Source organism: Glutamicibacter sp. NPDC090743, from assembly GCF_044769125.1.
Classification (GTDB): Bacteria; Actinomycetota; Actinomycetes; order Actinomycetales; family Micrococcaceae; genus Glutamicibacter.
On the sequence record NZ_JBIVXE010000003.1, the window covers coordinates 170658 to 281882 of the forward strand.

General features: G+C 60.6%; 110 protein-coding genes, 3 tRNA genes and 1 riboswitch (2 of these 114 running past the window's edge). Of the genes, 44 read left to right on the forward strand and 69 right to left on the reverse strand.

Annotation, left to right across the window (positions count from 1 at the left end; translation table 11 throughout):
- The 7 genes from ACIQTS_RS07235 to pdhA form a co-directional block, all read right to left on the reverse strand.
- Positions 1-1545: the 5' portion of an ABC transporter ATP-binding protein gene (locus tag ACIQTS_RS07235; protein WP_105657255.1), read on the reverse strand. It extends 99 nt beyond the left edge of the window; the window shows 1545 of its 1644 coding nt (coding positions 1-1545); the start codon lies at positions 1543-1545; its stop codon lies off the left edge, out of view.
- Between the two features lie 3 nt (positions 1546-1548).
- Positions 1549-2571, reverse strand: a complete 1023-nt coding sequence (locus ACIQTS_RS07240; RefSeq protein WP_286134154.1) for an ABC transporter permease — start codon at positions 2569-2571, stop codon at positions 1549-1551.
- Positions 2564-3490: an ABC transporter permease gene (locus ACIQTS_RS07245; RefSeq protein WP_332727079.1), complete on the reverse strand. Its 927-nt coding sequence runs from the start codon at positions 3488-3490 to the stop codon at positions 2564-2566. The genes ACIQTS_RS07240 and ACIQTS_RS07245 overlap by 8 nt, the downstream gene beginning before the upstream one ends.
- Before the next feature lie 190 nt (positions 3491-3680).
- The gene (locus ACIQTS_RS07250; protein WP_105657253.1) at positions 3681-5312 is read right to left on the reverse strand and encodes an ABC transporter substrate-binding protein; all 1632 of its coding nucleotides are present in this window, start codon (positions 5310-5312) and stop codon (positions 3681-3683) included.
- Positions 5313-5508: 196 nt separating this feature from the next.
- The gene (locus ACIQTS_RS07255) at positions 5509-6858 is read right to left on the reverse strand and encodes a dihydrolipoamide acetyltransferase family protein (protein WP_400290351.1); all 1350 of its coding nucleotides are present in this window, start codon (positions 6856-6858) and stop codon (positions 5509-5511) included.
- Complete coding sequence (locus ACIQTS_RS07260; RefSeq protein ID WP_332594836.1) at positions 6858-7847, reverse strand: alpha-ketoacid dehydrogenase subunit beta; 990 nt, start codon at positions 7845-7847, stop codon at positions 6858-6860. Before ACIQTS_RS07260 ends, ACIQTS_RS07255 begins: the two co-directional genes overlap by 1 nt.
- A 14-nt stretch (positions 7848-7861) precedes the next feature.
- The gene (gene pdhA, locus ACIQTS_RS07265; protein WP_105661813.1) at positions 7862-8977 is read right to left on the reverse strand and encodes a pyruvate dehydrogenase (acetyl-transferring) E1 component subunit alpha; all 1116 of its coding nucleotides are present in this window, start codon (positions 8975-8977) and stop codon (positions 7862-7864) included.
- A gap of 150 nt (positions 8978-9127) precedes the next feature.
- Between pdhA and ACIQTS_RS07270 the strand changes: the two genes are divergently transcribed.
- Positions 9128-9601, forward strand: coding sequence for an Lrp/AsnC family transcriptional regulator (locus ACIQTS_RS07270; RefSeq protein ID WP_105661916.1), 474 nt, complete (start codon positions 9128-9130; stop codon positions 9599-9601).
- An 84-nt stretch (positions 9602-9685) separates the two neighbouring features.
- On the opposite strand, the gene ACIQTS_RS07275 is transcribed toward ACIQTS_RS07270, so the two are convergent.
- Together ACIQTS_RS07275 and ACIQTS_RS07280 are read right to left on the reverse strand one after the other, a co-directional pair.
- Entirely contained in the window at positions 9686-11311 is a 1626-nt protein-coding gene (locus ACIQTS_RS07275) for a cation acetate symporter (protein ID WP_402472351.1), read from the reverse strand.
- Positions 11312-11656, reverse strand: coding sequence for a DUF485 domain-containing protein (locus tag ACIQTS_RS07280; protein WP_105657248.1), 345 nt, complete (start codon positions 11654-11656; stop codon positions 11312-11314). It abuts the gene before it with no gap.
- A gap of 197 nt (positions 11657-11853) precedes the next feature.
- Between ACIQTS_RS07280 and ACIQTS_RS07285 the strand changes: the two genes are divergently transcribed.
- The 4 genes from ACIQTS_RS07285 to ACIQTS_RS07300 are packed head-to-tail and all read left to right on the forward strand — an operon-like array spanning position 11854 to position 15674.
- A complete protein-coding gene (locus ACIQTS_RS07285) occupies positions 11854-13035 on the forward strand; it encodes a sensor histidine kinase (RefSeq protein ID WP_105657305.1) in 1182 nt (393 codons plus the stop codon).
- Positions 13036-13064: 29 nt separating this feature from the next.
- Positions 13065-13781, forward strand: a complete 717-nt coding sequence (locus ACIQTS_RS07290; RefSeq protein ID WP_105657247.1) for a LytTR family DNA-binding domain-containing protein — start codon at positions 13065-13067, stop codon at positions 13779-13781.
- A gap of 59 nt (positions 13782-13840) precedes the next feature.
- Positions 13841-14206, forward strand: coding sequence for a hypothetical protein (locus ACIQTS_RS07295; RefSeq protein ID WP_105657246.1), 366 nt, complete (start codon positions 13841-13843; stop codon positions 14204-14206).
- Positions 14199-15674 (forward strand): cation acetate symporter, encoded by a 1476-nt coding sequence (locus ACIQTS_RS07300; RefSeq protein WP_402472356.1) that lies wholly within the window; start codon positions 14199-14201, stop codon positions 15672-15674. The genes ACIQTS_RS07295 and ACIQTS_RS07300 overlap by 8 nt, the downstream gene beginning before the upstream one ends.
- Here the strand turns inward: ACIQTS_RS07300 and ACIQTS_RS07305 are convergent.
- On the reverse strand, positions 15671-16621 hold the full coding sequence (locus ACIQTS_RS07305; protein ID WP_402472358.1) for a DMT family transporter: 951 nt from the start codon (positions 16619-16621) through the stop codon (positions 15671-15673). The two genes, ACIQTS_RS07300 and ACIQTS_RS07305, sit on opposite strands and share 4 nt — an antisense overlap.
- A gap of 39 nt (positions 16622-16660) precedes the next feature.
- Here ACIQTS_RS07305 and ACIQTS_RS07310 point away from each other — a divergent pair, with 39 nt between their 5' ends.
- Entirely contained in the window at positions 16661-17164 is a 504-nt protein-coding gene (locus ACIQTS_RS07310) for a MarR family winged helix-turn-helix transcriptional regulator (protein WP_105657243.1), read from the forward strand.
- Between the two features lie 104 nt (positions 17165-17268).
- Here the strand turns inward: ACIQTS_RS07310 and ACIQTS_RS07315 are convergent, their stop codons facing one another.
- The 6 genes from ACIQTS_RS07315 to rpsB form a co-directional block, all read right to left on the reverse strand.
- Positions 17269-17841, reverse strand: coding sequence for a DivIVA domain-containing protein (locus tag ACIQTS_RS07315; RefSeq protein ID WP_105657242.1), 573 nt, complete (start codon positions 17839-17841; stop codon positions 17269-17271).
- Positions 17842-17990: 149 nt separating this feature from the next.
- Positions 17991-19547, reverse strand: a complete 1557-nt coding sequence (locus ACIQTS_RS07320; RefSeq protein WP_286134152.1) for a phosphatidate cytidylyltransferase — start codon at positions 19545-19547, stop codon at positions 17991-17993.
- Positions 19547-20104, reverse strand: coding sequence for a ribosome recycling factor (frr, locus tag ACIQTS_RS07325; protein ID WP_105657241.1), 558 nt, complete (start codon positions 20102-20104; stop codon positions 19547-19549). Before frr ends, ACIQTS_RS07320 begins: the two co-directional genes overlap by 1 nt.
- A 78-nt stretch (positions 20105-20182) precedes the next feature.
- Entirely contained in the window at positions 20183-20905 is a 723-nt protein-coding gene (gene pyrH / locus ACIQTS_RS07330) for a UMP kinase (protein WP_105657240.1), read from the reverse strand.
- Positions 20906-21109: 204 nt separating this feature from the next.
- Entirely contained in the window at positions 21110-21946 is an 837-nt protein-coding gene (tsf, locus tag ACIQTS_RS07335; RefSeq protein ID WP_105657303.1) for a translation elongation factor Ts, read from the reverse strand.
- Positions 21947-22091: 145 nt separating this feature from the next.
- The gene (gene rpsB / locus ACIQTS_RS07340; RefSeq protein WP_105661810.1) at positions 22092-22943 is read right to left on the reverse strand and encodes a 30S ribosomal protein S2; all 852 of its coding nucleotides are present in this window, start codon (positions 22941-22943) and stop codon (positions 22092-22094) included.
- A 396-nt stretch (positions 22944-23339) separates the two neighbouring features.
- On the opposite strand from rpsB, the gene ACIQTS_RS07345 reads away from it, so the two are divergent.
- Entirely contained in the window at positions 23340-23873 is a 534-nt protein-coding gene (locus ACIQTS_RS07345) for a M23 family metallopeptidase (RefSeq protein WP_105661809.1), read from the forward strand.
- A gap of 256 nt (positions 23874-24129) precedes the next feature.
- Here the strand turns inward: ACIQTS_RS07345 and ACIQTS_RS07350 are convergent.
- The 7 genes from ACIQTS_RS07350 to ACIQTS_RS07380 form a co-directional block, all read right to left on the reverse strand.
- A tRNA-Ile gene (locus tag ACIQTS_RS07350) sits at positions 24130-24206 on the reverse strand.
- Between the two features lie 99 nt (positions 24207-24305).
- Positions 24306-25493, reverse strand: coding sequence for a glycosyltransferase (locus tag ACIQTS_RS07355; RefSeq protein ID WP_400290337.1), 1188 nt, complete (start codon positions 25491-25493; stop codon positions 24306-24308).
- Between the two features lie 51 nt (positions 25494-25544).
- Complete coding sequence (locus ACIQTS_RS07360) at positions 25545-26456, reverse strand: DMT family transporter (RefSeq protein ID WP_105657236.1); 912 nt, start codon at positions 26454-26456, stop codon at positions 25545-25547.
- 86 nt (positions 26457-26542) lie between these two features.
- Entirely contained in the window at positions 26543-27388 is an 846-nt protein-coding gene (locus tag ACIQTS_RS07365) for a phage holin family protein (protein WP_400290335.1), read from the reverse strand.
- A gap of 273 nt (positions 27389-27661) precedes the next feature.
- A tRNA-Asn gene (locus tag ACIQTS_RS07370) sits at positions 27662-27737 on the reverse strand.
- A gap of 139 nt (positions 27738-27876) precedes the next feature.
- Positions 27877-28950: a glycosyltransferase family 4 protein gene (locus ACIQTS_RS07375; RefSeq protein ID WP_400290332.1), complete on the reverse strand. Its 1074-nt coding sequence runs from the start codon at positions 28948-28950 to the stop codon at positions 27877-27879.
- 42 nt (positions 28951-28992) lie between these two features.
- Positions 28993-30246, reverse strand: coding sequence for an MFS transporter (locus tag ACIQTS_RS07380; RefSeq protein ID WP_402472368.1), 1254 nt, complete (start codon positions 30244-30246; stop codon positions 28993-28995).
- A gap of 353 nt (positions 30247-30599) precedes the next feature.
- Between ACIQTS_RS07380 and ACIQTS_RS07385 the strand changes: the two genes are divergently transcribed.
- From ACIQTS_RS07385 to ACIQTS_RS07395, 3 genes are read left to right on the forward strand one after another with little or no spacing between them, the layout of a single operon-like run.
- Positions 30600-32093, forward strand: a complete 1494-nt coding sequence (locus tag ACIQTS_RS07385; protein ID WP_400290329.1) for a pyridoxal phosphate-dependent decarboxylase family protein — start codon at positions 30600-30602, stop codon at positions 32091-32093.
- On the forward strand, positions 32090-33436 hold the full coding sequence (locus ACIQTS_RS07390) for a lysine N(6)-hydroxylase/L-ornithine N(5)-oxygenase family protein (protein ID WP_400290327.1): 1347 nt from the start codon (positions 32090-32092) through the stop codon (positions 33434-33436). Before ACIQTS_RS07385 ends, ACIQTS_RS07390 begins: the two co-directional genes overlap by 4 nt.
- 10 nt (positions 33437-33446) lie before the next feature.
- Positions 33447-35795 carry a GNAT family N-acetyltransferase gene (locus ACIQTS_RS07395; RefSeq protein WP_402472372.1) on the forward strand — a complete coding sequence of 783 codons (2349 nt, stop codon included), beginning with the start codon at positions 33447-33449 and terminating at the stop codon, positions 35793-35795.
- A gap of 54 nt (positions 35796-35849) precedes the next feature.
- On the opposite strand, the gene ACIQTS_RS07400 is transcribed toward ACIQTS_RS07395, so the two are convergent.
- A complete protein-coding gene (locus tag ACIQTS_RS07400; protein ID WP_402472374.1) occupies positions 35850-36497 on the reverse strand; it encodes a maleylpyruvate isomerase family mycothiol-dependent enzyme in 648 nt (215 codons plus the stop codon).
- Positions 36498-36705: 208 nt separating this feature from the next.
- Between ACIQTS_RS07400 and ACIQTS_RS07405 the strand changes: the two genes are divergently transcribed.
- The 5 genes from ACIQTS_RS07405 (at position 36706) to bioB (ending at position 40396) form a co-directional block, all read left to right on the forward strand.
- The gene (locus tag ACIQTS_RS07405; RefSeq protein ID WP_400290321.1) at positions 36706-37053 is read left to right on the forward strand and encodes a PadR family transcriptional regulator; all 348 of its coding nucleotides are present in this window, start codon (positions 36706-36708) and stop codon (positions 37051-37053) included.
- Between the two features lie 67 nt (positions 37054-37120).
- Entirely contained in the window at positions 37121-37426 is a 306-nt protein-coding gene (locus ACIQTS_RS07410; protein WP_400290320.1) for a DUF1048 domain-containing protein, read from the forward strand.
- 1 nt (position 37427) lies between these two features.
- Positions 37428-38219 (forward strand): ABC transporter ATP-binding protein, encoded by a 792-nt coding sequence (locus ACIQTS_RS07415; protein ID WP_402472377.1) that lies wholly within the window; start codon positions 37428-37430, stop codon positions 38217-38219.
- On the forward strand, positions 38216-38983 hold the full coding sequence (locus tag ACIQTS_RS07420; RefSeq protein ID WP_402472380.1) for an ABC transporter permease: 768 nt from the start codon (positions 38216-38218) through the stop codon (positions 38981-38983). Before ACIQTS_RS07415 ends, ACIQTS_RS07420 begins: the two co-directional genes overlap by 4 nt.
- Positions 38984-39163: 180 nt before the next feature.
- A complete protein-coding gene (bioB, locus tag ACIQTS_RS07425; protein WP_402472383.1) occupies positions 39164-40396 on the forward strand; it encodes a biotin synthase BioB in 1233 nt (410 codons plus the stop codon).
- Between the two features lie 22 nt (positions 40397-40418).
- On the opposite strand, the gene map is transcribed toward bioB, so the two are convergent.
- On the reverse strand, positions 40419-41201 hold the full coding sequence (map, locus tag ACIQTS_RS07430; protein WP_105657224.1) for a type I methionyl aminopeptidase: 783 nt from the start codon (positions 41199-41201) through the stop codon (positions 40419-40421).
- A 46-nt stretch (positions 41202-41247) separates the two neighbouring features.
- Between map and ACIQTS_RS07435 the strand changes: the two genes are divergently transcribed.
- The 5 genes from ACIQTS_RS07435 (at position 41248) to ACIQTS_RS07455 (ending at position 44367) form a co-directional block, all read left to right on the forward strand.
- Positions 41248-41541 carry a helix-turn-helix transcriptional regulator gene (locus ACIQTS_RS07435; protein WP_105657223.1) on the forward strand — a complete coding sequence of 98 codons (294 nt, stop codon included), beginning with the start codon at positions 41248-41250 and terminating at the stop codon, positions 41539-41541.
- Positions 41542-41645: 104 nt separating this feature from the next.
- On the forward strand, positions 41646-41972 hold the full coding sequence (locus ACIQTS_RS07440; protein ID WP_105657301.1) for a helix-turn-helix transcriptional regulator: 327 nt from the start codon (positions 41646-41648) through the stop codon (positions 41970-41972).
- Between the two features lie 16 nt (positions 41973-41988).
- Positions 41989-42741, forward strand: a complete 753-nt coding sequence (locus ACIQTS_RS07445; protein ID WP_286134163.1) for an NADPH-dependent F420 reductase — start codon at positions 41989-41991, stop codon at positions 42739-42741.
- Positions 42742-42796: 55 nt separating this feature from the next.
- Entirely contained in the window at positions 42797-43819 is a 1023-nt protein-coding gene (locus ACIQTS_RS07450) for an LLM class flavin-dependent oxidoreductase (RefSeq protein ID WP_105657221.1), read from the forward strand.
- A gap of 110 nt (positions 43820-43929) precedes the next feature.
- The gene (locus ACIQTS_RS07455) at positions 43930-44367 is read left to right on the forward strand and encodes a 6,7-dimethyl-8-ribityllumazine synthase (protein ID WP_105657220.1); all 438 of its coding nucleotides are present in this window, start codon (positions 43930-43932) and stop codon (positions 44365-44367) included.
- 96 nt (positions 44368-44463) lie between these two features.
- Here ACIQTS_RS07455 and ACIQTS_RS07460 read toward each other — a convergent pair whose 3' ends face one another.
- A complete protein-coding gene (locus ACIQTS_RS07460) occupies positions 44464-45120 on the reverse strand; it encodes a DUF6308 family protein (protein ID WP_332727455.1) in 657 nt (218 codons plus the stop codon).
- 136 nt (positions 45121-45256) lie between these two features.
- Between ACIQTS_RS07460 and ACIQTS_RS07465 the strand changes: the two genes are divergently transcribed.
- On the forward strand, positions 45257-45631 hold the full coding sequence (locus ACIQTS_RS07465) for a PH domain-containing protein (protein WP_013348303.1): 375 nt from the start codon (positions 45257-45259) through the stop codon (positions 45629-45631).
- A gap of 44 nt (positions 45632-45675) precedes the next feature.
- On the opposite strand, the gene ACIQTS_RS07470 is transcribed toward ACIQTS_RS07465, so the two are convergent.
- The 5 genes from ACIQTS_RS07470 to ACIQTS_RS07490 form a co-directional block, all read right to left on the reverse strand.
- Positions 45676-46902, reverse strand: a complete 1227-nt coding sequence (locus ACIQTS_RS07470; protein ID WP_402472387.1) for a glycerate kinase — start codon at positions 46900-46902, stop codon at positions 45676-45678.
- Positions 46903-46960: 58 nt separating this feature from the next.
- Positions 46961-48520 carry an SLC13 family permease gene (locus tag ACIQTS_RS07475; RefSeq protein WP_402472392.1) on the reverse strand — a complete coding sequence of 520 codons (1560 nt, stop codon included), beginning with the start codon at positions 48518-48520 and terminating at the stop codon, positions 46961-46963.
- On the reverse strand, positions 48517-50037 hold the full coding sequence (locus ACIQTS_RS07480) for an ATP-binding protein (RefSeq protein ID WP_332486669.1): 1521 nt from the start codon (positions 50035-50037) through the stop codon (positions 48517-48519). Before ACIQTS_RS07480 ends, ACIQTS_RS07475 begins: the two co-directional genes overlap by 4 nt.
- Positions 50030-50221: a hypothetical protein gene (locus ACIQTS_RS07485; RefSeq protein ID WP_332499411.1), complete on the reverse strand. Its 192-nt coding sequence runs from the start codon at positions 50219-50221 to the stop codon at positions 50030-50032. Before ACIQTS_RS07485 ends, ACIQTS_RS07480 begins: the two co-directional genes overlap by 8 nt.
- A 284-nt stretch (positions 50222-50505) precedes the next feature.
- The gene (locus ACIQTS_RS07490) at positions 50506-51315 is read right to left on the reverse strand and encodes a DUF4352 domain-containing protein (RefSeq protein ID WP_400290305.1); all 810 of its coding nucleotides are present in this window, start codon (positions 51313-51315) and stop codon (positions 50506-50508) included.
- A 337-nt stretch (positions 51316-51652) separates the two neighbouring features.
- On the opposite strand from ACIQTS_RS07490, the gene ACIQTS_RS07495 reads away from it, so the two are divergent.
- Entirely contained in the window at positions 51653-52480 is an 828-nt protein-coding gene (locus ACIQTS_RS07495; protein WP_400290303.1) for a hypothetical protein, read from the forward strand.
- A 162-nt stretch (positions 52481-52642) separates the two neighbouring features.
- Here ACIQTS_RS07495 and ACIQTS_RS07500 read toward each other — a convergent pair.
- The 4 genes from ACIQTS_RS07500 to dusB form a co-directional block, all read right to left on the reverse strand.
- Positions 52643-52715: transfer RNA gene (locus ACIQTS_RS07500), tRNA-Asn, on the reverse strand.
- A gap of 53 nt (positions 52716-52768) precedes the next feature.
- Entirely contained in the window at positions 52769-54649 is a 1881-nt protein-coding gene (gene dnaG, locus ACIQTS_RS07505) for a DNA primase (RefSeq protein WP_105657213.1), read from the reverse strand.
- A gap of 9 nt (positions 54650-54658) precedes the next feature.
- Positions 54659-55942, reverse strand: a complete 1284-nt coding sequence (locus tag ACIQTS_RS07510; protein WP_332498739.1) for a deoxyguanosinetriphosphate triphosphohydrolase — start codon at positions 55940-55942, stop codon at positions 54659-54661.
- Positions 55943-56019: 77 nt separating this feature from the next.
- Positions 56020-57204 (reverse strand): tRNA dihydrouridine synthase DusB, encoded by a 1185-nt coding sequence (gene dusB, locus ACIQTS_RS07515; protein ID WP_402472397.1) that lies wholly within the window; start codon positions 57202-57204, stop codon positions 56020-56022.
- Between the two features lie 103 nt (positions 57205-57307).
- On the opposite strand from dusB, the gene ACIQTS_RS07520 reads away from it, so the two are divergent.
- The 6 genes from ACIQTS_RS07520 to ACIQTS_RS07545 all read left to right on the forward strand — a co-directional run bounded on the left by ACIQTS_RS07520 (position 57308) and on the right by ACIQTS_RS07545 (position 63452).
- A complete protein-coding gene (locus ACIQTS_RS07520) occupies positions 57308-57772 on the forward strand; it encodes a hypothetical protein (RefSeq protein ID WP_402472400.1) in 465 nt (154 codons plus the stop codon).
- Positions 57772-59418 (forward strand): DUF5671 domain-containing protein, encoded by a 1647-nt coding sequence (locus ACIQTS_RS07525; RefSeq protein WP_402472402.1) that lies wholly within the window; start codon positions 57772-57774, stop codon positions 59416-59418. The genes ACIQTS_RS07520 and ACIQTS_RS07525 overlap by 1 nt, the downstream gene beginning before the upstream one ends.
- Before the next feature lie 135 nt (positions 59419-59553).
- A complete protein-coding gene (locus tag ACIQTS_RS07530; RefSeq protein WP_402472405.1) occupies positions 59554-60630 on the forward strand; it encodes an iron chelate uptake ABC transporter family permease subunit in 1077 nt (358 codons plus the stop codon).
- Complete coding sequence (locus tag ACIQTS_RS07535) at positions 60627-61673, forward strand: FecCD family ABC transporter permease (RefSeq protein ID WP_402472407.1); 1047 nt, start codon at positions 60627-60629, stop codon at positions 61671-61673. The genes ACIQTS_RS07530 and ACIQTS_RS07535 overlap by 4 nt, the downstream gene beginning before the upstream one ends.
- On the forward strand, positions 61670-62470 hold the full coding sequence (locus tag ACIQTS_RS07540) for an ABC transporter ATP-binding protein (RefSeq protein ID WP_402472408.1): 801 nt from the start codon (positions 61670-61672) through the stop codon (positions 62468-62470). Before ACIQTS_RS07535 ends, ACIQTS_RS07540 begins: the two co-directional genes overlap by 4 nt.
- Positions 62471-62483: 13 nt before the next feature.
- Positions 62484-63452, forward strand: a complete 969-nt coding sequence (locus tag ACIQTS_RS07545; RefSeq protein ID WP_332502599.1) for an ABC transporter substrate-binding protein — start codon at positions 62484-62486, stop codon at positions 63450-63452.
- A 78-nt stretch (positions 63453-63530) separates the two neighbouring features.
- On the opposite strand, the gene chrA is transcribed toward ACIQTS_RS07545, so the two are convergent.
- The 4 genes from chrA to ACIQTS_RS07565 form a co-directional block, all read right to left on the reverse strand.
- Positions 63531-64736, reverse strand: coding sequence for a chromate efflux transporter (gene chrA / locus ACIQTS_RS07550; protein ID WP_402472412.1), 1206 nt, complete (start codon positions 64734-64736; stop codon positions 63531-63533).
- A 57-nt stretch (positions 64737-64793) separates the two neighbouring features.
- Complete coding sequence (locus ACIQTS_RS07555; RefSeq protein ID WP_402472414.1) at positions 64794-65807, reverse strand: DMT family transporter; 1014 nt, start codon at positions 65805-65807, stop codon at positions 64794-64796.
- Positions 65808-65886: 79 nt separating this feature from the next.
- Positions 65887-66816, reverse strand: coding sequence for a GNAT family N-acetyltransferase (locus tag ACIQTS_RS07560; protein WP_402472416.1), 930 nt, complete (start codon positions 66814-66816; stop codon positions 65887-65889).
- Positions 66817-66822: 6 nt separating this feature from the next.
- On the reverse strand, positions 66823-68208 hold the full coding sequence (locus ACIQTS_RS07565) for a glycine--tRNA ligase (protein ID WP_332486693.1): 1386 nt from the start codon (positions 68206-68208) through the stop codon (positions 66823-66825).
- A gap of 180 nt (positions 68209-68388) precedes the next feature.
- Here ACIQTS_RS07565 and ACIQTS_RS07570 point away from each other — a divergent pair, with 180 nt between their 5' ends.
- The gene (locus ACIQTS_RS07570) at positions 68389-68619 is read left to right on the forward strand and encodes an RNA-binding S4 domain-containing protein (protein ID WP_181148825.1); all 231 of its coding nucleotides are present in this window, start codon (positions 68389-68391) and stop codon (positions 68617-68619) included.
- Here the strand turns inward: ACIQTS_RS07570 and ACIQTS_RS07575 are convergent, their stop codons facing one another.
- Positions 68620-69270: an alpha/beta fold hydrolase gene (locus ACIQTS_RS07575; RefSeq protein ID WP_332502605.1), complete on the reverse strand. Its 651-nt coding sequence runs from the start codon at positions 69268-69270 to the stop codon at positions 68620-68622.
- A 346-nt stretch (positions 69271-69616) separates the two neighbouring features.
- On the opposite strand from ACIQTS_RS07575, the gene ACIQTS_RS07580 reads away from it, so the two are divergent.
- Entirely contained in the window at positions 69617-70015 is a 399-nt protein-coding gene (locus ACIQTS_RS07580; protein WP_402472419.1) for an SHOCT domain-containing protein, read from the forward strand.
- Between the two features lie 68 nt (positions 70016-70083).
- Entirely contained in the window at positions 70084-70941 is an 858-nt protein-coding gene (locus ACIQTS_RS07585) for an SGNH/GDSL hydrolase family protein (protein ID WP_402472421.1), read from the forward strand.
- An 82-nt stretch (positions 70942-71023) separates the two neighbouring features.
- On the opposite strand, the gene ACIQTS_RS07590 is transcribed toward ACIQTS_RS07585, so the two are convergent.
- The gene (locus ACIQTS_RS07590) at positions 71024-72169 is read right to left on the reverse strand and encodes a homoserine O-acetyltransferase (protein WP_332489386.1); all 1146 of its coding nucleotides are present in this window, start codon (positions 72167-72169) and stop codon (positions 71024-71026) included.
- Positions 72170-72171: 2 nt separating this feature from the next.
- Entirely contained in the window at positions 72172-73515 is a 1344-nt protein-coding gene (locus ACIQTS_RS07595; RefSeq protein WP_332731328.1) for a bifunctional o-acetylhomoserine/o-acetylserine sulfhydrylase, read from the reverse strand.
- A gap of 91 nt (positions 73516-73606) precedes the next feature.
- Positions 73607-73726: riboswitch (SAM riboswitch) on the reverse strand.
- Between the two features lie 172 nt (positions 73727-73898).
- Between ACIQTS_RS07595 and ACIQTS_RS07600 the strand changes: the two genes are divergently transcribed.
- Positions 73899-74543, forward strand: a complete 645-nt coding sequence (locus ACIQTS_RS07600; RefSeq protein WP_332498748.1) for a VOC family protein — start codon at positions 73899-73901, stop codon at positions 74541-74543.
- Between the two features lie 61 nt (positions 74544-74604).
- On the opposite strand, the gene ACIQTS_RS07605 is transcribed toward ACIQTS_RS07600, so the two are convergent.
- Together ACIQTS_RS07605 and ACIQTS_RS07610 are read right to left on the reverse strand one after the other, a co-directional pair.
- Positions 74605-75021, reverse strand: a complete 417-nt coding sequence (locus tag ACIQTS_RS07605; RefSeq protein ID WP_332489387.1) for a GNAT family acetyltransferase — start codon at positions 75019-75021, stop codon at positions 74605-74607.
- Positions 75022-75039: 18 nt separating this feature from the next.
- Complete coding sequence (locus ACIQTS_RS07610; RefSeq protein ID WP_332489388.1) at positions 75040-75822, reverse strand: type II CAAX endopeptidase family protein; 783 nt, start codon at positions 75820-75822, stop codon at positions 75040-75042.
- A gap of 96 nt (positions 75823-75918) precedes the next feature.
- On the opposite strand from ACIQTS_RS07610, the gene ACIQTS_RS07615 reads away from it, so the two are divergent.
- Together ACIQTS_RS07615 and ACIQTS_RS07620 are read left to right on the forward strand one after the other, a co-directional pair.
- Entirely contained in the window at positions 75919-76764 is an 846-nt protein-coding gene (locus ACIQTS_RS07615; RefSeq protein WP_332502610.1) for an aminoglycoside phosphotransferase family protein, read from the forward strand.
- An 89-nt stretch (positions 76765-76853) separates the two neighbouring features.
- Complete coding sequence (locus tag ACIQTS_RS07620; protein WP_332489328.1) at positions 76854-77288, forward strand: hypothetical protein; 435 nt, start codon at positions 76854-76856, stop codon at positions 77286-77288.
- Positions 77289-77436: 148 nt separating this feature from the next.
- On the opposite strand, the gene tpx is transcribed toward ACIQTS_RS07620, so the two are convergent.
- Positions 77437-77934 (reverse strand): thiol peroxidase, encoded by a 498-nt coding sequence (tpx, locus tag ACIQTS_RS07625; RefSeq protein ID WP_332489327.1) that lies wholly within the window; start codon positions 77932-77934, stop codon positions 77437-77439.
- Between the two features lie 98 nt (positions 77935-78032).
- Between tpx and ACIQTS_RS07630 the strand changes: the two genes are divergently transcribed.
- A complete protein-coding gene (locus tag ACIQTS_RS07630) occupies positions 78033-78659 on the forward strand; it encodes a class I SAM-dependent methyltransferase (protein ID WP_402472426.1) in 627 nt (208 codons plus the stop codon).
- 575 nt (positions 78660-79234) lie between these two features.
- Here the strand turns inward: ACIQTS_RS07630 and hutI are convergent.
- The 7 genes from hutI to tdh all read right to left on the reverse strand — a co-directional run bounded on the left by hutI (position 79235) and on the right by tdh (position 87574).
- The gene (hutI, locus tag ACIQTS_RS07635; protein WP_402472429.1) at positions 79235-80422 is read right to left on the reverse strand and encodes an imidazolonepropionase; all 1188 of its coding nucleotides are present in this window, start codon (positions 80420-80422) and stop codon (positions 79235-79237) included.
- 136 nt (positions 80423-80558) lie between these two features.
- Positions 80559-81506: a carbohydrate ABC transporter permease gene (locus ACIQTS_RS07640; RefSeq protein WP_105661767.1), complete on the reverse strand. Its 948-nt coding sequence runs from the start codon at positions 81504-81506 to the stop codon at positions 80559-80561.
- Positions 81503-82642, reverse strand: a complete 1140-nt coding sequence (locus ACIQTS_RS07645) for a carbohydrate ABC transporter permease (RefSeq protein ID WP_402472431.1) — start codon at positions 82640-82642, stop codon at positions 81503-81505. Before ACIQTS_RS07645 ends, ACIQTS_RS07640 begins: the two co-directional genes overlap by 4 nt.
- A 68-nt stretch (positions 82643-82710) precedes the next feature.
- A complete protein-coding gene (locus tag ACIQTS_RS07650; protein ID WP_332498754.1) occupies positions 82711-84069 on the reverse strand; it encodes a carbohydrate ABC transporter substrate-binding protein in 1359 nt (452 codons plus the stop codon).
- A gap of 134 nt (positions 84070-84203) precedes the next feature.
- Positions 84204-85220, reverse strand: coding sequence for a LacI family DNA-binding transcriptional regulator (locus tag ACIQTS_RS07655; protein WP_402472434.1), 1017 nt, complete (start codon positions 85218-85220; stop codon positions 84204-84206).
- Positions 85221-85290: 70 nt separating this feature from the next.
- Complete coding sequence (locus ACIQTS_RS07660; protein ID WP_402472437.1) at positions 85291-86490, reverse strand: glycine C-acetyltransferase; 1200 nt, start codon at positions 86488-86490, stop codon at positions 85291-85293.
- Between the two features lie 31 nt (positions 86491-86521).
- Entirely contained in the window at positions 86522-87574 is a 1053-nt protein-coding gene (gene tdh / locus ACIQTS_RS07665) for an L-threonine 3-dehydrogenase (protein ID WP_105657175.1), read from the reverse strand.
- A gap of 135 nt (positions 87575-87709) precedes the next feature.
- On the opposite strand from tdh, the gene ACIQTS_RS07670 reads away from it, so the two are divergent.
- Positions 87710-88621: a LysR family transcriptional regulator gene (locus tag ACIQTS_RS07670; protein WP_105657174.1), complete on the forward strand. Its 912-nt coding sequence runs from the start codon at positions 87710-87712 to the stop codon at positions 88619-88621.
- A gap of 154 nt (positions 88622-88775) precedes the next feature.
- Here ACIQTS_RS07670 and ACIQTS_RS07675 read toward each other — a convergent pair whose 3' ends face one another.
- Positions 88776-89738, reverse strand: coding sequence for a carbohydrate ABC transporter permease (locus tag ACIQTS_RS07675; protein ID WP_332595285.1), 963 nt, complete (start codon positions 89736-89738; stop codon positions 88776-88778).
- A gap of 348 nt (positions 89739-90086) precedes the next feature.
- On the opposite strand from ACIQTS_RS07675, the gene ACIQTS_RS07680 reads away from it, so the two are divergent.
- Positions 90087-90452, forward strand: a complete 366-nt coding sequence (locus ACIQTS_RS07680; protein WP_105657172.1) for a hypothetical protein — start codon at positions 90087-90089, stop codon at positions 90450-90452.
- Between the two features lie 440 nt (positions 90453-90892).
- On the opposite strand, the gene ACIQTS_RS07685 is transcribed toward ACIQTS_RS07680, so the two are convergent.
- Together ACIQTS_RS07685 and ACIQTS_RS07690 are read right to left on the reverse strand one after the other, a co-directional pair.
- Positions 90893-91723: an aldo/keto reductase gene (locus tag ACIQTS_RS07685; protein ID WP_402472443.1), complete on the reverse strand. Its 831-nt coding sequence runs from the start codon at positions 91721-91723 to the stop codon at positions 90893-90895.
- Positions 91724-91767: 44 nt separating this feature from the next.
- Positions 91768-92949 carry an MFS transporter gene (locus ACIQTS_RS07690; RefSeq protein WP_402472446.1) on the reverse strand — a complete coding sequence of 394 codons (1182 nt, stop codon included), beginning with the start codon at positions 92947-92949 and terminating at the stop codon, positions 91768-91770.
- A gap of 114 nt (positions 92950-93063) precedes the next feature.
- Between ACIQTS_RS07690 and ACIQTS_RS07695 the strand changes: the two genes are divergently transcribed.
- Both ACIQTS_RS07695 and ACIQTS_RS07700 read left to right on the forward strand, forming a co-directional pair.
- Positions 93064-93510 (forward strand): MarR family transcriptional regulator, encoded by a 447-nt coding sequence (locus ACIQTS_RS07695; protein ID WP_332503593.1) that lies wholly within the window; start codon positions 93064-93066, stop codon positions 93508-93510.
- A gap of 55 nt (positions 93511-93565) precedes the next feature.
- The gene (locus ACIQTS_RS07700) at positions 93566-94219 is read left to right on the forward strand and encodes an HAD family hydrolase (protein WP_400290256.1); all 654 of its coding nucleotides are present in this window, start codon (positions 93566-93568) and stop codon (positions 94217-94219) included.
- Positions 94220-94245: 26 nt separating this feature from the next.
- Here the strand turns inward: ACIQTS_RS07700 and ACIQTS_RS07705 are convergent, their stop codons facing one another.
- From ACIQTS_RS07705 to ACIQTS_RS07715, 3 genes are all read right to left on the reverse strand, one after another.
- Positions 94246-95520 carry a low temperature requirement protein A gene (locus tag ACIQTS_RS07705; RefSeq protein WP_402472450.1) on the reverse strand — a complete coding sequence of 425 codons (1275 nt, stop codon included), beginning with the start codon at positions 95518-95520 and terminating at the stop codon, positions 94246-94248.
- Positions 95521-95617: 97 nt separating this feature from the next.
- Complete coding sequence (locus tag ACIQTS_RS07710; protein ID WP_402472452.1) at positions 95618-96262, reverse strand: isochorismatase family protein; 645 nt, start codon at positions 96260-96262, stop codon at positions 95618-95620.
- 142 nt (positions 96263-96404) lie between these two features.
- The gene (locus tag ACIQTS_RS07715) at positions 96405-97328 is read right to left on the reverse strand and encodes an aminoglycoside phosphotransferase family protein (protein WP_400290249.1); all 924 of its coding nucleotides are present in this window, start codon (positions 97326-97328) and stop codon (positions 96405-96407) included.
- A gap of 63 nt (positions 97329-97391) precedes the next feature.
- Between ACIQTS_RS07715 and ACIQTS_RS07720 the strand changes: the two genes are divergently transcribed.
- Positions 97392-97865 carry a DUF664 domain-containing protein gene (locus ACIQTS_RS07720; RefSeq protein ID WP_402472454.1) on the forward strand — a complete coding sequence of 158 codons (474 nt, stop codon included), beginning with the start codon at positions 97392-97394 and terminating at the stop codon, positions 97863-97865.
- A gap of 26 nt (positions 97866-97891) precedes the next feature.
- Here the strand turns inward: ACIQTS_RS07720 and ACIQTS_RS07725 are convergent, their stop codons facing one another.
- From ACIQTS_RS07725 to ACIQTS_RS07735, 3 genes are all read right to left on the reverse strand, one after another.
- Positions 97892-98065, reverse strand: a complete 174-nt coding sequence (locus tag ACIQTS_RS07725) for a hypothetical protein (protein ID WP_402472457.1) — start codon at positions 98063-98065, stop codon at positions 97892-97894.
- Between the two features lie 119 nt (positions 98066-98184).
- Entirely contained in the window at positions 98185-98724 is a 540-nt protein-coding gene (locus ACIQTS_RS07730) for a GNAT family N-acetyltransferase (protein ID WP_402472460.1), read from the reverse strand.
- Between the two features lie 89 nt (positions 98725-98813).
- Complete coding sequence (locus tag ACIQTS_RS07735; protein WP_402472462.1) at positions 98814-99389, reverse strand: cysteine hydrolase family protein; 576 nt, start codon at positions 99387-99389, stop codon at positions 98814-98816.
- Between the two features lie 70 nt (positions 99390-99459).
- On the opposite strand from ACIQTS_RS07735, the gene ACIQTS_RS07740 reads away from it, so the two are divergent.
- A complete protein-coding gene (locus ACIQTS_RS07740) occupies positions 99460-100407 on the forward strand; it encodes a GlxA family transcriptional regulator (protein WP_402472465.1) in 948 nt (315 codons plus the stop codon).
- Here the strand turns inward: ACIQTS_RS07740 and ACIQTS_RS07745 are convergent.
- The 6 genes from ACIQTS_RS07745 to ACIQTS_RS07770 all read right to left on the reverse strand — a co-directional run bounded on the left by ACIQTS_RS07745 (position 100361) and on the right by ACIQTS_RS07770 (position 106035).
- A complete protein-coding gene (locus ACIQTS_RS07745; protein ID WP_402472467.1) occupies positions 100361-100903 on the reverse strand; it encodes a GrpB family protein in 543 nt (180 codons plus the stop codon). The two genes, ACIQTS_RS07740 and ACIQTS_RS07745, sit on opposite strands and share 47 nt — an antisense overlap.
- A gap of 63 nt (positions 100904-100966) precedes the next feature.
- Positions 100967-101899, reverse strand: a complete 933-nt coding sequence (locus ACIQTS_RS07750) for a hypothetical protein (RefSeq protein ID WP_402472470.1) — start codon at positions 101897-101899, stop codon at positions 100967-100969.
- Between the two features lie 145 nt (positions 101900-102044).
- Positions 102045-103553, reverse strand: coding sequence for an Asp-tRNA(Asn)/Glu-tRNA(Gln) amidotransferase subunit GatB (gatB, locus tag ACIQTS_RS07755; RefSeq protein ID WP_402472473.1), 1509 nt, complete (start codon positions 103551-103553; stop codon positions 102045-102047).
- Positions 103554-103558: 5 nt separating this feature from the next.
- Entirely contained in the window at positions 103559-105097 is a 1539-nt protein-coding gene (gene gatA, locus ACIQTS_RS07760; RefSeq protein WP_400290228.1) for an Asp-tRNA(Asn)/Glu-tRNA(Gln) amidotransferase subunit GatA, read from the reverse strand.
- A 5-nt stretch (positions 105098-105102) separates the two neighbouring features.
- Complete coding sequence (gene gatC / locus ACIQTS_RS07765) at positions 105103-105399, reverse strand: Asp-tRNA(Asn)/Glu-tRNA(Gln) amidotransferase subunit GatC (RefSeq protein WP_038989805.1); 297 nt, start codon at positions 105397-105399, stop codon at positions 105103-105105.
- A gap of 84 nt (positions 105400-105483) precedes the next feature.
- Complete coding sequence (locus tag ACIQTS_RS07770; RefSeq protein WP_133833017.1) at positions 105484-106035, reverse strand: maltokinase N-terminal cap-like domain-containing protein; 552 nt, start codon at positions 106033-106035, stop codon at positions 105484-105486.
- Positions 106036-106120: 85 nt separating this feature from the next.
- Here ACIQTS_RS07770 and ACIQTS_RS07775 point away from each other — a divergent pair, with 85 nt between their 5' ends.
- Entirely contained in the window at positions 106121-106720 is a 600-nt protein-coding gene (locus ACIQTS_RS07775; protein ID WP_402472477.1) for a GNAT family N-acetyltransferase, read from the forward strand.
- A gap of 16 nt (positions 106721-106736) precedes the next feature.
- On the opposite strand, the gene ACIQTS_RS07780 is transcribed toward ACIQTS_RS07775, so the two are convergent.
- Complete coding sequence (locus tag ACIQTS_RS07780; protein WP_402472480.1) at positions 106737-108650, reverse strand: penicillin-binding transpeptidase domain-containing protein; 1914 nt, start codon at positions 108648-108650, stop codon at positions 106737-106739.
- A 63-nt stretch (positions 108651-108713) separates the two neighbouring features.
- Complete coding sequence (locus ACIQTS_RS07785; protein ID WP_332594779.1) at positions 108714-109274, reverse strand: GNAT family N-acetyltransferase; 561 nt, start codon at positions 109272-109274, stop codon at positions 108714-108716.
- Between the two features lie 193 nt (positions 109275-109467).
- On the opposite strand from ACIQTS_RS07785, the gene ACIQTS_RS07790 reads away from it, so the two are divergent.
- Positions 109468-110598 carry an ROK family transcriptional regulator gene (locus ACIQTS_RS07790; protein ID WP_402472482.1) on the forward strand — a complete coding sequence of 377 codons (1131 nt, stop codon included), beginning with the start codon at positions 109468-109470 and terminating at the stop codon, positions 110596-110598.
- A gap of 69 nt (positions 110599-110667) precedes the next feature.
- Positions 110668-111225 carry the 5' portion of a glucosamine-6-phosphate deaminase gene (locus tag ACIQTS_RS07795; RefSeq protein WP_105657148.1) on the forward strand. It continues 249 nt past the right edge of the window, so the window shows 558 of its 807 coding nt (coding positions 1-558); its start codon is at positions 110668-110670; the stop codon falls past the right edge of the window.

Genomic DNA, 111225 nt, shown 5'->3' on the forward strand with positions numbered 1-111225 from the left:
CTTTCCGTGTTCCATCACGCATACGTTGTCCGCGATCTGGCGGACTACAGCCAGGTCGTGGGTAATGAACAGGTAGGTAAGGCCCATTTCGCGTTGCAGCTCATCGAGCAGCTCCAGCACCTGGGCCTGCACCAGCACGTCCAACGCCGAAACAGCCTCATCGCAAACGATCATTTCCGGCTGCAAGGCCAGAGCACGCGCGATCGCGATGCGCTGGCGCTGTCCGCCGGACAGCTCGTTCGGGAAGCGGTGCATGGTGGATGCCGGCATGGAAACCTGATCCAGCAGTTCCTTGACCTTCTTCTCCCGTGATGCCGCGTTACCAATACCGTGAATGCGCAGTGGTTCTTCGATGGTTCGGAATATCGAGTACATCGGATCCAAGGATCCGTACGGATCCTGGAAAATCGGCTGGACACGTCGGCGGTACTTGAACAAGTGCTTCTCGCTCAGGTTGCCAATCTGTTCGCCATCAAAGATGATCTCGCCCTCGGTCTTGTCCAACAGGTTGAGCACCATCTGGGCGATGGTGGACTTGCCGGAACCGGACTCGCCTACCACGGCGGTGGTGGTGCCCTTGGGGATCTCGAAGGACACGTTGTCCACCGCGGTGAACTTCTCCTTCTTGCCGAACCCCTTGCGGATATCGAAGACCTTCGTCAGGTTGCTGACCTTCAGCAGCGGCTCGGCCTTGCCCGGAATTACCTCATCAACAATCGCCTCGTGCTTGTCTCCACGCTGTGCTGACAACGATGGAGCCGAGTTGATCAGGCGCTGGGTGTACGGGTGCTTGGGGTTGCGCAGAATCTCCAGCGCTGGGCCATATTCGACGACACGCCCCTTGTACATCACGACGACCTTCTCGGCACGCTCTGCTGCCAAGCCCAGGTCGTGGGTAATCAGCAGCACGGCGGTGCCCAGTTCACTGGTCATGGTGTCCAGATGGTCCAGGATCTGCTGCTGCACGGTGACGTCCAGTGCGCTGGTTGGCTCATCGGCAATCAGCAGGCGCGGGCGGCAGGCCAGGCCAATGGCGATCAGCGCACGCTGACGCATGCCACCGGAGAATTCGTGCGGGTACTGCCTCGCACGCGTCTCCGGATCGGGCAAACCTGCATCGGCCAAGACCTGGGCTACACGCTTGTTCGGGTTATCCCCCGCCAAGCCGTTGGCTTTCAGGGTTTCCTTGACCTGGAACCCGATCTTCCAGACCGGGTTCAAGTTGGACATCGGATCCTGCGGAACCATGCCAATATGGTTGCCGCGCAGCTCTACGAATCGCTTTTCGCTCGCTTGGGCGATGTCCTCGCCGTCAAAAAGAATCTGGCCGGATGAGACCTTGCCGTTGCCGGCCAACAGGCCGATAGCAGCCAGTGCCGAAGTTGACTTGCCGGAACCGGACTCGCCCACGATGGCCACGGTTTCCCCGGGCATCACGGTGAAGTTGGCGTCGCGCACTGCGTGCACTGGACCGTCAGGAGTGGAGAAAGTGATCGCCAGGTCCTTGACTTCCAGCAGAGGCTTGGGAGTTGCACTCTGAGTCATTGCTTAGGCTCCCTTCCGGGCCTTCGGATCCAGTGCGTCGCGCACTGCATCGCCGAGCATGATGAAGCTCAATACCGTTACCGAAAGGAACAGTGCTGGCCACATCAGCATGGTCGGGTTATTGCGCAGCTGGGTACGTGCGGAGGAAATATCGTTGCCCCAGCTCATGACGTCTGGCGGAAGCCCGACGCCCAGGAAGGACAGCGTGGCCTCGGCAACGATGTATACGCCGAGGTTCACCGTGGCAACAACAATGATCGGTGCCAACGAGTTCGGGATGACGTGCTTGACCAAAGCGCTGAACTTGGACAGGCCCAACGCGCGCGAGGCCTTCACGAAGTCCGCGTTGCGGGCCTCGATCACTGCGCCGCGGGTAATGCGTGCCAGCTGCGGCCAGCCGAAGATCGCAAGGGTGATGATAACCGTCCAAACGCTTCGGTTTTCACGGAAGGCAGGAAGCTGCATCACGATGATGGCGCCAAGGATCAGCGGCAGCGCGAAGAAGATATCGCCCAGACGAGCCAGGATGGTGTCGATCCAGCCGCCGTAGTAGCCTGCCAGCGCGCCAATGGCACCGCCGAGCAGCACCACGATGAGGGTAGTGAATACGCCTACGAGCAGCGAAGCACGCGTGCCGTAGATCGTACGGGCGTAGATGTCGCAACCCTGCAGGTTGAAGCCCATGATATGTCCCTGGCGTGCTGGCTCATTGGAATTTTCCAGCAAGCAGGCCTGGTTGCCAGTCGGATCAATGGACGTGAACAGCTGCGGGAACGCAGCTACAACCACGACGGCGATGATCAGAAGCGTGGAGATGATGAACAGCGGCTGCTTGCGCAGTGAACGCCATGCTTCAGCCCACATGGACAATGGCTTGCCGGTTTCCTTGACAGAATCCACCGCCTGCAGCGGAGTCTCCTCCAATGGGGCCACGTAGTGCTCAATTTTGTACTTGGAAACTTTGCCGGCACGGGTGTTTCGGATGGGAAGGCCGTCTTCGGGATTAAAGTTCTGGTTCTCAGGCATAACGGATCCTTGGGTCAAGCAGTGCGTACAGCATATCCACGATCAGGTTGGCGATCACGAAGACGATCACCAAGACGCCTACAACGGCAACCACCGTCGGGGTTTCGCCCTTCTGGATTGCCTGGTAGAGCAAGTGGCCGACACCGGGGACATTGAAGATACCCTCGGTAACAATGGCGCCGCCCATGAGTGCGCCCAAGTCGGCGCCAAGGTAGGTCACGACTGGAATCAGCGAGTTGCGCAAGATGTGCACGGTGACAACGCGGTTGCGGCTCAGGCCCTTGGCAGTTGCGGTGCGCACATAGTCAGCGGTTTTGTTCTCAATGATGGAGGTACGCGTCAGTCGCAAAACGTAAGCCAGAGAAACGAGTCCCAGGACCAAGGCCGGCAGGATCAGTTCGCCCCAGGTTGCCGAACCGGAAACGGTTGGCTTTGCCCATTCGAGCTTGACTCCGACCACGTACTGGAGCAGGAAGCCCAGTACGAAGGTTGGAACTGCGATGACCAGCAGCGATGCGATCAGGACGGTCGAGTCGAACAATTTGCCCTTGCGCATGCCGGCGATGACGCCGAAGATGATGCCGAAGACAGATTCGATCAGCAACGCCAGTATCGCCAGGCGTGCAGTGACAGGGAATGCTCGTGCGAGCATCTCCTTGACTTCTTGGCCCGAGAATGAAGTTCCCAGGTCCAAAGTCACCAGGTTCTTCAAGTACAGGCCGTATTGGACCCAAAAAGGCTTATCCAAGTTGTATTGCGCAGTTAGGGCCGCTTTGGTGGCATCACTCATTGGCTTGCCGCCGGAGAGTGCCGCGATTGGGTCACCGGGAGTCGCGAAAACCAAGAAGTACACCAGCAAAGTAGCACCGATAAACACCGGGATCAGCTGCGCGATTCTCTTCAGGGTAAAACTTAACATGCTTGCATCTCACCTCGAGACACATGAGGGCACAAGGCCATTTTTATCCTCTTTCCGTCGATAAAGTAATCGACGTTTATTTTTGCGAGGCAGGACGGACACGCCAAAGGGAGACCCTGAGCTGCTCGGATCTCCCTTGACGAGTTTTCAGCTTCTATTCGCTCTGATTAGGCCGAATGCTGAAGGAAACTTATTTGCCAGTGATTTGCTGGTACATAGGAACACCGTTCCAGCCGAACTCAACGTTATCCACGTTTTCGCTCCAACCACCCTGAACTGCCTGGTACCACAGCGGGATAGCCGGCAGATCCTTGAACAGGATTTCCTGTGCTTCGTTGAAGATCTTCGCACCCTCAACAGGATCCGTGGCGGACAGGCCCTCGGTCAGCTTGGCGTCGAATTCCTTGCTGGAGTACTTGCCGTCATTCGAACCAGCCCCGGTACCGAATAGTGGACCAAGGAAGTTGTATAGCGATGGGTAGTCGGCCTGCCAACCGGTACGGAATGCACCGGTCATCTCGTAGCTGGTGACCTTCTCGCGCAATTCCTTGAAGGAGCTGAATGGCTTAGCCACGGCGTTGATGCCCAGGTTGCTCTTCAACTGGTTGACGACAGCTTCGACATATTCCTTGTTGCCAGCGCCATCAACGTTGTAGCCGACGGAGAATTCATCGCCGGAGTCCCACTTGCTGATTGCATCAGCCTCTTCCCACAGCTTCTTGGCTTCAGCCCCGTCGAAGTCCAGGACTTCGCTGCCTGGAACCTCTGCGTTATAGCCTTCAAGTACCGGTGCGGTGAAGTCGTCGGCCTTGATCTTGCCGCCGTTGTACACCTTGTCGATGATCAGCTGGCGGTCAATGGCGCGGGAGATCGCTGCACGGCGGAGGTTGCCCTCTTCACCCTGCTTGAAGTGCTCCAGGTAACCCGGAATGGTAATGGTTGCGTTGCCAGCGTAGGGCGAGTTGATCGAGCGGTCGCCCAGATCAGTCTCGTAGGAAGCCAGCGAGCTTGGCGGGATCTGGTCCAGCACGTCCAAGTTGTTGGACTGCAGATCGCTGTACGCCGAGTCGGTGGACTGGTAGACCTTGAAGTCGATGCCGGCGTTAGCCGCCTTGCGTGGTCCGTCGTAGCTCTCGTTGACGTCCAGCTTCAGGTTCACATCGTGGTTCCACTCGGTCAACGTGTATGGGCCGTTGCCGATTGGCTTTTCGCCAAAGGCCTTTGGATCCTCGAAGGCCGCTTCCGGCAACGGCATGAACGCCGTGTAGCCCAAGCGCAGCGGGAAGTCGGACTCAGGCTGGGACAGCTCAACGGTGAAGGTGGTGTCATCCACTACCTTCAGGCCTTCCATCTCTTCCTTCTTGGAGCCTTCCTTGTTGACCTCATCGAAGCCCTTGATGGATTCGAAGAAGTACGAGTTCAGCTGTGCGTTCTTTGCCGCGGCGCCGAAGTTCCAGGCATCCACGAACGAAGCAGCAGTTACTGGGGAACCATCCGAGAAGGTATGTCCGGCCTTCAGCTTGATGGTGTAGTTCTGGGAGTCTTCGGTTTCGATGGACTCAGCGAGTTCATTGACCGGAGCGCCCTTTGCGTCATAGCTGACCAAACCGGTGAAGATCAGGTCCATTACGCGGCCGCCGCCAACTTCGTTGGTGTTAGCCGGCAGAAGGCCATTCTGCGGTTCGGTGGTGTTTGCGGTGACGACGTACGAGCCGTCACCTTCGCCACCGGCGGTTTCATTGGAACCGCCGCCACAAGCGGACAGGGTCAGCGCCAAGGCTGCAGATAAAACGACAGCCTTAGATGCGTGCGAGTATCGCATCCTATTTCTCCTCAACAGATCGTTGCTGCTTCTGCATTTCGCAGAGCCGTGCAGGCAAGCGTGAGCTATAGCACGTAGTGAATGAGATTACATCAAACATTGCGAAACAACCAATGAATAGTCATGAAAGCAATGCTTGAAATCGGGTTACTCACCCGGCTGAAATAACTTCAGCCGGGTCAGTTTTTATTTAAGCTCAAATAAAAATATTCATCATTCCGGGGTCTTCCAATACCGAGCCGACACCTGCGAGGAACTCGCTTGCTTCCTTGCCGTCAACCACTCTGTGATCGAAGGACAAAGCCAAAGTCATGGTATGGCGAAGGGCAACTTGGTCTTGGTATTCCCAAGGCCTTCGTTTCACTTGGCCTAATGCCAGGATTCCAGCCTGCCCCGGAGGTAGAATCGGGGTCCCGGCATCCACGCCGAAAACCCCCACATTGGTAATGGAGAATGTGCCACCGGTCAATTGGGCTGGTGACAACGTTCCTTCGCGGCCCTGGAGAATAATCTCGCTGAGTTCAGTTGCCAATACGGGCAACGTCTTGGCTTGGGCATTTTTCAGCACCGGAACCAGCAAGCCGCGGTCACTTGCCACAGCCATGCCCAGATTCACTGACCCGAACTCAATGATTTCGTCAGCCTTTTCATCCCACGTCGAGTTCAGCGCAGAATAAGTCTTCAGCAATCTCGTCACCACGAGCGCCGCCAACGTTGTGATGTTGAGTTTCCGGTCCTTCAGCAAGCGATGCGAACGCATTCTTTCCACCAACGCCATGGATTCGGTGACGTCAATAGTGAGGAACTCGGTGGCATGCGGTGCAGTAAACGCCGACTGCACCATCGCTTTGGCTGTGGCTCTGCGGACGGCGGTGATCTTCACATGGCGGTCCACATCCGGCGAGGACGCTGGCTCATTTCCCCTTGCCGATGAGGTGCTGGTACCTACGGAATCGATGGCCTGCTGAACATCCCTACGCAGCACCAGCCCACCCTCGCCGCTGCCGGCGAGCGCCGAAATATCGACTCCATGATCGCGTGCCAGCTTGCGTACGGGCGGTGTGCATCGAGTCGTCTCATGTTGTTCGCGCTCAGGACTGGCCGGCGCGGCATCCGGTGCGGATGCAACTGGTTCCGCCAATTGCGCCGCTCCCCCGTTGCGGGAGCCACGAGCTTTTCGCGTTGGACGGTTGCCGGTGTCTGCCGGGGCACCGTAGCCAACGAGGGTTGGGGTGCGCTCGAAGGCCGCACTTTCCCCATGATTTCCGGGACCTGCTGCTGGCGGCTGCCCGCCGGAAGCGCCTGGCTCCTGATCAAAAGTGACCAGCGGACCGCCAACCTGCACTGTTTCACCTTCGGTGGCATGCAGAGCCTGAACGAAGCCGGCATACGGCGAGGGCAGTTCAACCACTGCCTTGGCGGTTTCAACTTCGGCAATGATCTGGTTGAGCGCAACATGCTCGCCAACCTTGATTTTCCAATTCAGCACCTCGGACTCGGTGAGCCCTTCGCCGAGGTCCGGGAGTTTGAATGTGTGGGCGGTCATCACTTGGCAGCTCCTTCGGTTGCCTCGTGGTGGCGCATCACGGTATCGACCGCGTGCATCACTCGATCCAAATCGGGCAGGTGGTGGCTTTCGAGCCGCGATGGCGGATACGGAATATCGAATCCGGTGACGCGCAATGGGGCGTGCTCCAGATAGTCGAAGCAGCGCTCGGTGATTTCGGCACAGATTTCTGCACCAATACCGCTGGTGCGGCTGGCTTCATGGACTACAACCAGCTTGCCGGTGCGCTTGACGGATTCGGCCACGGTGTCGATATCCAACGGATCCAAGGTGCGCAGGTCGATGACCTCCAGACTGGTGCCTTCATCTTCTGCGGCCTTGGCCGCATCCACCAAGGTGTAGGTGGTCGGGCCATAGCCGACCACGGTGACATCTTCACCGGGTCGGATGATCTTGGCCTTTGGCGATCCGTCTGGCGTTGGAGCCAGAAGTTCAGCCGTGCTTTTCTCGTGGTAGCGGCGCTTCGGCTCGAAGAAGATGACCGGATCATCGCAATCGATGGCCTGGCGCAACATGCTATAGGCATCTTCGACACTTGAAGGCGCGAAGACGCGCAGACCGGCGGTGTGGGCGAAATATGCTTCCGGCGATTCGGAGTGGTGCTCCGGTGAACCGATTCCTCCGCCGTAGGGAATTCGAACTGTCACCGGCATCTTCACACGGCCCCGGGAACGGTAATGCAATTTAGCCAGCTGGGAAACTAGCTGGTCAAAGGCCGGGTAGGTGAAGCCGTCAAACTGGATCTCCACTACTGGGCGATAGCCTCGGTAGGCCAGGCCGATGGCGCTGCCGACAATGCCGGATTCTGCCAGCGGGGTATCGACGACGCGGTGCTCGCCGAATTTGGATTTCAGGCCATCGGTGACCCGGAAGACGCCGCCGAGGGTTCCGATGTCTTCACCAAGCAGGATGACTTTCTCGTCCTCGTCCAGGGCATCGTGCAGCGACTTGTTCAGCGCCTTGAGCATGGTGGTTACCACAGTTACTCTCCACCTTCAAAATCTGCCAAGTAGTCCAGATAGTTCTTGGCTGCGCGTTCGGTTGGTTCGTGCTTCTCGGCATATACATTGGTGAACAGCTCTTCCACCTTGGGGTCCTCCATGGTGGTGATCGCGGCGCGAAGCTTCGCGGCCAGATCATCGGCTGCGTTCTGGGCACGCTGCTCGTAGGACTGCACATCGGCACCCATCTCATGCAGGTACTTCACCAGGCGGTCGATAGGGTCCTTGGCTTTCCACTCTTCGAGCTGCTCGCTCTTGCGGTAGCGGGTTGGATCATCGGCGGTGGTGTGCGACCCCATGCGATAGGTGACCGCTTCAATGAAGGTTGGGCCCAGGCCGTTGCGCGCGTGATTCAGGGCGGCCTTGGTGGCTGCGTAGACTGCAAGGATGTCATTGCCATCCACCCGCCAGGTCTTCAGCCCGAAGCCGTGGGCACGGTCGGCAATCTGGGTGCGGCTTTGCAGGTGGACTGGTTCGGAAATGGCCCACTGGTTGTTCTGGCAGAAGAACAGCACTGGCGCCTGGTAGCTGGCGGCGAAGACCATGGCTTCGCTCACGTCGCCCTGGCTGGTGGCGCCATCGCCAAAGTAGGCCACAGAAACTTGCTTGCCCCCGTCGAATTTGATTCCCATTCCGTATCCGGCTGCGTGCAAAGCCTGGGAGCCAATGACAATCTGCTGGCAAGCAATATTGACTTCATTCGGATCCCAGCCGCTGGCCTGGGCCCCGCGCCACACGCTGAGCAGATCTTCTGCTTTCACTCCCCTGGCCCATGCGACGCCATGCTCGCGGTAGGAAGGGAAAATGAAGTCATCCGCTTCGGTGGCGCGGACCGAGCCGATTTGTGCGGCTTCCTGGCCGAGCAACGGGGCCCAGAGTCCTAGCTGGCCCTGGCGCTGCAATGCGGTGGCTTCATTGTCCATGCGGCGCAGGACCACCATGTCGCGAAGGAAATCTGCAAGGTCCGCTTCTTTGAGGTCCTTCAGATAATGGTCAAGTTCTTCGTCCGGGATTCGTTTCCCGTCGACGTTCAGCAGCTGATGCGTGGGTAGGCATCCGGCGGCTACGTCAATGTGCTGTGTGGACACGATCGGCATCCTTACTCTCACGTAGTCGGTTGCGGGTTTTCATTCACAAACACCGCTTAATGTGATGCTACTCACGCAAGGCAGGATGCACAATGGTGTTTTTGGAATTAGAGCAAAACGCACTGTTTATGAGAACCGGTCAGTGCTAACGTGCACATTATGCAACTTCTGGACACTACCGACCGGCGCATCCTGCTGGCCCTCTCGACCGCAGCCAAACGCACCGGCTCGGCTATCGCCACGGCTTTGAACCTCGGGCGAAATACCGTGCAGACGCGGATGACCCGCCTGGAGAATGAAGTTCTTGATTCCATTGACCGCCGCATCCCGCCCGAAGTGCTGGGCTACGGGCTGCTTTCCTTTGTCGAGCTGCATGTTGAGCAACGCCATCTCGGGGATATCGCCGCCAAGCTCGAAGCCATCCCCGAGGTGCTTGAAGCACACGGGCTCACCGGCTCTGCCGACATCTTGGTGCGGGTAGCGGCCAAAGACGCCGAGGAGCTGTTTCGGGTCCATGGACAGCTGCTGCATATAGACGGAGTGAATCGTGCGGACTCGGCACTATCCATGGCCGAGCTCGTCCCCTACCGCACCACCGCTTTGCTTCAGCACTCGCTAGCCAATAACGCGTAGCGCACAGGGCAGCAAAAAGTTCCGGGAACCAGCCTGCTGGCTGGTTCCCGGAACTTCGCTATTGAGTTTTATGAATTCTTCGCCTTAGTGGTCGACTGCCTTCTCGGCACCGACACCGGTCAGCGAACGAACTTCCATTTCCGCCTGCTTGGTAATGTCCTCGACACGCTTGTCGGTAACCGAGCCCAGCCAGCCTAGGAAGAAGGCCAGCGGAATGGAGACGATACCCGGGTTAGCCAGCGGGAAGATCACCATATCGATGCTTGGGATCATTGCGGTCTCCGAGCCCGAGAACACTGGCGAGAAGATGATCAGCAGCAAAGCCGAACCCAGGCCGCCGTACATGGACCACACTGCGCCGCGGGTCTTGAAGCCCTTCCAGAACAGCGAGTACAAGATGGTTGGCAGGTTAGCCGAAGCGGCCACCGCGAAGGCCAATGCCACCAGGAAGGCCACGTTCTGCCCCTGGGCACCGATGCCGCCAGCGATAGCGAAGACTCCGATAACCAAGACCGTGCGGCGGGCAATCTTCATTTCCTTCTCTGGAGTGGGCTTGCCCTTGGCAATCACCGACGCGTACACGTCATGGGCGAAGGATGCCGCCGCGGTGATGGTCAAGCCCGCCACCACAGCAAGGATGGTTGCGAAGGCCACTGCAGAGATCAGGCCCAGCAGCACTGTGCCGCCCAATTCGTAGGCCAGCAGCGGTGCCGCAGAGTTCACGCCGCCTGGAGCCGCCTGGATTCGATCCGGGCCAATCAGTGCACCGGCGCCGAAGCCCAGCACCAGGGTGAACAGGTAGAAGGCGCCGATCAGCCAGATAGCCCAGACGACGGACTTGCGGGCTTCCTTCGCGGTAGGAACGGTGTAGAAGCGCATCAGCACGTGCGGCAGGCCGGCGGTGCCAAGCACCAAGGCCAGGGCCAGCGAGATGAAGTCCAGCTTGGCAGTTTCAGAAACACCGTACTTCATGCCCGGATTCAGGATCTCGGGGTTGCCGGCTACTTCAGCTGCCTTGCCCAGCAGGTCGGAGAAGTTGAAGCCGAACATGGCCAGCGTCCACACGGTCATGATCAGCGCGCCGGCGATCAGCAGGCAGGCCTTGATGATCTGCACCCAGGTGGTGCCCTTCATGCCGCCAACCAGCACATAGAGGATCATCAATGCGCCAACGATAACGATCACCAGCGACTGTCCCAGCTTCTCGTCAATACCCAGCAACAGGGAAACCAGCGCGCCGGCGCCAGCCATCTGCGCCAGCAGGTAGAAGACGCACACTGCCAGCGTGGAGATGGCCGCGGCGATGCGCACCGGACGCTGCTTGAGGCGGAAGGACAGCACATCGGCCATGGTGAATTTGCCGGTGTTGCGCAGCAGCTCCGCAACCAGCAGCAAGGCAACCAGCCAAGCAACCAGGAAGCCGATCGAGTAGAGGAAGCCGTCGTAGCCCTGGATGGCGATAGCGCCAACGATGCCCAGGAAGGAGGCTGCCGAGAGGTAGTCACCGGCAATTGCGGTGCCGTTCTGCGTTCCCGTGAAGGAACGGCCGCCTGCATAGTAATCCGCAGCGGTCTTGTTGTTCTTGGAGGCGCGGAGCACGATCACCATGGTGACGCCCACGAAGGCCAGGAAGATGGCGATATTGACCAAGGGGTTGCCGACCTGGGTCGACTCTCCGGCGGCCTGGGCCAGGATACTGAGCTGGTTCATTTAGTTCACTCCCTCGCTCTCTAGGCGTTCACGGATCTTGGTTGCCTTGGGGTCGAGCTTCTTATTCGAGAAACTGACGTAGGCCGCGGTGATCGCGAAGGTCGACACGAACTGCAGCAACCCGAGAACAATACCCATGTTGATATTGCCGAGAACCTTGATGGACATGAAGTCGTGGAAGTAGTCGGCTAGCAGCACATAGGCGAAATACCAGACGAGGAAGAAGACTGCCATCGGGAAAACAAAACTGCGGTGGGTCTTTCGCAGTTCCTGGAATTCCTCGGATTGGCTCTCCTTGACGAAATCAACGTCAGCAGCGACGCCGTGTTCCGGGTTGGCACTCATGATGCCCTCCTTGAGCGAGTTGATGATGTGACTGGGCGCACATCGGTTTTGTGACTAAGTTCACTATTGGCGATAAACCCGTTGGCGACTAGGGGGCTTGCACACCTCGTGGCTCAACGGACTGCTTTCTGCGCCCAACGGCGCAGCATGGCGCGCTGAACGGTCGGCAGATCAGGCAGGGCCCTAAGATGGGATACATGTCTCCAGCGCTGCAAGTCACCCTGATCGTCGCCATTGCGATGGTCGGAATCGCTCTTGTCGGCTACATCGGTTTCAGGATTTCCCGCTCCACCAAGGAAATGGGTACCGACGTCGAGGAAGCCACCTACAAGACGTTGCACCACATGTCCGTTGCGGTTCCCCATTTGGAGCGCGGCCTGACTGAGGACGGGGCGGCCAAAAGCGCCAAGGCGCTGCGCAGGCTCTTGAACTGCCAGGTATTGCTGATCAGCGACACCACCCATGTGCTGGCCACCGATGCAGGGGCCGATTTCACCGCGGAACTCGAAGAAGCAGCCTCCAAGGTTTCCAAAAGCGCGCTGGCAACCGGCAAAACCCAGGTAGAACGTTCCTCCGGCATGGACTTCGTGTCCGCTCCGATCACCGTAGGAGATCAAAGCGTGGGAACGGTGACCGCGCTATCACGCAGGGCCGGCGCCAGCTTCGTTCGGGCAGTTTCCGAGGTAGCGGTCTTTGTATCCGCGCAGGTGTCCACCGCCCAGCTCGATGAATCCAAGGCCATGCTGCTCGAAGCGCAGATGCGTGCCTTGCGCGCTCAAATCTCCCCGCACTTCATCTACAACTCGCTGAATGCGATCGCTTCGTTCATCAATACGGATCCCGCTCGAGCCCGTGAGCTGGTCATAGAATTCGCCGACTTCACCCGGTACTCTTTCCGCCGCCGCGGTGAATTCACCACCCTGGCCGAGGAACTGGAAGCCATTGACCGCTACCTGTTGCTGGAAAAGGCCCGTTTCGGTGAGCGCATCAAGGTCTCCTTGCAGATCGCTCCCGAGGTGCTGCCCACGCAAATTCCCTTCCTGGCCTTGCAGCCGCTGGTTGAAAACGCGGTACGCCATGGACTCGAAGCCCGGCCAGATGGCGGAGTCATCTCCATCACGGCCACCGAAGACGGAATGCACGCAGTTATCAGCGTGGAAGATGACGGCATGGGCATGGATCCCGAGCAGCTGTCCAGTGTGCTAGCTGGCGATACCCCGAATATGCACGTAGGCCTGCGCAACGTCGACCTGCGCATGCGCCAGCTCTACGGCAATTCCAATGGACTGGTGGTGGAGACCGCGCCGGGGGCCGGAACGCTGATCACTTTGCGTGTCCCGAAGTTCCGTCCGCCCAACACGATCACTTCCGATGCATAGAAAAATCCAATAAACGGTAGAATTTTCGCATGATTAACGTGGTGGTCGCCGATGATGAACTTCCAGCGGTAGAAGAAATCGCTTTTCTGCTCAGCCAGGATTCCCGCATCGGGAAAATTCACCGCGCCACCTCTGGTGCCGCGGCGCTGAAGGCGCTGGAGGAAAATACTGTCGACGCACTTTTCCTCGACATCCACATGCCGGCTTTGTCAGGCTTGGATATTGCCCGCGTCATCTCCCGCTTCACCAATCCCCCACTGATTGTTTTTGTCACCGCCGATGAAGATCAAGCGCTGCAAGCATTCGAGTTGGCCGCCATCGACTACGTGCTCAAGCCCATTCGCCCGCAGCGCCTGGCCGAATCCGTTCGCCGCATCTGCGAGCTGGTCGAGGAGACCCCTGCCAAGCCTGAAATGATCACGGTGGACCAGGGAGGCATCACCAAGCTGATCCCTCGGGCGGATATCGCCTACGTTCAAGCCCAGGGAGACTACGCCCGGCTGCACACCAAGGATTCGAGCTATCTCATCCGGGTTCCGCTCAACGATTTGGAACAGCAGTGGGGCGAGTCCGGTTTCGTTCGGATCCACCGTTCCTACCTGGTGTGCATGGATAAGATCGAAACCGTTCGCTTGCAGACCGGCAAGGCCGCTGTGCTGGTCAACAGCACCGAACTTCCGATTTCTCGTCGCGCGTTGCCATACCTGCGGGAACGCTTGGCTGCCAACCGCGTCCGCCCGCTGTAGGAAGCTGTTGGCCTTCCGTGGAGCACCTTCCCCAAGACAACAGCCGGCGAGAGCCCCTCATGCCCGGACGTTTCGCTGAGCAGCGTCCAAAACGCGTGCGTGTCCAGGCTCCGCAGGATGCATCCTTGACTGTCTCCCCCGACCGTCCCGAGCACACAGCAGAAGAATTCTATGTTCGCCAGCTGATCCGCTCCCAGCTGCGGCTGGCCTGTGCCGTCGCGGCGGGCCTGCTGGCGATGCTGGTAGGCATCAGTGCATTGCTCGTCTTTTGGCCGGTCTTCGAGGACATCCACCTGCTAGGCCTGCCCCTGCCATGGTGGGTTTTGGGCATCGGCATGTATCCACTGATCATCGTGGCCGGAATGCTCTACAACAGGGCCGCGGGACGCAATGAAGAACGGTATCGGAGCATCAGCCGTGGCTAGCCTGCTGTCCGTTTCCTCCCTGGTGATCGTTTGCCTCACCACCATGCTGATTGCCTTCCACGGCCTGCGCCTGTCCCGCACGACTTCCGACTTCTACGTAGCTTCACGCACCGTACGCCCGTGGTGGAATGCCTCTGCGATTGGCGGCGAATACCTGTCGGCAGCTTCGTTCCTGGGCGTTGCCGGGCTGATTGTGCTCTCTGGGCAATCAGGTTTGTGGTTCCCCATCGGCTACACCGCAGGCTACTTGATGCTGCTCCTGTTTGTTGCCGCTCCCCTGCGACGTTCCCGGGCATACACAATTCCCGATTTCGCGCAGATCCGTTTCGAAGGCTCGCCGATGCTGCGGAAAATCACCACCTATCTGGTGGTGGTGATCTGCTGGCTCTATATCGTTCCGCAAATGCACGGAGCAGCCCTGACCCTATCCATCGCTACCGGATTCCCGAGTTGGGCCGGTCCGGTCATTGTTGCCGCGGTTGTCTGCGTGACGGTGCTGTCCGGCGGGATGCGCTCGGTGACCTTCGTCCAGGCCTTCCAGTACTGGTTCAAGCTGGCGGCCTTGGTTATTCCCACGATTTTCCTGCTGGGGCGGGCCATCCCCGAGCATTCGGCATCCGGGCATGCCCAGGCCCTGTATGCGCAGCTGGAGTCCGTGAACGCGATGAACCTCTACGAGACGGTATCCATCATCTTGGCATTGCTCTTCGGCACCCTGGGGCTGCCGCATGTGCTGGTGCGCTTCTACACGAACCCCACAGGCCAGACTGCGCGTACCACCACGGTGATTGTGCTGTGCCTGCTCTCCGCGTTCTACCTCTTGCCGACGACTTTGGGCGTGCTGGGCTTGCTCTACACCCCGGAGCTCGGTGCCACCAATGAAACCGATGCCACCATCCTGCTCTTGCCCGGGCGCCTCTTCGACGGATTCCTGGGCGACGCCTTGACCGCAATTGTCGTCGGTGGCGCATTCGCAGCTTTCCTCTCCACCACCTCCGGTTTGGTGGTATCCCTGGCTGGTGCGCTGTCCCAGGAATTCTTCTCGGGTACCGTGCGGGGCTTCAGGATCTCTACCGTGCTGGCCACCGCCCTGCCCGTCCTGGTCGCGGTGGTGACCAATTCATTGGCCTTGGCGGGCGCCATTGGAAACGTCTTCGCCTTCACTGCATCCACCATCTGCCCGCTGCTGCTCTTGGGCATTTGGTGGCGTTCACTGACCGCTCGAGGTGCTGTTGCCGGACTGCTGGCTGGCGGCATCTCCTGCGGGCTGGCCTTGATGACCGGCGCCTTCCTGCCCCAGGAAGATGAGATCTGGATCCACCTCTTGCGCCAGCCTGCGGCGTGGAGCGTTCCCTTGGCCTTCATGGTGATGATCTTCGTATCGCGCAGCACCAAGCGGAGCGTGCCCGCCAACGTTGAACGCGTCATGGCGTTGCTCCATGTCCCGGACTGGCGGGCGAAGTTCTAGCCAGTCTCCACGGATTCTCCGGCAGGCGCGTCGCGGCCAGATGCTTCGCGTGCCGAAGCTGATCTGCGCCGGGATCCCTTGGCCAGCCCCAGAAGGACTCCGCCGAGAACCAAGCCCATCCCGATCAGGCTTTGGAGGCCGAGGCTTTCCGCTGCCAGCAATGTTCCCAGCAGGACCCCTGTCACTGGATTGAGCAGGCCAATGAGGCCAACTGACGATGCAGGGAGATGGCGCAGCCCGGTGAACCAGGCAAGATAGGCAGCCGCGGTGGCAATGAGGCTGACATAGCCGAAGCCCGCCATCGCCTGCAGGTCAAGCTCTGGGGGTGCTCCATGCACGAACAGCGCGCACGGGACCAGTACTGCCCCTCCGGCCACCAGCTGCCAGGCGGTGACACGGATAATCGGCATCCCTTCAGACCATCGTTTGGTCAGGATGAACCCGGCACTGGATAGGACCATTGCTACCAGCGACAAGACGATCCCCAGGATATCGATGCCGGCCTGTGCATCGAATACCATGATGCCCACGCCGACGAAGCCCAAGAGGGCCCCAACCAAAGGCCAACGTGCAGGACGTTCACCGAGCAATAGCCATGCGAACAGCATGAGCACACCGGCAGAAATCGCCATGGTCGTAGCAGCGACACCCGATGGCAAAAGTTGCGCCACCACGTAGATCAGGGCAAAGAAGGCACCGATATTCAGCACGCCCAGAACCGCGGATTTCCACCACCAGCTGCCCTGCGGGAGTTTCCTGGCTAGCCCCAGCAACACCAAGCCCGCCGGCAATGCGCGGATCGCCGCACCCCAGAGCGCTGAGCCGTCGGGAAGAAATTCCTTGGTGACATAGTAATTGGAGCCCCACGCGATCGGGGCTATCGCGGTCAGTGCTACCCAGCCCAGCGTTCGAAGCCGGTGCCCCGCGGAATTCAAAATATCTTCCATGGAAGATACTTTAGCTTCCTTGGAAGATATAATAAAGGCATGGAGCAAAACGACCACGTATCGCGCATTCAACAGCAGTGGGCAGAACAACGGCCGGATCTCGACCCAGCGCCCCAGGGAATCATCGGCCGGCTGCATCGCTTGGCTAATTACCTGACCGAGGAGCTCTGCACGGTTTATGCAGAGCATGGGCTGACCGAAGCTGAATTCGATGTGCTCGCGGCCTTGCGGCGGGCAGGAGAACCCCACTCCCTGGCCCCCGGCGAGCTGGCACAGCAGACGATGGTGACCACCGGAGCCATGACCAAGCGGCTCGACAAGCTGGTCAGCAACGGCTGGGTCACCCGCGCGCTATCCGGTGATGACAGGCGTGGGCGCCGCATCTCCTTGACGGCTAGCGGCAAGAAGAAAATCGATGAAGCGTTTACCGCCCACATGCGCAACGAAAAGCGCCTCGTGGACCAGCTGGCCCCGGCTGATCGTCCTGCGCTCGAAGAAATGCTGCGAAACTGGTTGGCCCACTATGAACAGACCCGGCCCTAGCCTTATCGGCCAGCGCGTCGCCAAGAATGCAAAAAGCCGCGCAGGGCAGCGGGAAGAATTTCCCACTGCCCTGCGCGGCAATGCGTTTGCGCTGGAGACAGCTGCTAGTCGATCGAAGCCATCAGCTCGACCACGCGGTCAAGGAATGCATCGACCTGCGATTCCTCGTAGCCATCGGTTCCCTGCGAAGAGCGGAATTCCACGCGGCGTACGGTGTCAACGGCCATGGGCACGTCGTTCTCGAAATAGTCGATGAGCTGATCGCATAGGCGATCGACATCTTCGATGTTGTAGCTCGACGCGTTGGAACGCGACGGGCGACGGAAACGCTCACCCTTGGCACGGTGCAGGCGGCCACGCAGGATCGCGGCCAGGCGGCCTACCTGCTGCAGCCAGACCTCCTCGCCCTGATGGGCAATCAAGTCGTCGCGCTCGCGCTTGGCAAAGACATCTTCCAAGCGGTCCAGCGCACCATCGACTTCGCGGGCCTGGTACCCGCCCTTCTGCGGCGCAAAAGTGGTGCGGCGGATCAGGTGGCTGGTGACCACACTGTCGTCGTTTCCTCCACCGTTGAAGGTGGCGCGGGCACGGCTCAGGAATGCATCAACTTGCTTTGCGTTGTAGCCGAATTCCGAGTCCGGTACGCGGGAAAACGGAGCATCTTGCTGCTGCGACACGACAGTTCCTTTTTCTCTAGAGAGATATCAGTTGGGTACCCCGGTAAGGCGATACCCCTCATATTCTATTGGCTTGGGCCAATAGTTGGCTTAATGGCCACACCAGCCAGTGCATTCCAGTAGAGGATCACACCCGCTGGCGGGACCGGTCAGAAGACTTCGACGCTCCAGGCCAACACATGCGAAATCACGTAGCCCAGAGGAATGACAAACAATATCGAGTCCAAGCGATCCATGATTCCGCCATGGCCCGGCAGCAAGTTGCTCATGTCCTTGATGCCCAGTTCACGTTTGACCATGGATTCCGCGAAGTCGCCAGTGGTCGCGGCAATGGTGGTGAAGAACGCCAAGATGACGCCCGTCCACCATGGCATTTCCAGCCAGAAGTGCATTGCGCAAGCACCAATAGCCATCGAACCAATCATTGATCCGGCGAAGCCCTCCCAGGACTTTTTCGGAGAAATCTTTGGCGCCATCGGATGCTTGCCTATTAGCACACCCACGATGTAGCCGAAGGTGTCGTTGGCGACCGCGAGCAGCAAAAGCGTGGCAATGAGCCATTGGCCATTCTCGGAATCAAGAATCAGCAGGGCGAAGGAAAGCAGCAGCGGCACCCAGCTGATGATGAACACGCTGCTCATCACCGAGGCCACAGCACCCTTGAGTCCTTCCATGAGCCGGAAGAGCAGAGCGATGAGGATACAGGCAATGTAGCTGAATCCAAGGGCTTCCACCCCGCCCCAAATGGCACTGACCGGCAGCAAGACCGAGGACAGGTACAACGGCAATTGAGGCACCGCGGTCTTGGCGTGAGTAGTAGCTCTCGCAACTTCCCAGCAGCCAATGCCGCTGAGCGCAATCAGCGCGATGACCAGCAATGGCTGCGACCACATCAGGCCAACGAGGACGACGCCGAGCATCAGCAAGCCTACGCCGATTGCCGCGGGCAGGTTGCGTCCGGCGCGCGATTTCTTCGGCTCCGGGGTTCCTATCAACAGCTCGGCAGGGATGTCTGCTTCTGCCGCGTCGGGCTGGCCGGTCTCGGCCAGGTCCGTGGAGTCGGAAACCGGTGGAGCAGGCACCTTGCCCTCGGCAGGCGCTGGATTCTGCGCCGCTGATTCGGCGTCCTGTTTGGTCGCTTCGCCCTTCGCTGGCATACCACCCTGGGCAGCTGGGGCCGCTAAGATCTTGGCTTTGCCGGGTTCCGCCGATTCTACGGGCTCAGCCGGTTCCTCGGCTGGTCCGGCCTGCTGGGCAGCTACCGGCCCCGGAGCCGCCACCGACTTGGACGTATCAGCCTTGAAGGCTGCCTTGGCACGCTCTTTCGCTTGCCCGGTATCAGCCGTAGCGGCTGCATCCTTGCCTGGGGAAGCCTCGGCTGCCGGGTTCGCGCCAGCCCCTGGCTGAGGGGTCGGCAAAACGCCATCGGTGCCGGCAACTTGCTCCACGGCTGGTGCCGGTGCTGGCGTGGCCATTGGAGCAGCTACCGGATTGGCCGGTCCAGTCGTGACCGGTTCTTGGATTCCAGTGGCAGGTTCTGGAGTTTCCCTAGCCGCGCGGTTCTTCATGAAACCGCGTTTTTTCCCCTTGGCGGCAGCCTCGCGCTGGGCACGAGCTTCACGTCGGGTCAGGGGCTGGGATTCTCCGGATGCCACTGAGGGCACCGCCGAAGCGTTGCCCTCAGTGTTGTCTGTCGAGCCTGGCATTAGACTTCCAGCAGCTCTGCTTCTTTTTTCTTCAAGATCTCGTCAACTGCGTCAACGTGCTTCTTGGTCAGCGCGTCGAGGTCCTTTTCTGCACGGGTGCCCTCGTCCTCGCCAATTTCGCCATCCTTGACCAACTTGTCGATGGAGTCCTTGGCCTTGCGGCGGTGGTTACGCAGCGCAACGCGGGCGTCCTCACCCTTGGCCTTGGCCAGCTTGACGTATTCCTTGCGGCGTTCTTCGGTCAGCACTGGAAGGACAACGCGGATCATCTTTCCGTCCGAAGATGGGTTTGCCCCAACTTCTGGATCGCCCAGAGCCTTTTCGATTGCGCGCATAGCGGTCACATCGAATGGGGTGATGGTGATGGTGCGTGCTTCTGGCACTGCAAAGGAAGCCAACTGCTGCAGTGGGGTCGGGGAACCGTAGTAGTCCACCATGACCTTCGAGTACATGCCTGGGTGGGCGCGACCGGTACGGATCGTCGCGAAGTCCTCCTTGGCGGCCTCAATGGTGCGTTCCATCTTTTCGGCGGTTTCCGCCAGCGTTTCGTCAATCACCGGTACTCCTCAAGTACTTCATCTGTGTTTCCGCTACGGGAAATTAAATCTACTTCAATCCTAAGCCACGATCACCGATTAGACGGTGACAGTGGTGCCAATCCGCTCGCCGCGAATTGCCGCGGCCACGTTTCCTTCGCCTTCCATGCCGAAGACCAGCATATTGAGCTTGTTGTCCTGGCACATGGTCATGGCGGTCTGGTCCATCACGCGGATGTCGTTGACCAGCGCGTCGCTGTAGGTCAAGGTCTCCAGCTTCTTGGCGGTCGGATCCTTCTTCGGATCCGCGGTGTACACGCCATCGACGCCCGACTTGGCCATCAGAACTTCGTCAGCATCGACTTCCAGGGCACGCTGCGCGGCCACGGTGTCGGTGGAGAAGTACGGCAGGCCTGCGCCAGCGCCGAAGATGACAACGCGGTCCTTTTCCATGTGGCGGATGGCACGGCGTGGGATGTAGTTTTCTGCGACCTGGGCCATGGCGATGGCCGACTGGACGCGGGTTTCGACGCCACATTGTTCCAGGAAGTCCTGCAGTGCCAGGCAGTTCATGACGGTGCCAAGCATGCCCATGTAGTCTGCGCGCGAGCGGTCCATGCCGGAGGCCGAGAGTTCTGCGCCGCGGAAGAAATTGCCGCCGCCAACCACGATTGCGACCTCTACTTCGCCTACGGTTTCAGCGATCTGCTTGGCGATGCCGCGAACGGTATCCGGGTCAACGCCGATCTTGCCGCCGCCGAATACTTCACCGGAGAGCTTGAGCAGTACGCGGCGTCGTTTGGTTTCTGGGGTGCTTGGCATGAGGTGTCTTACTCCTGGAGGTCGGAATCAAGCTGGGGGTACTACTTCCCAGATCCCAAGCTATCGTGAGATCCGGGCTCAAGAAAAGGGAGGCGAGTCACCGAGTTTTCTCTCGGTGCTCACCTCCCTTTGATCTTGTGCACTCAGGTTGCCCTGAACGCGGTTCGCTTAATGCGTACGGCTAATGCTTAGAGCTGTAAAAGCTTAGGCACCAACGCGGAAGCGTGCGAAGGCAACTGGCTTGGTGCCAGCTTCTTCGAAGACCTTGCCTACGGACTTCTTTGCGTCCTTGGCGAAAGCCTGGTCAACCAAGACGATTTCCTTGAAGAAACCGGTCAGGCGGCCTTCAACGATCTTGGTGAGTGCAGCTTCTGGCTTGCCCTCCGCGCGAGCGGTTTCGTCTGCGATGCGGCGCTCGTCGGCAACCTTGTCAGCTGGAACCTCCTCGCGGGACAGGAAGGTAGGAGCCATTGCAGCGGTGTGGACAGCAACGTCGTGTGCGACGGTTGCGGCAGCTTCGCTGTCAGCGTCAACAGCCATCAGAACGCCAACCTGAGCTGGCAGGTCCTTGCTGGTCTTGTGCAGGTACGAAGCAACCTTGGCACCCTCGATGCGTGCAACACGGCGTACAACAACCTTCTCGCCGAGGATTGCGCCCTCTTCGATAACGATGTCGCCAACGGTCTTGCCGTCCAGCTCGTAAGCCAGCAGTGCTTCTGCATCTGCAGCACCGGAAGCCACAGCGGCATCCAGGACCTTGTTGGCCAGTGCGATGAACTTCTCGTTCTTGGCAACGAAGTCGGTCTCGCAGTTGATCTCGATCATGACGCCGACGTTGCCTTCAACCTTGGCAGCAACCAGGCCTTCAGCGGTCGAACGGCCTTCGCGCTTGGTAGCGCCCTTCAGGCCCTTGACGCGGATGATCTCAATGGCCTTCTCGGCGTCGCCGTTAGCCTCGTCCAGTGCCTTCTTAACGTCCATCATGCCGGCGCCAGTGCGCTCGCGCAGTGCCTTGATATCAGCAGCGGTGTAGTTTGCCACGTGCAATCCCATTCAGCTAGGAGTTTCAAGTTTATTTTGCTTATGGGACGGGTCGGATTTCCGGCCCGTCCCACAAGACTTGGTGAAGTTCACCCCGAGCTACACGCTAGTGCGCCCAGGCAAACTTCTGGAGTCACCGAGGTGACTACTTGGCTTCTGGTGCCTCAGTTGCATCGTCTGCAGCTGGTGCTTCAGTTGCAGCTTCTGCAGCTGGAGCTTCGGCCTTGGCCTTCTCGCCCTCAAGCAGCTCGCGCTCCCACTCAGCCATTGGCTCAGCAGCACCCTCGGTCTTGCCGGCAGCCTTGTTGTTCTTGGCGATGAGGCCTTCGGCCACAGCGTCAGCAACAACGCGGGTCAGCAGGTTGACGGAGCGGATTGCGTCGTCGTTGCCTGGGATTGGGTAGGTAACTTCGTCCGGATCGCAGTTGGTGTCCAGGATGGCCACAACTGGGATGCCCAGCTTCTGTGCTTCGTCGATAGCCAAGTGTTCCTTCTTGGTGTCAACGATCCAGATAGCGGAAGGGGTGCGGGTCAGGTTACGGATACCACCGAGGTTGTTCTGCAGCTTGGTCAGCTCGCGCTTCAGCAGCAGCAGTTCCTTCTTGGTGTGACCGGAGCCAGCAACGTCCTCGAAGTTGATCTCTTCCAGTTCCTTCATGCGCTGAACGCGCTTGGAGACGGTCTGGAAGTTGGTCAGCATACCGCCGAGCCAACGCTGGTTCACGTATGGCTGGCCAACGCGGTTAGCCTGCTCGGCGATCGATTCCTGAGCCTGCTTCTTGGTACCGACGAACAGTACGGTGCCGCCGTGGGCAACGGTCTGCTTGACGAACTCGTAAGCGCGGTCGATGAACGACAGCGACTGCTGCAGGTCGATGATGTAGATGCCGTTGCGCTCGGTGAAAATGAAGCGCTTCATCTTTGGGTTCCAGCGACGGGTCTGGTGGCCGAAGTGGACGCCGCTGTCAAGCAGCTCTCGCATGGTTACGACTGGCATGTCGCAACTCCTTTCAGCAGTGGCGGACCGGGCGCGCATGCGCCCGCGGTAACTGCTCTTGTTTGTTCGGGTTGATGCAGATAGCCATTGTGGATATCCGCCCTAGCATGAATACCGATAGATGCTTGGCATCTCGCCTTCGGTCCACCGATTCTCTCGGACCACTGGAACCTCAGGCCACAGCTCATGAAGCTGTGGATACTCATACGCGAAGTCAATCCCCTGCCCGACGCACCCAGTTTTGGACACACCTGTGACAGGACACTGCTGTTTCAAGTGTACTACAGAGAACTCAACGCTTTACACGGCGATATCGGTGATCTGCAGCCCATTCGCTTGCCCACAATTCGCTCTTCCAACTGCTCAAGATCCGGCTATTGGGTCCATCCTGAGAGGATGAAATCCAAGTATCTAGTCGCCGGGCTGCAGGTTTTGCTGCTGGCCTTCAGTGGTCCTCCGGCCTCGCCCCTGACTGCGGCGCCACAACCAGTCCAAGCACAAGCTGCACTCGCCGCCGGCAACGGCTGGCGTTGGCCGCTAGCTGGCGAACCGGAAATTCTGGAGCCCTTCGATAAGCCGGAGGAGAATTGGCTTCCCGGTCATCGCGGCGTGGATTTGGCTGCCAGCTCCGGAGACTCGGTCTTCGCGCCCCAGCGCGGCCAAGTCGCCTTCGCTTCAGTGATCGTGGATCGACCCGTGCTGGTCATCGACCACGGTTCCGGATTCAAGACCAGCATCGAACCGGTAGCCGCCGGAGTCTCGGTGGGCGATTGGGTCGAGGCTGGCGCGAAGGTGGGACAGGTAGCAACCGGGGCGCACTGCTCGGGCCGATGCATTCACTGGGGCGTGCGACTCGAAGGAGAATACATTGACCCGGTGTTGCTGATCCGCGACATGCGTCCATCAATACTCTTGCCGCTGCACGAATGACCGTGAAGGCTCCCAGGGGTGCACCATGAAGAGCCACGGTTACTGTCGCGGGTCTTGCAGACCGGATCCTCTGCGTGTTCTTGCCCCTGGCGAGAGCTCCATGCCGCGCAGCCGCGCAGCCTGTTCCTTGGACTGCCATGAGAGTTGCAAGTTGGCACCGCGCAATGGGCCGGGAACTGGCTTCTTCCAGTTTCCAGACCCCGGAACGAAAAATCGTCCAGCAGCTTTCTTGCATAAGCTGCTGGACGATCTTGTTTGGTAGGGAGTATGGGACTTGAACCCATGACCAAGGGATTATGAGTCCCCTGCTCTAACCAACTGAGCTAACTCCCCACATGGGCCCATCGCCGAAGCGGTGTAACCACACTCGAAATATTCTAGGGCATCACTAGCCGAAACACCGATTTGACGCACCCGATGACGATGAACCTATTAATGGCTGGAAACTTCGTGGCCGCGGTAAAGGGCTTCGAAGGAGTTCATCGTCTTTTCCTGCGCGTGGTTCTTCACCTTTTCATGCCCGGCTTCACCCATCTTGGCACGGCGCTGCTCATCCAAGGCCAGAACCTGGTCTAGCTTGTTGGCCAGATCCTGCCGGTCTCCCGGCGTGAACATGTAACCATTGATGCCTTCGTCTACCAGGTGCGGCAGGGCCATCGCGTTGGCCAGAACGACGGGTTTGGAAGCCGAGAGTGCTTCCAAGGTTACCAATGACTGCAGTTCGGCGGTGCCTGGTTGGCAGAACACATCGCAACGCAGGTAGGCCTGGCGCAGTTGTTCATCACTTACATGCCCAAGGAAACGGACACGGTCTCGCAGCTGCAATTCGTCAGCGATCTTCTCCAAGTGAGGGCGTTGCTCTCCCCCGCCAACAATTTCAATGATGGCATCCGGCACCTGGCTCATTAAAGGCAATGCCTCGATGAGTTCATTGATGTTCTTCTCAACGGCAAGACGGCCTGCGAACAAGATCGTGGGGAACTCGTTTTTAATGATTTCTTCCCCTGCCGCCAGCTCGTAGTTGCCGATCTCGATCCCGTTAGACAGCGGAAGCACCCGGCTCAGTTTGGCACGCTCACGCATTGCCTTGGCCGCCAGTGGAGTCGGGGTCGTGACGGCGTCTGCCCGCCCAAAGATCTTCCCCATGTCTCTCCACGAATTCTGCGCGACAATTCGCTTGAACCACTGCGGGAAAGGCAGGAATGGGTCAAGGTTTTCCGGCATGAAGTGGTTCGTGGCGATGGAACGAACCTTGTTCTTGCGAGCCCATCCGATCGTGCGCTGGCCAATCATATAGTGGCTCTGGGCATGGACTACATCGGGCTTGATATCCGAGAGCAGCTTGCTGATCTGCCGATTGACTTCCCACGGGAACACGATGCGGAAGTACTCGTGGGTAGGTACCGAATGCGATTCCAGACGATGCACAATTGCTTCATCACGGATCTCGGTGTAGGTCTTGCCCTTATCTCCACGGGCCGCCAGCACATGCACCCGGTGGCCGCGTGCATGCATCGCAGTAGCCAACCGGTAGCAAAACATCGCTGCACCGTTGACGTCTGGCGGATAAGTGTCAGCAGCAATGACGATGGTCAGCGGTTTTTCCTTGGCCACGAGCATCCTTCGGCGTTCACACGCGTTGTAGTTTCTATTAAAATCTGCAGCTTCAGTCTATTTGGAATCAGGCATGGATTTTTCTGCTTCAGACTGGTTCCGGCGTTCAATAACATCCGGGTGATGCCTGGACAGTGCGGTCACACCGACGATAGCCAAACCAGCAGCCACCAGCATCAGCACGGTGACCAGTACCGGAACATCAGGACGCAGCTCCCCGAGGATGCCGATTCCAATGGCAATGCCAATTATTGGGTCAATCACCGTCAACCCTGCGATGACAAGGTCAGGAGGTCCCTTTGAGTAGGCCTTTTGCACAAAATACGAGCCGAGAAGGCCAGCTACAACTACCGCTAGGCCAGCCAGCCAAGGCAGCTGGACAAAGCTGCCGTCGCCGATATTCATCACGGCGATTGCAATGGTTCGAACCAGTACGGCGACGAATCCGAATAGAACGCCAGCACCGAGGATGAAGAAGAACGCACCGAGCTTCTTGTGGAAGAAGATGGTGGCCAATCCCACGATGGCAACGACTACCGCCAAGATCATTTCAATCAAGTGCGCTTCGTAGTCGTTTACCTCCTGGTTGCTGCTAGTGGCAGTGACGGCCAGAAGCACGAAGCCAACCGAACCCACCATGCAGCTGATGATCGCCAATACGGTGGGACGATTCATCGTCAGGTCGGTTTCCTTGGCATTGACCATCGCAGTGATCACCAATGCAATGGCACCAATTGGCTGCACCACCGTCAAGGGCGCGCTGGCTAGCGCGAAAACATTCAAGGCCATGCCAAGAGCCATCAGCCCCAGTCCGCTCATCCAGCGTTTGTTGCGGGCCAGCTTCCCGACATTCTTAATTGTCAGGTCCAGACCGCCAACAGCACTGCGGACTGCCTGCGATTGGAAGTGCGCTCCAAAGGCAAGACAAAAGGCACTGCATAGTGCCGCTGCAATAGCGATCCAAACCATGTCAGTGCCTTTCTAGCCTAAGTTTTCATACGACGGGGCACGCGCACGCTTGGTACGGCTAATGCCTGGCCCCGTCGGCGAAAGACCTAGGAGCGCTTGAACAATGCGCGGACAACAGCCATCAGCGCCAGCCCGGAACCTGCCATCACGATATACGGTCGTGCCTGCTCTAAGCGGTTTGAGCCGGCTCTGTCAGCCTCCGATTGGTCTTCGGAAGACGAAGACGAGGAAGGGCGAACGAATCCCTTCGCCTTGGCAGCTGCTCCGGAGAACTTTTCCCCAGCTCCCTGGGTGAAGGAACGAATCTTGTCGATCTTGGCCAGTGGCGCTTGCACGCTCTCGCCCAGGTTGTCACGCAGAGCCTGGATCTGGCGGCGGCGACGCTTGGTGCGAAGGATCAGCTCATCGACACTCGGTGCCGGAGGCTTCGGTTCCTTCTTCTTTTCAGCCTTCTCGTCATCCTCAGCCGACTTCTTCTTCAGCGGCTCATCAAGAGTGCTGACATCGAAGGCGCTGCCGTCCTTGAGCACGCCCAAGTCGTGGCGGAGTCCGCGAATAGCTGCTTCCGGTTTCAGCGGCAGTGCCTTCTTGACCTTGGCATATCCAACCAATCCCAAGATGGCAGCAATCAGCAAGAAGAATCCTGCAACGATCAATGCGGCTGCCCAACCGGGCAACCAGAGAGCCAATACATTGACCAGGGTAACTACAACAGCAATGACGAAGAGCAGCACTACGAGCAGTGCAGCTCCGGCGAGCGCCGCCGCCATGCCAATGCTGATTCCCTTGCCTTTGAGTACCGTAGTCGCGAGTTTGATCTCGTCCGAGAGCTGTTGTGGAACAAGCTCCTTGAGACCATCAACCTGCGTCTTAGCACTCTTGACACTCGACTTAAGGCTTTCGTCAGCTTGCGTCGATTCAGCTTCAGACATGGTTTCTCCATATTCTCGATCGCTCAGCAACCGGTACATCAAACGCTAACACCCCGGTTGCCGCATACGACTCAGTCTTCAGGCGTAAAACCCACTGCATTTATCTCATGCTGTGGGTGTAACTGTTAACGATTCGAAAGTCTATCGTCTAATCACCTGTGGTTATAGGAGGTTCGGGTGTTGTTGGGTTTTCACTTCGAATTTGCGCATGGCAACGACCGCTTTTGGGTAAAACAAAACCTCCCAGCTACTTGCGGAGCTGGGAGGTTTCTTTGGCTCCTCCAACTGGACTTGAACCAGTAACCCTTCGATTAACAGTCGAATGCTCTGCCAATTGAGCTATGGAGGAATGCAACGAGTAATACTTTAGCACTGGCCAAGTGCCGTTTTCAAATCGGAAGTTCCCGTTGCGGAGCATGCGTTCCCTGCCCCGAAATTCCGCCATTTTCCGGGCGAGACCGGATGCTTATCCACCAAGCAGCAGCAAACTACTTTCTGTGATCTGCCGCATATCTGGCCAAATCCAGCAGCTGCTGCGCTGATTGTTCCCATGAATAGTGCCTGGCTCGTTCCACGGCGCGTTGCGAATACTGTCTCCAGGTAGCCTGCTCATCCAAAGTGCGTACTTGGTCCGCGAAGCCTTGTACATCATCTGCCGAAGCGTACAGCGCGGCGTCATCCGCGACTTCCCTGAAAATCGGCATATCGGTGGCAATCACCGGAGTTCCCATGCTCATCGCTTCGACCAGGGGAAGCCCGTAGCCTTCTTCTCGCGAAAGGGTTACCAAGGCAGTGCATTCGCTGAGCAGCTGCTCGTATTCCTCGTCGCTGACACCGCGGTGGAATACCACTGTGGCTTGCGAGGGGATGAGCTTGGATAATTCAGCATGACGTTGCTCGTTGATCCCGCTTAGCAGGTGCAGCTCATAGTCCGGCAGGTGCGCCATGCCGCGGATGAGTGTCTCGACGTTCTTGTATTCCATGAAGGAACCCATATAGACCAAGGTCTTCTTGGGGCGCTTCGCTTGGTCTCGACGAGCAAAATTTCCGGTGGGGGCGTTGGACACCAGTCCAATATGCTTCTTGGTCAGTCGATGCCTGCGCATGAGATCGGCTGTGGTGTTGGAAACGGTAGCCACCGCGTCGGCACGATTCAGGAGCATCCGCTGCGGCCAGTAGACCTGATGGAACAAGTACCATCCAGCGCGAATCGGAGCAGGCAGGAACTTCGGTGCATGCGGATGCGAGTAGTAGATCAAATCATGCAGGGTCAGGACCAAGGGATATTTCCGCCCCAACGATCCGATGGTCTGCATGGGCGAGAACACGACATCCGGCTTGAGCTTGTTGATCTGCAGGGCGACGAATGGCTCGAGCACGCTCGTGGGGCCGGAAATCTTCAGATACGGAACATCGGGGAGCATTGCCAGCTGCCTGGTGTCGTTGACCAGCATCGTGACCTCGGCAAGCTTGCTGGCGGCCTCGATCAACCCGGCGGTATACCGGCTAATGCCATCATGGTGGGTGATGCGGGTGTATCGAGCGTCGATAACGAGTTTCACGTGCGCGGTTGCCTTTACTTCGTGGTGCGTATGCTTTCCAGCCTAACGGCTTGCGGGGCCGCGCATCACTAGGTAGCTAATAACTGAGAGGGTTGCGGCAACGACCCAGGCAAGCAGTCCAGCGGTAATCCCCCACGCGCTGGCCAATGCGCCGCCCGCCAATCCGCCAACGGGTACGACTCCAAAGGTGAATAACCGGCGTGCGCTTAGGACCCGGCCCAGCAGCTGCTCCGGAACGATCTGCACAATCCAGGACGAGGCAGCAATGTTGAAGAGCAGCACGACGATTCCCCAACCCAGCGCGAAAATTCCCAGCAGCACCATGGACCACATTTCGGTTGCATAAGCCGCGCCCAATACGCAGCCCGCCAAAACTGCCTGCATCGAACCGGTGTAGATCAGCAAGGTTGCCGGAGCGAATTTTTCAGCCAGCGTTCCTGCGATAGCAGCTCCAATTAGCCCGCCAACGCCACTCACCGAGGCGAAAAGGCCGTACCCGAATTCGCCAAAGCCGAGCTCGTTGATAATGAAGATCGCTTCCACCGATGACCCGATGGCCAGCCCCAAGTTGGAGAACATCACTGCAACGGTAATTGCCAAGAGCAGGCGGTGCCGGGCCAGATACCTGAGGCCAGCCAGGATGCCGCCCTTTTCGGTCGACGGCCCGGGGCGGCGGCCAGGGCCTTGCGACAGGCGAGAGGAACGCACCTGCAGCGCCATCAGCATTGCCAGCAGGCCCAGGGCCGTCGAGATGCTCAGCAGCGCTGGCGCTCCCCACAGCGCGAAGCCGGTTCCCGCCAAGGCCGGGACAATCACGGTCATTGACTGGTCCGCAGCTCCCAGCGAGGCGATCAGCTTGCTAATGCTCGCCGCTCGGACTTCAGGTTCATCTCCGATGAGCTGCGGAACGGCAGTGGTTTGGGAAGTTTCGGAAAATACATTGCAGAAGCCGAGCATTGCGCACAACAGCATCCCCAGCGGGATCGTTAGTTCCTCGGCGAAGGACAGTGCCGCTAGGCACCCCAGCAGGAAAAGCTTGGACCCGAGACCGATGCGCAGGACCCGCAACGCGGAATACTTGTCGACCAAATGGCCCGCGGGGATGCTGGCGAGCACAAAGGAAAGGGAACCAAGCGCATTGAGCACTCCCATCTGCATGGCAGTTGCGCCAAGGGTACCCACGAACAGCAGATCAATCGTGATATCAGAAAGTGAGCGTCCTGCCGCGTCCATTGCGTTCGACCCGAGGAGCAGACGCTGGGATCGCTGGACTTTTCCTGGGCTTGCCGTGGCCACTTGCCCTCCCTTGCTCTAACTGTTTGATCATACAGTTCTAGCTTGAAAGTGCAATCAAACGATTAGTGATAATTCCGAGAAATTGGAAGTCGAGAAGTTCTCTCCACTTCAACCTCGCAGAGGTCCAACTTCAGCCTCGCTCAGATGCAGGTCAGCGGGTAACTTATCACAGCCGGGCGCCACCCGCAGGAAAATGTAGAAACTTTTCTCCTGGCGGAGAGAGTGAATTACTCGGCTTGCATTAACTAATTGAAGTGTGTTGTTAATAGATTCTTGTTAGGTGAGCCTGACCAACTATTGATTGTCTCTATCTGAGGAGCATGCTTTTGGGTGCCTCACTGCCTACCCTGCAAATGCCTGATCTACCACTGCCGATCTACGATGATTCGTTGCTCTGCGCAGACACCGCCCGTGTCTACGAAAACGAGTCGCGTGAAGCCATTTCACGCGTGGCCCACCGATTGGCATCGGTGAACGCGCCGACGACCGGACCGACTCCGCAGCAGTTGCAGGAACGCATCGACCTGGTCGACCTGCATAGTCCGTTGGGTTCAACCCAGGACTCGTTCGCCGAGCTGAATGAGTTGTATTTCAACGACGCGGTCTACTTCCACGATCCGAAGTACGCGGCGCACTTGAACTGCCCTGTCGTGATCCCTGCGGTGGTCGCCGAGAACTTCGTCACGAGCATCAACACCTCGATGGACACTTTTGACCAGAGCGCTGGAGCAACACTGATCGAGCGCAAGCTCATCGATTTCACCGCCGATCTGATCGGCTTCGGGACCGGGCAGGCCGACGGAATCTTTACCTCTGGCGGAACTCAATCCAACCTTCAGGCCATGCTGATCGCACGAAACACCGCTACCGCAAAGCTGCGGGGCACCTTGCCTGAACGGCTGGCTAATCTGCGGATCTATTGCTCGGAAGATGCGCACTTCTCGATTCGCAACGCCGCGATGCTCCTTGGCCTGGGCTACGACGCGGCCGTGGCGATCCCTACAGACGCCCAGCACCGCATGGATGCGCATGCATTGCGCGTGCGCCTGGACGCAGACCTCGCCGCCGGTTTGGTGCCCATGGCCATCTCCGCCACCAGCGGGAATACCGACTTCGGGGCCATCGATCCGTTGCCCCAGCTGCGTGCTATCGCCACAGAAGTAGGCGCGTGGTTCCATGTGGATGCCGCATACGGTTGCGGCCTGCTCATCTCCAACTCCCACCGCCACCGGCTGGACGGCATTGAATTGGCCGACTCGGTCACCGTGGATTACCACAAGTCCTTCTTCCAGCCCATCGGCTCCAGCGCCTTGGTGGTCCGCTCGGCGGCCTCCATGGAATCCATCGCCCACTATGCCGAGTATCTGAACCCGCGTGCGGAGGCCGAGTCCACCCCCAACCAGGTCTCGAAGTCTCTGCAGACCACACGGCGCTTCGATGCGCTGAAGCTGTGGGTCACGTTGCGCTCTTTGGGGGCCAGCCGTTTGGGTGCCATGTTCGACCAGGTCATCGCCTTGGCAGAGGACGCTCAACAGGAAGTTGCCATGCGCGCCCAGCTACGGATGGCAGCCGACGTGCAGCTGAGCACGCTGGTCTTCTCCTTTGAAGATCCACAGCACCCACTGGAACTGGACGAGCACAATGCCCTGGCCAACCAGATCCGCCAACGCCTCTATGCCAGCGGCGAAGCGATGATCGCCGCCACCACGGTCAAAGGCAAACGCCTGCTGAAACTGACGCTGCTCAACCCGAATACGACCCTGGCCGATATCAGCGAGATCCTCGACGCTATCTGCCGGATTGGTTCCGGACTGCTGGCCGAACGCACCCTTGGAGAGAAGAAATGATTGAACCTACCGAGCACTTTGACGTCATCGCTATTGGCGCTGGCCCTTTCAACCTGGGTTTTGCCGCCTTGGCCGATGGATTGGATGATCTGCACGTTGCAGTTCTGGAAGCAGGAGAGAAGTTCGTCTGGCACCCTGGCATGATGCTTCCCGGAACCCATCTCCAGGTTCCCTTCATGGCAGATCTGGTGACCATGGCGGACCCGACCAGCAAGCATTCGTTCTTGAACTATCTCAAGGAAAAACAGCGGCTTTACCCGTTCTATATCCGCGAAGACTTCTACGCGCTGCGCGAGGAGTATTCCAACTACCTGGCGTGGGCCGCAGAAAATATTCAAAGCGTACGATTCGGGCACCGGGTGCTCGAAGCCGAATACCACGACGGGGTCTACCGGTTGTCGGTGCTCACTGCCGCAGGACTGACCCGCTTCACCGCAGGCAAATTGGTACTGGGCACCGGATCCCAGCCTTATCTGCCGCCGGTTCTCACCACGGAAGCACAAGCCACCGGCAACGTGGTGCACTCAAGCGACTACGCCTTCCACCGCGAGAAACTCCTATCTTCCCGGACCGCAGGTTCCGGTCCGCAAGTAACTGCTGTGCTCGGCAGCGGCCAGAGCGCCGCGGAAATCTTCTTGGATCTTCTGCGCAGCTTGCCAGAAGAGGATCATCTGGTGTGGGCAACGCGTTCAGAACGCTACTTCCCGCTGGAATACACCAAGCTCACTTTGGAGATGACATCTCCGGAATACATCGACCACTTCCATGCCCTGCCCATGGATCAGCGGGATGTCCTGTCAGCAGAGCAAAAGGGGCTCTACAAGGGGATCAACGCGGACTTGATCAACGAAATCCACGAGGAGCTCTACCAGCGAAGCGTCAATGGCGCAGCGAATGTGCACCTGCGTACCGGCTGCGCGGTCACGAGCATCGGCGCTGACACGGATCACCTGGCCATCAGCTTGCGCCATGAACGCACCGGTGAAGACCTGGAATTCCTCGCCGACCACCTTGTCATGGCAACCGGCTACCGCGCAGGCACTCCGGACTTCTTGCAAGGCATCAGCCAACGCATCGATTACCTTCCCGATGGCCGCTTCAATGTAGATCGCGAATATTCCATCGGGTTGGACCAGGACATCTTCGTGCAGAACGCTGAACTGCACACCCACGGCTTCACCGCTCCGGATCTGGGCATGGGAGCCTACCGCAATTCAGTAATTATCAACCGCTTGGCTGGACGCGAGGTCTACCCGGTCGAGCGACGGATCGCTTTCCAGCGATTCGGCGCCGCCGAACTCAGCGGCTTGCCCACGTCCGCCACTGCCAGCGCACGAGCCTAAGGAACTTCCGATGACCAACTACACTTTCCGTTCCGTGACGTTGCCCGGGGATACTGCGCTGCTGCATTCGTGGATTGCCACCGCGCATGCCTCCTTCTGGTGCATGGCCAACGCAACCGAAAAGGAAATCGAAGCAGAATACCGCACATTGCTTGGCACCCCAGACTACGAAGTCCTCTTCGGCATCGACGCATCAGGGGACGAGAAATTCCTTGTCGAGCTCTACGACCCCGCAGCATCGCCCCTGGCCGATGCGTACAACTACGTCCGCGGCGACCGTGGACTGCACTTCCTGGCTCCGGCAGCCACCGAGCCGCAGCCTGGGTTCACCCTCGAAGCTCTCTCCTCTGCCATGGTCCAGGCTTTCGCCCTGCCCGGAACCGAACGAATCATCGTGGAACCTGACCTGCGCAACAAAGCCATCCATGCCCTGAATGCCCGAGTTGGCTTCCGCCCGGTACGTCCAGTGGAGCTCTCCGAAGCAGACGGCTCAATCAAGCAGGCACTTCTGTCCATCTGCACTCGCCAGGACTTCGAAACCGCTACCGGCCGCGGCTTGGAATCCTCATTCCTCTCCCCTGCACGTTGGGACATCGCCAACCGCCATGTCTTGGCCAAGGCCCTGGGCGAATTTTCGCATGAGCGCCTCCTGGAGCCTGCCGGCCATGGAGAAAACCGCTACTCAGTCCAGAAGGATGCCCACCGCTACAGCTTCAGCGCCCAGCGGTACCAGCTGAACCACTGGTTGGTTTCACCGCAGTCCGTGGAACACCACCACTTCGTTGACGGCAGCTGGCAGCAGGCAGAGGTGGACGCCATTGAGTTCATCACCCACTTCTGCCAGGAACTCACGCTTTCCCCGGTGCAGCTGCCCACCTACCTTGAAGAGCTCTCATCCACGCTGGCCAGCCACTGCTACAAGCAGGTTCATGCAACCCATAATTCAGCACAGTTGGCCCGGTTCGACGGCACAGCCGCACAGTCCTTCCAGCTCATCGAATCTTCCATGACCGAGGGCCACCCGTGCTTCATAGCCAACAACGGAAGAATGGGCATCGGGCGCACCGACTACCTGAGGTACGCCCCCGAAACCGGTTCCGCCCTGCACCTTGGCTGGGCTGCCGCCCACAAGTCCCGAGCACAATTCGACGCCGTGGATTCGCTGGATTACGAAGGGCTGCTGGCCGCCGAGCTGGATCCAGCCGAGCGCCAGCGCTTGGACGCGGCCCTGGAGGCCACCTTGTCCGGCACCGGCTATGCAGCCGGGGACTACATCTTCATTCCGGTACACCCTTGGCAATGGGAGAACCGCCTGTCGATCACGTTCGCCAATGATATTGCCCGCAAGCAATTGATCTGGCTGGGCACCAGCGTTGACGAGTACCAGGCGCAGCAGTCGATCCGCACCTTCTTCAACCTGTCCAACCCGGAACGCCACTACGTCAAGACGGCAATGTCGATCTTGAATATGGGCTTCATGCGCGGGCTCAGTGCCGAGTACATGAAGGTGACTCCCGCGATCAACCAGTGGTTGGGCGAGTTGTTCGCAAAGGACCCGGTGCTCTCGACCCAGCCGGTCGCCCTGCTGCGTGAAATTGCGGCCGTAGGCTACCGCAACCCGCAGTTCGAAGCAGCCACCGGCATGAGCGATCCGCAGCGGAAGATGCTGGCTGCGCTTTGGCGGGAGTCCCCGATCAGCCTGCTGGGCCCGGAAGAAAAGTTGGCTACGATGGCCAGCCTATTGCATGTCGATGCGTCCGGCAGGTCCTTTGCCGGCGCCCTCATTCGCCGCAGCGGGCTAGCACCGGCCGACTGGCTAAGCCGTTACCTCGATGCCTACCTCATTCCGCTGGTGCATTGCCTGGCTGCCTATGATTTGGTGTTCATGCCGCATGGCGAAAACGTGATCATGGTGCTTGAGAACGGTGCTGTGAAGAAGGTCCTGCTCAAGGATCTGGGCGAAGAGATTGCCGTGCTCTCGGACCGGGTGGAACTCCCGGAGGAGATTCGCCGGGTACGCACCGGTGGAGATCCGGTATTGTCGGTCTTCACGGATGTCTTTGATTCGTTCTTCCGCTTCCTCGCGCCGCTGCTGGATGCCGAAGAACTGCTTTCCGAAGCAGATTTCTGGAAGACCGTAGTTCAACGGCTGCTGGATTATCGCGGGCAGCATCCGCAGTTCGCTGAACGCTTTGATCAGCTGGGACTTTTCGCGCAGAACTTCCCGCTGTCGTGCTTGAACCGCCTGCAGTTGCGCAACAACCAGCAGATGCTGGATCTCGCCGACCAGTCCGGAGGCCTGCTCTACGCAGGCGATCTGGAGAACCCGCTGGCCACCGCCCTCATTCCCGCTGGCTGATTTGCCAGCTTCCCCAGCATCGCGCCGTACAGTCATCGTGCGGCGCGATGCTTGCTATTTCCGCGGCTGTGCCGTGATCCTGCGTGCCAGCTCGCCAACCCCTGCGCCCTGAAGCCGCGGGAGGACCTGTTCCCTTCCGGCCATCGCCAGGACCAGATCCAGCAATTCGCCACGCACCTCGGGACCGTTCCCGCAACTGAAAGCGTCGTCCGCCGCCGACATCCGCAACCCCTTAACCAGGGTGCTGCTATTGACTGCGAAGTCCTTGGAGGCGAAGAATCCTGCCACCGCTCGCAGTGCCGTGGGTTCAGGCTGCAGGATCAGATCGAGTGCCTGGGCGATGTCCTGCCCGTGCACTACCACTTCGCCCAGCAAACCGGTCACCGAGTTCAGCGGGGCAATGGACTTGCTGGCAGAACGATTGAAATTATCCAGCGTTTGCCGGGCGCCGTCCCCGAGCTGCAGGCGCAGCAGCCGCTCGTTGTGCCGGTCGGCATTGAATCCGGAACGAGCCATATTCACCAGCCAGCGGGCGGTCGAGGTGGATCCGGCGGCCGCCAGGTGCGCCGCCACATCGCGGATCTGCCAGTTCTCGCACAACGATGGGGCGTTCCACTGCTCCGGCGCCAAGCTGCCCAGCAATCCTGCCAACCGCGCACGCTCGGCATGGACCAGCTCCCAATGCCATCTCGCATCCTTCATGGCGCCTCATCCCCATAGATCCAGTACCGGCTCAGCTTCCAGGAGCATACCGGATTTCCGGTTGCCCCATCTTGCCACTGGTCAAATGGCGGTTCTCCAAAGCCCCGAAAAATATCTGGAAAATCTTGGTACTAAGTACTGCTAAATACCGCTACTTAGTTGTACTTCCTACTTGTACTCAATGACACTAAGTAGAGAGGGGTGCACCATGGCCACACAGATGACCGAGATGCTCAAAGGCACCTTGGAAGGGATCGTCCTGGCGATCCTGGCCGAACGCCCGGCCTACGGATACGAGATCACCACGGAACTGCGCGAACGCGGCTTCACCGATCTGGCCGAGGGGACCATCTACGCACTGCTGGTGCGCATCGAGCAGAAAGGCCTCGTCTCGGTGGAGAAAGTCCCGTCCGAAAAAGGGCCTCCCCGCAAAGTCTTCACCCTCAACCCCAGCGGCAAGCAGCAGCTCGACGACTTCTGGACCACCTGGAACCTGCTCGTCTCCCGCATCAACAACCTCCTCCCCCACCCGAGCACCCCGCAGAAAGGGCACTGATCATGGTCGCCAAATGGATTGAAACTTTCACCGGCTCACTGGAGCAGAAGAAGCAGTACAGCAGAGCATGGCACGCCTCAAGACCCTGCCCCAGCCCTATGCCAAGGCCGCTGCAGGAGTGCAGCGCTACCTGCTGAACCAGAGCGGGATCACCGACGCCGAAACGATGATCTCCATGTATTCGGACCTGGCCGACCTCTTCGAAGGAGCAGCCGCCAACGGCACCGCGCTGCGCGAACTGCTTGGCCAGGACCCGGCGGAATTCGCCGACGACTTCGCCCAGGCCTACGGGGGCAAGCGCTGGACCGACAAGGAACGCACCCGCCTGGCCGACACCATTTCCGAAGCAGAGAACGAATCGAAGGAGCAATGACATGAATACCGCGTTGGCCCCGGAACCGGCCATCGAGGTCACCGGACTGGCCAAGTCATTCAAGAAGCTGCCCGTGCTGCGCGGACTGGACTTCACCGTGCAGCCCGGCAGCATCTTCGCCTTGCTCGGTTCCAATGGCGCCGGCAAGACGACGCTGGTGCGGATCCTGGCCACCCTCCTTCCCGCCGATGCGGGAACCGCCCGGGTCTGCGGAGCTGCAGTGCGCGAGAACCCGGTCCAGGTCCGCCGGTCGCTGGGCCTGACCGGGCAATTCGCCGCAGTGGACGAGGTCCTGACCGGGCGCGAAAACTTGCTGCTGATCGCGCGGCTGCTCCGCTTGAAGAATCCGCGGTCCATCGCCAACGGCTTGCTGGAGCGCTTCAACCTCTGCGACGCAGCGGACCGGCCCGCAGGAACCTACTCCGGCGGGATGCGCAGGCGCCTTGATATCGCCATGGGACTGGCCGGCAACCCGCCGGTGCTCCTGCTCGATGAGCCGACCACGGGACTGGATCCCCAATCGCGCCGCGAGACCTGGCAGGTGATCCGCGACTTGGCCGAGTCCGGCACCACGATCCTGCTCACCACCCAGTACCTGGATGAAGCAGAGCACCTGGCCGATCAAATCGCCATCCTCCACGAGGGCACCATCATCCACCAGGGCACGCTGGCCGAGCTCCAGGCCCTGCTGCCGCCGGCCACCACCGAGCTGGTGGCCAAGCGGCCGAGCCTGGAGGAGATCTTCCTGGAACTGATCGGCCACCACCAGCGAACCGAAGGGAGCAAGCCATGAGCATCGCGGCACTGCGGGAAACCAGAATCCTCACCGGGCGCTCGATGCGCCACGTTGTCCGCAGCCCCGACACCATCATCACCACGGCCATCACCCCGGTGGCCATGATGCTGCTGTTCACCTACGTTTTCGGCGGGGCTATCGGCACCAGCGCCACCGGACCGTATATCAACTACCTGCTGCCCGGGATCCTGGTCATCACCATCGCCTCCGGGGTCGCCTACACCTCCTACCGGCTGTTCCTGGACCTGCGCGATGGGCTGGTGCAGCGCCTGCGCTCCATGCCGATCTCCCGCTCCAGCGTGCTCTGGAGCCATGTGGCGACCTCGTTGGCGGCGAACCTCCTCTCCCTGGCGCTGGTACTGGGGGTCGCCCTGGCCATGGGCTTCCGCTCCTCCGCCTCCATGGCAGCGTGGATCGCCGTGCTCGCGCTGCTGTGCCTGGTGACCCTGAGCCTGACCTGGGTAGCGGTGCTTGCCGGCTTGAGCGCGAAATCGGTGGATGGCGCCAGCGCCTTCAGCTACCCGCTGATCTTCCTGCCCTTCATCTCCTCGGCGTTCGTTCCCACCGAGTCAATGCCCGGGCCGGTGGCCTGGTTCGCCGAGCACCAGCCGATCACTGCCATCGTCGATTCGCTGCGCGCCCTGCTGTCGCAAGGACCCGTGGGTTCCGAGCTCTGGATCGCCCTGGCCTGGCTGGCAGGCATCTTGATCCTGGCTTGGGCGCTGGCCACGCGGATCTACCGGAGCAAGACCTCCAGCTGAGCGGCGGGCGCTCCGCACGGGACGCGCGCCGTCTGCAACTGCCATGGAAAGCAGCGCAAGCCCCCGACTTGAACATTGTTCAAGTCGGGGGCTTTTCGTGTACATTGGTGCCAGCAATTGAACACCGTTCAAGAATGGCTGCACCTTGGCAGGCAGCCATCCAACCAGGCGAAGGAACCCATGAGCATCCCCGCGCAGCGCACCGACACCGCAGATTTCACCGAGCTGGCCGCACGCATCTCCGCTGGCCACCAGCTCACCGCAGCAGAGGCCCTCGGGCTGCTGGCCACCAGCGACGCGCAGACGTCGGCACTGGTCAGTGCGGCCGGGGTGCTGCGGCGCAAGCATTTCGGCAACACCGTGAAGGTCAACTACCTGGTCAACCTGAAGTCCGGCTTGTGCCCCGAGGACTGCACCTACTGTTCCCAGCGTCTGGGCTCCAAGGCCGAAATCCTGAAATACACCTGGCTCAAGCCCGGCGAAGCGGTGCGCCAGGCAGGTTTGGGCATCGCCGGCGGCGCCTCGCGGGTCTGCATGGTCGCCTCCGGCAAGGGACCCACGGACCGCGATGTGGAACGCGTCGCGGACATGATCGGCGCATTGAAGGAAGCGCATCCGCAGGTCGAGGTCTGCGCCTGCATCGGCATCCTGAAGCAGGGGCAGGCCCAGCGGCTCAAGGAGGCCGGCGCCGACGCCTACAACCACAACCTGAATACGGCCGAGTCCCTCTACCCGGAAATCTGCAGCACCCACAGCTTCGCCGAGCGCGTCTCCACCGTCCAGCAGTCCAGGTCCGCCGGCCTCTCCCCCTGCTCGGGGCTCATCGTTGGACTGGGCGAAACACCGGAGCAGCTGGTCGAGGCGATCTTCGCCTTGCGCGCACTGGAGGCCGATTCCATTCCGGTGAACTTCTTGATGCCTTTCGACGGCACTCCGCTGGAAGGCACCTGGAACCTGACCCCGCGCGCCTGCCTGCGGATCCTGGCCGTAGTGCGGCTAGCCTGCCCGGACAAGGAAATCCGGATGGCCGGCGGACGCGAAATGCACCTGCGTTCCTTGCAGGCCAATGCCCTGGAAGTGGCCAATTCGCTGTTTCTCGGCGACTATCTGACCAGCGAAGGGCAGGATGCGAAAGCCGACCTGGCGATGATTGCCGACGCGGGGTTCGTGGTGCTGGGCCAAGAAGGCCAGGACCCGGCGCAGCTGGCCAGGACGCTGCGCGAAGCCGCCGGCCATGCTTCGCGCCAGCCGGAGGATGCGGGCAACGCCGGGGCCAGCGGGTGCAGCGGATCGTGCTGCACCTCCGTTGCTTCCCCGGCCTGCGGCAGCGCCTCCTCGGGCTGCGGCACCGGCACGGCCGAACCGGTGCTCCGCCGCCGCGGCGCCGGGACCGGGGAAAGCCCGAACGCCTGATCGCCGCCATGCCGGCCTCTGCCTATGCCGAGAGGTCGGTGGGCAGGGTGAGAATCTCCGCGCCAGTTTCCGTGATGGCAATGGTGTGCTCGGTGTGCGCCGTGCGGCAGCCGGTGGCGCTGCGCAGGGTCCAGCCATCGCGGTCGGTCACCAGCTTGCTGGTATCGGCCATGACCCACGGTTCGATGGCCAGCAGAAGACCGGGACGCAGCGTGTACCCGCGTCCGCGGCGGCCATCGTTGGAAACGTGAGGATCCTGATGCATGGTGCTGCCGATGCCGTGGCCGCCGAATTCCATGTTGACCTTGTACCCTTCGGCGGTCAGCACCGATCCGATGGCGAAGGACAGGTCGCCGATCTTGGCTCCGGGACGCGCCTCGGCGATAGCCGCAGCCAGGGCGCGCTGCGTGGTCTCGATCATCTTCAGGTCTTCTGCACGCGCAGCCGTGCCGACAATGAAGCTGATCGCCGCGTCGGAGGCGATGCCTTTCAAGGTGACGGCCAGATCCAGGGTGAGCAAGTCGCCATCGGCCAGCTGGTAGTCGCGAGGCAGTCCATGGAGCACCGCATCGTTGACTCCCGTGCAGATGTAATGGCCGAAGGGGCCGCTGCCGAAGGACGGGGCGTAGTCGAGGTAGCAGGAGACCGCGCCGGCCTCCTCGATCATTTCCTTGGTCCAGGCGTCGATTTCCAAGAGATTGGTGCCGACCTGCACGCGGTGCTTGAGCGTATTGAGGATGTTTCCGACAAGGCGTCCGGTCTCGCGGGCGCGCTCTACTTCGCTGGCTGTGAGAATCTCGATCATTCCAATTACTATACCGGTATTTTAATACCGGTATAATGGTCTCATTATGGTCAGACTGCCGCTTACCGCCCGGGAAATCGAACAGGGCAAGAACCTCGGCGCGCTGCTTCGGCAGGCACGCGGCGAACGAACAATCCTCGACGTCGCGATCCAAGCCGGCCTCTCCCCCGAAACCCTGCGGAAAATCGAAACCGGCCGCGTCGCCACTCCCGCTTTCTCCACCATCGCCGCTGTCGCGGCCGCGCTGAGCCTATCGCTCGATGAGATCTGGTCAACCATCAACTCGCAGAATACCTGCGGCTCTCCAGCACTTCACCCCTCACAGCTATCGCACCGCTAATTCGCAGGGCCTGATCCCTTCTGCATGTACATGTTGACGCGTACATAACTAGTATGTACACTTTTTTGCGTACATGCACGCCTTTCGGAGTTAAGGAAATGAACGTGGCAAGCCGCCTCACTCGACCTCTAACCATTCCCTCCGAAGAGGAAATGGACCTATTCGAAATCATGGCCGCTCTGGCCGATCCGGTCAGGCGCGCCATCATCGCTCACATTGGCGCAACCCCCGGTGGCGCGTGCAGCAGCTCGGACTTTGGTGTCTCAAAGTCGGCACTCACCCGGCACTGGCGCATCCTCAGGGAATCCGGCTTGATCAGGCAAGAGGTTGATGGCACCCGGCACCGCAACTGGTTGCGCACCGAAGAACTGGATCATCGATTCCCTGGACTCATGGATACGGTTCGCCAGGAACTTGCCCGCACCACATAAAATTCTTCACCCTTAGATACCTCATCGACCACAAGATAAGAATTCGGAGCAACCCATGAGCACAACCAAGATCGGGATTATCGGTAGCGGAAATATCGGCCAGGCCATTGCTCGCCTAGCTGTGGCCGCTGGCGCCACCGTGGCCATCGCGAACTCACGCGGCACCGCCTCGCTCGCCGACGTGGTGGAAGAACTCGGCGACAACGCGCACGCGGCAACCGTTGCTGAAGCCGCTGAATATGGCGATATCGTCGTGTTGGCCATCCCGCTGTCGGCTTATTCGGACCTTCCAACCCAGGTGCTTGCCAACAAGACGGTCCTATCCACCGGCAACTACTACCCATCCCGCGACGGGCGCATAGAAGTTCTCGATTCCTTGAAGTCCACTACTGCGCAATTGGAAGCATCGCTCCTTCCCGGCGCCCGCATCACCAAAGCCTTCAACAACATCGTGGCGCATCACATCCCGCTTCTGGTCAATTCAGCTCCGAGGACCGCGTTGCCAATATATGGCGATGACCTTGCTGCCAAGACCGAAGTGCTGGAACTTGTCCAAGCGTTGGGCTTCGACACGGTCAATGCCGGAACCTTGGCTGATTCGTGGCGCGCCGAGCCCGAATCCGGTGGCTACACTCACGTCTACGCCCAAGATCCCGCTAATTTCTACTCCGCGCACCTTGCCGATCGCGGTCAGCCAGTGACTATCGCGCAGCTCGAAGAGGCGCTCGCCACTGCGCATCGAGCCGGCGTCGCCGCCCGCCAGTTCTAGCAGACCACGAGGCTAGGACTGGAATAACCATTCGAGACTACTTGTTGCCTCAAGCATGAAGAACATCGGATTCTTGTCCTTCGGCCACTGGACCGACCACCCGCAATCAGGCACCCGCACCGCCTCCGATGCCCTGCTGCAGGCCATCGATCTGGCGGTCGCCGCCGAGGAGCTCGGCGCGGACGGCGCCTATTTCCGCGTGCACCACTTCGCCCAGCAATACGCCTCCCCGTTCCCGCTGCTGGCTGCCATCGGCGCGCGAACCAGCCGCATCGAGATCGGCACCGGCGTCATCGACATGCGCTACGAGAACCCGCTGTACATGGCTGAGGATGCAGGCTCCGCCGACCTGATTTCCAATCGCCGCCTGCAGCTGGGCATCAGCCGTGGTTCGCCCGAGCAGGTCATTGACGGGTGGCGCCACTTCGGCTTCGAGCCGCGCGAGGGCGAATCGGATGCCGATATGGGCCGCCGGCATACCGAGCGCCTGCTCGAGGTGCTTTCCGGGGAAGGCTTCGCCGAGCCTAGCCCGAACCCGATGTTCCCCAATCCCCCGGGCCTGCTGCGCATCGAGCCGCATTCGGACACCTTGCGCGAACGCATCTGGTGGGGTTCCGGATCCAATGCCACTGCAGTGTGGGCCGCGAAGCTGGGCATGAACCTGCAGAGTTCCACGCTCAAGGACGATGAATCGGGCAAGCCCTTCCACGTCCAGCAGGCCGAGCAGATCCAGCTCTACCGCGACGCCTGGAAGGAAGCCGGCCACTCACGCGAACCGCGCGTCTCGGTGAGCCGCAGCATCTTCGCACTGACCGATGAGCGCGACTGGCAGTACTTCGGCCGTGACCGCTACAGCTCGGACCAGATCGGCAACATCGATGAGAAGACCCGTGCGGTCTTCGGCAAGTCCTATGCCGGGGAACCAGATGAACTGGCCAAGAAGCTGGCCGAAGACGAAGCCATCGCCGCGGCGGATACGCTCCTTCTCACCGTTCCAAACCAGTTGGGCGTGGACTACAACGCCCACGTCATCGAATCAGTGCTCAAGCACGTGGCCCCGCTGATGGGCTGGCGCTGAACCGGCTCATTCGTTACGCGGATCCCTTCCCCATTTATTCCATTGAGACCCACGCCACTAGGGTAGATCAAAAGACTTAGACATTTGCACGCAGAATCAGGGAGCAACTCATGAGCAAGCCATTGAACGTCGCCTTCATCAAGGCCAGCTGGCATGCGGATATCGTCGACCAGGCCCTGGCCGGCTTCAAGGCCGAGATGGATTCTTCCGGGCAGGAATACACCATCAATGTCGTCAGCGTACCCGGCGCCTACGAAATGCCGTTGCAGGCCCAGCGCCTGGCGAAGACCGGCAAGTACGATGCCGTGGTAGCCGCAGCCCTCGTGGTTGACGGCGGCATCTACCGCCACGACTTCGTTGCCCAGGCGGTAGTGGACGGCTTGATGCGGGTCCAGCTGGATACCGATGTACCTACTTTCTCGGTCAGCCTGACCCCGCACCACTTCCACTCGAATGATGAGCACCAGGGCTTCTACTTCGAGCATTTCCTGAAGAAGGGCGCCGAGGCGGCCCGCGCGGTTCAGGCCGTGGCGGCTATCGAGCTCTAGGGAATACGCGAAAAACAGGCGTGCCGCCGTGAACGCCGTTGTCAACGGCCAAGGCAGCACGCCTGTTCCTATTCAGGACCAAGCCCTAGGCGCGATCTACAAATGCCTTATTTCGCGCTTTCCTTGCTTCCATAATGCAATATCCAAAATTCGTAATAACGACAAATGAGGTTGGCCGGCCTCAGCCCTGATCGCTCTGAGCTTGTCTACAAATTCCGCGGCCTCGGAAGAACCGTCGTGGAAGGCGGAGTACCAAACGATCCATTGTTCTCCACTGCCTTCGATCCCGGCAACTGCTTTGACAACCGAATCGTAAACCGGAATCAAGTCCGGCCGCTTGCGAGCCATGATCTTGCTTGCCGTGGTTTGGCCGACCTTCCAAGGGTCTTCATGTTGCCGTAGAAGCGACCACAATTTATCCGCAGGCGATCCCTCATCGAGATATTTCTCGAATAATTCTGGCATCAAATTCTCGAACTTCAAGTCCTGCGGAATCTGGGACAGCAATTCGCTGATTTGCTCGGCTAGCGTTTCGAGGATTCCCAAGGAAGCCTGCGCTGGCACGTCAACGGAGAGCATCGATACCGCCACCAAGTCGGTCGCAGTGATTCGATGTGGATCAGTATCGACACCTTCACCAAGAGTTTCAAAGCGCGATCCAGAATACTTGGGCCGACCGTTTCCCATGGTCCCGAAATAGTCCCTTACATCTTCTACCGCAGTGCTGAAGTCTACTTTTGATCGAAGTTGCATTTACGCTGACCCCCATTGTTGGTTGAAGATTTGATTATTTCACCGTACCTGAAAGTACCGACAAGTTGGGCTCTCAGCCATGATTCGGGAAATCAGTCGTCGCCTATTTGTCCCTCATCCTTCGTACGCTCTTTACATGATTGATTTCAATAATTCCTCTGTCTTCAAATTGGGCCCATGGGACCTTTCACAAGTCGCACCGGAGATCGTACCCATGATGGTCACTGGCGAAGAGCTACTAAGCGCTTTCAAGGGTGCACGCGACTACGTGGTCTTCAGCAACAAGAGACTCATCGCCGTCAATGTGCAAGGCATGACCGGCAAAAAGCGGGATTACACCTCGTTACCGTATTCGAAAGTCCAGTCGTTCTCCGTTGAAACAGCTGGAACCTTCGATCTGGATGCGGAGCTGGACCTGTGGTTCAGCGGGTTGGGCAAAGTTCGTCTGGAGTTCAAGGGCAAAGTTGATGTCCGGGCCCTCTCTCAGCTCATCGCCTCCTACGTGCTCTAGCAAGACAGCACGCCTGTTCCTATTCAGGGCGAGACCGCTGGCTGCTACCAAGCCTCGCGCGGGCTGAGCCGGGCTGCTGCCATTGATGCACCCAGAATGATGGTGCGCATGAAGCGTTCGGCCGCTTCGATCAGCAGCCGTTCCCCGTCATCCACTGCTTCTTGCAGCGTCATCGGGATCGGCATGATCGAGGCAATGGCGTCAATTCCGATATCGTGCACGTCTCGGCAGCCGCGGCCCAGAGTTCCTGCCAGGGCCACTACCGGCACCCCATGCAGCGCCGCGCGCCGCGCTACCTCCGCCGGCACCTTGCCCTTGGGCGTCTGGAAGTCGATGGCGCCTTCTGCGGTGATGACCAGATCCGCTCCGCGCAGCATCGAGTCCAGATCGATGCCGGCCAAGCCCGAGTCCAGGATCGCCTCGAAGCGAGGCAACAGCACCGCCCCCACCGCCGCCAAGCCAGCGCCCAGCCCGCCCGAAGCACCCGTCCCCGGGGCCAAAGCGAAATCCGTGGAGCGCGAGGACTCCAGCGCATCGCGCCGCAGGATCGAGGCCCAGCGTTCGAAACCTGCTGACATGATTTCGACCTGTTCCGGAGTTGCCCCCTTCTGCGGACCGAAAACGCGGGCCACTCCGCGCGGGCCGGTCAGCACATTGTGCGGGTTCAGCGCCATGGTGATCCGGACATTCCCGGCAGCCAGGGCCGGGTGCAGGCCGGACAGATCCAACCGGTCCACCGATCCGAGGTCGTTGCCGCCGGCCTTGACCTCATGGCCGTTGGCATCAAGGATTCGTGCACCCAGCGCCTGCAATGCCCCCATGCCGCCATCCGAGGTACCCGAATCGCCGCAGCCCACGAGGATCTTGGAGGCCCCGGCATCAATGGCGGCCGCGATCAGCTCGCCCACACCGTAGCTGGTGGTGGTTCCCGGATCCCGCTGGTCGCGGGGAACCAGCCGCAGGCCCGCAGCGGCGGCCATTTCGACGACTGCCGTTCCGGCCGCTTCGCCACCGAGCATGGCGTAGTGGGACTCGACTTGCTGTCCGACCGGACCGGTGACTGCCATTGGCACCAGGTGGCCGCCGGTAGCGCACGCCAAGGTTTCTGCGGTGCCTTCGCCGCCATCGGCGATGGGCACTGCCTTGACCGTGGCTCCGGGCAAGGCCCGGCGAACCCCGGCGCCGATGGCCGCCGCGACTGCCGCCGCGTCGAGGGATTCCTTGAATCCGGAAGGGGCGACCAGGATGCGTTGTGGAAGTGCGTGTGCCATGATTCGTTGTCCTTTTCAGTGAGGATGAATGCGATGAGATGTGAAGCTACGAGGTGGTTCAGAGAAACAGCGGCAGTCCCATGGCCGGCCAGATCCAGAAGGCGAAGACCAGGACCAGCAGGACCATGAGCGGTCCGAGCACCGCGCTCAGGCGCAGCAGGTCTGCCGGCTTATAGGTTTCGATGCCCTCGATCTCGGAGAACAGGTTCACCGGCTTCGCGCTGCTGGTCAGTGTGTGGCAGAAACCGGCAGCGGCGGTGGAAGCCAGGGCAATGGCTACCGCGTTGACCCCGACGCCCGGGGCCAGCGAGACCACCAGCGGAATCAGCACCGCTGAGCGGGCCGAACGAGACTGGATGACCAGATGCGCCGCGGCAGAGACCACCACCACGAGGACGGTGAAGACCCAGGGTGCGGCAGCGCCGAGCTGCTCGACGGGGCCAAGCACCTTGCGGGCCAGCCATTCGGCGGCTCCGCTTCCGGCGAGCGCCGTGCCCAGGGTGAGGGTCGCGGCCATGAAGATGAGCATCGACCACGGCACCGCCTTCAATGCCTTGGCCAGGCCTACAGAGCCATATCCCGGGCTGACTACCAGCAATGAACCAAGCAGGGCCACGATGGCGGGATGGAGCTGGTGCAGGGGCTCGGTGCACCAGAGCACCACCACAGCCGAGACCAGCAGCGCTGCCCTGGATTGCCCCACCGTGAGCGGACCCGAGAGCGGCACCGGCGAATACTGCTGCAGCCGCTCGATGCCCACCGCCAGCGGTTCTGCGCGGTCCTCCTTGCGGGTGAACATCCACAGCACCAGCTCGGCGCACAGATGGGAGGAAACGAAAGCCAGCGGCAATCCGTAGACCAGCCAGCCGGCGAAGGAGAATCCTTCATGGCCCGCGGTGGCGAGGATCTGGCTCGTGATCAGGTGCGCTCCGGCGCCCAGATAGGATGCCACTGCCGAAAGCAGGATAACCGAGGGGAAAACCAGGGACAGGGCCAGGACGATGCGGCGGCGATCCACCAGCGCCTTGGCCAGGGCAATGAAGACCGGAATGGCCAGGGCCGCGCGCCCGGAAGTGGACGGCACCGCGAATGCGGTAGCCACCAGCACGCCGGTAGTCAGGTGGATCAGCTGCCGCGGGGTGTTCGCCCCTGCGGCTATCCATGCTGCGGCGCGGGTAGCCAGTCCCGTGGCGGTGATCCCCGCCGCGATCACGAAGGCGGCCAGCAAGAGCCAAATGGTGTCTTCTCCCAGCGAGGAGAACAGGTCGGCTTCGGGCAGCACGCCCATGAGCACCAGCACCACTGCTGCGCCCAAGGCGATAAAGGTATCGCCTACTGGCGAGAAGACCCAGAGCCAGATGGCCAAGGCGAAGACCGCCAGGGTCAGGGCCCCTTGGCCTGGCAATGCCTGCACTGTCCCCGCATCTGGGCCGAAGGCTCCATAGGCGCACCAGCCGAGAAAGCCCAGCAAGACCAGTGCGGCGATGATTCGCGCTGCGTTCTGCTTGCTCCACCGGTTTCGTGCCGCACCGGCGTTGCCCTGTTCCGCGGCCTGGTCCATGGAGCGCTGGGCGGTGTAGCGGAATCCCGAGCGTGGCGCGGTTGGCTTGATGCTCATGACTCACCGCCCAGGCTGCTGGCCATGGATTGGGCGAATTCTTCTTCGCAGCGGATGCCTTGTCCGGCATCAGCTTGCGGGAGGGAAAATCCGAAACTTGTTCCGTTGCCGTTTCCGGATTCCACCCAGGCCGTGCCGCCGTGGGCTTGCGCGACCGCTTTCACCACGGCCAAGCCCAAGCCCATGCCGGATCCCTGCTGGCCGGCTTCCGGGGCACTGCGATAGTTTTCCAGCAGGGCACGGGCCTGGTCCGGGTCCAACGCCGGTCCATCGTTGGCAACCCAGAAGCTGGCCATGCCCTTTGCTGCGGCAGAACCGATCCGGATGCTTTCTCCATCCTCGGTATGCGCGACGGCATTTTGGATCAGTTGGTGCATGGCCTGGGCAACGCGCAGCGGATCCAGCCACGCCTGGGCCTTGGCAGACTCGGCTATGCGGAATCGGCGGTCCGGGTGGGCGCCCGGGCGGGCGGCTGCCGCGGCAACGTCCGCCGTGACTTCGCCGACGGGCACCATTCGGCGCTGGATGAAGTCCGGGTCCGAGCTTTGGGCCAGCAATTCCAGGTCGGCAAGCGTCTGCCCCATCAGTGAAATGTGCGCCTGCGCGGTGCTGATGATCCTGCCGCGTTGCTTCCGGGGCACCTCTTCCTCGTTGAGCTTCTGCAAGGCAGCTGCCATCTTGCGTTGCGGGCTTCCCAGGTGCTCTCGTGCTTCGGCGATGAAGTGGCGTTGGGCCAGATGCGAAGCTTCAACCCGGTCAAGCATCGCATTCAGTGTCCTGGCCAGCTGCGCCAAGTCGTCGCGTCCTTCAACCGGAACGCGGGCCGAGAGGTCATTGGCGCTAATCGAGGCGGCGGTTTCGCTCATGGTGCGGATGGGACGCATGATCTGCCCGGCTGCCAACCAGGCGATCCCCGCGGTCAAGGCCAGTCCCCCGGCGGCCACGCCGAAGAGCATGGTTGCCTGCCGGTTGGCTTCTTCCTGGGCCCCGCCAATGAAGTGCGCGACGACCAGATGGGCTTGGTGCCCCGCCCCGCTGGCTCCGGAGGCATCCTTGGCCTCGGCCTTCGCCCAGCGAACCGTCCCGTGGTTGCTCTCCAGGATTCCGGAGGTCTTCGCGTCATCGAGAATACGGCCCAGGAGCACGGGGTCATCAGCCAGCCAGGTCCCGGCCTGGTTGGCTGCGGTGCCTGCGGTGAGCACCCGTCCATTGGCCTGCGCGAGAATCGCTTCGCCGGCCATCGGCTGCTGGCGGGCCAGATAGCGTTCCATCAATTCACCGATCGAGGAAAACGGGCGAGCTGTCTTCGGGTCCAGTCCCTCGGCGGCGAAGGTCCGGAACTCCTCGATTTCCTGCGCGATGCCCACGTTGGCAGCTTCGGCTACCTGGCCGGACATGATCGAACGCATCGAAACCGTTACGGCCAGCAGGGCCAGTGCAGTAGTGAGCACGATCCACCCGACAATGCGCAACCGTGCCGACACCGTTGATCCCTGGTGCTCATGGATATCAGCCATTGCCGATCAGCTCCTCAGCTTGCGCTTGTGCAGCAGCGGGCTCGGGAGCCGGTGAGAGCTGGACAATGATTGGCTGCTGATGCGGGATGGGCGGATTGGCCTTGTCGGCAAGTGCCTGGCTGGCGCCGGCCAGTCCCGCTGGCACGGCCAACACCATGAGGATGAGAAGTATGCGGCGATTCATGCTTTGAACATTAAAAGACCCTTGTGAGGAGCGCATTAGGCGGTGGTGAGAGGATTATGGCGCGTCCATGAGAAGCAAATGAGAGCGAGCGAATCGCCCCGGGTTCTCGCGTATTTCCGAGGTCCGGCAGCGCGGGGAATTCCTTGAAAATTTTCCCGATCTTCCTATTTCCGGTGTTCATGTTGTGGTCGCAATCCGCGAGCTGCGGGCTTCCTCGCCGCCAGGGCAAAAGAAAAGAGGTTCCGCCACCCCTGATGGGATAGCGGAACCTCTGCGAATTCGAGCTACTTCGCAGCCCAGAGCACCGAGTCGTCAGTTAACGAGAGCGTTTCGCTCATGCGGATTTTCGCATCTGCCACGGCCTCGGCCGGCACGTCGAAGACCACCTGGTAGCTTCCCTTCCCGCCCTTGGCCAAGGTAGGAACGTCCATGCCCGGCTTGGCGGTGATCGCAGTCGCGCTGCTGGTGCTGTAGATGCTTGCATCCGAGCCCACCAGCTCTGGATTAAGGTCCAGCCATGCGTCGCCTTCTTCTTCTCCGTTGTAGACAACAGAAAGGTCCACGAGGACATACTGGCCTTCGGCCTCCTGGTTGAACTCATTTGCCTTGGCGATCTGTGCGCCGGCATCCAGGTTCACCGCACTGACATTGACCGAATACTCGCCAACAGCAGCGGCCTGCCCCAAGGCCAATACCTGTGTTTCGTCTTCGGCTTGCTCGATGATCTCAGCCGGTGCCGCCACTTCGCCGTCGGAAGCGTCGGCAATGCCGTTGGCGACCTCGTCGATCGCCTTCACATAGGCTGCCTGGGTGGCGAACACAAAAACGATGGCTACGATGGCGATGATGCTCGATGCAACGCCCAAGCCCTTGCTGCCACGGCGCTTGGAAGCGACAATGAGCGAGACGATGCCCAGTACCAGAGCAATGAAACCGAGCACGGCGGCAAAGTTGTTGACGATCGGTACCCAGCACAGGGCCAATGCAACGATGGCCACGACCAGGGCCGCAATGCCCAGGCCCTTGCCAGCTGAGCTCTTGGCAGGCGGTGCCGGTGGCACCATGTTCGGATCGACCGGATTTTGTACAGACATGAAAGCTTCCTTCGAGTGAAGACGGCGCCACGCTGGCGCCGAGGCGGATATCAACCCAAGCGGATGAGGACTTCGGCCGAAAAGAGTCTTTGTTGACTCTTCAAGAATCATGCCAGTGCCTACCGGCAATTTAGCTTGCCCCGGATTCGGCTCCAGCCGAGCTGCCCAAGGCAGCTGCAGTTTCCGGAAGCCAAGTGCGGGCGATTGACGTGCACCATTCGGGTGTTCCAGCAGGTGCATCTGGCCCGCGGACCGATGCCTGCGATTCTCCCGGGAATTTTCCTGCGCTAGGCGGGCCCGTTGGCAAAACCTGGGTGATTCATTACAGAATGCACTTATGGCCACTTCCCTTGAACACTCCCCGGGCCGCAGTACATTGCGCTATGTGCGCCTCATGCTGCTCGCGGTGCCCCTGCTCCTTGTCGTTGCCATCGTCATCTATGGCATTGCCAACCAGCGCATTGAAGACTCCCTGAGTTCCTATTACCTGGGTCCAGCACGGGACTTGTTCGTTGCGATGCTGGTGACTACCGGAGTGCTGCTCGTGGTTTACACCGGAGACGAGCTGGAGGACTATGCACTGAATTTGGCCGGCTTCTACGCCATGTTCGTCGCCTTGGTTCCCACCAAGCTGGGTGAAACGCTGGCGCAACTGCCCCTGGGCGAGCAGAGGCGGCTCATCTTCTCCGTGCAGGTATCGGTTATTGCGATTCTCGTCGTCAGCTCGGTATTCATCTGGCTGGGAATCAGGACTAGCCGCGCTCCGCACCGCGCGCTGTTCCACAGCACCGCGACCGAAGCGCTCGGTTTGCTGAGCACCCTGCTCCTGGTCGGCTTTGTCCTGCTGCTGCTGTGGCGGACCGTTGAAGGCAAGCAGTTCGCCGGCGTGCATGCCAGCGCTGCATTCCTGCTGATCTTCTCCATGGGCATCGCCATCGCCAGCCACCTGGACCACAAGCCGCTGTGCGCGATGGACACCAGCGGAGGCAAGAAGCTGCACTACGCAATCATCCTGGTGCTGATGCTCATCGGATTGATTGCCTGGCCGATCCTGCTGGCCGCGGGCATCCAGGAGGCCCTATTCATTGTCGAATGGTTCGAGATCAGCCTTTTCTCGTATTTCTGGTATCTGGAATCCCGGCGCTTGTGGAACCCGGTTCCCTGAGTCCGCTAGGCAAAATACCCGCCGCTGGTCCGGCAACTGGCCCCTGCTACCTAACTCGGCTTTTTCCTGGCGAGGCTAGTCAGGGCTAGGTGCCAGAATTCCGGTTTCAGGCGAAAATAAAAGGTTCCGACTCGCGAATGCGAGCCGGAACCTTCTTGTAAGCTCCTCCAACTGGACTTGAACCAGTAACCCTTCGATTAACAGTCGAATGCTCTGCCAATTGAGCTATGGAGGATTGCAACGAGATATAACTTTACCCAAGATTCCCGCGAATGCAAAATCGGGATCCTAGGTTCCGCGAAGGATCCTCCGGCGCATCTCCAGTTCCATCAGTTCCCGGTTGATCTGGGCATATTCTTCGCCTTCGGGTGCCATTTCAGCACGCTGCAAGCGGCCGATCAACTCAGCCTTGCGGTGTGTGATTTGAAGCTCAATCAAGCCGTTGATGATGTCGGCGCAGTAGCGGTTCAGGCTATGTTCGTCAGATGCCGGAATGCTGGTCACTGCGAGTTCTGAAACGAAGCTGCGCAACTGCTCGGGGACTTCGTCGCGAATGACTTCAACCCAGGAGGTCGCCGACGCGCCTGCGCTGGACGCGGCAACGACGCCATCGTGGACAGCAGAGTGCGCCGGGGCCAGGAAGCGAGCCTCGTAGAACGCCTGCCATTGCTCGTCCTTCAACCGCTGCGGCTGCTGGATCACCACTTCCAGGGCCTGTCGTTCAAGGCGCATCACCGGGTCGCGGTGATCCGGGCGTTCAAAGGCCGCCGCCGGGATTGCCTGTTCAGCCTCCCCCGGTTGCGGGTGTGGTGCCTGCAGGTCTGCGTTCTTCGGCAACCGGGCGCGTTTGATGGAGGCGCCCACCGAGCGGTTGACGTCCTCATTATTCATTCCCAGCCAGCCGGCAAGCTCACGGGCATATGCCGGACGAATGGCCGAGTCGCGGATCTGCGCAACGATCGGAGCGGTCTGGCGCAAGGCCTGGACACGTCCTTCAACGGTGTTCAGATTGAATTTCTTCAATTCGGCACGGATGGCGAATTCAAACAGCGGACGCTTGAGCTCGATGAGCTCGCGTACAGCTTCGTCTCCGCGGTGCAAACGCAAGTCGCACGGGTCAGCACCGGTTGGTTCAACACAAACGTAAGTCTGGGCAATAAATCGCTGGTCTTCTTCGAAGGCGCGCAGCGCGGCCTTCTGGCCTGCGGCGTCACCATCGAAGGTGAAGACGACTTCGCCACCGGTGCCGTCATCCTGCAGCAGGCGACGGGCAATCTTGATGTGGTCCGTGCCGAAAGCGGTACCGCAGGTGGCTACCGCGGTGGTGATGCCAGCCAGATGGCAGGCCATCACGTCGGTGTAGCCTTCCACCACAACGATCTGGCGGCTCTTGGAAATCTGCTTCTTGGCCAGGTCCAGGCCATAGAGGACCTGGGATTTCTTGTAGAGCTGGGTCTCCGGGGTGTTCAGATACTTCGGGCCCTGGTCATCCTCGTAGAGCTTGCGTGCACCGAAGCCGATGGTGGCACCAGACAGGTCGCGGATCGGCCACATGACACGTCCGCGGAATCGGTCATAGATTCCGCGGTTGCCCTCGGAGAACATGCCCGTCAGCTTCAGCTCATCATCAACGAAGCCCTTGGAGCGCAGGTGCTTGAGCAGCGAATCCCAGCCCTTGGGCGCATAGCCCACGGAGAATTGGGCTGTGACTTCCTGGTCAAAACCGCGACCGGCAAGGAACTCGCGGCCGGCGGCTCCTTCCTCGGTAGCCAGCTGCGCGCGGAAGAATTCCTCGGCGACCTTGTGCGCGTCGACCAGGCGCTGGCGCTTGCCGTAGTCTTCGCGGCGCGGTCCCGGTCCCCCGTCTTCATAGCGAAGCTCGTAGTTGATCCGGGCAGCCAGAAGTTCCACAGTTTCGGTGAACGACGAGTGGTCCATTTTCTGGATGAAGGCGATCACGTCGCCGGACTCGCCACAGCCAAAGCAGTGGAAGGTTCCTAGCTGCGGGCGAATATGGAAGGACGGACTGCGTTCGTCGTGAAAAGGGCACAGGCCCTTGAACGAGCCAATGCCCGCGGATTTGAGCGTGACATAGGATTCGACGACCTCACGGAGGTCGGTGCGGTTACGCACCTCGTCGATATCTTCACGCTTGATCAGCCCTGCCATGATTCCCTTCTAGAACAACTTTGCGTCAGGGGCTTCGCCCTTAACCAGATACGAGTGCCATTCGGTGGCTGAGACGTCAGTGAGCGAGGCGACCTGGTCAATCACCACACGCAGCTGGGCCGCTTCATCAGCGGCGTCTTCCCAGTCAGCTGCGAAGATCGGCTCCAGATTATCCCGGCCCGTTTCAAAGAGCAGTTCGACCAGCTCGGTCAGCAGCGTGCGCTGATCCAGGTAGAGCGGCTGGCGCACTTCCGAAGCCATCACGTAGCTGGCCGCGATGCCCTTCATCACGGCAATCTCGTGTTCGGTTTCCTCGGGCACAATCAGGTTCGCGTTATAGCGGGTGAGCTTGCCTTCCCCGAAGCGTGCCCGGGTGGCATCCATTGCGGCGGCAGCGAAGCGGCCAATGAATTGGCTGGTCATGTCCTTCAGCGCCGCCATGGAACGCCGTGAGCCGTCAAAATGCGAAACCCACTCATCGCTGATTTCCAGGCGGCGCAACGCCGCATCGATGTCGGCCTCCCCAGTGGTCGGCAAGTACCAGTCCTTGGTCACCTGCAACGCACGCTCGCGCTGCAGATCCTGCTTGAGCCAACGCAGCTGCAGCTTGCCGCCGACAATTGCGTCTTCCACGTCATGAACCGAGTAGGAAATGTCATCAGCCAAGTCCATGACCTGGCCTTCCATGCAGACCGCTCCGGCGGTGGCCTCCGGGACATTGCGCAACCAGTTGAAGACGGTGGCGTCATCCTCGTAAACACCGAACTTCCTGGTTTTCTTGCCGTTGACCTCTGGCGCATCGGTTTTCAGCCACGGGTACTTGCACGCTGCATCCAGCGAGGCCCGCGAAAGATTCAACCCGGCCGAATGCCCGTTGTGCCGGAAAGTCTTGGTTTCCAAGCGAGTGAGCAAACGCAAGGTCTGGGCATTGCCCTCGAATCCGCCAATGTCCTTGGCTGCCTTGTCCAGCGCCTTCTCGCCGTTGTGGCCAAAGGGCGGATGACCCAGGTCGTGCGCCAAGCAGGCGGTGTCGACGACATCCGGATCGCAGCCAAGGGCCGCACCGAGCTCGCGGCCCACCTGGGCCACTTCCAATGAGTGGGTGAGCCGGTTGCGCACGAAGTCATTCTGGTTCGGTGCCACTACCTGGGTCTTGGCGCTCAAACGGCGCAAGGCGGAGGAATGCAGCACGCGGGCACGGTCCCGCTCAAAGGCAGTACGGTAGGACTTCTTCGCTGGTTCAGGCACCCACCGCTGCTGGTCGGCTTCGGTATATCCGGGGATCTGAGTCATAGTTCCTAGTCTAGTAACTCTTTGCCGGCATTGAGGAGTTATCCACTAGTGGCGTAGCCGTGGCTATTCCGGGGTGGCTAGCCGCCGGAGATATCCAGCTCAGCGGCCTTGATCATTTCGCGGTGGGCATCGCTCATCACGCGGTTATCCAGCCAGCCGTCGGGGACGTGCGTCTTCTTCGGGTGGCCCGCACGTCCGCGGGTGCCTTCTGCGGCACCCCCCGGGTATGGCAGGTCCAGATCCAGCTGGTCCAGCAGTTCGCGCAGCACTGCCAGGGATGGCACCTGGGCCAGCTGCGAGCGGATTTCGCCGCCTACCGGGTAGCCCTTGAAGTACCAGGCAATGTGCTTGCGGATATCGCGCATGCCCTTGCCCTCGTCCTCGAAGAATTCGGCCAGCAGTTCGCCATGGCGGTATACGGTGTCAGCGACCTTGCGCACGCCCGGGCGGAAACGGTCTTCACGGCCCTCGAAGGCCGCCTGCAGGTCGCCGAAAATCCATGGCCGGCCCTGGCAGCCACGGCCTACCATGACGCCGGCGGCACCGGTCTGCTCAACCATTTCAATGGCGTCCTCGGCACTGAAGATATCGCCGTTGCCCAACACCGGCATGTCATCCATGGCTTCGCGCAGGGTGGTGATCGCGTCCCAGTCGGAGTGCCCCGCGTAGTACTGGCCGGCGGTGCGCGCGTGCAAGGTGACTGCGGCCGCACCGTGGTCCCGGGCAATTTTCGCTGATTCCAGGTAGGTCAGGTGGTCCTTGTCGATGCCGATGCGCATCTTCACGGTCAGCGGGATATCGCCCTTGGCGGCCTCTGAGGTCGCGGCTTCGATGATGGAGGTGTAGAGATCCGATTTCCAGGGCAGGGCCGAGCCGCCGCCCTTGCGGGTGACCTTTGGAACTGGGCAGCCGAAGTTCAGGTCAACGTGGTCCGCCAGGTTTTCGTCAACCACCATGCGCACGGCAGCGCGCACGGTGCCGGGGTCCACGCCGTAGATCTGGATGGAGCGGATTTCCTCGTCGGGATCGTGGGAGATGATGCGCAAGGATTCGGGGTTGCGTTCCACCAGTGCCCGGGCGGTCACCATTTCGGTCACGTACAGCCCGCCGCCGTATTCGCGGCAGAGGCGGCGGAAAGCGCGGTTGGTCACCCCAGCCATCGGAGCAAGAACCACCGGGGTATCAATGGTCAGCTTGCCCAGCTGCAATGGAGGCAGCTTGAGGGTCGGGGTGTTGGTTGGCGCATCAGTCAGGGTCGTCACCCATCCATTATCCCGCACGAACGCAAAACAGTAACTGAGATCTTCATCAAATCTTGATGCCGAGGCGCTGGATTATTGTCCTGATGTGGACCAAAATGATGCAATGACAAGTAAATTTTCGGCGGCGCGGGTGGTTTTGCTGGCCCTTGCCGCCGCCATTGTGGCTTTGGTTATATCCGCATTGCTCGTGGTTTCGCTGCGTTCGGCACCAGAGGTCCACGGGGAGAACACCCCGGAAGGGGTCGTGCAAAGATATCTGATGGCTTTCGAGGCCGAGGATTTGCCGGCCATGCAGCGCCACACCATTGAAGGCCAATCCAGGATGCTGTGCTCTCCCGAACCCTATGCCCCGCAGCCACTTGATGTGCAGCTGCTGCGCAGCACCGTCGGGGAGTCCAGTGCTACCGTCCGCACCAGGTTCAATACCCGCGACGCCCAATTCCTGCCCTTGGGGAATCTCTCCTCATATGAAGAGGCCTTCGAGCTGCGCAAGGTCGATGGAACCTGGCTGATTGACCGCATGCCGTGGCAGGTCGGCCTGTGCACCGCCGAGGAGATGGGTTACTGATGGCCGCAACCGCCCCGGCGTTCCACGTGCAAAGCAGCAGCGTGCTGCGTCCGGTGATCCTCCACGGCTTGCTGTTCGTGCTGTTGATGGTCTCGGCTACGGGTCTGTCTACGTTCTTTACCGCGCTCTTCCATGGTTTCGATTCCTTGCTGGTCAGCACCGAGCAGCTGGCGATGGCCTTCACCTTCACCCTAGTTGGAATCCCCTTGGCCTGGTTGTTGTGGCGTTCCATCCGCAAGCGCCTGGCCCGGCCGTCGGCCTTCGACTCAGCCATCTGGTCCTTGCAGGCCTCCGCCGCGTACCTTGCCACCCTGGCTGCCAGCAGCTGCGCCGCGCTGGCGTTCCTGGCGGGACTTGTTTCCGCAGCCCGCGACGGGGCATGGCAGTCGACGCTGGCGGTGGCCTTGGGCTGGGGCACGGTGTGCGCCTGGCAGCACCGCCAAATTACTTCATCGCGTACTGCACCACGGCAATTCGCCCAGCTGGCGGCCACCGTGGGAAATTACTTCAGCATGGTGCTCTTCGCGCTTTCGCTGGTTGCCACGCTGACGGTCGCGTTGGAAATCCTGTTCGTGCCGGAAAATACGCTGGTGGGTCCCACCGGCATGCCGAATCTGCTGATGGCGCTGGTCTGGCTGGCCGGTTCCTCGGCCCTGTGGTTCTGGCATTGGAAACTGCGCAGAGTCCAGATGATGTCCAATCTCCTGAACAGCATCCTGCTGGTTGTATTGGGCCTGGCCGCACCGGCGTTGGCGTTCCTGCTGGCGATCGCCGAGCTGGTTTCCTGGGTGTGGCCGCAGGCATGGACGGCGCAGGAACGCACCGACCTCTTCCTCGACGGCGGTCCAAGCCTGCTGGCCATCATCGTGGCGGCCGCGGTTCTCTGGATTTATCACCAGTCCCAGCTGCGTTCCGGGCTGCACCCTGCCGCCGTGGTTGGCGCAGCGCACCTGGCGCTGAGCGGTGTCAGCCTGGCCGTGCTGGCTACCGGTCTGGGCATGGTGGTCAATGCGCTCTTCGCAGCACTGGGGTCCAGCGTCTCGGTGGGCTACTCCGCGGGTTTGCTGGGCCATGGTCTCGGCTTGCTCGCCTTCGGAACCGCCGCATGGCTTTGGTACTTCAAGCCCTGGAAGCCCTTCCCGGCAGACTCGCGCAGCGCCTATTTGGTCCTGTTCTTCGGAGCCAGTTCCGTCGTCGCGCTGGTTTCCCTGCTGGTCTTCGGGTACCGGATTTTCGAGTTCTACCTGGAACCCGATTCTCGTCTTGATTCCCTCCTGGACACCGTTCGCGGCCCGCTGGGCTGGCTGGTTGCGACCGCTGCCGTGGCCGGCTACCACTTTGCGCTGTGGCGTTCGGATAAGGATTCCAGAGCCGGTTCTTCTGGAAAATCCATTGCCTCTCAGGGGGCGATAACACGTCGAGCAGTGGTAATCGTTGGCCCGGCGCCTTCCGAGCCGATGGCGGCTCAGCTCAAAGCGCGCCCGGAGCTAGCGGTGACGTGGATGGCTTCGTCCGGCCCTGCGCTGGACGACCGGGCCGAGGTGTCGGTGCTGGCGCGCATCGAGGAATACCTGGCAACTCATCATGACTCCTTCATGGTCCTTGCCGAAGCTGACGGGTCGGTGCGTTTTATCAATCTCGCCTAGTCGGAACGCATTCATCACCAATCTGTAAATAGGTTCGTCTATTGTGACTTATTTTGCCCTAACCTAAAAACATCATGGTAGTGTGACTTTTTGTGCTCGCGATTCAGTGAGTGTTCCCTAATTACGGAAAGTCGCATGACCCTCCTTGCGCCGCATCAACCCACCAACAAGTCCGATCGAACCAAAGCCGCCCATGGATCAGCAGGATTGGCCGCCAGCAATGCTTGGAAGTCAGCGGCGATGGCCCTGTGCCTCGGTTTGCTCGCAGTCGCCCTCTTCGCGTCTTTGGGCATTGGAGCAAAGGCTATTGCACCGCTGGCTGCCGGGCAGGCGCTATGGGGAATTGGCACACCTGAAACACTGGTGATCATCAACGAGCTGCGCCTGCCGCGCACCGCGATTGGGCTCCTGGCAGGAATGTCCCTGGCTGTTGGCGGCGCATTGATTCAGGCACTGACCCGCAATCCGCTGGCAGATCCCGGTATCCTCGGGGTCAACGCGGGCGCCGGATTCGCCGTCGTGCTCGCAGTGGCATTCCTGGGCATCACCCACATTTCCCAGTACATCTGGTTCGCCTTCGCCGGGGCCGTGCTGGCCACCCTCGCGGTATACCTCATTGGATCGCGTGGCCGCGGTGGAGCGACACCGGCCAGGCTGACCCTGTCCGGCGTCGCACTGGGCGCCGTGCTGGGAGGAATTTCCAACGGGATGACCCTGCTCAACCCCGAGGCTTTTGACCGCATGCGCTATTGGGGCGCGGGAACCTTGAACAACCGCACCCTGCCCATGGTGGGCGTCATCGCCCCTTTCGTTATCCTGGGGCTGGTATTGGCGGTGCTGTGCACCCGCTCGCTGAACACATTGGCCTTGGGCGATGAGGCCAGCCTCGCGCTGGGTACCAATATCGGCCTGACCCGCGCAGTGGTGATCGTGGCGGTCACCCTGCTCTGCGGCGCAGCGACCGCCGCCGCCGGCCCGATCGGCTTCGTGGGCTTGATGATCCCGCATATCAGCCGTTGGATCGTCGGACCGGATCAGCGATGGATCCTGTGTTTTTCGATGATCCTCGGCCCGGTGCTGTTGCTCGTTTCCGATGTGCTCGGCCGCATCGTTGTCCCGCCCGGCGAAATGCAGGTGGGGGTCGTCACGGCCTTGCTTGGCGCTCCGGTGCTGATTTGGCTGGTTCGGCGCAAGCGGGCTAGCGGACTATGAGTGCTGTGGATTTCGGCCCGGGCCACCGGGTACTGCGCATTGGACGCATCTGGTTGCGCGTGCAACCACGTCAGCTGCTTCTCGCCGCACTGCTCTCGGTGTTGGCGGCCGCCCTGGGCCTCTACGCGTTGGCCACTGGCGACTACACGCTGGGCTTGGGCGAAGTGCTCAATACCCTGGCTGGAGCCGGGGAGGCCAGCAGCCAGCGGGTGGTGCTGCAATGGCGGCTGCCCCGCGTTCTGATGGCACTGCTATTGGGCGCAGCGCTAGGCGCCAGCGGGGCAATTTTCCAATCCATGACCCGCAATCCCCTGGGTTCTCCAGACATTATCGGATTCAATACCGGTGCCTATACCGGTGCGCTGGCCGTCATGCTGGTCTTCGGCGGCGGGTATTTCCAGGTGGCACTCGGTGCATTGGCTGGTGGCTTGGCCACCGCGGTCGTGGTGTATACCTTGTCCTTTAAGAACGGCTCTGAGGGATTCCGGCTGATCATCGTCGGGATCGCGGTCAGCGCGATCCTCGCTTCGGCCAACACCTGGCTGATCTTGCGCAGCGAGCTGGAGGACGCCATGTCCGCGGCCATCTGGGGTGCCGGCTCGCTCAATGCCATCGGCTGGGACCAGGCCATACCGGCCGCAGCGGTAGCCCTGCCTCTCGCGCTGGGCGCCATGGCCTGCACGCGCAGGATGCGCCTGCTGGAACTGGGCGACGACGCTGCTGTGGCGCTGGGCATCAACACCGAATCCAGCAAGCTGTCCTTGCTGGTGATCGGGGTGGCGTTGACTGCCCTGGCCACCGCGGCGGCAGGCCCCATCGCCTTCATCTCGCTAGCTGCTCCGCAAATCGCGCGCCGGATCATGGGCAGCGCAGGCGTGTCGTTGGCTTACTCGGCATTGCTCGGCGCCGTGCTGCTGCTGGCCAGCGATGTGCTGGCCCAGCGCGTTTTGGATAACACTTCCCTGCCGGTTGGCGTAGTCACCGTCAGCATCGGCGGGGTCTACCTGATCTGGCTACTACTTCGTGAGGCACGACGCCAATGAGCATGACCCATCCGCAGCTATCCGCCGACCGGCTCACCTTGGGCTACGGGCCATCGGCCATCTCCGAAAACCTCTCGCTATCCATCCCCCCGGGCTCGTTTACGGTCGTCATTGGACCCAACGCCTGCGGCAAATCGACCTTGCTGCGCGCCCTGTCCAGGGTGCTGAAGCCTTCCTCCGGCCAGGTCATCCTGGATGGCAAACCGATCCTGTCCCTGCCAGCCAAGCAGGGGGCCCAGCGGCTGGGGCTGCTGCCGCAGTCCTCCATCGCCCCGGATGGCATCACCGTTGCGGATCTGATCGCCCGCGGCCGCAGCCCGCACCAAGGCTTGTTCTCCCAATGGTCTGCCGCGGACGAGCAAGCAGTGCTCAGCGCCATGCACGCCACAGGCACCACCGGGCTCTCCCGGCGGCTGGTCGACGAACTATCCGGCGGGCAACGCCAACGCGTCTGGATCGCCATGGTACTGGCCCAGCAGACTCCTTTGCTGCTGCTCGATGAACCGACCACCTTCTTGGACATCTCCCACCAGATCGAAATCATGGAACTGTGCCGCAGGCTCAACGAGCAACAGGGCAATACGGTGGTTGCGGTGCTCCATGACTTGAACCAAGCGTGCCGCTACGCCACGCACCTGATCGCGATGAAATCCGGTGAGATCGTCGCCGCAGGACCTCCCTCGCAGATTGTCACCGAGGAGCTGATCCGCGAGGTTTTCGCCTTGCCCTGCACCATCATCCAGGATCCCGTCTCGCACACACCACTCGTGATCCCGCTGGGCCACGAGGCCATCTAAGAAGGAAAAGAACATGCAACCAATGACCCGACGCGTCTTTTTCGGCGCAGCTTCGCTCGCCGCCGCCCTGGCCCTGGCCGCCTGCAGCCCGAGCACCCAGGCCGCTTCCCCTTCAAACGGCGAAGCCAGCGCAGCGTGGAGCTTCACCGATTCCGGCTATGGAAAAACCATCTCCATGGATGCCGCACCGCAAACGCTGGTCACCGATTCCTATTCGGCTGCGGCACTCTGGGACTACGGCATCCGCCCCTCGGGCGTCTTCGGATACGGTTTGGACGAGTCGGGCAGCCTGGCCCTTGGCAGTGCGGATCCAGCAGAGATGACCATCATCGGCCAGGACGGAGAGTTCAGCCTGGAGAAGTTGCTTGGCCTCGACCCGGATCTGATCGTGGGCTTCGGCAATGCCGAAGGCACGGGCTGGACCTGGTGGGATGACAAGGTCCAGGCAGAGGCCACTGCCACGGCTCCATTCCTGGGCATCAAATTTGGCAACCGGCCTGTTCTGGAGGTCATCGAGGACTATGAATCATTGGCCAAGTCATTGGGCGGGGATATTGCGTCGCAGTCCGCCGCCAAGGCCGACTACCAAGCCAAACTTGAACAGTTGCGTGCCTTGGCCAAGGACCAGCCGTTGCGGATCATCGCGCTCAATGGGTATGACGACCTGTACGTCGGCCAGAAATCACTGGGCCAGCTGGCCCTGCTGGACGAACTCGGATTCGATATTGTCGGCCAGACCGAGGACAGCGGCTGGGCTTCAATGAGCTGGGAGAAGGTTGCCGACTACCCTGCCGATGTGGTGCTGAGCTATTCGGGCACCGCGCAGCAGGTCAAGGACCATCCCGTCTTCGCGTCTTTGCCAGCGGTAGAGGCCAGCCAGGTGGTCGAATGGGATGATAAGCGTCCGTTCACCTACAGCAGCTATGCGCAATGGTTCGACGAGCTGATCGCAGTGCTCAACACAGCCAAGAGCCTGAACTAGGGGCATTGCGCCGAGGTCCGGTACCCGGGCGCCACGAAGCGCACCGGGGCGCCGGCCCCAGCAGTTCACCGAGCCTGCCTAAGCCAGCACGCCCAGCAGCACTCCCCCGAGCGCACCGATGGCCACGACAATCCATGGGGCCATCTTCCAGGCGGTCAGCAAAACGAAGCAGAGCAAGGCCAGGACGAAAGCGGGAGCCGAAGTAATCGCCGAGGTGAAGACCGGGTTGTACAGTGCGGCGGCGAGCACCCCGACCACTGCCGCGTTGGCGCCATGCATGATGGCCCTGGCGGCAGGCCAGTGGCTCACCCGGTTCCAGAACGGCAGCACGCCGAGCAGCAGCAGGAAGCCCGGAAGGAAAATGGCAAGCAAGGCGATGAGCGCTCCGGCCGCGCCGCCGGGACCCGAGTCGACGAGGACGCCAAGGTACGCGGCGAAGGTGAAGAGCGGTCCGGGCATGGCCTGGGCCGCGCCGTAGCCGGTGAGGAATTCTTGGGAACTGATCAGCCCGGGATCCACGACTGCGCTTTGGAGCAGCGGCAGGACCACGTGCCCGCCGCCAAAGACCAGGGCGCCGGAGCGGTAGAACGCATCGGTGAAGCCCAGCAGATCCCAGCCCGTTGCAAGGGCTGCCACCGGCAACCCGAAAAGCAGGATGGCGAACAGCGACAGGCAGCTGATGCCCACGGTCCTTGATACCGGAAACTGCATAGCCGCCGCTGCTCCGGCATCCTTGCCGCGGCACCAGAAATATCCTGCCAATGCGCCGAAGGCAATGGCCAGGACCTGCCCGAAGCTTCCGGCCAAAAGCAGCGCCGATCCGGCAGCGACAACCGCAATGGCGGCACGGGCACGATCCGGAGCCAGGTTCCTTGCCATGCCCAGTACCGCGTGGGCGATAATGGCGACCGCGACGATTTTCAGGCCGGCCAGCAGCCCGGTACCGATGGGACCGCTGAACAGCGAAGCGCCGAAGGCGAAGACCGCCATCACCACCGCAGAGGGCAGGGTGAACGCCAGGAATGCCGCCAGGGCACCGCGCATTCCGGCCCGGTGCAAGCCCAAGCCGAAACCGACCTGGCTGGATGCCGGGCCGGGCAGGAACTGGCTCAATGCGACCAGTTGGGCGTACTGCTGGTCATCGAGCCAGCGGCGGCGATCAACCAGTTCGGTGCGGAAGTATCCCAAGTGGGCGATGGGACCGCCAAAAGAGGTCAAGCCGAGCTTCAGGAAGACCTTGAAGACTTCCCTGGCCGAGCCCTGTGCCATGCGCTGTAATTCCATGGATTCCAGCATAAGTCGTGGAGGAAAACGGAAGGTAAACAGCGATAGCGCGCCACGCTAATTGCGTGATGCCACCGGGATCCGGGGGCTGGCGCTCTTCGCGTTCCGCGCTCCGGAGATCGAGGCCAGGCCAACGGCGAGCAGTGTCAGCAAGGTACCCATGACAGTTGCGGCGGTGACGGACGAACCGGTGGCCGGGAAGAAAACGTCCAGGAGCAGCGAGCCCACCAGCTGGCCGCCAACGGCCGCGAGGCTGGTGACCAGCACTCCGAGCCGCTTGACCACCAGGGCGGTGATGCCGACGAACAGGCAACCGAGCAGTCCGCCGATGTAGTACCACCAGGTGCCTGGCAGCGGGTCCAGGCCGATGCCGGCAGGCAACCGCACCAGCATCACCATCGCCAGGACCACGAACCCGACGGCAAAGTTCACCAGGGTCGCCGCCGTGGCGCCGCCATAAGCCGCCGCTTGCGCGCCGTTGGCAGCTGCCTGGAAGCCCATGAGCATGCCGACGGCTGCCGAAAGCGCCATCGGCAGGAGCAACGCGGAAAGGTCCGCGTCGGCTGCGCGCGGACTGACCGCCCAAACCACGCCGATAATGGTCAGCACCACGCCGAGGATGCGCAAGGCATTGATCTTGCGCGGTGCGGCCCCGCCAAAGCCCACCCGGTCCATGAACATGGAACCGATTGCCTGGCCGGTCACCAGGCAGACGGTGAACAGCGCCACCCCAATGAGCGGCACCGCTGCGGCCTGGCTGAAGACAATCAGGGCACCTACCGCGCCGGCCACCAGGTACCAGCGCGGGAAACAGCCCTGGGCCAAGACGCGCGGCACTTGCGCCACCGAGCCGCGCACCGCGGGAACAAAGATGGCCAGCAGTACCAATGCCGCCAAGCCGACACCGAAACTGATGGTTGATGCCGCGATGGCGTCCCCCAGCTTCGCGCCCAGCGCCCCGTTGATGCGCGACTGCACGCACAGCAGCAGGCCCGAAGCGATGGCAAGCAGGATGAACAGGATCTTTCCGCCGGAGCGGACCTGCGCGGTCATGGTGGTGCTGGTGGTCAACAGAGTTCTTTCAAGAAGTGGAGGCTGGTGCAGAATGGCAAAAACGGGACCCGCCAGGCGGGTCCCGTTCTTGCTGGCATTACTTCGCCGCGTCGCTGGCGAGGATATGCGTCGTGGATATGACGGTGGCCTGGTCAACCACTGCCAACGCATCAATCAGCGAGGAGAGGACGAACATCGACGAGTCGACTTCCAGCTTCACCGGGTACTGGTGGATCAGCATGGCGACCATGTCGCGCACCGCTTCTGCCACTTCGTCATCGCTGAAGGCCGGGTTGTGGCCTACCAGCACGTCGGTCGGGGCGTTCTCACGCGCCGGCACGTAGCTCACGGCGAAGGCCAGCGGAACACCGCCCTCGCGCTTCGGCTTGTCGCGCAGCACCAGCGCGCCCTGCGCACCGGTGTGCTCGTCGAGCAGCATCCTCTGGGCCGAACCCACGGTCATCTTGGCCGGATCCCAATCGGTGTGCACCGCGTTGTAGAAATCCATCACCAGCTTGGTCAATTCCACGCTGCCGGTGGACAGGTCCTCGATCACCCGGTCATTGGTGTCGAAAACCGGTTCAGCCAAGGCACCCGGTTCCAGGATGACATCGCGCGAGACCTGGATTTCGCCCAGGCCCAGCGACTGGCAGAAGCCAGCCGCCGCGGCAGCAGGATCGCCGGCGGTCACGGTATAGCGGGCCTTGAGCTCCGTAGCCTGGCCCGCAGGGATCTGCTTGCGCAGCTGCTGAACCAGCGCGGTGCCCACGCCGGACCGGCGCTGCTCGGCAGCCACCTCGACATAGAGCCATAGCCGCTGCGGGTGCAGCGAAGAGGCGAACACCACCCCGGCGCCGATAGCCACCTGGTCAACGGTGGCTACCAGAGTGCGGGAGAACGGTGCATCGCTGTTTTCGCGCAGCATGGTGCGGTCCTGGTGGGCCTGCGGGGAACGCGGGTCGCCGAAGATCTGCAGCAGCTGGAGGTCGTCCCCGGAGCGCCACAGGCGGAATTCCAGTTCGTTCATCGGGCTCTAGGCTCCGTTCAGGCGCTCGGAAAGGTAAGCGGTGACCTGGTCCAGGGAAACACGTTCCTGGGACATGGTGTCGCGTTCGCGGATGGTCACGGCCTGGTCCTCGAGGGTGTCGAAGTCCACGGTGATGCAGAACGGGGTGCCGATCTCATCCTGGCGGCGGTAGCGGCGGCCAATGGCACCGGCGTCATCGAAGTCGATGTTCCAGCGCTTGCGCAGCTCGGCAGCCAGGTCCTTGGCCTTCGGGGAAAGGTTCTCATTGCGGCTCAGCGGCAGCACCGCGGCCTTGACCGGAGCCAGGCGCGGATCGAGCTTGAGCACGGTGCGCTTGTCTACGCCGCCCTTGGTGTTCGGTGCTTCGTCCTCGGTGTAGGCATCGACCAGGAAGGCCATCATGGAACGGGTCAGGCCGAAGGAAGGCTCGATCACGTAGGGGGTGTAGCGCTCACCGGTGGCCTGGTTGAAGTAGGACAGCTCGGAGCCCGAAGCCTTCGCATGGCTGGACAGGTCGTAGTCGGTGCGGTTGGCAACGCCCATGAGCTCGCCCCACTCCGAGCCCTGGAAGCCGAAGCGGTACTCGAAGTCGATGGTGCCGGCCGAGTAGTGCGCGCGCTCGTCTTCTGGCACGTCGAACTGGCGCAGGTTCTCTTCTTTGATGCCCAAGTCCAGGAACCATGCCCAGCAATCCTTGACCCACTGGTCGAAGAAGGCGGGGGCATCTTCCGGAGCGGTGAAGAACTCGATTTCCATCTGCTCGAACTCGCGGGTGCGGAAGATGAAGTTGCCCGGGGTGATTTCGTTGCGGAAAGCCTTGCCGATCTGGCCGATGCCGAATGGCGGCTTCTTGCGCGAGGCGGTGAGCACGTTGGCGAAGTTCACGAAGATGCCCTGGGCGGTCTCCGGACGCATGTAGGCCAGGCCGGCTTCGGTATCCACTGGGCCCAGGAAGGTCTTCATCAGGCCGGAGAACATCTGCGGCTCGGTGAACTGGCCCTTGGTGCCGCAGTCAGGGCAGGCGATCTCGCTCATCCCGTCCTTGGCGGCACGGCCCTTCTTGGTCTCGAAAGCCTCGATCAGGTGGTCCTGGCGGTGGCGCTTGTGGCACTGGATGCATTCGACCAGCGGGTCGGTGAAGGTGGCCACGTGGCCCGACGCTTCCCAGACAGCCTTGGGCAAGATGATCGACGAGTCCAGGCCAACCATGTCCTCGCGGCCGCGAACGAAGTTCTGCCACCACTCGCGCTTGATGTTTTCCTTCAGTTCGGTGCCCAGGGGACCGTAATCCCATGCCGAACGGGAACCACCGTAGATTTCACCAGCCTGGAAAACGAATCCTCGACGCTTTGCGAGGGAAATAACCTGGTCTAGCTTGGACTGTGGCGCCATATCAACTCCAATGGGAATTACGAGGCCGCTGGTTGCGGTCCGTAGAAAAATACATACCTTCCAAGGGTATCGTTTCCGCGGCCTGCAGACGAAGCCGAATCAGGTAACGCCGACGTGAACTTCCACGCCTTTGGCCGATTCTTACGATGCAGCGCACTTATTTAGGGAAGAATGGAAGCCATGAGTGCCAACGAAGCTTTTGACCTAGAAATCCGCGACGAGTCCATCCGCTTGGGCCAGTTGCTCAAACTTGCCTCCCTGGCCGAGGATGGCATCCACGCCAAGGAAATGATTTCCGACGGAATCGTCACCGTCAATGGAGAGGTGGACACCCGTCGCGGGGCGCAGATCCGCCCCGGCGACGTGGTGTGCGTGAATGGTGAATGCGTGAAGGTCACCGCCCAGCAGTAGTCAGCTTTTCCCCAGGACGACCCTGTTGAGGAACTCGGCCACATCCTGTAGTTCTTCCATGCACACCGAGTGGCCAATCTGCCGGTAGGTTTCGCTGGCCAATTCGGTGTGCCCCGGGACCCACCCCAGGGTGTATTCGATCTTGTCCCGGGTGATCACCGGGTCAGACAGGTCGCGGCCCCAGAACAGCGGCAGCGGCTTTTCTGCCAGCTTCGCGTCGTCGAATATTTCCAGGGGCCCGGGATCCACGGCGAAGCCCGAGAGCCCGACGACGGCTTCAATGGAATCGGGCTGGTAGCGTGCCAATGAAGTGGCCATGGCCATGCCCTGGGAGAAACCGAGCAGGGTGATCGAGGAGTGCTGTTTTACCAGCGGTTCCAGCAATGCCCATAGCGCTTCGACGCTGCGTGCCACCGACTCGATGGAGTAGTCGATTTCCTGGGTCAGCGGGAACCAGCTGTACCCCGGGCCTGCTTGCAGCGGTGCGCGCACCGAGAGGTAAGTGAACTCTTCGGGCAGATGCTGCGAGAGCCCCATGAGGTCTTGTTCATTCGAGCCATAGCCGTGCAGGAACACCAGCAGCGGAGTTCCAAGGCGGGATTCGTCGTTACGGGAGATGATGGCCACTGGAGCCTGATCCGGGATAGTCATAGTTCCCCAAGACTATCGAACAGGACGTAGCGGGGAACTACAGCTAGCTCAGCGCTTCCGCGACCCGATTCCATCAAGTCCCCGGCCACCGGCGATGGCAGCGCCCGGGTGCCGCAGAACTTCCCCATAATCGCCGTCGAATCTGCTGATGGCGTTGGCCGGCACTCTCCTGGAACCTTGGTCTTCCAAGGCCTGGAAATCCAGTTGACATGTTACAAGATTATAAATCTTGTAAAAATTGCTTAGCTTTCCAAGTTTTTCGTGTTCAACTGGACCAACGGCCTCACGGCCCTCCGGAACGCCGCTCTCGCCGGACGAGGCAGCGACAGAGTTAGGAATAGGCGCCATGGACGAAATTGAATACAGCGACAATATTCCGGGGCAGCTGCAAGAGGATCTCGATAGTTTCGGGTACATCGAACCGGACCCGGGAAGCGCTTCGTCCCTATTCGAAAACGTGGACACCGTATTTTCAGTCGGCACTCCCCTGTTCGCCATGCTCTTTATCGCCGTTATCGGATTGATCATCTTCGTAGCGGTGCGCAATTACCGCAAAGCCAAGAGCGCCGGTTTTGATCCGCTGACCCTGGAAACCGAACTGATGGCAAGAGCCGCTAATTCAGCTATGCTGGCGCCGGAAAAATCCCTTGAGGACAAGCTTGCCGAACTCGATTCCCTGCACTCGCGAGGAATCATTACCCGCGACGAGTACTTGCAGGCGCGCCGGGACGCTTTGAGCGTCTAGCACGGCGGCTCATGGAATCATCCTCGGGAATGATTGACTATAAGTTACCCTTTGGTAACAATAGATTCGTGCCAAACGATTCTGCTTCTGAACCATCAACTTCCGCCAATGCCCCACTGCATCCGTGGCGCCGCTATGTCGCCATTGGGGACTCGTTCACCGAGGGCATCGGCGACCCCGACCCGTCGAGCACCGGCCGCCACCTTGGCTGGGCCGACCGCTTGGCCCATGAGCTCAGCCGCACCGTCCCGGACTTCTCGTATGCCAATCTCGCCATTCGAGGCCGGCTGATCGGCCAGATCGTTGCCGAACAGCTCGATCCCTGCATTGACCTGAAGCCCGATCTGATCTCGCTCTGCGCAGGCGGCAACGACGTCCTGCGCCCGGGCGGGGATCCAGACAAGATTGCAGATATCCTCGACAATGCGGTAGCCAAGCTCACCGATACGGGCGCCACGCTCTTGCTCTTCACCGGGCCCGATATTCGCGATACCCCGGTTTTGGGAAGCATCCGAGGCAAGGTGGCGATCTACAACGAAAACGTGCGCACCGTAGCCGCCCGCCACGACGCCATCGTGGCGGACATGTGGGCCTTGCAGGAGTTGCACCAATCCCAGATGTGGGCACCGGATCGCCTGCACTTCTCCCCCGCCGGGCACCAGCGCATTGCCGCCATGGCACTGGACTCGCTGAACGTCGCGCATCCGCTGGACACCGAAATCGTTCCGGCCGTGGATGAACGCAGCTGGAGGGAAGCCCGCAAGGAGGATCTGCAGTGGGCGCGTGAGCATCTTGCTCCCTGGGTATTGCGCCGCCTGCGCCACCAGTCCTCCGGCGACGGCATCACCCCGAAACGGCCCTCGGCCACGCCGTTTGCGCAGACCAAGCCAAACGACTCGCTCGGCGCCGGCGACAGCGCCAAGTAGGCATGAAAAGCCTGAAGCAGTTCCACCGATTACTGGCGGAACTGCTTCAGGCTTTGAAATCTTCCCGAGCCCCTTCCGGGGTTCAGTCTCCGAACACCAAGGTCCGAAGCACGCCATCGAGCTGCGTGGCATCGGTCAGGAATCCATCGTGGCCAATCGGCGAATCAATGTAGTGCACCGGTTTTGGCTTGGCCAGCGACGAAGCCAGCTTCACTGACTGCTCAGGAAAGTACAACCGGTCAGTGGTTACCGCGGCAACCACCACGTTGACCTTCGCCAGTCGCGCCAAGGCGGCTTCCAGGGATTCATGGCCGCGAGCCACATCATGGCTCATCAGCGCCTCGGTGAGCACCAGGTAGCTGTTGGCATCGAAACGATTCACCAACTTGCTGGCCTGATGGTCAAGATAGCTTTCCACCTGGTACCGCCCGCGAGGCCCCTCGAGCAGACCCGTTGGCTTCTCGCCATCCTGCGGGTTGCGCGAGAAACGGGTTTCAAGCTCGGCCTCGGAACGATAGGTGATGTGGGCCAGGCGGCGAGCCAAGCCAAGACCGGCGTCCGGGCGCGCATCGTTGCCGTAGTAGTCGCCATTGCAGAAGTGCGGATCCAACCGGATGGATTGGGTTTGCACCTGTGCAAAGGCAATTTGCTCGGCAGTCGCCTGCGCGCTCGAGGCCATCACTACGAGGTTCTTGACTTGGTCGGGGAACTCGACGGCGTATTCCAACGCGCGCGCACCGCCCATCGAACCGCCAATGACCGCATGCCAGGAATCAATTCCCAGTTGCTTGGCCAGCCGCGCTTCAAGGCGCACCGAGTCCTTGATGGTGACGAAGGGAAAGCTCGAACCGTAGGGCAGGCCCTGGTCGCCCAAGGACGAGGGGCCGGTGGAACCATTGCAACCACCCACCATGTTGATGGACACGACAAAGTACTCATTGGTGTCAACCGTGGCGCCGGGGCCTACGAGTTCTTCCCACCAGCCGGCGCTTTGCGAATCGCCTTGCGCAACGTGGGCGTCACCGGTGAGCGCATGCATCACCAGCACCGCGTTGGAGCCATCAGCTGCTAGCGTCCCCCACGTTTCATAGGCCAGCACCACGTCCGGAAGGAATCCACCGAATTCGAAGTGGTGCTCCCCCACGGACTTACGGCGCAAAATGCCGTCTTGCCCGCCAGCGAGCTCTTCGGCGCGCAGAGTATCTTCAGTAGTCACAATGGATGCCATGCCTAGAGGGTTTCCTGCAGTTCCTTGTTCTCGAGGGCTGCAACAGCTTGGAAGCCCAGTTCCAGATCGGCCAGAATATCCTTGATATTCTCCAGTCCGACGCTCAGCCGCACCAGTCCCGGGCTCACGCCGGCCGCAACCTGCTCAGCTTCGGAGAGCTGGGCATGGGTGGTGGAGGCCGGGTGGATGACCAATGAGCGCACGTCGCCGATGTTCGCGACATTGGAGTGCAATACCAGTGCGTCCACGAAGGCCTGGCCGGCTTCCGAACCGCCCTCCAGTTCGAACGCGATGATCGAGCCGGCGCCCTGATCGCTGTACTTCTGCGCACGCTCATGCCAAGGCGAGGACTTCAGGCCTGCGTAGGCGACCTTCTGCACTTCCTCGCGGGCTTCGAGCCAATTGGCAACTTCTACGGCATTCTGGCCGTGGCGCTCAATGCGCAGCGACAAGGTTTCCAGGCCCTGCGCGATCAAGAACGCGTTGAACGGCGCAACCGAGGAACCCAAATCGCGCAGCAACTGCACGCGGGCCTTGAGGATGTAGGCCAGATTGGCGCCCAGGATGCCGTTGACACCCAGGTCGCGGGCGAAGACCAGGCCGTTGTATGACTCGTCCGGGGTGTTGAATCCCGGGAAGCGGTCGGCGTCCTTGGCGAAGTCGAAGTTGCCCGAGTCCACGATGACACCGGCAATGGCATTGCCGTGGCCGCCAAGGAACTTGGTGGCCGAATGGATCACGATATCCGCGCCCCACTCGATCGGGCGGATCAGGTACGGGGTGGCCAGGGTGTTGTCCACCAGCAGCGGCACGCCAGCTTCGTGGGCGATCGCCGAGATGCCCTCGATGTCCAGGACGTCCTGTCGCGGATTGGAGATGGTTTCCCCGAAGAAGGCCTTGGTGTTCGGACGCACCGCGGCACGCCAATCATCCAGGTTGTCCGGGTCCGAAACGAAGGTGACCTCGATGCCCAGGCGCTTGAGCGTGTGCTTGAGCAGGTTCTGGGTTCCGCCATACAGGCTGGGGCTGGCCACCAGGTGGTCGCCGGCTTCGGCCAAATTCAAGATGGCGAAAGTGGTGGCAGCCTGTCCCGAAGAGAGCAGCAGTGCTCCAACGCCGCCCTCCAGGTCAGCGATGCGGGTTTCCACCGCGTCAGTGGTCGGGTTGCCGATACGGGTGTAGATCGGCTCCAGTTCCTGCAGCGCGAAACGTGCAGCAGCGCTCTGGGCGCTGGGGAAGACGAAAGAGGTGGTTTGGAAAATCGGGAGAGCCCGTGCTCCGGTCGTCGGATCCGGGGTCTGGCCGGAGTGGATCTGACGGGTTTCAAATGACCAGTTATTGCTCATGGTTTCCTCCAAATAGCGTTTCATGACTATGGGGGTACGCCACTGAAAAGACACCGACAGGAAGCACCATATCGTGACGACTTCCAGGGGTAACCCGCGCTTGTCCTTGATGCCTTGTGCGTTCAAGGGCCAGGTCTTCACCCGGGGCACCCCACCGCGGTTGGAGGGTTGCCGCCCAGTAAGCCGGGGCTTGTTACTGGGACTCATGACCTGGTACCAGTTTGCCCGAAAACCGAAGATCTTTGCAACGCAAGGGCTCGTCATTGGACTCAATCGGTCATATTTCGCGAATATTGCAGGTTCATCGCAGAGTATTCGATAGCATCACGGCACTTAGGTGTGCCTAAGTAGAGACTCGCATCACATGTTGCCATGATGGGCACATGATGAGGCTAGATCACGTAAGTTATGCATGCGGCCCAGACGGGCTGTTGCCAACCGCTGAAAGAATCTCCGAGTCCCTTGGACTGGAATTCGTCAAGGGCGGCGTGCATCCACGATTCGGAACACGCAATGTCATCTTCCCGCTCAAGCATGGCCAGTACCTGGAGGTGGTTGAAGTCCTGAACCACCCGGCCAGCGACAAGGCACCCTTCGGACAGGCGGTTCGCGCCCGTTCGGAGCTCGGCGGCGGCTGGATGGGCTGGTGCGTCTCGGTGGAGGACCTATCCAGTGCCGAGGACCGCTTGGGCCGCAAGTCGGTGCCGGGCAACCGGAAGTTCCCTGATGGCCGCGAACTGACCTGGCAGCAGATTGGCATCAAGGGCCTGATCGCCGATCCGCAGTGCCCGTACCTGATTTCCTGGGATGAAGGATCCGAGGAGCTGCATCCGTCCAAGGCGCTGGAACCTGCCGGCGCCATCAGCCAGATCGCCATCGCCGGCTCGCGTGAACGGGTGCTGGATTGGCTGGGCCAGCCGCAGAACGTCAATTTGGGCGCTGTCACCATGCAATATGAAGCGCCGAATGGCACTCCGGGCATCATGTCGGTTACCTTTGAGACCGAGTCCGGAACCGTGGTGCTGTAAACAGTTCCGCAGAGATCGCAAGTAGGCGGGGACAATGGCGTCCCCACCTACTTTCTTTTCCTTAAGGCCGGTCCAGCCGCTTCCCCAGGACCGCGACGTGCTGGTCTTCGAAGCCCAGCCGTTCATAGAAATCGATGACGGCAGAGTTCTCCTCGCGGACCATGAGCTGCACCTTGGGCACGCCGAGATCCCGCAGCCACAGGACAGCGGCATCCACCAGCGCCCTTCCCAGTCCGTTGCCCTGCCGGCACGGATCCACCGCAACATAGTAGAGCCAACCTCGGTGGCCATCATGGCCAACCATCGCAGTAGCCATGAGTTGATCGTTCTCAACGATGGACAGCACCGTGGAAGTAGGCTCGGCCAAAGCCCGTCGGGCGTCGGCGAGCGCATCATTCCACGGACGAGTCAGCCCAGTTGCTTCCCACAATTCAACTGCTTGGCGAAGGTCCTCTTCGCGCAGCACGGTAATCTGCATTGGCTCAGCTTACCGGCGCTACTGGCCGATTCCGATGGCCGGCCCGACCAAGGCGTATCCCACGAAGCCGATGGCATCAAGCAGGAAGTGCGCGATAACCAGCGGCATCACCCGCCCGTACTTCTGGTATACCCAGCCGAAGACGACGCCCATGAGCATATTGCCGATCATCGGCCCCACCCCCTGGTACAGGTGGTAGCTGCCTCGGATCATCGCAGAACCAATAATCGTGCTCCACAGGCCCAGCTTCAATTTCTTGGCGTAGGTGAACAAGAATCCGAGCATCAGCACTTCTTCGAGGACTGCATGACGTGCAGCCGACAGCAGAAGCACTGGGACGCTCCACCAATAATCGCCAAGATTCGCTGCTGACAGTGCCGTGGTGACGCCCAGTGCCCGCCCAGCGGCATAGACGCCCAGCGTTCCTACTCCCATGGCCAAGAACATCCCCGCCCCGAGCAGTGCGTCCTTGCCCGGCTTGCGCATATCGAAACCGATGTCCCGGATAGTTCGTCCGGTCGTGCGCTTCATCAGGTAGAGCGCCAGCACGACGGGTACCAAGGCAAAGAAGATGTCCAGCAGCTGGTAGGAGAAATCAAAGAACTCGCGGGTGCTCAGCGGGTTGTTCAGCGATGTAGTCTGCTCGCGCAGCGGCGCCCGGGTGACCTTGTCGGCAAAGCTCAGCAGCGAGTAGACCGCGCTTTGTCCCAAAGACAGGGCAAGAACCAAGACGATCTCGAATTTGAGGGTCTTGCGGGTTGCTGTCTGCTTAGATTGTTCAGCGTTCACGTTTCCGATCATAGGCTGATCTGGCTGTGCGCGTACTGAGCAGCCACGTGGCAAACCTGCGATAGCCTGAGGTTGAGACCACCAGCAAGCTGAACGAGAAGAGTGCGAGTGAGCCGTCCTGCCACCATTGGAGAACTGCAGATTGCCCGTCAGCTCTGCCCCGATCTTTCCTGGGAAGATGCGGCCGTGAACGAAGGCGGACAATTCCACAAGGTGGTCATTGGCAATCCGCAAGCGGTGATTCGCATGGCGCGCACGCCAGCGGCCACGGAGCAGATGCCCCGTTCCGTCAAGCTGCTGTCTTTGCTGGAGGGCCAGCTCAACTACCAGATTCCGGTGGCGGTTTCCGAGATCCTGCACGTCGACGGACTCAGCTCCGTGGCCATGTCTTTCATCCCCGGCAGCGCCCATGAACCGCATTACGGGGATCCGAAGGTGCTGGGACAGCTGGTCAAGGATTTGGCCGAGCTGCCGCTGGAGCCGATCAGCGAGCATCTGGCCAAACCGTTTTCATTCCGTGGCGAATGGACCCAGGCCAGGCAGCAGCAATGCTTCGATGCGCTGCCCGAGGAACTGCGAGGGCCTGCTACCGAGCTCTGGGCCCAGCTCGATTTCCTGGCGCAGGTTCCTGCGGGCTTGGTTCATGGCGATTTGGCCGGCCACAACATGCATTGGATCGGCGAGAAACTGGTTGGCATCTTGGACTGGGACCTGGCCGCTGCGTGGGACCCGGCTTTGAACACCGCTTACCTGAGCCTGTGGCATGGGTTGGAAATGGCGGATTTGATTGCTCCCAGCGCCGAGGAAGCATACCGGGCCAAAATCTGGTTGGGCCTGATGAGTCTTGAACGGCTATCGGATACGCTCTCGCGCACCGACAACCCGAAGATGGGCAAGCTCATGCGCAAGATTGGTCCGCGCATCCTCACCGCCGCGCAGACGGTACGGAAGTGAGCTCCTCGCTAACCATTCATCCCGTCGCGACAGCATTCTCACCAACCAGAATCCGATATCGAACTGTAGCTTCCTAAGCGAGGAAAAATATGACCCTGAAAAACGCATTCGCTCTCATTGCCCTCGTAGGAACTTCAATGGCGTTCACAGGTTGCTCCCTCAGCGATTCCAGCAGTCCTCCTCCACCAGGTACAGATTCGATGATGCCGCTGCAAGACCATGAGCTGGCTGCCATCAGCACAGAAATTGATAGGAAAGACCAGAATATCTCCCTTGCTATTCCGCTCCGCGGCGGCAAATATACGGTAGTGCTCGAATGCTCGGGCGAAGACATGTCGTCCAGCATCGCATGGCAAAGCGATGAGAAACCTGACAAAGGAGAAATCAGCGTTCCCTGCACCCATGACGGCGCAAACGCCCGCGAAGAGATTTCTCTAAACGGCTACTCAAGTTCGCTCACTTTCGTCGCAAGAGAGTTGCAAGGACACGAACTTACGGTATCAATTGCCTCAAACGCGACTTAGCACTTGATGATGATCCCTCCCGATGTCTTCGTCTATCAGGATCTAGCGAAACATTATTTTGTTCAAACGCGTTGAAAAAGCAAAATGCCCACCCGAGCACGATGCTCAGGTGGGCATTTTGGCGTATCGTCTCCGATACAAAGAATATCTAGTTCAGTGCTGAGATGGCTGCCTCGTAGTCCGGCTCGGTGGTGATCTCCGGGACGATCTGGTTGTAAACAACCTTGCCGTCTTCATCCAGGACTACAACCGAACGGGCCAGCAAACCAGCTAGTGGACCGTCAACCTGGGTGACGCCATAGTCCGAACCGAAGTCGGAACGGAAGACCGAAGCAGCGGTAACGTTCTCGATGTCTTCGGCACCGCAGAAGCGTCCCAGAGCGAATGGCAAGTCAGCAGAAACGCACACCACGGTCGTGTTCTCCAGACCCGCAGCCAATTCGTTGAAGCGACGCACGCTGGCAGCGCAAACGCCGGTATCAACCGACGGGAAGATGTTCAGGACAACGCGACGGCCAGCCAGCGATTCGCTGGTGACATCTGCAAGGCCGGTGTCGGTGAGAGTGAAAGCTGGAGCCTGCGAGCCAACGGCCGGCAGATCACCAATAGTCTGTACAGGGGTTCCCTTGAAAGCAGTATTAGCCATAGGTCTTGTTTATCATGAATGCCTAATCCGGAGCTATATTTTCTGCCTACTAGCGCAAACAAGTCGCTCACTTCTCGTTCCTATGCAAAACTGTGGACATGGGCCCCGACTACGATTCATACGCAGCGAAGATGCGTGCTCAGACCCTTGACGGCACTGATTTGGAAGTAGTCGCCCGTTTCACCGACATGCTCTGCCGCCGCAATTCACGAATTCTCGATATCGGTTGCGGGGTAGGCAACACCGTCAACGCCTTGCGCCGCTTGGGACACCGTGGCTACGGCATAGATCCCACACCCCAAGTGCTGGATGTAGCTGCAGAGCTATTCGACGGGAGCTGGTTCCGGCAGCTATCGGCGAACCAGCTGGCCGTGGGCTCATTGGGCGAGCATGACCTGCCAAGGACGTACGACGCCCTATTGTTGACCGGTAATGTGCCTGCTTTCATTTCTCGCGATGAACTGCGAGGCGTTTTCAACTTAGCCGATCAGGTGCTCAGCGTCACGGGCGTACTCGTTGTCGGAACCACCCGCCATGCCAACGGCGGACCGGAAGACCAGGACGAACTCCGCGAAGGAACCTCGCTGCAGCTCGTGCAGCGATTCGCCGACTGGCATTTGGCTCCCTACCGTTCTGGCTCCCAATGGTCGGTGAGCGTGTACGCACGCACCGGTCAGCGTTCAGGATTCCAGAGCCCAGATGGAATATTCATTCTGCCCTCCTAGCCTCGTGGCTATTTCCAAACGCCGCCAGGTATTCAACAGTCGGCAAGCTTTTCAAGGCCTGGAATCGCTGCCTAAATGCGACCGGTGTTTCGCAGCCAACTGACTTCGCAAGGGAAGCTGCCGTTTCATCGGTTTCCACGAGCCGCCGGCAAGCCTCTTTTATTCTCCGATGTCATTGGGACAGTGGGCATCCCCATGCAGAACTGTGCTGAGCCAAGCGGGGAGAATTGCCCATGGCTCCGGGCACGAGACGCTAATACCCCAGCGCTAGGAAGCTACCGGTCCAGGAGGGCACGGAGGCTTGCCTCGATCTCACCAGAAGCCGCCAACAATCGTCGGGAATTGGGAGTACCGGACCTGCGCGTCCAGCAGGAGCAGGCATTGAAGGCTTCTCATCGCTTCTATCTACCGGGCGGACAGAATGCAGCGTCCTAGTTTTGCTTACGGCTTGGACTGCTTCAATCCGCAGCACGGCTCGGGGCCGAGGAATCCTTGCGGCCGGATCCCTGCCATCCCTATCCCCTTCCCTGGGCGCGCGTAATCCATCCGGGTTGTCGATGAGCTCCTGCAACGCTCTAGATCGCCTTGCCGGCCCGATACACGCTGTGGGTCAGGTTCATCCCGGGACGGTACGCCAGATGCGCAGCAACTGGCGCGTCAAGAACATGCAGATCCGCGCGCTTGCCGATCTCAATGGATCCCACTTGGTCGGCAACGCCCAGCGCGAGTGCCCCTCCGTAGGTTGCCGCCTCGATGGCTTCAGCCAGGGTCAGGTCCATTTGGAGCACTGCGGTAGCCACGCAGAAGTTCATGTTGCTCGTGTAGCTGGTACCCGGATTGCAGTTGCTTGCCAGTGCGATTCGCACGCCTGCATCGAGCAGTGCACGGCCCGGGGCCAGCGGTTGCCGTGTGGACAGGTCGCAGGCGGGCAAGCAGGTGGCGACGGTGCCCGCAGTCCCTGTTCTTGTTGCCGTGTCCCAGCCAGCCCAGCTTCCGGCGAGCGCCTGGAGGTCCTGTTCGTCCAGGTAATTCACGTGGTCTACCGAGTAGCTGCCGAACTCTACGGCCAGCTTCACGCCCGGCCCTGGACCCAGCTGGTTTCCGTGGACCTTGGTTGCCAGTCCCTTGTTCCTTGCGGCGCCCAGGACCCGGCGCGACTGTTCTTCGGTGAATGCGCCGCGTTCGCAGAAGACATCCACGAAGTCGACGTTGGCCGCCACGGCATCCAGCATCGGTCCGGTGACCAAATCGGTGTAGTCATCGGCATCCCATCCTGCCGGGACCAAGTGAGCGCCAAGGAAAGTCAGGGAATCGACCAGCGGCTTGCCCAGCACCGAATGCCGGATTTCTTCTTCCAGTGCCAGGCCGTAGCCGGTCTTGGTTTCCATCCAGGTGGTGCCCATCGCCAGAGCTTCACGGCGGCGATCAGCCACGAGGTCGGCCAGTTCCTTGTCCGAGAGCTGCCCGGTGGCCGATGTGGTGACCGCGATGCCTCCAGCGGCATAGGACTGGCCTGCCATGCGGGCTACGAACTCCTCGGCGCGGTCGCCGCCGAAAATCAGGTGGCTGTGGGAATCAACCCAACCGGGCAGCACCGCACGGCCGCCCAAATCGATCTCGTGTCCCGCAGCAGGTGCATGCGCCATGTTGCCGATCCATGCAACCAGTCCGTCCTCGATCAGCACCGCCGCGTCTTCCAGCACGCGCCCCTTCGCGTCAACCGTAGTCAGCTGTCCAATGTTGGTAAGCAACAGGGTTGCCATGAGCGCTCCGCCTTCGTGGTATTTCCAATCCTTTAGCCAAGAGCCTACCCATGGCTCGTTGCCTATGGGGCAGAACAATAGGGTGCCCGTCTGGGATTTCAGACTGGCACCCTATTGTTCCCACTGCAGGCCAGGGTTACCCCTTGGTGGCACCTGCCAGCAATCCCCGCACGAAGAACCGTTGCAGGGCGAAGAAGACCGCCAGCGGAATGATCATCGAGATGAAAGCGCCTGCGGTGAGCAGCTCCCAGGATTGCCCGTAGGTACCCGAGAGGTCCTGGAGCGCTTTCGTGATCGGCAAGCCTCCACCCGAGGTGAAGACCGTCGCCACCAAGAGGTCATTCCACACCCAGAGGAACTGGAAGATTCCGAAGGAAGCAATAGCCGGCATCGACAGGGGCAGGACGATTTTCGAGAAGATCTTCCCGTGCCCGGCTCCGTCAACACGAGCAGCCTCGATGACCTCATCGGGGATCTCCGAAATGAAGTTGTGCAGCATGAAGATCGCCAACGGCAAGGCGAAGATCGTGTGGGCAATCCAGACCTTGGCGTAGGCGCCATCCAGCCCGTTGACTCCCAAGCCCGGCAGGATGTACAGCCCACCGATCTTCACTCCGTCCGAGAACAGCTGGAGCAGCGGAACCAGCGCCATCTGGATCGGAACGATCTGCAGGGCGAAAACGAGAACGAAGAGCGTATTGCGCCCCTTGAAGTTGATCCACGCGAAAGCGTAGGCAGCCAAGCTGGCGACAAGGATCGGCACGATCGCCGCCGGAATGGTGATGACCAGCGAATTCAGGAACGCCTTGGACAGCGGAAGGCTGTCGCCGGAGGCAAAGGCCTGCGCATAGTTATCGAGCGTGAATGAAGGATTGGACAGGGCCGTCCACCAGCCCGAGGTCTTGATGTCATCAGCCTGCCTGAAGGAGGAGACAAACAGGCCGAAGGTGGGGATGGTCCACACCGCGGCAATGATGAACGCCGCAATGGTGGCTGCGCGGGAGGTGGTGGCTTTGCGCAGTTTCCCGCTGGTTTTCTCGGTAGCTGCCAAGAGGCGTCGAGAGGATTCGCTGACGGTGCTCATCGGACTCCCCTTTGCTTCTTATGCTGGCGGACGTTGTAGATGATGATCGGCAGTACCAGGATGAACAGGATGACGGCCAGGGCCGAGCTGTAGCCGGTGCGTGCCCCGAGCTGGAACTGGCGCACCATTTCGAATGCCAGCACCGTTGTATCCGAGCGTCCGCCGGTCATCGAAGAGACGATGTCGAAGACCTTGAGCGAGGCAATGGAAATGGTGGTCAATACGACGATGACGGTGGAGCGGATCCCCGGCAGCGTGACATTGGCGAAACGCTGCCATGGGCTGGCCCCGTCCAGGGAGGCTGCTTCGATTTGCTCTGCGGGCACGCCCTTGATGGCCGCGGACAGGATGACCATGGCGAATCCCGCCTGTGTCCAGATCAGGATGACCACCAGGAACAACGTGTTCCACGGTTCGAGCCCGAGCCAGTCGACCGGGGTGGCCCCGAATGCCGTGATGATCGCGTTGAGCACGCCTATTTGCTCGCCCTGGCGGATGTCGTAGAAGAACTTGAAGATGATCGACGCGCCAACGAAGGAAATCGCCATGGGCATGAACACCAGCAGCTTGAAGAACTTCTCGCCACGGCTCTTGTCGATGAATACCGCGTAGGCCAATCCGATAATAGTGGAGACCACGGGCGCCACCAGAACCCACACCAGGGTATTGAGCAGGGCGGTCAGGCCATCGGGGCTGGTGAACACCCAGAGGAAATTCCCCAGGCCGACGAAGCCGGATCCGTCGTTGGCCATGAAGGCGCTGACCGCGGTGCGGACCGTGGGGTAGATCAAGCCCATAGCGAGCAGCAGCATGGCCGGAGCCAGGAAACCGGACAGCTGCAGCAGCGAGCCGGCGCCGGATCGCGAGCGCCGGTCCAGGAAAAACAGCACCGCACCGAGCACCGCGGCCAGCGCGGCCACCCACATCACGGAGTTGTACAGGCCCAGGACCAGCAGGATCGCCACCGGGACCAAGACCGCGGCGGCAAAGCGCACGACGGCGAAAACCCGTCCGCCCTTGGTCGCTATCTCGACAAAGGCGAGGATCGCTGCGATCAAGACCGCGAAGGCAACCAGGACGATCGGCACTTGGACTAGCGGCGGAACGCCAGCCAGCCACTGGAAGAATTCAGACATGCGCTCAGGCTCCTACAATCCCGCCAACGGCCGGGACTCCCGGCCGTTGGCGATGTACCAGATGGCGACTAGGAGTCATAGCCGGACTGGATATTTTCAAGCACTTCCTTGGTCGGTTTGCCATCGATCCAGTCCACCAGGCCCTTCCAGAAGGAGTCGGAGCCGACGCTCTTGGGCATCAGATCAGACCCGTCGAAGCGGAAAGTGGTGTTCGGATCCTGCAGCAATTCAACAGCGGAACGCAGCAGGTCGCTGCTGGCGTTCTCCGGATCAAGCCCGGAGTTCGCCGAGATCACGCCGCCGAGTCCAACGCGGCTATTGGCCCAATCCGCGCTGGCCAGGTATTCCTGGACCTTGGCGGTATCCTCATCATTGGAGAAGGCGGCAACGAATTCACCGCCGCCTACAACAGATACGGGGTCATCGGCTTTGGCTGGCGGGGCAACGAAAGCCCAGACATCCCCGTCAGGCGCCACGGTAGCTTTCTCGCCATCGGCGTTCTTGGAATCCAGGACGTATCCTTCCAGGAAGGATGCCTGGTGGGTCAGCGGGCAGGTTCCCTTGGCCACGGCCGTGCCAACATCGCCGAAGGCGGTGGCGTTGATCGACTTCACGTCGCCATATCCGGCGTTGACTTGCTCTGGGTCCAGCAGGATCTTTCCAACGGAATCGAAGGCGCTGGTGATTTCTGGCGAAGTGAATTCCAGATCGCCCGAAACCCACTTGTCGTAGGCTTCGGTTCCGGACTGGCGCAGGACCGCGTCTTCAATCCAGTCGGTGCCCGGCCATCCCGATGCCTCGCCCGAGGCGAATCCGGCACACCAGGCCGGTTCATTGGTCTGCTTCGAGATTTCGGTGCCCAGGGTGGTCATTTCATCCCAGGTTTCCGGGACGCTCAAGCCCCACTGCTCGAACTGCTTGGGCGAGTACCAGATGTAGCCTTTCACGCTGGCCATCAGCGGCACCCCGTACTGCACCCCATCGACCTTGCCGTAGTTCTGCCAGTCCTCGGACCAGTTGCTCTGCAGCTGAGACTGGACTGCCTCGGGAAGTTGCTGCACCTTGCCCTGGGCCACGGTGGCCTGCAGCAAGCCGGGTTGCGGGAAGACGGCCAGGTCCGGGGTGTCGCCGCCCTGGACCTTGATTCCGATTTGGGATTCGAAGTTCTTGTCGCCGGTGTAGCGGATCTTGATGCCGTTCTCCTCGGACCACTTGGCCCAGGATTCTTCCAGCAGTTCGGCTTCAATGCCGGTGACCGGACCGTAGATATCGACGACTCCGTCGGCTTGGCCCACTTGGGCTTCGCCGCCGCCGGAGGCGTTGGGGTCATTGGGGTCTGCTCCGCCCGAGCAACCGGCCAGGAGCAGGCCGATTGCTGCCACCGAGATAACCGGCGCGAACTTCAGCCCACGTTTTGCTTTAGTCATGATGCCCTCCACGTTGGGTAATGCCCTGCCGGATGAGGCGGCCTGGCACGAGTGATCCCCTCAATAGTGACGCAGGTCATCGACGCGCGTCAACAGTTATGGGTGAACACCGTGGAGAAATTGGCGCGGGCAGGTCATTGCGGTGCCGGGCCCGAGCTGTCCCGGACCACCATCAGCGGCGCGATCAGTTGCTGCACCGGCGCTTGGGAGCGTCCCTCGATCTGCTGCACCAGGGCGTCCACCGCCGCATGGGAAATGGCCTCCCCCGGCGGGGCCACCGTGGTCAGCGCCGGGGCTACCATCTCGGCCGAACGGTCCCCGACCCCCAGGGCGATCACCGAGAGGTCATCGGGGATCCGCAACGCAGCTAGGCCAGCGGCGTTGACAAATCCCGCGGTGGCGAACTCCTTGAGCGCAAGCACCGCAGTGGGTCGCGGGTGCAGTTCCAGATAGGCATCCAGCGCCGCGCGGCCGCCGCGGGCGTTGTTTTCCACCGGCACTTCCTGCATCGCCATGCCCCGATCGCGCACGGCATCGCAGATGGCCCGGGCCGTGCGGACGGCCGGGCCGTTGCCGGCTTCCTGGTCTTCCACCGATACGTTGATGTACATGATGGATTGGTGGCCGAGGCTCGCCAAATAATCCACCGCGATGCGCCCGGCCTGGGCAAAATCATTATCGACATAGGACAGGTCCGCGCTGTCATCGGGACGGCCAATGGAGGCAAAGGCAATGCCCGCGCGCCGCAGGACATCAAAGCGCGGGTCATTGATCGACACTTCCATCAAGAGCACCCCGGCCACCAGCTTCTGCCCGACCAGGCTTTCCAATCCCATGGCATCGGTCATCGGGTTGGACCACAACAGCATGTGGTAGCCCAGCGCGCGGGCACGCTCCATGGCGGCGGTGACGTACTCGAACTCGGTGGAAGAATAGCCGTCCACGCTGGTGGGAAAGTGCAGGGCAAGGATGCCCCGGCGCGATCCGGCCAGGCCCTGGGCAAAGGCATCCGGGGTGTAGTTCAACTCCCGCATGGCCGCCAGGACCCTGGCCTTGGTCGCCTCGGAAATGGTGCGCCGGCCGCTGATCACGTAGGACACGGTACTAGGAGATACGCCGGCCAAGCGCGCCACGTCGTTCCTGGTGGCCATGAGCCCACCGCCTTTGGTTATTCCAACTCGTCATCCCTATTGAAACACGGCGGCGGGCAATCCCCCTGGGTCAGCGGCTGGCGACGAATGCCTGCACGCAGGCCTCGATATCCTCAGCCGAATGCGCGGCAGAAAGCTGGACGCGGATGCGCGCGGCGCCCTTGGGCACTACCGGGAAGCTGAAGGCCGTGACGAAGACGCCCTGCTCCAGCATCTTGCCTGCGACCTCTGCGGCCTTGACCGCGTCGCCGAACATCACCGGAATGATGGCGTGCTCGCCGTCGAGCAATTCGAAGCCCTCTTCGGTCATGCGGCGGCGGAAGTGCGCAGCGTTCTCGAAGAGCTTCTCGCGCAGGTCCCCGGAGTCCACCACCAGGTCCAGCGCCTTCAACGTGGCAGCCACGATCGATGGAGCCAGCGAGTTGGAGAACAGGTACGGGCGGGCCTTCTGGCGCAGCATCGCGACAATCTCGCCGCGGCCGGACACGTAGCCGCCCGAGGCGCCGCCCAATGCCTTGCCGAAGGTGCCGGTGTAGATGTCCACGCGGTCTGAGACTCCTGCATGCTCCGGGGTGCCTGCCCCGGTGGCGCCCATGAAGCCCACGGCGTGGGAGTCATCGACCATGACCAGCGCGTTGTACTTGTCAGCCAGATCGCAGATGGCCTCCAAGGGAGCCAGGTAGCCGTCCATGGAGAAGACGCCATCGGTGACGATGATGGTGCGGCGGGCGCCCGCCCCGCCGTTGAGCTGCGCGGCGGATTGCAGCTGGGTTTCCAGGTCGGCCATGTCCTGGTTGGCGTAGCGGAAGCGCGCGGCCTTGGACAAGCGGATGCCATCAATGATCGAGGCGTGGTTCAGCGCATCGGAGATGATGGCGTCTTCCTTGCCGAACAGCGATTCGAACACGCCGCCGTTGGCATCGAAGCAGCTGGAGAACAAGATGGTGTCCTCGGTGCCCAGGAATTTAGAGAGCTTGGCTTCCAGGTCCAGGTGCAGGTCCTGGGTGCCGCAGATGAAGCGGACCGAGGCCATGCCGAAGCCGCGCTCATCCATGGCGGTCTTGGCCGCGTCGATGATCTGCTGGTTATCGGCCAAGCCCAGGTAGTTGTTGGCGCAGAAATTCAGCACCTTCCGTGCATCGTCGCCCAGCGAGCCGGCCATGATGGAAGCGGACTGGGCCGAGTCGATGTGGCGTTCTGCCTTGAACAGGCCGGAGGACTTCAGCTCGTCCAATTCGGCGGCAAGCTGGTCTTTGAGATCCGTGTACATTGCAAATGCTCCTTGTTGATGCGGGAAATTCTTAGCCTGAGAAAACGGTCCAGTCGAGCACGACCTTGCCGCCGTGCCCGCTGCGAGCAGCTTCGAATCCCTGCTGCCATTCGGTGGCCGGCAGGAAGTCGGTAACCACCGAGGCAATGCGCTCGCGCATCACCTCCGAGGAGGTGAGCATGGCGCTCATGGCGTACCAGGTCTCGAACATTTCGCGGCCGTAGATGCCGCGCAGGGTCAGCATGTGGGTGACAACCTTGCCCCAGTTGATGTCGATCGAGGTGCTGGGCAAGCCGAGCATGGCGATCTTGCCGCCATGGTTCATGTTCTCGATCATTTCCGGCAGGGCGGTCTTGTGCCCGGACATTTCCATGCCGTAGTCGAAGCCTTCGACCATGCCCAGCTTCTGCTGCGCTTCCTTGATGCGGGTGGTCGCGACATTCACGGCCAGATCGATGCCCATGGACTGGGCCAGTTCCAGGCGCTGCTCGGAGACATCGGTGATGGCGATGTTGCGGGCGCCGACGTGGCGGGCCACTGCCGCGGCCATCAGGCCGATGGGTCCGGCGCCGGTAATCAGCACGTCCTCGCCCACCATCGGAAACTGCAGTGCGGTGTGCACGGCATTGCCGAACGGATCGAAGATGGCGCCGAGCAGTGGGGTGATGCGCTCATCGCGGTGGATGTAGACATTGCTTTCGGGGATCACCACGTATTCGGCGAATGCGCCGTCACGCTGCACGCCTACCGAATCGACGTTGATGCACATCTGCTTGCGTCCGGCGCGGCAGTTGCGGCACAGGCCGCACACAACGTGGCCTTCACCCGAGACGCGGTCGCCGATCTTGACCCCGTGCACGAAGTCGCCGATTTCCACGACCTCGCCGTAGAACTCGTGGCCCGGAACCAGCGGGGTGTTGATCATGGCCTTGGCTGCATCATCGTAGGCTTCGATGTGCAGATCGGTGCCGCAGATTCCGGCGGTCATGACGCGGATCTTGACCTCGTGGGCGCCGGTCTCTGGTTCTGGGCGATCAACGAGTTCCAGCCCCGCGTGCGGGCCGGACTTGTACAGTGCTTTCATGCGGGTTCCTTTGGATTGGGCACCTGGGTGCGCGCAACACAGACATGGGGTCGCTTCAAGTGTCGCACCCGACAGCACGGTACAACACCTTAGAAGATCACTGATTTACTGATCCAACGATTTAGAATTTACTTCATGGAATTGCATCAGTTGAGGATTCTGCGTGAACTCGCGGATTTGGGCAGCGTCAACGCCGTGGCGAAGGCCCTTTTTGTCTCGCCCTCGGCGGTCTCGCAGCATTTGGCCCAACTGCAGCGCAATTTCCCTGTGCCACTGACACAGAAAGAGGGACGGCGGCTAGTACTCACCAGCCAAGGAAGGATCTTGGCACAAGCCAGCGCCCAGGTTGCTTCAACTCTCGCCGAGGCAGACTCCAAGATCAGGAACTATGAAGGCAACTTTGCCCAACCGGTACTCATCGCTGGATTTCATTCCATTGGCCAAACGATCTTCGCGCCGTTACTGAATTCCGGTGATGATGACCTGCCGCCCTTGCGTTTCTTTGATGAAGACGTTTCACAACAAGATTTTCCGGCCCTAACTTCTACATATGATCTGGTCCTCGCTCACCGAATGCCGCATACCGAGGCCTGGCCTGCCGACAGAGTTTCCGTAATCCCATTGGCCTTCGAACCCCTAGATATTGCTGTGCATCAAGATCATCCACTGGCACGGTTTGAAAGTCTCTCGCCAGCTCAAGTTATCGAAGAGCCTTGGGTGGTCTCCCGCCCAGGATTCTCGCCGGCTGATGTGCTCGATACCATCGCCGCGTTGTCGGGGTCGGCTCCTCGAATTGAGCATCGGGTCAACGACTACGGCACGGCAGCCGCACTGGTACGAGCCAGTCATTGCTTGGGAATTTTGCCTCGCTTCACTTCGCGGTCCATGCTGGGCAAGGATGTGACTTTACGACCAGTTTCAGGCTTGGAATCCGGTCGACAAATCGACATCCTGGTACGCGCCGAACACCTTCACAGACCGACAGTTATTCGAGTTATCGATGCCCTCAGAGAGACGGCGCGGAAGTTGGTGGCCGAAAATCTCTAGCGCCGGGTTAGTTCGCGTTGGAGGCCATTTCTTGGGAGGCTTTTCCACTTTCCCGGACAGCTCCGAACAGCAAGGCGGCCAGCTCAACCTAGAGCGTTGAGCTGGCCGCTTTGCTGACCAATGATGTAAAAATACCGAGCCTTGGGCATTCCGCTTATTTGATGGCGCCAGCTGTCAGGCCTGCTTTCCAGAAGCGTTGCAGGAACAGGAATAGCAACAGCAACGGAATCACGGAAACCAGTGCTCCAACGACTAACAGCGACATTGGCACCTTGCCATTGGAAGCAAACCAAGCCACCAAACCCACTGTCACGGGCTGCAATGAGGAGTCATTGATGACCATTGCAGGCAACAGATAGTTATTCCAGATTTCTACAAAATTGAACAAGAAGATGGTCACCAGCGCGGGCGTCATCATGCGCACACCCACGCGGAAGAAGATCCCAACTTCACTTACCCCGTCAAGACGCGCTGCTTCAATTACTTCGTCAGGTACGGACTGCGCGGCGAAGACTCGCGAAAGGTATACACCGAAGGGGCTGACGATACTGGGCAGCAGGACAGCCAATGGATTATTGATCAATCCCAGCTCTGAAAACATGAGGTACAGGGGCAAAGTGAAAAGAATCTTGGGAATTAGTACCGCTGCTAGCACCACACTGAAAACTACTTCGCGTCCACGAAAGCGGTATTTGGCCATGGCATAGCCAGCCATCGATACCAGTAACGTCCCAACCAGGGCACCGATCCCGGCATAAAATACGGAATTCATAATCCACCGCAGGAAAATTCCGTCGCGTGCCGCCAACAACTCGGCGATGTTGTTCCCCAGGTGCATTCCGTTGAACCAAAAACCTGGAGCAGCAAACTGCTCGCCCATCGGTTTTGAAGCCGACACCAGTAACCACCATATTGGTGCTAGGAAATAAATCGCAAAGCATCCCAACACGATAGTGACAATCAGCCGACTCAACAACGTAGTTTCACGATTTGATTGAACCGGTTTCACGGATACGAGCTTTCCCAGTCTGGATTTAGCAATCGTCGAGCCCGTCTCAGACTGATTGCGGTCCTGCGCGGTAGAAGTACTTATTTTCGAATCTACATGGACGCTCATGAATCGGATCCTCGACGCGGGCGCTCCGTCGCCAGGTAGGGTAAAGGCTGAGCGGATCCAACCTCTCCCAGCGTACGTCACCTCTTTGAGACAAAGCGCGCCCAGATTCACGGCCTTTGAACTTTCTACATTGTGCGCCTAAAACCAAACACGTTCAAACACCAGCCGTGCCGTAGCTCTGACAGTCCGATTACACCAAAGTTTCATTCTTCAGTCACCTTGATAGTATGGCTTCAAATGGTTAAACGTCTTTCTCCGGTCATCATGCCAACTGTCCTAATTATCGGGTTGGCCTCTTGCTCGTCGATGCCTGAGGTCGATTGGAATCAGTCACAAAACGAGGCAAGTATGTTCCTGGAGGCAGCCACGTCTGCAAAGGGATCCCTCGGTGGGGGCACCCTGCGCGTTGGCCAAGGTACTCCGGGAGATACTGATTCGGGCATCGTTCTCAACTATGACTCCGGCGCCCGGATCACGGGGATCCGCGTCAGTTGCTTCGGAGAGGGAACGCTTCGACTCGGATTCGCTACCCAGACTGGGTCCAGTTGGAGCGGCAACGATACTGTCGAAGTCATCTGCAATGGCGAGGAGAACAACGTATCGGTTTCAGAGATCCTGTCTACGGCACAGGTCGATGCGGTGCAATTCAACGGCATCCTCGGTGAGGGAACGGGTGGAGTCCTCGCCGTGGCTATCTCCGGGGTGGCGAACTAACGCCCGCTGCAGTTGCAAGTTCGGCATTCGAAATCTCCAAAGGCGAACTTACGGCGCTGATAGGCATGATTCTCAAGCAAGTACGCGCCGTTGCGTTCTCCAACCGTGACTGCGGCAGAAAAAAATTTGCCGTACCAGCAGGATGCCGAACCGGAGACAGCACGCGTCGCCGATCTGTCTCCATTTGACTGTATAGCTGGCCGACGGGCGAAACATGATTTCTACCTACATTTTTCCGCAGAGCATTGATCAATGGAAACTGTACGATCCGCCGTATAGCTGTATCAGACGCATAGTCGTCCGTCACTCCATAATGCTTGTGGCCAGCCGGCGCCAGTGCAGAAAGTCCACATCCGAACAAATCCTCGGACTATCCAAGCCATAGATGCTGCCCGCGGCCAGTTGAGGGCACAGGCAGCATCTAGGTTGTTGTCATCAAATCAGCCGTTAAAGGTGTCCGGGTTTGGGCCGGTGCGTCCATCGCGATCAAGGGCATCAATGCTTGCAAGTTCGCCGCTGGTCAATTCGAAGCCGAACAGGTCCAAGTTGGCGATGATGCGTGATTCAGTCACAGACTTCGGGATGATCACCCGGCCCTGCTGCAGATGCCAGCGCAGGATGACCTGTGCCGCGGACACCTCATGTGCCTGAGCGATGCCCACGATGGTTTCGTCGCTGAGCATTGCACCCTGAGCCAGCGGGCTCCATGCTTCGGTGACGATGCCGTGCTGCGCGTTAGCTGCAACGACTTCGCGGTTCTGCAAGGCAGGGTGGAGTTCCACCTGGTTCACGGCCGGAACGATGGTTCCTTCGGCGACCAGCTGCTCCAGGTGCTCGGGCTGGAAGTTGGAAACCCCGATGGCGCGGATCTTCTTCTCTGCATACAGCTTTTCCAGCGCCTTCCACGTCTCAACGTAGAGATTCTTTTCCGGGGCTGGCCAGTGAATCAAGTACAGGTCCAGGTAGTCCAGGCCCAAGCGCTCAAGACTTGCATCAAGGGCTTCCAGCGTCTGCTCGTATCCCATGTCTGCGATCCAGATCTTGGAGGTGATGAACAGGTCTTCGCGGGCGATGCCGGACTGGGCCAGTGCTGCGCCCATGCCTTCCTCATTGCCGTAGATCGCGGCGGTATCGATGCTGCGGTAGCCGGCCTTGAGCGCTGAACTCACTGCAGCAGTGGTCTCTTCGTTGGGAACCTGGAAGACTCCAAAACCTACCTGAGGCATTTCAACGCCATTGTTCAGCGTGATGGTTGGAATGGGGGTAGTCATGTCTAACTCCTAGAAATTGGTTGGGGACTGAACAAAACTGTGGATTAGCCAGCTGTAACCAGCTGGGGTGATGCTGCCGAAGACTTCTTGGCCAAGCCCATGGCCAGGAGAATAACGACCAGTGCGACGAGGGTAATCAGTGCGCCGACCCAGATCGGCGAGGTGTAGCCCAGGCCTGCCGCAATGCCCAGGCCGCCGGCCCATGCGCCCAGCGCGTTGCCGACATTGAACGCACCGATATTGGCGCCGGATGCCAGGGTCGGCGCATTGCCGGCGTACTGCATGATGCGGCTTTGCAGACCGGGAACGGTTCCGAAGCCGAAGCCGCCCATCAGCAGCAAAGCGATAACGGTGGCGATCTGGTTGCTCGCGAAGAATCCGAAGAGGACAAGGACCACCAGCAGTGCCGAGATGAAGATGAGCAGAGTGCGGTCGATGCTCTTGTCAGCCATGCGGCCACCGATCCAGTTGCCTGCGAACAGGCCGGCGCCGAAGAGCATCAGCAGCCACGGAACGCTGGTCTCGTTGAATCCGGTGACCTCGGTCAGGGTGTAGGCGATGTAGGTGAAGGCGCCGAACATGCCACCGTAGCCAAGGACCGTGACACCTAGGGACAGCCAGACCTGCAGCGAGGTGAAGGCCCCGAGTTCTTTGCGCAGGGAGATGCCTTCGGCTGCGTGCTTGATGGCTGGCACCAGCACGAGGATGCCGATCAGGGCGATAACGCCAATGCCGGAGATGGCCCAGAAAGTCGAGCGCCAGCCGGAATGCTGCCCCAGCAGGGTACCGAAGGGAACACCCAGTACGTTGGCCGCGGTCAGCCCGGTGAACATGATGGCAATGGCGCCAGCCTTCTTGTTGGTCGGGACCAGGTCGGCTGCCACGACCGCGCCGATGCCGAAGAAGGCACCGTGGCACAGCGCAGCAATGACGCGGCCGATCATGGCCACTTCGTACGTTGCTGCCATCGCGGTAAGCGAGTTGCCGATGATGAAAAGCACCAGCAAACCGACGAGCACCGGCTTGCGCGGCCAGCGGACGGTGGCTGCGGTCAGGCCGAGGGCGCCGGCCACCACGCTCAATGCGTATCCGGAAATGAGCCAGCCAGCTGCGGCCTCGCTGACGCCGAAGTCGGCCGCCACATCCGGCAACAAGCCCATGATGACAAATTCGGTAAGCCCGATGCCGAAGGCACCGATGGCCAACGCAATAAGACCGAGCGGCATAGCGTTACTCCTGATAGACTAGATAAATTAGTTGCACACGCTTGTTATTGCGCGATGAACACTATCGTTGCACACGCAACTAACCAGCGCAAGCAAGTACTTTTGGAGGAACCGATGGGAATCGCAGATGATGCTGTCGAAATTCGGGCAAGAGGGTGGCGCACTTTGGCGTCGTTGCACGGATTAATCGATACTGCACTTGAAAAGGACCTGACGGCGCAAGTGGGGCTCTCTGTGGTCGAGTACACACTTCTGGATGCCCTGAATCGTCAGGATGGCTGGCATATGCGCATGGCGCAGCTGGCCCGCGCCACGGCACTGAGCCCCAGCGCAACGACGCGACTGGTTACCAGGCTCGAAGACCGCAATCTGCTCTCGCGGGTGCTGTGCGCCGATGACCGCCGCGGCATTTACACCGAGCTCACTGCCACTGGCCACGAGCTGTACCAGAAGGCCAAGCCCATTCACGATGCCACGCTGGAACGCGTGTTGAAGCAGGCAGAAGAGCAGCCCGAGCTGGCGCCGCTGGCCCGCATTCTCCACGAATTCTCTGCCGCGTAGCCAATTGCTGAATCCTTGGAAGGGACCGTCCTTGCTGCATCCGAAATTTTCCGCCGTGCTTTTCGATTGCGATGGCGTCCTGGTGGATTCCGAGTCCATCACCAATTCCGTGCTCCGCCAGATGCTCATCGAGCTGGGCTGGGAGATCAGCCCCGAGCAATGCATCGAGATCTTCATCGGCAAGGCGTTGAAAGACCAGTGGCAACCCATCCTCGACCAGACCGGATTCCGCATCGACGACCAGTGGATTAGCCAGTTCCGCGCACGCCGCGACGAAGCGCTGCGCTCCGAGCTGCAGCCGATCCCCGGAGCGCTGGAAGCAGTCAAGCAGATTTCGGCGGTCTACGGCCAGAACATTGCCTGCGCCACTGGCGCAGACCGGGCCAAGGTCGAAATGCAGCTGGCCCTGGCCGGGTTCACCGAGTACTTCGGAGACCGGGTCTTCAGCGGCATGGAATGCCCACGCAGCAAACCGGCACCGGATGTCTACCTGGCCGCAGCCGCGTCACTGGGCCTTGACCCAGCTGGCGCACTGGTTATCGAGGACACGGCCACCGGGGTGGCTGCCGGGATCGCGGCCGGCGCGACGGTGTACGGCTATTCCAACGGCGGACCCACGAGCACTTCGCCCGAGCTGCTGCGCGCGGCCGGAGCAACCCAGGTGTTCAGCAGCATGGACGCACTGCCCGGCATGGCTTCCGGAGCATAATTGCCGGCTGGGCTGATCGAGTACCGCTACCCCGCCGGCCGGACCAGGACCCTGTCCAGGGATACTGCCAGCTTGCGCCAATACCCCAGCTCGTAGACGATGATCACGGTCAGCGGCGAGCACAGCAGCACCAGCAAGCAGGCCCACACCGGAACGCCCAGCTGGCTGAGCCCGGCCGCGGCCAGCGGCATCAGGAACGTGGGCAAATGCGCCCAGGTGAACATCGGGGCACCGAGCAACCAGGTCAGCAGCAGGGTAATGATGACCATGAAGGCGAAAACCGGAATCGCCAGAGCCACGATGACCACCACTGGGTCGGTAGCGGCTTCGGGATCATAGGCGTAGCCGATGGTGTGCAGCCCGGCGCCGATCGCGGCAATGGACGTGAAAAGCGCAATATGCCCGAAGATCCACGCCGCGGCCTTGTCCCGCCGCAAATGGAGCACCGGTCCGGAGGGCAGCTGGAAGTACGCCCACCACAGCGAGAAAGAAATCAGCACGCCCGCGGCGACCACCACGATGCTCTCGAAATTCCAGTTCGCCCCTTGGGAGATCGTCCGGGCAGCTGCCAAGGTTCCCACGATGCATTCGCCCAGGGCAATGATCGACATGAGCGAATAGCGTTCCGCCAGATGGTGGGCGTGCCAGGGAATACCCGATTCGCCATGGGAACGGGCCACCCGCTCCGCAATCAGCGGTGCGCTGAAATCGATGATCCAGAAGACCGCCAGGCAGCACAACGCCGGAACCAGCGAGAGCGGAAGGAAGAGGAATGAGGTCCAGCCCAGCTGGGCAATGCCCACCCCGATAGCATTGCCGCGCGCTGACATCCGGTGCTGCGGATCGTGCCGGGCCACCCGCAGCCACTGCCCGATCAGCGCCACGCGCATGACGATGTAGCCGGCGACCATCACATTGGCATCAAGCACCGCCCCCTGATCGATGGAGGCGAACATCATCGGGATGCCGACCGCCAGCACGATGACGCCCGCCATCTGCACCAAGGTCAGGCTCCGGAACAGCCAGTCGTCGTTGTCGAAGGCCGAGGCCAGCCACGCGTAATTGGCCCAGGCCCAGATGATCGACAAGCACGCGATGGCGAGGGAGATGATGGCCGGCGCATAGTGCCCCACCTCGATGCCGTGGGCCAGCTCGCTGCCGGCAATTCCGAAGGCCGTGACAAACGTCAGGTCGAAGAACAGTTCCAAGGTGGTGGCGGTCCGGTTCTGCTCCTGCGGATCGCGTCCGCGCATGCGGTGCAGGCCGTGCTGGTAGAAATCAAGAGCCGTGCTGGCGGACATCGTGCGGCTTTCTCGAAAACTCAACGGAGGACATTCACAAGAATAGGTAACCGCCAGCTGGAATTATCGCGTTGACGCCTCGGCAAATCCGCGGGGCCTACTTCCCAGCCGAATCCAGTTCATGCTTCAGCGGGAAGTACCAGCGCATGATCTTGCGCAATTTGTCCGAATCATCGCGGGCCCAGTTGCGCATGAGCTCGCCTCCGAAGGAAATGGCCGTGACCGGCTGGGCGCCGGCGGCGATCATCCGTTCGAAGGCGAAGTCGTGCGCCGCCTGGGATATGCCGCCCACCGCGTCGGCTACAGGATAGACCGCGTAGCCTTCGGAAAGCATGTCCAGGGTGGGAAAGGCGAGGCAGACCTCGGCCCACAACCCGGCCATGACCACCTTGCGCCGGCCGCTGCTTTCGATGGCCTGCCTGAACTCGGCATCCTCCCAGGCGTTGACTCCGCTGCGGTCGATTTCCTTGACCCCGGGCAGCTCGTCCTTGATCACCTGCGCGGTGCCTTGGTTGACTCCCATGTCCACGCCCACGGTCGAGAGCACCACCGGAATCCCGTACTCCGTAGCCAGCCGGCAAAGCGCCACGACATTCAGATCGATCCGCTCGCGAGTGGTGGAAGTGACCGTGCCATACTGCTCGGGCTGGAAGTCGATCAACGCCAGCACGCAATTCTCCGGAGTGAGCAAGTGATCTGCGCGCTGATCGCGAACCGGTTCCGGCGAGGTTTTCTTGGGCATGTCCAGCTCCTCATGGATCGATGAAGTTGCAAGAAACTTCGTGCGTGGCTTCAGGCTATCGCCGGCAACCGGGCCCGGCCAGTGCCCGGAGCAATTCCCCGGTCACTTCCAAGAATCCCGATCCGCGCCGGCCGGTTGCTGCTCACTTCCGGTACTGGCCGCCGGCGAGCAGCAGTCGCAGCGTCTGGCGCCCGATGCGGCCCAGCGGATCCTCCTCGGTAAGCGTTGCGGTAAGCATGGCGTAGCGCAGCGCCCATCCCCTGGACCGCTGCCACAGGTCGCTGCCCGGTTGGGCGCCGTAGCCTTCGAAAGCCGAGGCGGTGGCTTCGGCGCTGAAGTGCATCCACAGCATGCCCAGATCCGAGGCCGGGTCCCCGGCACACAAATCCCCGAAATCGATCAGCGCCGCTAGCTGGCAGCGGCCGTGCTGCTCAGTGATGACCGTATTGTGCGGATGCGGATCACCGTGCAACCACAGCGATGCCTTATCATGCGGCGCGGCGGACAATGCGTGGGACCAGAGGGCCTGCGCCGGACCTCGCAGCGGGGAGTCCAGCGCCGCAATCTGGCCGCAGGTTTTCGCATCGAGTGCGGCCAGCCCCACGCCCCGGAATTCGCTGCTTGGCGCCGCGGCTCCGGCAGGCTGGTGCAGCCGGTACAAGTACTGCGCGAATTCTCCGGCGTAGCCATCGCGCCTGCGGCGGTCCACCGTCGCGGCGCTGCGGCCCGGGACATAGGGGCAGATGGAGAACGTGAAGGGGTACTGCGGTGCGGGCCGTCCAACGAAGACCGGCATGGCGATGGGCAGGCCGGTCTCGGCGGCCAATTGCGGCAGCCAACGCCGTTCCTTGAGTCCAATGGCCTCGCCTAGTTCCCGGCGCGGCAGGCGCACCACCAGCTCAGCACCCAGCCGGTACACCTCGTTATCCCACCCGGTAGCCAGATAGGCAATGTCCTGGTTCGCCCAGTGCGGCGCCTGGCTAACCAGCAGGTGCCTGACCAGCTCCGCGTCAATTTCAACTTCGGCTGGCGGCATTCCCTTATCCGTGGAGACAGAAGAAGTCATTGCTCAATGCTAGTGCACCCCGCATGGCTCACCCTGCCGCGCGAATCGTTCTAGAATCGGTGCATGGACTCCCCTGCACCCGGCGAGCAGATCCTCGCCACGCTCCTGCTGGAGAAATTCGACCAGCTTACCGAAACCTTGGCGAGCATTCCGCAGGAACAAGCCAATAGCGCCCTGCCCGTTCACGGCAGCAATTCGCCGGTGCAGCTGGTGCTGCATTGCTGCGGGATGATGCGCCGCTGGTCTTCCACGGTCAATCTCGGCATCGAGGTCCCCCGCGATCGGGCCGCCGAGTTCACCGCGGTGATGGACAAGGAGGCTGCCCTGCAACTGGCGCATGAGGCCAGGAAGGCGTTCGCCAACGACCTGGCGCTCACGGCCATGAATGATGCTCCCGTTGCGGCCCCGCCAGGCAGGGAGAGCGAATACTGGATGGCCACTTGCCAGGGCGTGCTGCTGCATGTGCTCGAAGAGCTCTGCCAGCACTTGGGGCATCTGGAAATCACCCGGGATCACTTGGCCAAGGACGCGTCGTGAAAGGCATCCGGCAGGTCACAGTTAACCTACCCATGGCCTTTCCCGGAGCCTGAAGAGCGTCCGCGCGCTGAGCTGTCCCAAACGAGCAAGGCTCCTGTAGCAGGCAAGAACAAGAGAGCTGGAAGCCACTGGAATGCTACCAATGCCACCATGGCGGCCAGCAGCATGGCCAGCGCCGCGATTCTGGGCCATGCAGCCATGGCTACCCTCCTAGAAGCCTTCTACCGCTCAGCGGTAGTTGATTTGGTGTGAAACCCTAGCAGGATCAGTGCGCATTCGCCAGAGGCACCAAATCAAATGCCGCAGGACCGCGCGCCGCTCACAGGTCCAGATCTTCCCAATCGAAGCGGGTAGTGGTCCCGGATTCCCAATCCTGGCGCAGGATCGCGTAGGCAACCGAGGCGAGATGGCGCCCGTCGCCGGTGGGCCACGCCATCCGGTAATGCGCTTCCTTGAGGAATCCGGCGCGAAGAAAAGTCTTGCGCATCGCGAAGTTGTCTTCCCTGGTTTGGCCTTCGAAGCGCAGGGTGCCGGGGAAATCAGTGAACACCTTGGCGGTCAATTCCCTCAGTACGAGGGTACCCAGGCCTGATCCCCGGTACTTTTCCGCCAAGCGCAGGTCAAGCATGGGGGTGTCGTCTTCCAGATCTTCGAGTACTGCCATTCCCAAGCATTCTCCGTCGCCAATAATCCAGAATCCTTGGCTCTCGCTGTTCCAATATCGTCCGCTATCGACTAGTCGTCTCAGCTCCGGCTCTGTCCAGTTCCGACGGACATGGAATGGGAAGCTGTTGCTTGATAGAAAAGCGGCGATGGCACTGCTGTCTTCCGGTGCCATTGCTGTGAACGAGATATTCATGGGGCAAGCCTATAGAAGACATGCCGGATCCAGTCAGCGTAAACATGAATCCGGTGGCGACAGCACCCGGCCGAATATCTGCTTCCATGTCAGGCCGCTTTCAATGAATCCAGAATCTCTCGCGTCGAAACCACCAGCGCAAAGCCGTCTCCGTGAAGATTGGTCGCCGTGACCTGCATCAGAGTGGCTGCCGGTATTACCGTGCCGTCAGGTCCTGCCAGATCAAATGTTCGTGTGGCATCGAGAGGCACAATGATGTCAAATCCCAGATTTCCGCCCATCCGGGCGGTGTCTTCTACACACAAGTTGGTTTGGATTCCGCAAACCACGATCTTTTTGATCTGATTGGACCTCAGCCACTGGCCCAAATCCGGGGAGCCATAAAATGATGAGTTCACTGACTTGGTTACGAACAGATCAGGGGTGACCGCTTGCACCGATTCGTGAAGATTATTGCCGGGACTTTCCACGAACAAGGGCGAGTCCGAATTTCGGCTATCGTGCCTGACGATCACTATCGGCATGTTCTTTTGAGACCACTCCAAGAGAAGCCGATCAACGTTGTTCTCACATTGCGGGTAGTTGGTTGTCGGGCCCCATGAGGTGTCGTAGAAACCCTGTTGCATGTCAACCACGATCACTGCGGTCTTTGTACTTGTCATCATGCTTCTACTTCATCAGGGATCGAGGAACCCAACCAGTGGCATAAATGACATGGTTCGATAAGATTGCGCCATGTCCATTGTGGAGATTCTAATTGGGCCGGGCCGTCGAGCATTTGATATCGAAGTTGCACGTGAGGTGTACGACGACCGAACCGACCGTGGTCTCCCCCGGCCCGCAGTTCGAATCCTCGCAGCAACCACGGTCACCGCTCTTGACCCGGTTCGCTCAATACGGCGCACACATCCGCTTGCTTCGGTGGAGGAACTCGACATGATGGTGGTTCCAGGAAGCGAGAATCCGCTCGCAGAACCTCACCCGCAGGAAGTGGCAGCAGTTGCACGAGCTGCTTCCTCCGGGGTCCTTGTCGCCTCATTGTGTACCGGCGCATTCACACTCGCCGCTGCAGGACTGCTCGATGGGCGAAGCGCGACGACCCACTGGCGTTTTGCCAATGAACTTGCAAGGCGTTATCCAGAGGTCAACGTCAAGTCGAGGGATTTGTATTGTGGCGAGGACAAAGTATGGACTTCGGCTGGAGTCACCGCAGGAGTTGATCTATTACTCCATCTAGTACGTCTGGACTGGGGAACCAGCGCTGCAGAAACTATCGCGAAGGCCATGGTCACCCCTATTTTCAGACCGGGAACCCAAGCGCAATACGCGGATACCAGCATCCCTGGGAATTCATCGCCGTCAGTTGAACAACTGCATCTGGCAGTCAGCCAAGATCTTCAACGGCAATGGAACGTCCAACAACTAGCAGCGGTCTGCGCAATGTCACCACGGACTTTTCACCGGTGGTTCTCAGACGCGGTCGGGACAACACCTATTGCATGGCTCAATGATCTTCGAGTCAGCGAGGCCCAACGCCTACTGGAACAAAGCGACCTGTCGGTTGGCGCCGTTGCCCGTCAGGTTGGCTTTGCTTCTGATGATCTGCTGCGCAAGCATTTCTCGTCGCGATTGGGGATCACGCCGACCGGCCATGCAGCGACTTTCCGTCGACAACGTCCTTGATGAATTGCGCCTTGCCTCGCGCATAAGCGATCCTGTCATCCCCGACCCTCGTGGCCAAGTCCTGTTTCAGCTCGGCATATGCGGTAGCAATATTGGCGTCTTCCCTCAGTCGATCACGGAACACCAGATGCTCGCGTTCCCAGACCGAACCGAGTTGGCACACGTGAACATGCACTGTTCGGGGCTCTCCCGCGGGCGGACGAAAGAAGAGATGGCCGGTCTCCCGTTGCCGCAGCACAAGCCCCAGCGCTTCGAGGCCGCTGCGGTACGCGGACTCTTCTGAAATATCCGGAACAGCTATTTGGAGGTCGAGAACTGGTTTGGCGATGAGGCCCGGAACTGCTGTCGACCCGATATGCTCTGCAGATGCCGCGGCAGGATCAATGGCGGCCTTGATGCGCAGCATCCAATCAGCGGCCTGGTCGGCCCACGACGGATCATGCTCGACAAGATGGACAGGTTCACCACCGGGCTTATCGAACCATTCGCTATTCATCTATCCAGTATGCCTCGATGACAGAAGCCGGAAGGTGCGATTCCAGGCAGGTTCCACTTCGCCCTATCCAGCCGGCTGGCCGTTTTCACCCAGCACCGCTTCCCCGTCGGTATGCAGCGGGTTTTTCATCGTCGGCATCCACGCGCAGCGCGGCTGCATGCCCGACTCCGCTTGCCCATCCCTGATCAGCACCGTGCCCAGCATCCACTGTTCATCGTCGGTGACCTTTTCCATGGCTTCCGGTCTGGCCAGGTAGCCCATCATTTCTTGATCTTCCAGAGGCATCTCGCTCCTGGCGTTCGGGGCAGAATAGACGGGGATCGACACGGAAATGGTGTCGCCCTTTGCCTCCGGGTGGCAGTATCCACCGTCGCCTCCAAGAGCGTCCGTGCGCACGAGGTAGTACTGGTCATCGCCGGAATACTGTTTTACGCCTACCGTTCGAACCTGTTCCAGCGGGCCATTTTCCGCGCAGGCAGTATTCTGGAAATCGCTGCGCAGGTACTCAGTGACCTTGACGCCCTGCGTGGCTGGCACCACGCTCGCAACGGTGGATCCGCAATTATGCGAATAAGCGATCTCGCCGGGAACCTGGACTGGCCCCTCCTCCGTCGCAACCCAGGCAACGAAGTGCTCCCAATAGGCATTGCCGGACGTGCTGATGAACGATGCGACGGCATCGTCTACGCCGTCGCCATCCAGATCCGCGTAGACTATCTTGCCCAGCTCATAGCTGTTGAATTCATCGCTGGCTTTCGAATTCTCAAGACGGATCTTCGAGGGTTTGCCATCGAGCGCCATCGGATCCATCCAGGTTGCGTTTCCAAGATCCGCATCTCGCAGGGATTCGATCCCAGGTTCTTCCTTGCTCGGCGAAGGAACTACCGTTGGCGTTGAGGATTCCAGGTCCGGCTCTGGTTCGCTGCACCCAGTGAGCAGCAGCCCAACCGCGGCCACCGTGCTGAAAATTCTTGCTCCACGAGATGCATTGATCATGTTTAGATGATAACTGAATATAAAAACGACTCATAAAAACTTGTGCCATCAAGACCGCTTGCGCGTAATGCTTGTTAAAAAAACGCCAGCCTCGGACTTCACGATTGGAAGTCCGAGGCTGGCGCCAGGGTTTGGAGTCCGGGGACTAGAGTCCCAGCTTCTCCATCACGATTTCGCGCACGCGGCCGGCGTCGGCCTGTCCGCGGGTGGCCTTCATGACAGGGCCCATCAGCGCACCGATGGCCTGCATCTTGCCGCCCTTGATCTTCTCGACCACATCAGGCATGGCAGCCATGGCATCATCCACGGCCTTGCCCAAGGCATCATCGTCATTCACCACAGCCAAGCTGCGCCTCTCGACGATTTCGCTTGGGGTGCCTTCGCCGGCGATGGCGAATTCCAGCACCTGGCGGGCGATCTTGTCGTTGATCTTTTTCGCCTCGATCAGCGAGTTCAGCTCAACGATGGTCGCAGCGCTCACGCCCAGATCGGCGATGTCCTTGTCCGCGGCCTTGGCCAGGCGGGCGATCTCGCCCATCCACCACTTGCGGGCCACAGCGGCGCTGGCGCCAGCGGCAATGGTCTGCTCGATCTCGTCGAGCACACCGGCGTTGACCACGTCGCGGAATTCCTTATCCGCGTAGCCCCACTCGGCCTTCAGGCGCTTGCGGCGCTCGGCTGGCGGTTCCGGCAGGCGGCCGCGCAGCTCTTCGACCCATTCGGCGGTGGTGACGATAGGCACCAGATCCGGCTCCGGGAAGTAGCGGTAGTCATCGGCATCCGACTTCGGGCGGCCCGAGGTGGTCGAACGGGTGTCCTCATGCCAGTGGCGGGTTTCCTGGACGATCTTCGCCCCGGAATCCAGCACCGCTGCGTGCCGCTCGATCTCGAAGTGCACGGCGTGCTCCACCGCGCGCAGGGAGTTCACGTTCTTGGTTTCGGTACGGGTGCCGAACTTCTGGGCGCCCTTGGGCATCAGCGAGACGTTGGCATCGCAACGCACGTTGCCGCGTTCCATCTTGGCATCCGAAACGCCCAGGTTCTTCACGATTTCGCGCACGGCGGCCACGTAGGCTTTGGCCAGCTCGGGAGCGCGCTTGCCGGCACCCGTAATTGGCTTGGTCACGATCTCCACCAGCGGAACACCAGCACGGTTGTAGTCAACCAGCGAGTAGTCCGCACCCTGGATGCGCCCGGCAGCGCCACCCATGTGGGTCAGCTTGCCGGCATCTTCTTCCATGTGGGCGCGTTCGATCTCGACGCGGAAGACTTCGCCGTCTTCCAGCTCGATGTCCAGGTAGCCGTCGAAGGCAATTGGATCATCGTACTGGGAGGTCTGGAAGTTCTTCGGGGTATCCGGGTAGAAGTAGTTCTTGCGGGCGAAGCCGCACTTCTGCGCGATCTGGCAGTTCAGTGCCAGGCCGATCAGGATGGAGTACTCCACGGCGGTCTTGTTGACTACCGGCAGCACGCCGGGCAGGCCCAGGTCTACCGGGGTGACGTTGGTGTTCGGGGCATCGCCAAAAGCGTTCGGCGCGTCGGAGAACATCTTGGTCTTGGTGTTCAGCTCAACGTGGACCTCGAAGCCCAGGACCGGGTCGTAGCGATCCAGCGCCGTATCGAAGTCGACCAGTTCATCGGTGTAGTTGCTCATGGTGCCTAGGCCTCCTGCGCGATCGAAGCGGTGTCAATGGCTGGTGCCTGCGAGATCAGCGAGTGGCCCCACTGCTTCTCGAGCAGGGTTTCCAGTGCTGCGCCGGCACGGTACAAGCGGGCATCCTCGTAGGCCGGGGCCAGGAACTGGATGCCTACCGGCAGGTTCTCGGACAGGCCGCCCGGGACGGTGATGCCCGGAACGCCAGCGAGGTTGGCCGGGATGGTGGCCACGTCGTTGAGGTACATGGCCAGCGGGTCGTTGTCGTTCGCGCCCAGCTCGAAGGCGACGGTCGGCGCGGTGGGGGAAACCAGCACGTCGGCCTGCTCGAAAGCGGCCTCGAAGTCGCGCTGGATCAGCGTGCGGACCTTCTGCGCCGAGCCGTAGTAGGCGTCGTAGTAGCCGGCGGACAGGGCGTAGGTGCCCAGGATGATGCGGCGCTTGACCTCGTCGCCGAAGCCGGCGGCACGGGTGGAGCCCATGACGCGCTCGATGGTCATCGGGCCCTCTTCCGGAAGCACGCGGTGGCCGTAGCGCACACCATCGAATTTGGCCAGGTTGGAGGAAACTTCCGACGGCATGATCAGGTAGTAGGCGCCCAGCGCGTACTTGAAGTTCGGGCAGGAAACCTCGACGATTTCTGCACCGGCGGCCTTGAGCAGTTCCAGCGACTCGTTGAAGCGTGCCTGCACACCCTCCTGGTAGCCTTCGCCGGTCAGTTCCTTGATGACGCCAATGCGCAGGCCCTTGATATCCCCGGTGGCGCCGGATTCAGCGGCGGCGACCAGGCCTTCGAGCGGGTTGGGCAGCGAGGTGGAATCCTTGGGATCGTGCCCACCGATCAGTTCCTGCAGGTAGGCCGAGTCCAGCACGGTACGGGAGACCGGGCCGATCTGGTCCAGCGAGGAGGCCATGGCGATCGCGCCGTAGCGCGAGACAGCACCGTAGGTCGGCTTCACGCCGACGGTACCGGTGACGGCGCCTGGCTGGCGGATGGAGCCGCCGGTGTCGGTGCCCAGTGCCAGCGGAGCTTCGAAGGAGGCCACGGCTGCGGCCGAGCCGCCGCCGGACCCGCCCGGAATGCGGTTCAGGTTCCACGGGTTGCGGGTCACGCCGTAGGCGGAGTGCTCGGTGGAGGAACCCATGGCGAATTCATCCAAGTTGGTCTTGCCCAGCATCGGCAGCTTGGCAGCGCGGATCTTCTCGATCACGGTCGCATCGTAGGGGCTCATCCAGCCTTCGAGCATCTTCGATGCCGCGGTGGTCGGCTGGCCCTTGGTGACGATCAGGTCCTTGATCGCGATGGGCACGCCGGCCAGCTGGTGCAGGGCTTCGGCCTGCGCGCCGCCGGCGGCACGGATGGCGTCAACTTCGGCTGCGACGGCGAGCGCTTCTTCGGCGTTCACGTGCAGGAAGGCATTCAGTGCGCCGTCAACCTCGGCGATGCGGTCCAGGTGGGCCTGGACTGCTTGAACGGAGGTGGCCTCACCGGCGCGCAGCTTGGCGGCCAGCTCGGTGGCGGAAAGCTTAATCAGTTCATTCACTTGGATTATTCACCATCCAGAATAGCCGGGACCTTGAAGCGGTCCGAGTCCGAATCAGGCGCGTTGAGCAGAACTTCTTCAATGCTCAGCGTCTGCCCCACCGTATCTTCGCGCAACACGTTGGTCAGCGGGATCGGGTGGCTGGTGGCTGGGACGTCGGAGGCGGCGACTTCGCTGACGGACGCGATGGCACCGACGATAGCGTCGAGTTCACCGGTCATTTTGTCCAGCTCTGCGTCGCTCATCTCGATGTGGGCAAGGTGTGCCAGATGCACAACGTCCTCACGGCTGATGGCAGACATGTATCTCCCTAGAATGGCGGTTGGGTTTCATAGACAAGTCTATCCCTTACGCGCCTGCCCCAATGCCTATATGCGGGGCATTAGTTATGCTGTGCGCAATACCAAACCGCTCAGGTCCTGGCCGAGGGCGTTCTCCCAGATCCCGATAACACCGGCTTCGGCGGGATCGCCGGCTACCGGTTTGCGGATGATCACCGCGTCCTTGCCCCGACTCTCGCCGCGGACCAGGATCCGCGGATCCGCGGTAAAGGACTCGGACCGGTGCTGCGGCGTGGCATTCCCGGCCAGCAGTTCACGTGCCTGGGCGATGAAAATGGGGTCGCCGGCGGCGTCATAGACAAAGCGGGTGCCCAGAATCGCGTGCTCGCTCGTTCCCAGGAGGTAGCGTTCCGCGCCGTCAACCGGGGCATCCCGATAGGTCAGCGGGACGTGGTAAATCACGTCAGAGGTATCGCTGTGGTCTGCGTAGAAGCTCAACTCGATACCGACTTCACCCTGCGGGTCTTCCAGGCGGAATCCGCCAACACTTTCAAGTTTCGGCGCGCCCTGGCCGGTGTAGAACTCCTGCTTGGCCAGCCAGGCTGCCACCAACTCGGTCTTGGTTGGAGACATAGTGGTGTTGTAGACGATTCCCATGAGCTTAGTCTGTCAATTGCTGGTATTAGGCACAAGTGTTGGCGCAATGGTTCTTTGGCCAGCTGATAGCTCCTACGATGGTTTCATGCACACACATGAGCCGTGGGATGAAGTTCAGCAGGCGCAGCAGTACGGGCAGAACCTGCTGCGAGATGCCGCCATTGAACTGCGCGAGTCCGAGCACGAGGACTTCTCGTTCATGGCCGGGTGGTGGAACGACCCGGCCTGGGCGGTGCTCCAGCAACGAACCATCAAACCGCGTCCCGGGACTCCGCTCGTGGAAATGTTCGCACAGTTCAGCGAGAACAAGCCCTCTTCCGGCGATGCCGGCTTCAGCATCTTCGAGCGCGGCAGCGGAACCTTCATCGGGCACATCACGCTGCATGGCGGCCAGTTGCCCCATCGCGCCGCTGAAATGGCGGTGATGATCGGCCCGGACTTCGTCGGCCAGGGTTTCGGCACCCATGCCACCGCGTTGATGTCCGGCTATGGTTTCCGCGAGTTGGGACTGCACCGGATTAGCCTGTGCGTTGCCGCCTTCAACCAGCGGGCCATCCGGGCTTATGAGAAAGCCGGGTATACCCAGGAGGGGCGCCAACGCGAGGTGTACTTCCACAATGGCGTATTCCACGACCAGGTGCAGCTGAGCCTGCTCGCCGGAGAATACTTCGCCCAGCGGGGCTGAGCAGCACCCCGCGGTACTATTTGGCCGCTTCCTCCAGCATGGACTTCACCAGCGGTCCCGCCGTCTGGGCTCCGCCGTCTCCATCCTCGACGAACGCGGCAACCGCCAGATCGCCTTGGGCGGCGATGGCCCAGGCATGCGCGTTCTTTTCGCCGTCGTATTCGGCGGTGCCGCTCTTGCCGATGATCTTTCCGCTGCCTACCGCTTTCAGGTCCTTCAGGGTTCCGTGGTCCACGACCTCGGCCATCATGGTGAACAGCTGCCCTGCTTCCCCTTCGCTCAGCGTGGAAGCCGGCTTGGCAGGTGCCTGGGGTTCTGGCGCCAGGATCAGCTTGGGCTGCACCGTGGACTTCGCCTGGATCGATGCCATCACGGTGGCCATGCCCAGTGGCGATGCTTCCACCACGCCCTGGCCAATCATGTTCGCGGCCTGGGTGGTGCCTTCAGAATCTTCGGGCACCGAACCGAACACTGCACCGGCACCGGTTCCGTCCTCTGCCAGCAAGCCGAGAGCAGCCGCGGCTTCAGCCAGGTTCTTGCCGCCAATTTCCGTTCCCTGATTCACAAAGACCGTGTTGCAGGACTGCGCGATTGCTTCGGATAGCGGGATGGTGCCTACGGCGGCAGCAGGATAGCCGTCATAGTTCTTGAAGCTCTTGCCATCCACCACCGCGGTTGCCGGGCACTTGACCTCGGTACCCGGTGTCGCTCCGTCACGCAGCATCGCCAAGGCGCTCACGACCTTGAAGGAAGAACCCGGTGCATAGGAAGCTTGCAAGGAGGTGTTCAGCCCGGAAGCAACCGGGCCCGAGGAGGCCGCGAGGACGCTGCCGTCAGAGGGCCGAATGACCACGATGGCAGAGTTCGATTCGGCTTCGGCCAGCAGTTCATCCGCGGTTTCCTGCAGTCCGGTGTCCAAAGTGGTCTTCAGGTCCTTGCCTGCTACCGGGGCTGTGGTGATCAGTTCCGCTACCGCTTCATCTTCAGCGTTGTACTGCGATACCGAGACTCCTGCAGTGCCCGCGAGGGTGTCATTGTAGGCGGCTTGCAATCCTGATTGGCCTACCTGGTCACCGGCCTTGACCTTGCCTTCAGACTTCTCGATATTCTCGGCGGTGGCCTTGCCAACGCTGCCTAGCAGCGGGCGGGCGAAGGAGCGAGTGGGTGCCAAGGGCAGCTCGTCGTTGTGGAAGCCGGCACCCGGAATGCCCTTGATTTCCTCGTCGGTGACTTCCCGCGTTGCGTCATCGCGCAGGACAATAGCTTCCACCCAGGCTTTGTCGCCAGCGGCCATCACTCGTTGCGCATAGGCCTGTTCATCGATGTCCACGAGCTTGGCCAGTTTCTTCGCCGAGCTTTCCCAGTTTTCTTTTCCGGTGTGGGTCTTGTCCATGCCAACACGAATCACCGGCCGATTGGAGACAATGCTTTCGCCTTCTGCATCGGTGATGCTGCCTCGTGCTGCAGGGTCGAAGGCCGCTTTGAGGTAGTCGCCGGTTTCGAACTCAGGGGCAAGAATTGACGGGTCAAAGCGCAGTTTCCAGGAATCGGATTCCTTGTCGAATTCCCACACAGCCTGGGTGTCGTAGCTCAGATCCTTGTCCGACTTGTCGATATCCCATACCGTGGTGATGCTCGCGGTAGCTGTCTTGACCCCATCTTGCTCTTCTTCGTCTTCGGCCACCGAACGAACGGTGCTCGTGTGCTTGATTTCGCCCATGGTGCCAAAGGCAGTTTCCTGGGCTTTCGCTGCATCTTCTGGGCTGGTCCCAGCGAATTGCACTGAGCCGAAATCGCCGCTATTCATGGCGGATACCAGTGCATCGGCCGAAGGCGCCGGGTCTGGCGCGCCAGCGCTGCAGGCGCTTAGTGCGCCCATGGCCAGGGACGCAACGGACAGGGCGGCAACACTTCGGCGAATAGCACTCATGGCGCCATTCTATTCACGCGCTCGGACAGACCACAACGTGTGTCCGCCGAAGTCATGGGCGGTTCACCTGGATCCAGGCTGAATCCATCTTGGCTGCAGGCTATACGCGTAGACAACCAATTCGATATCGGTGTTCGGCACAAACCAGTCGCGTTCGGGATAGTGGACGAATCCGAGGGATTCATACAGTCCCCGGGCAGAATCCCAGCTGCTGCCGGTAGTCAGGGAGACGGCATTGATTCCGGGAATGAGCCGGGCGCGCTCGATGGCGGCCTGCACCATGCTCCGGCCAACACCCCTGCGCTGCGCGGCCGGATCAACGCTGAGCATGCGGATTTCCAGCTCGTCCGCTCTGGCAATGTCCGCATAGTCGCTGCCCGCCCGGATCAAGGTCATGGAACCGATGATCTCTTCTTCCCGGCGCACCACGTAGATTTCGGTCTGGGCTGCGCGCTCGGCCACCTTGCGCACGAAGTCCAGGTACTCGTTATCCGGGCTGTCGAAATGCCCAGCGGCAAAATAGGACTCTGCGGTCAGCTCCCCCACACGCTGGTAGTGCTCGGGAGCAGCCAGTTCAATCGACAAGTCGCCAATGCTGGTTGAAAAAGTTTGCGCGTCAGTCATGATGCTCCAAGTGTGCCACGAGCTCAGATGGTTTTCTGCACGTCACCGAACCCAAGGCAAATGATGCTCTGGCTGAAATTTTTGCGGAGCAATTCTTCTCTGATCTGCAGTGATTCGCGGTGGGGATTAGTGCCTTGCGAATAACTGGGAGAAAAACTTGCCCGCAAGTTTGTTAATGGAGTTAACTAACCCTGTGACTTCCCCACGCAAGGACTGGAATGTGCTGTCGCACGGCAGCGCTATTTTGCCCTCCCATGGGAGGGAGCACAACCTCTCTCTGGTTCTGCAAACACTTTCGGACCAAGGCGCTTCGAGCCGTGCCGATCTGGCACGCGCTACCGGCCTGACACGTGTCACCGTCTCGGAACTGGTCGCGGAATTGATCAACCGCTCGCACGTCATTGAGACCGGGCAGCAAGAGCAAAAACGCCCCGGCAAGCCCTCCACCCTCGTCGATTTGAATCGCCCGGGGCTCAGGATCATCGGCGTGGACTTATCCGGCGTTGTCCCGTTCCGGGCGGCCATCATGGACCTGGATGGCGCCATCCTCAAGAGTTTTTCTGCCCAGGCACGTGAAGCAACCGGTGAGGCCGCGACGGTACAGCTCCTGGAGCTGCTCGACACCGCACTAGCCGAATGCGACGCACCGGTTCTGGGCGTGGGCATTGGCTCGCCCGGCGTAGTGACCGATCGGGGAATTGTCCTCGCAGCCGAAAAGTTCGGTTGGCGCGACTACGACCTGCGATCTGCGGTCGAGCAGGCTACCGGCCTGGCCGCTCATGTCCTCAATGACGCCGACTGCGCCATCCTTTCCGAGCACACTTTCGGCCAAGGCAGCGACCACATGATCTTGCTGCGCCTGGGGCGCGGTGTGGGCTGCGGCGTCATCACCCACAACACCCTGGTGCGCGGCTCCGATTTCGCCGCCGGCGAGCTGGGCCATGTCCGCCAGCGTGCGCAGGACACTGCCTTATGCAGCTGCGGGCAAATCGGCTGCCTGGAAGCCTATGCTTCCGTTCCTGCAATCTGGAAGTCCCTGGCCGAAGGGGAACCAAAGGAGCAGCTGGACCAGCGGATCGCCGCGTATCTTGCTGGCGCACTTGCCCCGCTTCTTTCGGTACTCGACATTCGCGATGTCATTTTCACCGGGACCCCGGAAGTCGTCGATCAGCCTCTCGCGCAAGCGCTACGCGAAGCACTGGCCCTGCGCTCGCATACTGCACGCGCCGAGAACTTCCGGCTTTCGCTGAGCGAAGATCCAGAGCATCTGGTGCTCCGAGGTTGCGCGGTCAACGTGCTATTCCATGAACTGGGGATCACCTAGCAGGGCCGCCCGGTTTCTCCATACCTGTATTCCACTAATCATCACTGCCAAGATCGGAGAGTGCCCACCATGCGAGTGCTCATTGGTTCATCCCCTGAAGAAGTTGCACGCATCGCTGCCGACAACGTGTTGGCCGGCCTGGCCCACCACAGCGCTGGAGCCCCCTCGAATTTGGGGCTTGCCACAGGTTCGTCTCCGTTGGGCCTGTACCGTGAACTTTCCCGTGCGGTCCAGGAAGGCCGTGCCGACTTCACCGATACCCAGGGTTTCGCCTTGGATGAGTACATCGGGATCCCGGACACCCACGAGCAGTCCTACCGCCAGACGCTGATCAACGAGGTCTGCAATGTCATCGGCTTGCCTGCCCGCTGCCTGCATGTACCGCAGGGCATGGCCGCATCCGTGGAGGCCATCGAGACGGCGGCCCGGGCGTACGATGACGCCATCGCCCAGGCCGGTGGCATCCACGTACAGATTCTGGGTATCGGATCCAATGGGCATCTGGGCTTCAACGAACCAGGCAGCGCGCTGCGAAGCCGCACCCGCATCAAGCGCCTTGCGGCCAATACCCGTGAAGACAACGCCCGGTTCTTCGACGGCATCGAGCACGTTCCCACCCACTGCGTC

Excerpts from the sequence above, each read along its gene's own strand:
- dnaG (WP_105657213.1), bottom strand. The coding sequence starts at position 54,649 with ATGGCAGGGCTGATCAAGCGTGAAGATATCGACGAGGTGCGTAACCGC.
- ACIQTS_RS07775 (WP_402472477.1), top strand. The coding sequence starts at position 106,121 with ATGCACACACATGAGCCGTGGGATGAAGTTCAGCAGGCGCAGCAGTAC.
- ACIQTS_RS07730 (WP_402472460.1), bottom strand. The coding sequence starts at position 98,724 with ATGAATATCTCGTTCACAGCAATGGCACCGGAAGACAGCAGTGCCATC.
- ACIQTS_RS07560 (WP_402472416.1), bottom strand. The coding sequence starts at position 66,816 with ATGAACGAACTGGAATTCCGCCTGTGGCGCTCCGGGGACGACCTCCAG.
- rpsB (WP_105661810.1), bottom strand. The coding sequence starts at position 22,943 with ATGCCAGTCGTAACCATGCGAGAGCTGCTTGACAGCGGCGTCCACTTC.
- ACIQTS_RS07285 (WP_105657305.1), top strand. The coding sequence starts at position 11,854 with ATGTCTCCAGCGCTGCAAGTCACCCTGATCGTCGCCATTGCGATGGTC.
- ACIQTS_RS07620 (WP_332489328.1), top strand. The coding sequence starts at position 76,854 with ATGACCCTGAAAAACGCATTCGCTCTCATTGCCCTCGTAGGAACTTCA.
- ACIQTS_RS07740 (WP_402472465.1), top strand. The coding sequence starts at position 99,460 with ATGTCCATTGTGGAGATTCTAATTGGGCCGGGCCGTCGAGCATTTGAT.
- ACIQTS_RS07435 (WP_105657223.1), top strand. The coding sequence starts at position 41,248 with ATGGTCAGACTGCCGCTTACCGCCCGGGAAATCGAACAGGGCAAGAAC.
- ACIQTS_RS07570 (WP_181148825.1), top strand. The coding sequence starts at position 68,389 with ATGAGTGCCAACGAAGCTTTTGACCTAGAAATCCGCGACGAGTCCATC.
- ACIQTS_RS07715 (WP_400290249.1), bottom strand. The coding sequence starts at position 97,328 with ATGACTTCTTCTGTCTCCACGGATAAGGGAATGCCGCCAGCCGAAGTT.
- ACIQTS_RS07410 (WP_400290320.1), top strand. The coding sequence starts at position 37,121 with ATGGCACGCCTCAAGACCCTGCCCCAGCCCTATGCCAAGGCCGCTGCA.
- ACIQTS_RS07530 (WP_402472405.1), top strand. The coding sequence starts at position 59,554 with ATGACCCTCCTTGCGCCGCATCAACCCACCAACAAGTCCGATCGAACC.
- ACIQTS_RS07450 (WP_105657221.1), top strand. The coding sequence starts at position 42,797 with ATGAAGAACATCGGATTCTTGTCCTTCGGCCACTGGACCGACCACCCG.
- ACIQTS_RS07240 (WP_286134154.1), bottom strand. The coding sequence starts at position 2,571 with ATGCCTGAGAACCAGAACTTTAATCCCGAAGACGGCCTTCCCATCCGA.
- ACIQTS_RS07595 (WP_332731328.1), bottom strand. The coding sequence starts at position 73,515 with ATGAGCAATAACTGGTCATTTGAAACCCGTCAGATCCACTCCGGCCAG.
- ACIQTS_RS07520 (WP_402472400.1), top strand. The coding sequence starts at position 57,308 with ATGACAAGTAAATTTTCGGCGGCGCGGGTGGTTTTGCTGGCCCTTGCC.
- tpx (WP_332489327.1), bottom strand. The coding sequence starts at position 77,934 with ATGGCTAATACTGCTTTCAAGGGAACCCCTGTACAGACTATTGGTGAT.
- ACIQTS_RS07540 (WP_402472408.1), top strand. The coding sequence starts at position 61,670 with ATGAGCATGACCCATCCGCAGCTATCCGCCGACCGGCTCACCTTGGGC.
- ACIQTS_RS07590 (WP_332489386.1), bottom strand. The coding sequence starts at position 72,169 with ATGGCATCCATTGTGACTACTGAAGATACTCTGCGCGCCGAAGAGCTC.
- ACIQTS_RS07270 (WP_105661916.1), top strand. The coding sequence starts at position 9,128 with ATGCAACTTCTGGACACTACCGACCGGCGCATCCTGCTGGCCCTCTCG.
- ACIQTS_RS07400 (WP_402472374.1), bottom strand. The coding sequence starts at position 36,497 with ATGAAGGATGCGAGATGGCATTGGGAGCTGGTCCATGCCGAGCGTGCG.
- chrA (WP_402472412.1), bottom strand. The coding sequence starts at position 64,736 with ATGGAATTACAGCGCATGGCACAGGGCTCGGCCAGGGAAGTCTTCAAG.
- ACIQTS_RS07630 (WP_402472426.1), top strand. The coding sequence starts at position 78,033 with ATGGGCCCCGACTACGATTCATACGCAGCGAAGATGCGTGCTCAGACC.
- ACIQTS_RS07365 (WP_400290335.1), bottom strand. The coding sequence starts at position 27,388 with ATGTCTGAAGCTGAATCGACGCAAGCTGACGAAAGCCTTAAGTCGAGT.
- ACIQTS_RS07455 (WP_105657220.1), top strand. The coding sequence starts at position 43,930 with ATGAGCAAGCCATTGAACGTCGCCTTCATCAAGGCCAGCTGGCATGCG.
- ACIQTS_RS07485 (WP_332499411.1), bottom strand. The coding sequence starts at position 50,221 with ATGAATCGCCGCATACTTCTCATCCTCATGGTGTTGGCCGTGCCAGCG.
- ACIQTS_RS07675 (WP_332595285.1), bottom strand. The coding sequence starts at position 89,738 with ATGAGCGTCCATGTAGATTCGAAAATAAGTACTTCTACCGCGCAGGAC.
- ACIQTS_RS07395 (WP_402472372.1), top strand. The coding sequence starts at position 33,447 with ATGACCAACTACACTTTCCGTTCCGTGACGTTGCCCGGGGATACTGCG.
- ACIQTS_RS07305 (WP_402472358.1), bottom strand. The coding sequence starts at position 16,621 with ATGGAAGATATTTTGAATTCCGCGGGGCACCGGCTTCGAACGCTGGGC.
- tdh (WP_105657175.1), bottom strand. The coding sequence starts at position 87,574 with ATGAAAGCACTGTACAAGTCCGGCCCGCACGCGGGGCTGGAACTCGTT.
- ACIQTS_RS07355 (WP_400290337.1), bottom strand. The coding sequence starts at position 25,493 with ATGCTCGTGGCCAAGGAAAAACCGCTGACCATCGTCATTGCTGCTGAC.
- ACIQTS_RS07580 (WP_402472419.1), top strand. The coding sequence starts at position 69,617 with ATGGACGAAATTGAATACAGCGACAATATTCCGGGGCAGCTGCAAGAG.
- ACIQTS_RS07420 (WP_402472380.1), top strand. The coding sequence starts at position 38,216 with ATGAGCATCGCGGCACTGCGGGAAACCAGAATCCTCACCGGGCGCTCG.
- ACIQTS_RS07245 (WP_332727079.1), bottom strand. The coding sequence starts at position 3,490 with ATGTTAAGTTTTACCCTGAAGAGAATCGCGCAGCTGATCCCGGTGTTT.
- ACIQTS_RS07525 (WP_402472402.1), top strand. The coding sequence starts at position 57,772 with ATGGCCGCAACCGCCCCGGCGTTCCACGTGCAAAGCAGCAGCGTGCTG.
- ACIQTS_RS07320 (WP_286134152.1), bottom strand. The coding sequence starts at position 19,547 with ATGCCAGGCTCGACAGACAACACTGAGGGCAACGCTTCGGCGGTGCCC.
- ACIQTS_RS07290 (WP_105657247.1), top strand. The coding sequence starts at position 13,065 with ATGATTAACGTGGTGGTCGCCGATGATGAACTTCCAGCGGTAGAAGAA.
- ACIQTS_RS07780 (WP_402472480.1), bottom strand. The coding sequence starts at position 108,650 with ATGAGTGCTATTCGCCGAAGTGTTGCCGCCCTGTCCGTTGCGTCCCTG.
- ACIQTS_RS07295 (WP_105657246.1), top strand. The coding sequence starts at position 13,841 with ATGCCCGGACGTTTCGCTGAGCAGCGTCCAAAACGCGTGCGTGTCCAG.
- ACIQTS_RS07745 (WP_402472467.1), bottom strand. The coding sequence starts at position 100,903 with ATGAATAGCGAATGGTTCGATAAGCCCGGTGGTGAACCTGTCCATCTT.
- pyrH (WP_105657240.1), bottom strand. The coding sequence starts at position 20,905 with ATGCCAAGCACCCCAGAAACCAAACGACGCCGCGTACTGCTCAAGCTC.
- ACIQTS_RS07360 (WP_105657236.1), bottom strand. The coding sequence starts at position 26,456 with ATGGTTTGGATCGCTATTGCAGCGGCACTATGCAGTGCCTTTTGTCTT.
- ACIQTS_RS07390 (WP_400290327.1), top strand. The coding sequence starts at position 32,090 with ATGATTGAACCTACCGAGCACTTTGACGTCATCGCTATTGGCGCTGGC.
- ACIQTS_RS07655 (WP_402472434.1), bottom strand. The coding sequence starts at position 85,220 with ATGGCCACCAGGAACGACGTGGCGCGCTTGGCCGGCGTATCTCCTAGT.
- ACIQTS_RS07600 (WP_332498748.1), top strand. The coding sequence starts at position 73,899 with ATGATGAGGCTAGATCACGTAAGTTATGCATGCGGCCCAGACGGGCTG.
- ACIQTS_RS07405 (WP_400290321.1), top strand. The coding sequence starts at position 36,706 with ATGGCCACACAGATGACCGAGATGCTCAAAGGCACCTTGGAAGGGATC.
- ACIQTS_RS07480 (WP_332486669.1), bottom strand. The coding sequence starts at position 50,037 with ATGGCTGATATCCATGAGCACCAGGGATCAACGGTGTCGGCACGGTTG.
- ACIQTS_RS07735 (WP_402472462.1), bottom strand. The coding sequence starts at position 99,389 with ATGATGACAAGTACAAAGACCGCAGTGATCGTGGTTGACATGCAACAG.
- ACIQTS_RS07260 (WP_332594836.1), bottom strand. The coding sequence starts at position 7,847 with ATGCTCAAGGCGCTGAACAAGTCGCTGCACGATGCCCTGGACGAGGAC.
- map (WP_105657224.1), bottom strand. The coding sequence starts at position 41,201 with ATGATCGAGATTCTCACAGCCAGCGAAGTAGAGCGCGCCCGCGAGACC.
- ACIQTS_RS07545 (WP_332502599.1), top strand. The coding sequence starts at position 62,484 with ATGCAACCAATGACCCGACGCGTCTTTTTCGGCGCAGCTTCGCTCGCC.
- ACIQTS_RS07470 (WP_402472387.1), bottom strand. The coding sequence starts at position 46,902 with ATGGCACACGCACTTCCACAACGCATCCTGGTCGCCCCTTCCGGATTC.
- ACIQTS_RS07720 (WP_402472454.1), top strand. The coding sequence starts at position 97,392 with ATGGACTCCCCTGCACCCGGCGAGCAGATCCTCGCCACGCTCCTGCTG.
- ACIQTS_RS07280 (WP_105657248.1), bottom strand. The coding sequence starts at position 11,656 with ATGAGTGCCAACCCGGAACACGGCGTCGCTGCTGACGTTGATTTCGTC.
- ACIQTS_RS07660 (WP_402472437.1), bottom strand. The coding sequence starts at position 86,490 with ATGTACACGGATCTCAAAGACCAGCTTGCCGCCGAATTGGACGAGCTG.
- ACIQTS_RS07605 (WP_332489387.1), bottom strand. The coding sequence starts at position 75,021 with ATGCAGATTACCGTGCTGCGCGAAGAGGACCTTCGCCAAGCAGTTGAA.
- ACIQTS_RS07575 (WP_332502605.1), bottom strand. The coding sequence starts at position 69,270 with ATGACTATCCCGGATCAGGCTCCAGTGGCCATCATCTCCCGTAACGAC.
- bioB (WP_402472383.1), top strand. The coding sequence starts at position 39,164 with ATGAGCATCCCCGCGCAGCGCACCGACACCGCAGATTTCACCGAGCTG.
- ACIQTS_RS07690 (WP_402472446.1), bottom strand. The coding sequence starts at position 92,949 with ATGCCGCTCGGTCTTATTGCGTTGGCCATCGGTGCCTTCGGCATCGGG.
- ACIQTS_RS07250 (WP_105657253.1), bottom strand. The coding sequence starts at position 5,312 with ATGCGATACTCGCACGCATCTAAGGCTGTCGTTTTATCTGCAGCCTTG.
- hutI (WP_402472429.1), bottom strand. The coding sequence starts at position 80,422 with ATGGCAACCCTGTTGCTTACCAACATTGGACAGCTGACTACGGTTGAC.
- ACIQTS_RS07385 (WP_400290329.1), top strand. The coding sequence starts at position 30,600 with ATGCCTGATCTACCACTGCCGATCTACGATGATTCGTTGCTCTGCGCA.
- ACIQTS_RS07610 (WP_332489388.1), bottom strand. The coding sequence starts at position 75,822 with ATGATCGGAAACGTGAACGCTGAACAATCTAAGCAGACAGCAACCCGC.
- gatB (WP_402472473.1), bottom strand. The coding sequence starts at position 103,553 with ATGAGCAACTACACCGATGAACTGGTCGACTTCGATACGGCGCTGGAT.
- ACIQTS_RS07650 (WP_332498754.1), bottom strand. The coding sequence starts at position 84,069 with ATGACTAAAGCAAAACGTGGGCTGAAGTTCGCGCCGGTTATCTCGGTG.
- ACIQTS_RS07510 (WP_332498739.1), bottom strand. The coding sequence starts at position 55,942 with ATGACTCAGATCCCCGGATATACCGAAGCCGACCAGCAGCGGTGGGTG.
- ACIQTS_RS07710 (WP_402472452.1), bottom strand. The coding sequence starts at position 96,262 with ATGCCCAAGAAAACCTCGCCGGAACCGGTTCGCGATCAGCGCGCAGAT.
- ACIQTS_RS07345 (WP_105661809.1), top strand. The coding sequence starts at position 23,340 with ATGAAATCCAAGTATCTAGTCGCCGGGCTGCAGGTTTTGCTGCTGGCC.
- gatC (WP_038989805.1), bottom strand. The coding sequence starts at position 105,399 with ATGTCTGCCATCAGCCGTGAGGACGTTGTGCATCTGGCACACCTTGCC.
- ACIQTS_RS07645 (WP_402472431.1), bottom strand. The coding sequence starts at position 82,642 with ATGTCTGAATTCTTCCAGTGGCTGGCTGGCGTTCCGCCGCTAGTCCAA.
- ACIQTS_RS07490 (WP_400290305.1), bottom strand. The coding sequence starts at position 51,315 with ATGTCTGTACAAAATCCGGTCGATCCGAACATGGTGCCACCGGCACCG.
- ACIQTS_RS07310 (WP_105657243.1), top strand. The coding sequence starts at position 16,661 with ATGGAGCAAAACGACCACGTATCGCGCATTCAACAGCAGTGGGCAGAA.
- pdhA (WP_105661813.1), bottom strand. The coding sequence starts at position 8,977 with ATGCCGATCGTGTCCACACAGCACATTGACGTAGCCGCCGGATGCCTA.
- ACIQTS_RS07670 (WP_105657174.1), top strand. The coding sequence starts at position 87,710 with ATGGAATTGCATCAGTTGAGGATTCTGCGTGAACTCGCGGATTTGGGC.
- ACIQTS_RS07785 (WP_332594779.1), bottom strand. The coding sequence starts at position 109,274 with ATGACTGACGCGCAAACTTTTTCAACCAGCATTGGCGACTTGTCGATT.
- ACIQTS_RS07770 (WP_133833017.1), bottom strand. The coding sequence starts at position 106,035 with ATGGGAATCGTCTACAACACCACTATGTCTCCAACCAAGACCGAGTTG.
- ACIQTS_RS07565 (WP_332486693.1), bottom strand. The coding sequence starts at position 68,208 with ATGGCGCCACAGTCCAAGCTAGACCAGGTTATTTCCCTCGCAAAGCGT.
- ACIQTS_RS07535 (WP_402472407.1), top strand. The coding sequence starts at position 60,627 with ATGAGTGCTGTGGATTTCGGCCCGGGCCACCGGGTACTGCGCATTGGA.
- ACIQTS_RS07695 (WP_332503593.1), top strand. The coding sequence starts at position 93,064 with ATGGGAATCGCAGATGATGCTGTCGAAATTCGGGCAAGAGGGTGGCGC.
- ACIQTS_RS07460 (WP_332727455.1), bottom strand. The coding sequence starts at position 45,120 with ATGCAACTTCGATCAAAAGTAGACTTCAGCACTGCGGTAGAAGATGTA.
- ACIQTS_RS07750 (WP_402472470.1), bottom strand. The coding sequence starts at position 101,899 with ATGATCAATGCATCTCGTGGAGCAAGAATTTTCAGCACGGTGGCCGCG.
- ACIQTS_RS07685 (WP_402472443.1), bottom strand. The coding sequence starts at position 91,723 with ATGACTACCCCCATTCCAACCATCACGCTGAACAATGGCGTTGAAATG.
- ACIQTS_RS07465 (WP_013348303.1), top strand. The coding sequence starts at position 45,257 with ATGATTGATTTCAATAATTCCTCTGTCTTCAAATTGGGCCCATGGGAC.
- ACIQTS_RS07640 (WP_105661767.1), bottom strand. The coding sequence starts at position 81,506 with ATGAGCACCGTCAGCGAATCCTCTCGACGCCTCTTGGCAGCTACCGAG.
- ACIQTS_RS07705 (WP_402472450.1), bottom strand. The coding sequence starts at position 95,520 with ATGTCCGCCAGCACGGCTCTTGATTTCTACCAGCACGGCCTGCACCGC.
- ACIQTS_RS07275 (WP_402472351.1), bottom strand. The coding sequence starts at position 11,311 with ATGAACCAGCTCAGTATCCTGGCCCAGGCCGCCGGAGAGTCGACCCAG.
- ACIQTS_RS07415 (WP_402472377.1), top strand. The coding sequence starts at position 37,428 with ATGAATACCGCGTTGGCCCCGGAACCGGCCATCGAGGTCACCGGACTG.
- ACIQTS_RS07725 (WP_402472457.1), bottom strand. The coding sequence starts at position 98,065 with ATGGCTGCATGGCCCAGAATCGCGGCGCTGGCCATGCTGCTGGCCGCC.
- ACIQTS_RS07255 (WP_400290351.1), bottom strand. The coding sequence starts at position 6,858 with ATGACCGCCCACACATTCAAACTCCCGGACCTCGGCGAAGGGCTCACC.
- ACIQTS_RS07475 (WP_402472392.1), bottom strand. The coding sequence starts at position 48,520 with ATGAGCATCAAGCCAACCGCGCCACGCTCGGGATTCCGCTACACCGCC.
- ACIQTS_RS07495 (WP_400290303.1), top strand. The coding sequence starts at position 51,653 with ATGGCCACTTCCCTTGAACACTCCCCGGGCCGCAGTACATTGCGCTAT.
- ACIQTS_RS07680 (WP_105657172.1), top strand. The coding sequence starts at position 90,087 with ATGTTCCTGGAGGCAGCCACGTCTGCAAAGGGATCCCTCGGTGGGGGC.